Source organism: Micromonospora siamensis (genome assembly GCF_900090305.1).
In the GTDB taxonomy this organism is placed as follows: Bacteria; Actinomycetota; Actinomycetes; order Mycobacteriales; family Micromonosporaceae; genus Micromonospora; species Micromonospora siamensis.
On the sequence record NZ_LT607751.1, the window covers coordinates 961,154 to 1,075,343 of the forward strand.

General features: G+C 73.1%; 106 protein-coding genes, 1 pseudogene and 1 riboswitch (2 of these 108 cut by a window edge). Of the genes and pseudogenes, 68 read left to right on the forward strand and 39 right to left on the reverse strand.

From position 1 onward, the window contains the following. The 6 genes from hemL to ccsB form a co-directional block, all read left to right on the forward strand. Positions 1-274, forward strand: the final stretch of a protein-coding gene (hemL, locus tag GA0074704_RS04485) for a glutamate-1-semialdehyde 2,1-aminomutase (protein ID WP_088969319.1). It extends 1,064 nt beyond the left edge of the window; the window shows 274 of its 1,338 coding nt (coding positions 1,065-1,338); its start codon lies off the left edge, out of view; it ends in the stop codon at positions 272-274. Positions 275-339: 65 nt separating this feature from the next. Beyond that, on the forward strand, positions 340-990 hold the full coding sequence (locus GA0074704_RS04490) for a histidine phosphatase family protein (protein ID WP_088969320.1): 651 nt from the start codon (positions 340-342) through the stop codon (positions 988-990). Beyond that, complete coding sequence (locus tag GA0074704_RS04495) at positions 990-1,553, forward strand: TlpA family protein disulfide reductase (RefSeq protein WP_088969321.1); 564 nt, start codon at positions 990-992, stop codon at positions 1,551-1,553. Before GA0074704_RS04490 ends, GA0074704_RS04495 begins: the two co-directional genes overlap by 1 nt. Further along, on the forward strand, positions 1,553-2,380 hold the full coding sequence (locus GA0074704_RS04500) for a cytochrome c biogenesis CcdA family protein (protein ID WP_088969322.1): 828 nt from the start codon (positions 1,553-1,555) through the stop codon (positions 2,378-2,380). The genes GA0074704_RS04495 and GA0074704_RS04500 overlap by 1 nt, the downstream gene beginning before the upstream one ends. Further along, positions 2,380-4,002 carry a cytochrome c biogenesis protein ResB gene (resB, locus tag GA0074704_RS04505; RefSeq protein ID WP_088969323.1) on the forward strand — a complete coding sequence of 541 codons (1,623 nt, stop codon included), beginning with the start codon at positions 2,380-2,382 and terminating at the stop codon, positions 4,000-4,002. Before GA0074704_RS04500 ends, resB begins: the two co-directional genes overlap by 1 nt. Next, positions 4,002-4,982, forward strand: a complete 981-nt coding sequence (gene ccsB / locus GA0074704_RS04510; RefSeq protein WP_088969324.1) for a c-type cytochrome biogenesis protein CcsB — start codon at positions 4,002-4,004, stop codon at positions 4,980-4,982. Before resB ends, ccsB begins: the two co-directional genes overlap by 1 nt. Here the strand turns inward: ccsB and GA0074704_RS04515 are convergent. The 4 genes from GA0074704_RS04515 to GA0074704_RS04530 all read right to left on the reverse strand — a co-directional run bounded on the left by GA0074704_RS04515 (position 4,951) and on the right by GA0074704_RS04530 (position 7,430). Beyond that, positions 4,951-5,166, reverse strand: coding sequence for a hypothetical protein (locus GA0074704_RS04515; RefSeq protein WP_088969325.1), 216 nt, complete (start codon positions 5,164-5,166; stop codon positions 4,951-4,953). The two genes, ccsB and GA0074704_RS04515, sit on opposite strands and share 32 nt — an antisense overlap. Before the next feature lie 89 nt (positions 5,167-5,255). Further along, positions 5,256-6,245: a CU044_5270 family protein gene (locus GA0074704_RS04520; protein WP_088969326.1), complete on the reverse strand. Its 990-nt coding sequence runs from the start codon at positions 6,243-6,245 to the stop codon at positions 5,256-5,258. Beyond that, a complete protein-coding gene (locus GA0074704_RS04525) occupies positions 6,242-6,832 on the reverse strand; it encodes an RNA polymerase sigma factor (RefSeq protein ID WP_088973445.1) in 591 nt (196 codons plus the stop codon). Before GA0074704_RS04525 ends, GA0074704_RS04520 begins: the two co-directional genes overlap by 4 nt. A gap of 127 nt (positions 6,833-6,959) precedes the next feature. Continuing rightward, positions 6,960-7,430 (reverse strand): MarR family winged helix-turn-helix transcriptional regulator, encoded by a 471-nt coding sequence (locus tag GA0074704_RS04530; RefSeq protein WP_088969327.1) that lies wholly within the window; start codon positions 7,428-7,430, stop codon positions 6,960-6,962. A gap of 63 nt (positions 7,431-7,493) precedes the next feature. On the opposite strand from GA0074704_RS04530, the gene GA0074704_RS04535 reads away from it, so the two are divergent. Continuing rightward, the gene (locus GA0074704_RS04535; protein WP_088969328.1) at positions 7,494-8,054 is read left to right on the forward strand and encodes a carboxymuconolactone decarboxylase family protein; all 561 of its coding nucleotides are present in this window, start codon (positions 7,494-7,496) and stop codon (positions 8,052-8,054) included. A 23-nt stretch (positions 8,055-8,077) separates the two neighbouring features. Here the strand turns inward: GA0074704_RS04535 and GA0074704_RS04540 are convergent, their stop codons facing one another. Further along, on the reverse strand, positions 8,078-8,950 hold the full coding sequence (locus tag GA0074704_RS04540; protein WP_088969329.1) for an alpha/beta fold hydrolase: 873 nt from the start codon (positions 8,948-8,950) through the stop codon (positions 8,078-8,080). A 223-nt stretch (positions 8,951-9,173) separates the two neighbouring features. On the opposite strand from GA0074704_RS04540, the gene GA0074704_RS04545 reads away from it, so the two are divergent. Both GA0074704_RS04545 and mqnP read left to right on the forward strand, forming a co-directional pair. Then, positions 9,174-10,634 carry a menaquinone biosynthesis decarboxylase gene (locus tag GA0074704_RS04545; RefSeq protein WP_088969330.1) on the forward strand — a complete coding sequence of 487 codons (1,461 nt, stop codon included), beginning with the start codon at positions 9,174-9,176 and terminating at the stop codon, positions 10,632-10,634. After that, positions 10,634-11,536: a menaquinone biosynthesis prenyltransferase MqnP gene (gene mqnP / locus GA0074704_RS04550; RefSeq protein ID WP_172880412.1), complete on the forward strand. Its 903-nt coding sequence runs from the start codon at positions 10,634-10,636 to the stop codon at positions 11,534-11,536. The genes GA0074704_RS04545 and mqnP overlap by 1 nt, the downstream gene beginning before the upstream one ends. Here the strand turns inward: mqnP and GA0074704_RS04555 are convergent. After that, the gene (locus tag GA0074704_RS04555) at positions 11,511-12,497 is read right to left on the reverse strand and encodes a terpene synthase family protein (protein ID WP_088969331.1); all 987 of its coding nucleotides are present in this window, start codon (positions 12,495-12,497) and stop codon (positions 11,511-11,513) included. The two genes, mqnP and GA0074704_RS04555, sit on opposite strands and share 26 nt — an antisense overlap. Before the next feature lie 109 nt (positions 12,498-12,606). On the opposite strand from GA0074704_RS04555, the gene GA0074704_RS04560 reads away from it, so the two are divergent. Next, positions 12,607-13,236: a UbiX family flavin prenyltransferase gene (locus GA0074704_RS04560; RefSeq protein ID WP_088969332.1), complete on the forward strand. Its 630-nt coding sequence runs from the start codon at positions 12,607-12,609 to the stop codon at positions 13,234-13,236. Between the two features lie 65 nt (positions 13,237-13,301). Here the strand turns inward: GA0074704_RS04560 and GA0074704_RS04565 are convergent, their stop codons facing one another. Then, complete coding sequence (locus tag GA0074704_RS04565) at positions 13,302-13,568, reverse strand: BldC family transcriptional regulator (protein ID WP_088969333.1); 267 nt, start codon at positions 13,566-13,568, stop codon at positions 13,302-13,304. A gap of 268 nt (positions 13,569-13,836) precedes the next feature. Here GA0074704_RS04565 and GA0074704_RS04570 point away from each other — a divergent pair, with 268 nt between their 5' ends. The 3 genes from GA0074704_RS04570 to cds1 all read left to right on the forward strand — a co-directional run bounded on the left by GA0074704_RS04570 (position 13,837) and on the right by cds1 (position 16,760). Beyond that, a complete protein-coding gene (locus GA0074704_RS04570) occupies positions 13,837-14,295 on the forward strand; it encodes an Lrp/AsnC family transcriptional regulator (RefSeq protein WP_088969334.1) in 459 nt (152 codons plus the stop codon). A 547-nt stretch (positions 14,296-14,842) separates the two neighbouring features. Further along, positions 14,843-15,646: an SDR family NAD(P)-dependent oxidoreductase gene (locus tag GA0074704_RS04575; protein ID WP_231926757.1), complete on the forward strand. Its 804-nt coding sequence runs from the start codon at positions 14,843-14,845 to the stop codon at positions 15,644-15,646. 22 nt (positions 15,647-15,668) lie between these two features. Next, positions 15,669-16,760 carry an L-cysteine desulfhydrase Cds1 gene (gene cds1, locus GA0074704_RS04580; protein ID WP_088969336.1) on the forward strand — a complete coding sequence of 364 codons (1,092 nt, stop codon included), beginning with the start codon at positions 15,669-15,671 and terminating at the stop codon, positions 16,758-16,760. Positions 16,761-16,785: 25 nt separating this feature from the next. Here cds1 and GA0074704_RS04585 read toward each other — a convergent pair whose 3' ends face one another. The 4 genes from GA0074704_RS04585 to GA0074704_RS04600 all read right to left on the reverse strand — a co-directional run bounded on the left by GA0074704_RS04585 (position 16,786) and on the right by GA0074704_RS04600 (position 22,945). Then, positions 16,786-17,406, reverse strand: coding sequence for a putative glycolipid-binding domain-containing protein (locus GA0074704_RS04585; protein ID WP_088969337.1), 621 nt, complete (start codon positions 17,404-17,406; stop codon positions 16,786-16,788). Between the two features lie 135 nt (positions 17,407-17,541). Then, entirely contained in the window at positions 17,542-19,365 is a 1,824-nt protein-coding gene (locus GA0074704_RS04590) for a DEAD/DEAH box helicase (protein ID WP_231926758.1), read from the reverse strand. Between the two features lie 223 nt (positions 19,366-19,588). Continuing rightward, complete coding sequence (locus tag GA0074704_RS29310) at positions 19,589-21,037, reverse strand: hypothetical protein (protein ID WP_088969339.1); 1,449 nt, start codon at positions 21,035-21,037, stop codon at positions 19,589-19,591. A 114-nt stretch (positions 21,038-21,151) separates the two neighbouring features. Continuing rightward, complete coding sequence (locus tag GA0074704_RS04600; RefSeq protein WP_088969340.1) at positions 21,152-22,945, reverse strand: C40 family peptidase; 1,794 nt, start codon at positions 22,943-22,945, stop codon at positions 21,152-21,154. A gap of 238 nt (positions 22,946-23,183) precedes the next feature. Between GA0074704_RS04600 and mqnE the strand changes: the two genes are divergently transcribed. The 3 genes from mqnE to GA0074704_RS04615 all read left to right on the forward strand — a co-directional run bounded on the left by mqnE (position 23,184) and on the right by GA0074704_RS04615 (position 25,208). Next, positions 23,184-24,353, forward strand: a complete 1,170-nt coding sequence (gene mqnE, locus GA0074704_RS04605; protein ID WP_088969341.1) for an aminofutalosine synthase MqnE — start codon at positions 23,184-23,186, stop codon at positions 24,351-24,353. A 25-nt stretch (positions 24,354-24,378) separates the two neighbouring features. After that, the gene (locus tag GA0074704_RS04610) at positions 24,379-24,834 is read left to right on the forward strand and encodes a hypothetical protein (protein ID WP_088969342.1); all 456 of its coding nucleotides are present in this window, start codon (positions 24,379-24,381) and stop codon (positions 24,832-24,834) included. A 92-nt stretch (positions 24,835-24,926) separates the two neighbouring features. Beyond that, positions 24,927-25,208 carry a DUF4229 domain-containing protein gene (locus tag GA0074704_RS04615; protein ID WP_088969343.1) on the forward strand — a complete coding sequence of 94 codons (282 nt, stop codon included), beginning with the start codon at positions 24,927-24,929 and terminating at the stop codon, positions 25,206-25,208. Between the two features lie 18 nt (positions 25,209-25,226). On the opposite strand, the gene GA0074704_RS04620 is transcribed toward GA0074704_RS04615, so the two are convergent. Continuing rightward, positions 25,227-26,096, reverse strand: coding sequence for a septum formation family protein (locus GA0074704_RS04620; protein ID WP_088969344.1), 870 nt, complete (start codon positions 26,094-26,096; stop codon positions 25,227-25,229). Positions 26,097-26,209: 113 nt separating this feature from the next. On the opposite strand from GA0074704_RS04620, the gene GA0074704_RS04625 reads away from it, so the two are divergent. Continuing rightward, positions 26,210-26,650, forward strand: a complete 441-nt coding sequence (locus tag GA0074704_RS04625) for a LapA family protein (protein ID WP_157743596.1) — start codon at positions 26,210-26,212, stop codon at positions 26,648-26,650. Positions 26,651-26,726: 76 nt separating this feature from the next. Here GA0074704_RS04625 and GA0074704_RS29640 read toward each other — a convergent pair whose 3' ends face one another. After that, on the reverse strand, positions 26,727-28,067 hold the full coding sequence (locus GA0074704_RS29640; RefSeq protein ID WP_088969346.1) for a peptidase C39 family protein: 1,341 nt from the start codon (positions 28,065-28,067) through the stop codon (positions 26,727-26,729). A 44-nt stretch (positions 28,068-28,111) separates the two neighbouring features. Beyond that, positions 28,112-29,449, reverse strand: a complete 1,338-nt coding sequence (locus GA0074704_RS04635; RefSeq protein WP_088969347.1) for a C39 family peptidase — start codon at positions 29,447-29,449, stop codon at positions 28,112-28,114. 182 nt (positions 29,450-29,631) lie between these two features. Between GA0074704_RS04635 and GA0074704_RS04640 the strand changes: the two genes are divergently transcribed. From GA0074704_RS04640 to GA0074704_RS04655, 4 genes are all read left to right on the forward strand, one after another. After that, positions 29,632-31,497, forward strand: coding sequence for a M14 family zinc carboxypeptidase (locus tag GA0074704_RS04640; RefSeq protein ID WP_088969348.1), 1,866 nt, complete (start codon positions 29,632-29,634; stop codon positions 31,495-31,497). 53 nt (positions 31,498-31,550) lie between these two features. Then, positions 31,551-31,689: riboswitch (cobalamin riboswitch) on the forward strand. Positions 31,690-31,775: 86 nt separating this feature from the next. Continuing rightward, positions 31,776-32,714 carry an ABC transporter substrate-binding protein gene (locus GA0074704_RS04645; protein ID WP_088969349.1) on the forward strand — a complete coding sequence of 313 codons (939 nt, stop codon included), beginning with the start codon at positions 31,776-31,778 and terminating at the stop codon, positions 32,712-32,714. 13 nt (positions 32,715-32,727) lie between these two features. Beyond that, a complete protein-coding gene (locus tag GA0074704_RS04650) occupies positions 32,728-33,822 on the forward strand; it encodes a FecCD family ABC transporter permease (RefSeq protein ID WP_377472276.1) in 1,095 nt (364 codons plus the stop codon). Beyond that, complete coding sequence (locus GA0074704_RS04655) at positions 33,819-34,607, forward strand: ABC transporter ATP-binding protein (protein WP_172880415.1); 789 nt, start codon at positions 33,819-33,821, stop codon at positions 34,605-34,607. The genes GA0074704_RS04650 and GA0074704_RS04655 overlap by 4 nt, the downstream gene beginning before the upstream one ends. Before the next feature lie 30 nt (positions 34,608-34,637). Here GA0074704_RS04655 and GA0074704_RS04660 read toward each other — a convergent pair whose 3' ends face one another. From GA0074704_RS04660 to GA0074704_RS04675, 4 genes are all read right to left on the reverse strand, one after another. After that, positions 34,638-35,399 carry a VOC family protein gene (locus GA0074704_RS04660; RefSeq protein ID WP_088969350.1) on the reverse strand — a complete coding sequence of 254 codons (762 nt, stop codon included), beginning with the start codon at positions 35,397-35,399 and terminating at the stop codon, positions 34,638-34,640. Between the two features lie 114 nt (positions 35,400-35,513). Then, positions 35,514-36,251, reverse strand: coding sequence for an ABC transporter permease (locus tag GA0074704_RS04665; RefSeq protein WP_088969351.1), 738 nt, complete (start codon positions 36,249-36,251; stop codon positions 35,514-35,516). A 10-nt stretch (positions 36,252-36,261) separates the two neighbouring features. Continuing rightward, complete coding sequence (locus GA0074704_RS04670) at positions 36,262-37,152, reverse strand: ABC transporter ATP-binding protein (protein WP_088969352.1); 891 nt, start codon at positions 37,150-37,152, stop codon at positions 36,262-36,264. A gap of 81 nt (positions 37,153-37,233) precedes the next feature. Then, entirely contained in the window at positions 37,234-39,300 is a 2,067-nt protein-coding gene (locus GA0074704_RS04675) for a HelD family protein (RefSeq protein WP_088969353.1), read from the reverse strand. Positions 39,301-39,776: 476 nt separating this feature from the next. On the opposite strand from GA0074704_RS04675, the gene GA0074704_RS04680 reads away from it, so the two are divergent. The 3 genes from GA0074704_RS04680 to GA0074704_RS04690 are packed head-to-tail and all read left to right on the forward strand — an operon-like array spanning position 39,777 to position 42,562. Then, a complete protein-coding gene (locus tag GA0074704_RS04680; RefSeq protein ID WP_088969354.1) occupies positions 39,777-40,361 on the forward strand; it encodes a winged helix-turn-helix domain-containing protein in 585 nt (194 codons plus the stop codon). Between the two features lie 44 nt (positions 40,362-40,405). Continuing rightward, positions 40,406-41,677, forward strand: coding sequence for an MFS transporter (locus GA0074704_RS04685; RefSeq protein ID WP_088969355.1), 1,272 nt, complete (start codon positions 40,406-40,408; stop codon positions 41,675-41,677). A 33-nt stretch (positions 41,678-41,710) separates the two neighbouring features. After that, positions 41,711-42,562: a menaquinone biosynthetic enzyme MqnA/MqnD family protein gene (locus GA0074704_RS04690; RefSeq protein WP_088969356.1), complete on the forward strand. Its 852-nt coding sequence runs from the start codon at positions 41,711-41,713 to the stop codon at positions 42,560-42,562. 23 nt (positions 42,563-42,585) lie between these two features. Here the strand turns inward: GA0074704_RS04690 and GA0074704_RS04695 are convergent, their stop codons facing one another. Continuing rightward, positions 42,586-43,548, reverse strand: a complete 963-nt coding sequence (locus GA0074704_RS04695; protein WP_088969357.1) for a hypothetical protein — start codon at positions 43,546-43,548, stop codon at positions 42,586-42,588. After that, a complete protein-coding gene (locus GA0074704_RS04700; protein WP_088969358.1) occupies positions 43,548-44,501 on the reverse strand; it encodes a hypothetical protein in 954 nt (317 codons plus the stop codon). The genes GA0074704_RS04695 and GA0074704_RS04700 overlap by 1 nt, the downstream gene beginning before the upstream one ends. A gap of 353 nt (positions 44,502-44,854) precedes the next feature. On the opposite strand from GA0074704_RS04700, the gene paaA reads away from it, so the two are divergent. The 28 genes and pseudogenes from paaA (at position 44,855) to GA0074704_RS04840 (ending at position 72,945) form a co-directional block, all read left to right on the forward strand. Beyond that, entirely contained in the window at positions 44,855-45,925 is a 1,071-nt protein-coding gene (gene paaA, locus GA0074704_RS04705; RefSeq protein ID WP_088969359.1) for a 1,2-phenylacetyl-CoA epoxidase subunit PaaA, read from the forward strand. After that, positions 45,922-46,218 (forward strand): 1,2-phenylacetyl-CoA epoxidase subunit PaaB, encoded by a 297-nt coding sequence (gene paaB, locus GA0074704_RS04710; RefSeq protein WP_088969360.1) that lies wholly within the window; start codon positions 45,922-45,924, stop codon positions 46,216-46,218. The genes paaA and paaB overlap by 4 nt, the downstream gene beginning before the upstream one ends. Beyond that, complete coding sequence (gene paaC / locus GA0074704_RS04715) at positions 46,215-46,943, forward strand: 1,2-phenylacetyl-CoA epoxidase subunit PaaC (protein WP_088969361.1); 729 nt, start codon at positions 46,215-46,217, stop codon at positions 46,941-46,943. Before paaB ends, paaC begins: the two co-directional genes overlap by 4 nt. Continuing rightward, positions 46,937-47,413, forward strand: a complete 477-nt coding sequence (gene paaD, locus GA0074704_RS04720; protein WP_088969362.1) for a 1,2-phenylacetyl-CoA epoxidase subunit PaaD — start codon at positions 46,937-46,939, stop codon at positions 47,411-47,413. The genes paaC and paaD overlap by 7 nt, the downstream gene beginning before the upstream one ends. Beyond that, positions 47,410-48,528, forward strand: a complete 1,119-nt coding sequence (paaE, locus tag GA0074704_RS04725; RefSeq protein ID WP_088969363.1) for a 1,2-phenylacetyl-CoA epoxidase subunit PaaE — start codon at positions 47,410-47,412, stop codon at positions 48,526-48,528. Before paaD ends, paaE begins: the two co-directional genes overlap by 4 nt. Before the next feature lie 31 nt (positions 48,529-48,559). Further along, on the forward strand, positions 48,560-48,838 hold the full coding sequence (locus GA0074704_RS04730; protein ID WP_088969364.1) for a type II toxin-antitoxin system Phd/YefM family antitoxin: 279 nt from the start codon (positions 48,560-48,562) through the stop codon (positions 48,836-48,838). Beyond that, entirely contained in the window at positions 48,835-49,245 is a 411-nt protein-coding gene (locus tag GA0074704_RS04735; protein ID WP_088969365.1) for a type II toxin-antitoxin system VapC family toxin, read from the forward strand. The genes GA0074704_RS04730 and GA0074704_RS04735 overlap by 4 nt, the downstream gene beginning before the upstream one ends. A gap of 76 nt (positions 49,246-49,321) precedes the next feature. Continuing rightward, the gene (gene mqnC / locus GA0074704_RS04740; protein WP_088969366.1) at positions 49,322-50,512 is read left to right on the forward strand and encodes a cyclic dehypoxanthinyl futalosine synthase; all 1,191 of its coding nucleotides are present in this window, start codon (positions 49,322-49,324) and stop codon (positions 50,510-50,512) included. Then, positions 50,469-50,816: an LPXTG cell wall anchor domain-containing protein gene (locus GA0074704_RS29645; protein WP_269458914.1), complete on the forward strand. Its 348-nt coding sequence runs from the start codon at positions 50,469-50,471 to the stop codon at positions 50,814-50,816. The genes mqnC and GA0074704_RS29645 overlap by 44 nt, the downstream gene beginning before the upstream one ends. A 377-nt stretch (positions 50,817-51,193) precedes the next feature. Further along, the gene (locus GA0074704_RS04750; RefSeq protein WP_088969367.1) at positions 51,194-52,567 is read left to right on the forward strand and encodes a PT domain-containing protein; all 1,374 of its coding nucleotides are present in this window, start codon (positions 51,194-51,196) and stop codon (positions 52,565-52,567) included. 103 nt (positions 52,568-52,670) lie between these two features. Then, complete coding sequence (locus GA0074704_RS04755) at positions 52,671-53,381, forward strand: demethylmenaquinone methyltransferase (protein ID WP_088973450.1); 711 nt, start codon at positions 52,671-52,673, stop codon at positions 53,379-53,381. Between the two features lie 79 nt (positions 53,382-53,460). Then, positions 53,461-53,685, forward strand: coding sequence for a hypothetical protein (locus GA0074704_RS04760; protein ID WP_088969368.1), 225 nt, complete (start codon positions 53,461-53,463; stop codon positions 53,683-53,685). A gap of 135 nt (positions 53,686-53,820) precedes the next feature. Beyond that, on the forward strand, positions 53,821-55,095 hold the full coding sequence (locus GA0074704_RS04765) for a geranylgeranyl reductase family protein (protein WP_088973451.1): 1,275 nt from the start codon (positions 53,821-53,823) through the stop codon (positions 55,093-55,095). Positions 55,096-55,220: 125 nt separating this feature from the next. Continuing rightward, positions 55,221-55,586: an NADH-quinone oxidoreductase subunit A gene (locus GA0074704_RS04770; RefSeq protein WP_088969369.1), complete on the forward strand. Its 366-nt coding sequence runs from the start codon at positions 55,221-55,223 to the stop codon at positions 55,584-55,586. Positions 55,587-55,600: 14 nt separating this feature from the next. Next, positions 55,601-56,278, forward strand: a complete 678-nt coding sequence (locus GA0074704_RS04775; protein ID WP_088969370.1) for a NuoB/complex I 20 kDa subunit family protein — start codon at positions 55,601-55,603, stop codon at positions 56,276-56,278. Next, positions 56,275-57,012 (forward strand): NADH-quinone oxidoreductase subunit C, encoded by a 738-nt coding sequence (locus GA0074704_RS04780; protein ID WP_088969371.1) that lies wholly within the window; start codon positions 56,275-56,277, stop codon positions 57,010-57,012. The genes GA0074704_RS04775 and GA0074704_RS04780 overlap by 4 nt, the downstream gene beginning before the upstream one ends. Continuing rightward, on the forward strand, positions 57,009-58,334 hold the full coding sequence (locus tag GA0074704_RS04785; protein ID WP_088969372.1) for an NADH-quinone oxidoreductase subunit D: 1,326 nt from the start codon (positions 57,009-57,011) through the stop codon (positions 58,332-58,334). Before GA0074704_RS04780 ends, GA0074704_RS04785 begins: the two co-directional genes overlap by 4 nt. Further along, positions 58,331-59,233 (forward strand): annotated as a pseudogene (gene nuoE, locus GA0074704_RS04790) (NADH-quinone oxidoreductase subunit NuoE); the annotation flags it as partial. The gene GA0074704_RS04785 and the pseudogene nuoE, both read left to right, overlap by 4 nt. Positions 59,234-59,598: 365 nt before the next feature. Continuing rightward, positions 59,599-60,915: an NADH-quinone oxidoreductase subunit NuoF gene (gene nuoF / locus GA0074704_RS04795; RefSeq protein ID WP_088969374.1), complete on the forward strand. Its 1,317-nt coding sequence runs from the start codon at positions 59,599-59,601 to the stop codon at positions 60,913-60,915. Further along, on the forward strand, positions 60,915-63,431 hold the full coding sequence (locus GA0074704_RS04800) for an NADH-quinone oxidoreductase subunit G (RefSeq protein ID WP_088969375.1): 2,517 nt from the start codon (positions 60,915-60,917) through the stop codon (positions 63,429-63,431). The genes nuoF and GA0074704_RS04800 overlap by 1 nt, the downstream gene beginning before the upstream one ends. A 126-nt stretch (positions 63,432-63,557) precedes the next feature. Beyond that, positions 63,558-64,910 carry an NADH-quinone oxidoreductase subunit NuoH gene (nuoH, locus tag GA0074704_RS04805; RefSeq protein WP_088969376.1) on the forward strand — a complete coding sequence of 451 codons (1,353 nt, stop codon included), beginning with the start codon at positions 63,558-63,560 and terminating at the stop codon, positions 64,908-64,910. A gap of 1 nt (position 64,911) precedes the next feature. Further along, positions 64,912-65,553, forward strand: coding sequence for an NADH-quinone oxidoreductase subunit NuoI (gene nuoI / locus GA0074704_RS04810; RefSeq protein WP_088969377.1), 642 nt, complete (start codon positions 64,912-64,914; stop codon positions 65,551-65,553). After that, complete coding sequence (locus GA0074704_RS04815; RefSeq protein ID WP_088969378.1) at positions 65,550-66,320, forward strand: NADH-quinone oxidoreductase subunit J; 771 nt, start codon at positions 65,550-65,552, stop codon at positions 66,318-66,320. The genes nuoI and GA0074704_RS04815 overlap by 4 nt, the downstream gene beginning before the upstream one ends. Then, a complete protein-coding gene (nuoK, locus tag GA0074704_RS04820) occupies positions 66,317-66,616 on the forward strand; it encodes an NADH-quinone oxidoreductase subunit NuoK (protein WP_007074133.1) in 300 nt (99 codons plus the stop codon). The genes GA0074704_RS04815 and nuoK overlap by 4 nt, the downstream gene beginning before the upstream one ends. A gap of 10 nt (positions 66,617-66,626) precedes the next feature. Beyond that, positions 66,627-68,585, forward strand: a complete 1,959-nt coding sequence (gene nuoL, locus GA0074704_RS04825) for an NADH-quinone oxidoreductase subunit L (RefSeq protein ID WP_088969379.1) — start codon at positions 66,627-66,629, stop codon at positions 68,583-68,585. Positions 68,586-68,649: 64 nt separating this feature from the next. Then, the gene (locus GA0074704_RS04830) at positions 68,650-70,182 is read left to right on the forward strand and encodes an NADH-quinone oxidoreductase subunit M (RefSeq protein WP_088969380.1); all 1,533 of its coding nucleotides are present in this window, start codon (positions 68,650-68,652) and stop codon (positions 70,180-70,182) included. Between the two features lie 31 nt (positions 70,183-70,213). Then, positions 70,214-71,767, forward strand: a complete 1,554-nt coding sequence (nuoN, locus tag GA0074704_RS04835) for an NADH-quinone oxidoreductase subunit NuoN (protein ID WP_088969381.1) — start codon at positions 70,214-70,216, stop codon at positions 71,765-71,767. 92 nt (positions 71,768-71,859) lie between these two features. Then, positions 71,860-72,945: a polyprenyl synthetase family protein gene (locus GA0074704_RS04840; RefSeq protein ID WP_088973452.1), complete on the forward strand. Its 1,086-nt coding sequence runs from the start codon at positions 71,860-71,862 to the stop codon at positions 72,943-72,945. Between the two features lie 24 nt (positions 72,946-72,969). Here the strand turns inward: GA0074704_RS04840 and GA0074704_RS04845 are convergent, their stop codons facing one another. Next, complete coding sequence (locus GA0074704_RS04845; protein ID WP_088969382.1) at positions 72,970-74,151, reverse strand: MFS transporter; 1,182 nt, start codon at positions 74,149-74,151, stop codon at positions 72,970-72,972. 155 nt (positions 74,152-74,306) lie between these two features. Between GA0074704_RS04845 and GA0074704_RS04850 the strand changes: the two genes are divergently transcribed. From GA0074704_RS04850 to GA0074704_RS04860, 3 genes are all read left to right on the forward strand, one after another. Further along, positions 74,307-75,089, forward strand: coding sequence for an IclR family transcriptional regulator (locus GA0074704_RS04850; RefSeq protein WP_088969383.1), 783 nt, complete (start codon positions 74,307-74,309; stop codon positions 75,087-75,089). Between the two features lie 121 nt (positions 75,090-75,210). Beyond that, the gene (locus GA0074704_RS04855; protein ID WP_231926875.1) at positions 75,211-75,705 is read left to right on the forward strand and encodes a sigma-70 family RNA polymerase sigma factor; all 495 of its coding nucleotides are present in this window, start codon (positions 75,211-75,213) and stop codon (positions 75,703-75,705) included. Then, positions 75,702-76,400, forward strand: coding sequence for an anti-sigma factor family protein (locus GA0074704_RS04860; RefSeq protein ID WP_088969385.1), 699 nt, complete (start codon positions 75,702-75,704; stop codon positions 76,398-76,400). The genes GA0074704_RS04855 and GA0074704_RS04860 overlap by 4 nt, the downstream gene beginning before the upstream one ends. Before the next feature lie 27 nt (positions 76,401-76,427). On the opposite strand, the gene rarD is transcribed toward GA0074704_RS04860, so the two are convergent. Genes rarD through eccE form a run of 4 tightly spaced genes read right to left on the reverse strand, consistent with a single transcriptional unit; the run spans position 76,428 to position 80,131 of the window. Next, complete coding sequence (gene rarD, locus GA0074704_RS04865; protein WP_088969386.1) at positions 76,428-77,351, reverse strand: EamA family transporter RarD; 924 nt, start codon at positions 77,349-77,351, stop codon at positions 76,428-76,430. Beyond that, a complete protein-coding gene (locus GA0074704_RS04870; RefSeq protein WP_088973453.1) occupies positions 77,348-77,848 on the reverse strand; it encodes a GNAT family N-acetyltransferase in 501 nt (166 codons plus the stop codon). The genes rarD and GA0074704_RS04870 overlap by 4 nt, the downstream gene beginning before the upstream one ends. A 32-nt stretch (positions 77,849-77,880) precedes the next feature. Next, positions 77,881-78,267, reverse strand: a complete 387-nt coding sequence (locus tag GA0074704_RS04875) for a phage holin family protein (protein ID WP_088969387.1) — start codon at positions 78,265-78,267, stop codon at positions 77,881-77,883. A gap of 55 nt (positions 78,268-78,322) precedes the next feature. Beyond that, complete coding sequence (gene eccE, locus GA0074704_RS04880) at positions 78,323-80,131, reverse strand: type VII secretion protein EccE (protein WP_088969388.1); 1,809 nt, start codon at positions 80,129-80,131, stop codon at positions 78,323-78,325. A gap of 248 nt (positions 80,132-80,379) precedes the next feature. On the opposite strand from eccE, the gene GA0074704_RS04885 reads away from it, so the two are divergent. Both GA0074704_RS04885 and GA0074704_RS04890 read left to right on the forward strand, forming a co-directional pair. Further along, a complete protein-coding gene (locus GA0074704_RS04885) occupies positions 80,380-80,697 on the forward strand; it encodes a WXG100 family type VII secretion target (RefSeq protein WP_088973454.1) in 318 nt (105 codons plus the stop codon). 22 nt (positions 80,698-80,719) lie between these two features. Further along, positions 80,720-81,013, forward strand: a complete 294-nt coding sequence (locus GA0074704_RS04890) for a WXG100 family type VII secretion target (RefSeq protein WP_088969389.1) — start codon at positions 80,720-80,722, stop codon at positions 81,011-81,013. A gap of 275 nt (positions 81,014-81,288) precedes the next feature. Here GA0074704_RS04890 and mycP read toward each other — a convergent pair whose 3' ends face one another. Then, entirely contained in the window at positions 81,289-82,506 is a 1,218-nt protein-coding gene (gene mycP, locus GA0074704_RS04895; RefSeq protein ID WP_088969390.1) for a type VII secretion-associated serine protease mycosin, read from the reverse strand. A 152-nt stretch (positions 82,507-82,658) separates the two neighbouring features. Here mycP and GA0074704_RS04900 point away from each other — a divergent pair, with 152 nt between their 5' ends. Continuing rightward, positions 82,659-85,664 (forward strand): SseB family protein, encoded by a 3,006-nt coding sequence (locus tag GA0074704_RS04900; protein WP_088973455.1) that lies wholly within the window; start codon positions 82,659-82,661, stop codon positions 85,662-85,664. Continuing rightward, complete coding sequence (locus tag GA0074704_RS04905) at positions 85,657-86,019, forward strand: hypothetical protein (protein WP_088969391.1); 363 nt, start codon at positions 85,657-85,659, stop codon at positions 86,017-86,019. Before GA0074704_RS04900 ends, GA0074704_RS04905 begins: the two co-directional genes overlap by 8 nt. 1 nt (position 86,020) lies before the next feature. Here the strand turns inward: GA0074704_RS04905 and GA0074704_RS04910 are convergent, their stop codons facing one another. From GA0074704_RS04910 to acs, 5 genes are all read right to left on the reverse strand, one after another. Continuing rightward, complete coding sequence (locus GA0074704_RS04910) at positions 86,021-86,953, reverse strand: alpha/beta fold hydrolase (protein WP_088969392.1); 933 nt, start codon at positions 86,951-86,953, stop codon at positions 86,021-86,023. A gap of 751 nt (positions 86,954-87,704) precedes the next feature. Continuing rightward, on the reverse strand, positions 87,705-90,137 hold the full coding sequence (locus tag GA0074704_RS04915; RefSeq protein WP_088969393.1) for an immune inhibitor A domain-containing protein: 2,433 nt from the start codon (positions 90,135-90,137) through the stop codon (positions 87,705-87,707). Between the two features lie 322 nt (positions 90,138-90,459). Next, positions 90,460-92,784, reverse strand: coding sequence for an immune inhibitor A domain-containing protein (locus GA0074704_RS04920; RefSeq protein ID WP_088969394.1), 2,325 nt, complete (start codon positions 92,782-92,784; stop codon positions 90,460-90,462). A 379-nt stretch (positions 92,785-93,163) separates the two neighbouring features. After that, positions 93,164-95,950 (reverse strand): immune inhibitor A domain-containing protein, encoded by a 2,787-nt coding sequence (locus tag GA0074704_RS04925; protein ID WP_088969395.1) that lies wholly within the window; start codon positions 95,948-95,950, stop codon positions 93,164-93,166. Between the two features lie 241 nt (positions 95,951-96,191). Continuing rightward, a complete protein-coding gene (gene acs / locus GA0074704_RS04930; protein WP_088969396.1) occupies positions 96,192-98,183 on the reverse strand; it encodes an acetate--CoA ligase in 1,992 nt (663 codons plus the stop codon). A 175-nt stretch (positions 98,184-98,358) separates the two neighbouring features. Between acs and GA0074704_RS04935 the strand changes: the two genes are divergently transcribed. After that, positions 98,359-99,105 (forward strand): Fic family protein, encoded by a 747-nt coding sequence (locus GA0074704_RS04935; protein ID WP_088969397.1) that lies wholly within the window; start codon positions 98,359-98,361, stop codon positions 99,103-99,105. 18 nt (positions 99,106-99,123) lie between these two features. On the opposite strand, the gene GA0074704_RS04940 is transcribed toward GA0074704_RS04935, so the two are convergent. The 5 genes from GA0074704_RS04940 to GA0074704_RS29320 form a co-directional block, all read right to left on the reverse strand. After that, entirely contained in the window at positions 99,124-99,756 is a 633-nt protein-coding gene (locus GA0074704_RS04940; protein WP_088969398.1) for a TetR/AcrR family transcriptional regulator, read from the reverse strand. After that, positions 99,651-101,015 (reverse strand): methyltransferase, encoded by a 1,365-nt coding sequence (locus GA0074704_RS04945; RefSeq protein ID WP_088969399.1) that lies wholly within the window; start codon positions 101,013-101,015, stop codon positions 99,651-99,653. The genes GA0074704_RS04940 and GA0074704_RS04945 overlap by 106 nt, the downstream gene beginning before the upstream one ends. After that, positions 101,012-101,905, reverse strand: a complete 894-nt coding sequence (locus tag GA0074704_RS04950) for a hypothetical protein (RefSeq protein WP_088969400.1) — start codon at positions 101,903-101,905, stop codon at positions 101,012-101,014. Before GA0074704_RS04950 ends, GA0074704_RS04945 begins: the two co-directional genes overlap by 4 nt. A gap of 291 nt (positions 101,906-102,196) precedes the next feature. Beyond that, positions 102,197-103,003, reverse strand: a complete 807-nt coding sequence (locus tag GA0074704_RS04955; RefSeq protein ID WP_088969401.1) for an HAD family hydrolase — start codon at positions 103,001-103,003, stop codon at positions 102,197-102,199. A gap of 338 nt (positions 103,004-103,341) precedes the next feature. Then, a complete protein-coding gene (locus GA0074704_RS29320; protein ID WP_231926759.1) occupies positions 103,342-104,163 on the reverse strand; it encodes a VHL beta domain-containing protein in 822 nt (273 codons plus the stop codon). Positions 104,164-104,686: 523 nt separating this feature from the next. Between GA0074704_RS29320 and ssd the strand changes: the two genes are divergently transcribed. The 7 genes from ssd to GA0074704_RS04995 all read left to right on the forward strand — a co-directional run bounded on the left by ssd (position 104,687) and on the right by GA0074704_RS04995 (position 109,982). Then, the gene (gene ssd, locus GA0074704_RS04965) at positions 104,687-105,742 is read left to right on the forward strand and encodes a septum site-determining protein Ssd (RefSeq protein ID WP_197697635.1); all 1,056 of its coding nucleotides are present in this window, start codon (positions 104,687-104,689) and stop codon (positions 105,740-105,742) included. After that, a complete protein-coding gene (locus GA0074704_RS04970) occupies positions 105,739-106,950 on the forward strand; it encodes a TadA family conjugal transfer-associated ATPase (RefSeq protein ID WP_088969403.1) in 1,212 nt (403 codons plus the stop codon). Before ssd ends, GA0074704_RS04970 begins: the two co-directional genes overlap by 4 nt. 227 nt (positions 106,951-107,177) lie before the next feature. Next, positions 107,178-108,164 (forward strand): type II secretion system F family protein, encoded by a 987-nt coding sequence (locus GA0074704_RS04975; protein ID WP_377472298.1) that lies wholly within the window; start codon positions 107,178-107,180, stop codon positions 108,162-108,164. Beyond that, positions 108,164-108,904 carry a type II secretion system F family protein gene (locus tag GA0074704_RS04980; RefSeq protein WP_088969404.1) on the forward strand — a complete coding sequence of 247 codons (741 nt, stop codon included), beginning with the start codon at positions 108,164-108,166 and terminating at the stop codon, positions 108,902-108,904. Before GA0074704_RS04975 ends, GA0074704_RS04980 begins: the two co-directional genes overlap by 1 nt. A 24-nt stretch (positions 108,905-108,928) precedes the next feature. Next, entirely contained in the window at positions 108,929-109,096 is a 168-nt protein-coding gene (locus GA0074704_RS04985) for a DUF4244 domain-containing protein (protein WP_088969405.1), read from the forward strand. Then, on the forward strand, positions 109,093-109,461 hold the full coding sequence (locus tag GA0074704_RS04990; protein WP_088969406.1) for a TadE family type IV pilus minor pilin: 369 nt from the start codon (positions 109,093-109,095) through the stop codon (positions 109,459-109,461). The genes GA0074704_RS04985 and GA0074704_RS04990 overlap by 4 nt, the downstream gene beginning before the upstream one ends. A 44-nt stretch (positions 109,462-109,505) precedes the next feature. After that, positions 109,506-109,982, forward strand: a complete 477-nt coding sequence (locus GA0074704_RS04995) for an Rv3654c family TadE-like protein (protein WP_088969407.1) — start codon at positions 109,506-109,508, stop codon at positions 109,980-109,982. An 11-nt stretch (positions 109,983-109,993) separates the two neighbouring features. Here GA0074704_RS04995 and GA0074704_RS05000 read toward each other — a convergent pair whose 3' ends face one another. After that, positions 109,994-110,572, reverse strand: a complete 579-nt coding sequence (locus GA0074704_RS05000) for an LURP-one-related/scramblase family protein (protein WP_088969408.1) — start codon at positions 110,570-110,572, stop codon at positions 109,994-109,996. A gap of 46 nt (positions 110,573-110,618) precedes the next feature. Beyond that, positions 110,619-110,825: a hypothetical protein gene (locus GA0074704_RS05005; RefSeq protein WP_088969409.1), complete on the reverse strand. Its 207-nt coding sequence runs from the start codon at positions 110,823-110,825 to the stop codon at positions 110,619-110,621. 202 nt (positions 110,826-111,027) lie between these two features. Here GA0074704_RS05005 and GA0074704_RS05010 point away from each other — a divergent pair, with 202 nt between their 5' ends. Continuing rightward, complete coding sequence (locus GA0074704_RS05010) at positions 111,028-112,131, forward strand: IS30 family transposase (protein ID WP_088968606.1); 1,104 nt, start codon at positions 111,028-111,030, stop codon at positions 112,129-112,131. On the opposite strand, the gene GA0074704_RS05015 is transcribed toward GA0074704_RS05010, so the two are convergent. Then, positions 112,128-114,190, reverse strand: partial view of a DEAD/DEAH box helicase gene (locus GA0074704_RS05015; protein WP_231926878.1) — the 3' portion only. It continues 418 nt past the right edge of the window; only the last 2,063 of its 2,481 coding nucleotides appear in the window; its start codon lies beyond the right edge, outside the window — the gene reads right to left on this strand; the stop codon is at positions 112,128-112,130. The genes GA0074704_RS05010 and GA0074704_RS05015 overlap by 4 nt on opposite strands.

The window sequence follows — 114,190 nt, forward strand, 5'->3', positions numbered from 1 at the left end:
CGGTGTCCCGCACCGCCTGTCGTACGCGGGCAGCATGTTCTCGATCTTCTTCACCGACGCCGACGTGGTCGACTACGACACCGCCCGCACCCAGCAGGTGCCCGCGTTCAAGGCGTTCTTCCACGCGATGCTGGCCGCCGGCGTCTACCTGCCGCCGAGCGCGTTCGAGTCGTGGTTCGTCTCGGCGGCGATCGACGACGCCGCCCTGGAGCAGATCTCCGCCGCCCTGCCGGAGGCGGCGCGGGCGGCGGCAGCCGCGGGACACGGGGGTTAGCCGACGGTGAGCGCGAGGAGTGAGCCGGTTTTGCGAGCCCCGCAGTCGCGAACAGAGGTGACGCAGTGAGCAAGGAAACGGTCGTGCACGTGCTGCGGCACGGCGAGGTCTACAACCCCGAGGGCATCCTCTACGGCCGGCTGCCCGGCTTCCGCCTCTCCGAGCTGGGCGTGCAGATGGCCAAGGCCGCCGCGCAGGCGCTCGCCGAGAAGACCGTGGTGCACGTGGTGGCCAGCCCCCTGGAACGCGCCCAGCAGACCGCCGAGCCGATCGCCGCCCAGTTCGGGCTCTCGGTCGGGGTGGACGACCGGCTGATCGAGAGCGCCAACTGGTTCGAGGGCAAGAAGGTCTCCCCGGGCGACGGCTCGTTCCGCGACCCGCGCAACTGGTGGGTGCTGCGTGACCCGGTGACCCCGTCCTGGGGCGAGGCCTACCTGACCATCGCCGAGCGGATGTTCGCCGCGCTCCAGGCCGCCCGGGTCGCCGCCGACGGGCGTGAGGCGGTGCTGGTCTCCCACCAGCTGCCGATCTGGACCCTGCGCCGGTACGTCGAGCGCAAGCGACTCTGGCACGACCCGCGCCGCCGGCAGTGCGGCCTGGCCAGCCTCACCTCGTTCCACTTCGACGGCGACCGGATCGCCGGCATCTCCTACACCGAGCCGGCCGCGCACCTGATCGCCATCTCGCCGACCGCCCGGACGGCCAAGGGGGCCTGATGCTCACCCGGAGGCTCGCCGCCGCCCTGCTCGCCGCCGTCACCGCCGGTACGGCGCTGGTCGGTTGCTCCTCCGGCACCGAGGAGAGCCGCTGCGACACCGCCGACGGCATCGTCCAGTGCGCCCCCGACCAGCGGTCCCCGGCCCCGAAGATCGCCGGTGACCTGCTCACCGGCGACGGCCGGTACGACGTCACCCAGGCCCGCGGCCAGGTGGTGGTGCTCAACTTCTGGGGCTCGTGGTGCGCGCCCTGCCGCGCCGAGGCCGACGACCTGGAGGCCACCTACCAGGCGACCAAGGGCTCCGGGGTGGCCTTCCTCGGCGTCAACGTGCAGGACAACCGGGACAAGGCGGTCGCCTTCGAGGAGGGCCGGGTCACCTACCCGAGTCTCTTCGACCCGGCGAGTCGGCTGGCGCTGGCCCTGGACATCCCGCCGAACACCATCCCGGCGACGGTGATCCTGGACCGGGAGGGCCGGATCGCCACGGTGATCCGGGCGGCGGTCACCCAGGACGGCCTGCGGCCCCTGGTCGAGAAGGTCGCCGCCGAGGGTTCGCGCTGATGGGCGAGACCTTCCGTGAGCTGGCGCTCTCCGGCCCACTGCTGCTGGCCGTCGGCGGGGCGGCGCTCGCCGGGCTGGTGAGCTTCCTGTCTCCGTGCGTGCTGCCGCTGATGCCCGGCTACCTGTCGTACGTCACCGGCCTGGCCGGCGCGGACCTCGAGGGCCGGTCCGCAAAGGCGGACCCGGTACCGGTGGACGGCGGCGGTGGCGTCGCCGTGGCCGCGCCGCCGGTGCGCCGGACGGCCGCCGTCAAGGGGCGGGTGCTCGCCGGCACGCTGCTCTTCATCGCCGGCTTCACCTTCGTCTTCACCTCCACCGCGATCCTCGCCGCCAGCTTCGGCCGGGTCTTCTTCGACCACCAGCGGACGCTGGAGATCGTCCTCGGCTCGCTGGTGATCGTGCTCGGCCTGGGCTACCTGGGCCTGGTGCCCGGCATGCAGCGTGAGTTCCGGATCAACCGGCTCCCGTCGGCCGGTCTGCTCGGCGCGCCCGCCCTCGGGGCGGTGTTCGCGCTGAGCTGGATGCCGTGCACCGGGCCCACGCTGAGCGGAATGATCGCCCTGGCCACCGCCGGTGGGCGGACCGACCGGGCGGTGCTGCTGGCCGTGGCGTACTGCCTCGGGCTGGGGATACCGTTCATCGTCTTCGGGCTGGGCTTCCACCGCCTGCTCGGGGTGTTCCGCGCCGTACGGCGCAACAGCCGCTGGGTGACCCGGGTCGGCGGTGCCCTGCTGATCCTGATCGGCCTGGCGCTGGTCACCGGCGGCTGGCAGAACGTGGTGATCTGGCTGCAGACGAACGTGGGCCCGGGTGAGGTGAGCATCTGATGACGACCGTCGACGACCGGCCCGCGGCCCCGCCCGCCGGGGCGCCGCGGCGGCGGGTCAATCCGGTGCTGGCCCTGCTGCGCAACTCGTGGCGGCAGCTGACCAGCATGCGTACCGCGCTGGTGCTGCTCTTCCTGCTCGCGATCGCCGCCGTCCCCGGCTCGGTGCTGCCGCAGCGCGGGGTGAACCCGGAGAACGTCGACCGGTACTTCGTCGACCACCCGGACCTGGCCCCCCGACTGGACCAGCTCGGCTTCTTCGAGGTCTTCGGCTCGGTCTGGTTCTCCGCGATCTACCTGCTGCTCTTCACCTCACTGGTCGGCTGCATCCTGCCCCGGGCCCGGGACCACGTCCGGGCGCTGCGGATGCGACCGCCGGTCGCGCCGAAACGGCTCGACCGGCTGCCCGCGCACGCGGTGCTGGAGGCGCCGGCCGCCGCCGACGTCGAGGCGATCGCCGCGGTGCTGCGCCGCCACCGCTGGCGGGTGCAGGTCCGGGGCGACGAGGTCTCCGCCGAGAAGGGCTACCTCAAGGAGACCGGCAACCTGCTCTTCCACGTGTCGCTGGTCGCCGTCCTGCTCGGCGTCGCGCTGGGTTCCTGGTACGGCTGGCACGGCAACCGGATCCTGGTCGCCGACGCGGAGAACGCCTTCTGCAACACCCGGCAGCAGTACGCCGAGGCGACTCTCGGCCCCCGGGTGGACAGCGCCGACCTGCCGCCGTTCTGCCTCACCCTGGACCGGTTCGAGGCGGAATACCTCCCCTCCGGGCAGGCGAAGCGCTACTGGGCCACGGTGACCGTGGACAACCTGCCCGGCGACGCCACCCGGACCGCCGGCTTCTCGGTCAACTCGCCGCTGCGGCTCGACTCGGCCAACGTCTACCTGCTCGGCAACGGGTACGCCCCGATCCTGAAGTACACCGACCGGTACGGCCGCAGCCAGACCAGCACGACGCCGTTCCTGCGTACCGGCGACTCGAACGCCACGGAGGAGGGGTTGGCCGCCTTCCCCGACGCGAACGTCGACCCGAAGACCGGCAGGCGGGCGCCCGATCAGCAGATCGCCTTCGAGGGGCTCTACCTTCCCACCGCCCCGGACCGGGCGCCGTTCGTGTCGTCGCAGTTCCCGGCCGAACGCAACCCGGCGGTGGTGCTGGTTGCGTACCGGGGGAACCTGGGGCTGGACGCCGGCATCCCCGGCTCGGTCTACAAGCTCGACCAGCGGCAGGTGGAGAACGGCAAGCTCAAGCAGATCGGCGACAAGAAGCTCGCCGTCGGCGAGAAGTGGACCCTGGACGACGGCAGCACGCTGGAGTTCGTGGGCACGAAGCCGTACATCACCATCGCGGTCCGGTACGCCCCCGGCCAGCTGCTGATGCTGGTGGCCTGCGCGACGCTGCTGATCGGGCTGATGGGTTCGCTGTTCTTCCGGCGGCGGCGGGTCTTCTTCCGGGTGACCGCCCCCGACAGTGGATCTCCGACGGGCGGTAGTAGTTTGGTGGAGGCCGGTGGGCTGCCGCGCACCGAACATCCCGGTTTCGCCGACGAGTTCGCCCAGCTCGTCGCCGCGGTCAGCGGCGACGGACGGGACGACCGGCGGGCGCCAGAAGGAGACGAGTGATGTCCGCACTCTCCGACCAGCTGGTCACGTACGCGATCCTGGCGTACCTGGTCGCGATGATCAGCCACGCCGTCGAGTACGCCCTCGGCAACGCCCGGGCCGTGCCGGCGAAAACCGCGGCCCCGGCCCGGGAACTGGTCGGCGCGGGCGTCGGCGGTACGGGCGGGACGGTCGAGGAGCCGGCCGCCGCGCCGGTCGCGTCCGGGCCGGACCGCACGGCCGGTCGGGCGGCCCTGGCCGGGCGGATCGCCGGATGGCTCACCGCGCTCGCCGTGGCCCTGCACCTCGGTGCGCTGGTCACCCGGGGCATCGCCGCCGAGCGGATGCCCTGGGGCAACATGTACGAGTTCGTCCTCACGGTCACCTGGATCGGCTCGGCCGCGTGGCTCGCGGTGCTGGTGAAGCGTCCGCAGCTGCGCCGGCTCGGGCTCTTCCTGACCCTGGTGATGGTGCTGCTGCTGGCGTTCGCCGAGCTGAAGCTCTACGTCCAGGTCACCCCGCTGATGCCGGCGCTGCAGTCGTACTGGTTCATCATCCACGTGTCGACCATCGTCTTCGCCTCCGGCATCTTCCTGCTGGGCGTGGTGCCGGCGACGGCCTACCTGCTGCGCTCCGGCTGGGAGCAGGGCAAGCGGAGCTTCCCGTACACCCTGGCGAAGCGGCTGCCCGGCGCGGCCGGCCTGGAGCGGCTGACCTTCACGCTGCACGCCTTCGCCTTCCCGATCTTCACCTTCGCGGTGATCGCCGGGGCGATCTGGGCCGAGGCGGCCTGGGGTCGCGCCTGGGGCTGGGACCCGAAGGAGACCTGGGCGTTCATCTCCTGGGTGGTGTACGCCGGCTACCTGCACGCCCGGGCCACCCCGAGCGTCAAGCGCAGCGTGGCCACCTGGATCTCGATCCTGGGCTTCGCCACCATGCTGATGAACCTGTTCGGCGTGAACTTCTTCTTCACCGGCCTGCACTCGTACGCCGGGGTGTGAGCCCGGTCAGCACCTCGTCGACGCGGCGGGTGACCTGGTAGGCGACCTCCGGGACATCGGCCAGGTCGATCCGCTCGGCGCGCAGGGCGAGCTGGGCGTGCAGCTCCCGGGCCACCGCGTCACGGATGTGCCGGAGCAGCGGGGTGAGGCCGTCCGGGTCGCCGGAGACGTACGCGTCGTCCATCCCGCCATCCTCCCCGCCCGAGACCGACGTGTCGCCCCCTCGCCGTGCCGGAAGGGGCGGGCGACCTCGGCCGCCCGCCCCTTCCGGCGTCAGGGCCGCTGCCCTACCTGGTCCACCACTCCGACGGTCAGCACGGCCGTCGAGTCGAGCACGTCGCCGGCCTTCAGCCCGTCCTGGTCGCGTACCAGCACCTGCCGCGAGCCCAGGTAGGCGTGGCTGGCCCGGTCGAAGATCAGCTCGGTGCGGTAGCCCTGCACCTCGGTCAACGCCAGCGCGACCCCGGCCCTGCCGGCCTGGTCGGTGACGTCACCGACCACGGTCACCCCCGGGATCTCGCCGACCGCCTCGAACACCGCCGCCAGGCTCTCCGGCGGGAGGTACGCCTCGCGGACCAGGTCGCCCGCCGCCGTGAACGCCTGCTGGTCCGGTGGGTTCCTGGTGCCGGCCCCGGCCCGGCGGAGGTACGCCAGCATCTCGTCCGCCGAGGTGGGCAGGCCGGCCCGGTGTCCGGGCGTCGCGGTGCACGACGCGCGCTCGGTCCTGCCGTACTTGTGCTGGATCGCCACGCCGTCGCGGCAGCCGGGCAGCGGGATCTCCTCGGTGGCGCCGGCGCCGGTCCGGGGACGATTGCGGATCAGCCCGTCCCGGGTGCCGTCGGCCGAGAGCCAGACCGTGCGGTCGAGGGCCTGCGCGCCGGCCGCGCCCCGTGGGCTGAAGGCGGCGGCGGTGGTGAGCGAGCGGACGTACACGAACTGGTTGTCGCGGACGTCGAGGGCCGGCCGGTGCCGGGCCTCGTCGGCGGCGCCGGCCAGGATCCGGCCGGCGGCGGAGGCGGTGGAGACCGGCGCGCGGTCGCCGAAGGAGACCACCTGGGTGGCCAGTACGCCGACGGTGAGCGCGGCGGCCAGTCCGCCGACCGCGGCCGTCCGCCAGCCGAGCCGGGGTCGGGTGATCCGGGCGGTACGGCGGGACGGCCGGGTGGCCTGGGTGAGCACCCGGTGCCGGAGCCGGGCGGGTGGGGTGCCGGTGGGAGGGTCGAGGGTCGCGCCCAGCTCCGCCAGGGTCGTCAGGTCGTTCATCGGTCCACCTCGCTGATCCGGGTCGGGTCGGCGTCGCCGAGGGCGGCGCGCAGCTTGCGGCGGGCCCGGTGCAGCCGGGAGCGCACCGTGCCGATCTTGATGTTCAGGGTCTCGGCGACCTCCTCGTAGCTGAGGTCGCTCCAGGCGACGAGGAGCAGCACGTCCCGGTCGCCGGCGGAGAGCCGGCGCAGTGCCCCGGCGAGCGGGCCACGGGTGGCCCGGGCGCTCACCGCCGCCGCGACCTGGTCGGCGAAACCCTCCGCGACGCCGTCGTCGCCGGCCCGGCCGAGGGCCCGCCAGCGGGCCTGCTCGGCGCGTCGGTGCCGGGCGATCTCCCGGGTCAGGATGCCGAAGAACCAGGGCCGGGCGTCGGCGCGGGCCAGGTCGTACGAGTTGCGTCGGCGGAACGCGGCGAGGAAGGTGTCGGCGACCACGTCCTCGGCCAGCTCCGGGCCGACCCGGCGGTACGCGTACCGGTAGAGCTGGGCGGCGTACCGGTCGTAGAGGACGCCGAAGGCCTCGGCGTCCTGGCGGGACGCCGCGATGGCGGCGGCGTCGTCGGCCTGTCGGCCGGGCGCGACCGTCACCACAGTGGTGCGTCGGTGTGTCGGGGGTGACTCACGGGGTGGACCTCCCGTCCAGGAGCGGAACTGTCACCCCTGTCTCTGCCGCAGCCGCCGATCGGGTTCACGGCCGTCCGGGTCGGTGGCGGTCTCAGCCGCCGAACCAGCCCGGCACGTCGAGGCGGAAGACGTCGGCCGGGGCCATCCGGCGCAGGTCGTCCTCGATGGCGGCGACCCGGTCGGCGCCGAGGGTGGCCGCCCAGCGGTCCCGCAACTGGTCGAAGACCACGGCGGAGCGGCTCAGCCCGTCGACGCCCCTGGCCGTCAGCCGGACCAGCTTCCGGCGGGCGTCGGCCGGGTCGTCGCCGCGTTCGAGGTAGCCGAGGGCGACCAGCCGGTCGACGGTCTTGCCGGCGGCCTGCTTGGAGACGCCGAGGCGTTGGCCGAGGTCGGACGCGGTGGTGCCGCCCGGGCCGACCGCCTGGAGGACGAAACCGTGCAGCGGCCGCAGGTCGGGATGCCCCTGCCGGGCCAACTCGGCGTGCAGGTCGTCGATGAGCGTACGGAAGCCGGCGAGCAGCAGCAGCGGCAGCGCGAAGCCGGGGCGGTCAGGCGTTGCCATTTTCGACAACCTGGTTTACGGTTTGGTCAACCACGTTGACTATTCTACGTCAGGGGTTCCGTGATGTCCCGACCGGTCTTCACCGTCCACACCACCGACACCGCATCCGCAGCCGGCCGCCAGATCATGGCCGCCGTCGAACGCAAGCAGGGCCACCTGCCCGCCGCCGTCGCCCTGCTGGCCGAGTCGCCCGAGCTGCTCAAGGGCTTCTTCGCCGCCACCGCCGCCTTCGACTCCACCGACCTCGACCCGGTCGCCCGGGAGGTGGTGGTGCTCACCGTCGCCGCCCGCAACGAGTGCCACCTCTGCCTGGCCATGCACACCGCGACCCTGACCGGACTGGGCGGAGCGCCGGAGCTGATCGAGGCGCTGCGCGACGGCCGCGAGCTGCCCGAGCCGCGCCTGGCGGCGCTGCACCGGTTCACCCTCGCCGTCCTCGACCACCGCGGCGCGGTCCCCGACCACGAACTGGACGCCCTCCTCGCCGCCGGCTGGAAGCCACGACACGCGCTGGACGTCGTGCTCGGCGTCGGCGCGTACACCATCTCGACCTTCGCCAACCGGCTCGTCGACGCGCCCCTCGACCCCGCCCTCGCCCCGTACGCCTGGGAACCTGCGGCCTGACCGGGCGCCCTCGGGCTGCCGGGTCAGCCCCGCAGGAACGGCAGCAGCAGCGCGCACATCTCGGCGGGCCGTTCCTCGAAGAGCCAGTGACCGCAGTTCTCCACCACCTCGCCGGTGACCGTGTCGGCGTACCGGCGGACCTGCGCGGCCACCTGCTCGCCGAGGCTGGCCCGGGCGCCCACGGCGAGCACCGGCATCGACAACCTCGTCGACCGGTAACCGGCGTTGTCCGCGACGTCCTGCCCGAACGCGCGGAACCAGTCGAAGCTGGCCCGCAGGTGGTCCGGGTCGCGCAGGTGCCGGGCGTACTCCTCGACGTCCTCCGGGCCGATGCTGCCCTTGTTGACCATGATCGAATCGGTGAAGCGGTCCACCCAGAGCGCCTCCCGGCCGGTGATCATCTGCTCGGGCAGGCCGTTGTCGACGTTGAAGAAGCCGAAGTTCCACACCGCCGGACCGGCGGTGGTCAGGGCCGGGATCGTGTAGATGCTCTCGTCCGGGATGGGCGCCTCGGTGAGCACCAGCCGGGACACGGCGGCGGGATGTGCGGCCGCGTACGCGTAGGCGACCATCGTGCCCAGGTCGTGGCCGACCAGCCGGACGTCGTCGGTCAGGCCGAGCCCGGTGAGCAGGCCGTGCAGGTCGGCGGCGAGGGACTTCTTGTCGTACCGCCCGGGTGCGGCGTCGCTGTCGCCGAAACCGGGCAGGTCCGGCGCCACCACCTCGAACGACCCGGCCAACTCGGGCAGCACGTGCCGCCACATGTACCAGCACTGCGGATAGCCGTGCAGCAGCACCAGCGGCGGGCCGCTGCCCCCGCGGACATAGTTGATCGAGAGGTCACCGACCTGCGTCCGCTGCTCGGTGAAACCCGCCGGCACCCGACCGCCACCCATCTCCGCCCCCCGTCGCCCGGACGACCCGTCTACCCGCCCGCCCGCCGCGTACGCCTGGACGGCCGCCACCCGACCGGGCGGCACCCGCCGCCTCGCGCCGCCGGCCGCCTCGCGCAGGGGCCGCTACGCGCGCCGCGCCCCGCGCGGATGCATGGGCAGGCTCACAGGTGTCCCGCCCACCCGGCGTGGGCGGGGCGGCGAGCCGTGCGGGAGACTTGCGGGCATGGCGGCTCGTGGCTTCCCGTACACCGATCTCAAGGACTTCCTCGCGGCCCTGGAGCGCGCGGGCGAGCTGCGGCGGGTCAGCGTCCCGGTCGACCCCACCCTGGAGATCAGCGAGATCGTCACCCGGACCGTCCGCGCCGGCGGCCCGGCGCTGCTCTTCGAGCACCCCACCCGGGGCGAGATGCCGGTGGCGATCAACCTGTTCGGCACCGAGAAGCGGATGGCCATGGCGCTCGGCGTCGACTCCCTCGACGAGATCGGCGACCGGATCGGCGCGCTGATCAAGCCGGAGCTGCCGGTCGGCTGGTCCGGCATCCGCGAGGGCCTCGGCAAGGTCATGCAGCTCAAGTCGGTGCCGCCCCGCAAGGTCAGGACCGCGCCCTGCCAGCAGGTGGTCTACCGCGGCGACGACGTGGACCTGAACAAGCTCCCCGGCCTCCAGGTCTGGCCCGGCGACGGCGGGATCTTCCACAACTACGGGCTGACCCACACCAAGCACCCCGAGACCGGCAAGCGCAACCTCGGGCTCTACCGGCTCCAGCAGCACGGCCGGAACACCCTCGGCATGCACTGGCAGATCCACAAGGACTCCACCGCGCACCACGCCGTCGCCGAACGGCTGGGCCAGCGGCTCCCGGTCGCCATCGCCATCGGCTGCGACCCGGTCGTCTCGTACGCCGCCTCCGCGCCGCTCCCCGGCGACATCGACGAATACCTGTTCGCCGGGTTCCTGCGCGGCGAGCGGGTCGAGATGGTCGACTGCCTCACCGTGCCGTTGCAGGTGCCGGCGCACGCGCAGATCGTGCTGGAGGGCTACCTGGAGCCCGGCGAGCGGCTCCCCGAGGGCCCGTTCGGCGACCACACCGGCTTCTACACCCCGGTCGAGCCGTTCCCGGTGCTGCACGTCGAGACGATGACCACGCAGCGCCAGCCGGTCTACCACTCGATCGTCACCTCCAAGCCGCCACAGGAGGACCACGGCCTCGGCAAGGCCACCGAGCGGATCTTCCAGCCGCTGCTCAAGCTGATGATCCCGGACATCGTCGACTACGACCTGCCGGCCGCCGGGGTCTTCCACAACTGCGCGATCGTGTCGATCCGCAAGCGCTACCCGAAGCACGCGCAGAAGGTGATGAACGCGATCTGGGGCGCGCACCTGATGTCGCTGACCAAGCTGATCGTGATCGTCGACGAGGACTGCGACGTGCACGACTACAACGAGGTCGCCTTCCGCGCCTTCGGCAACGTCGACTACGCCCGCGACCTGCTGCTCACCGAGGGGCCGGTGGACCACCTCGACCACTCGTCGTACCAGCAGTTCTGGGGCGGCAAGGCCGGCGTCGACGCCACCCGCAAGCTCCCCGCCGAGGGCTACACCCGCGGCTGGCCGGAGGAGATGAGCATGGCGCCGGAGGTCACCGCCCTGGTCGACAAGCGCTGGAAGGAGTACGGGATCTGATGACGGCTGTGCTGGAGCGGCCCGGCCGGGTCACGTCCTTCCTCAAGCTGGTCGCGATCGAGCACTCGGTGTTCGCGCTGCCGTTCGCGTACCTCTCCGCGCTGACCGCCATGCAGGTGAACGGCGGGCGGGTCCGCTGGCTCGACCTGCTGCTGATCACCGTGGCGATGGTGGGCGCGCGGACCTTCGCCATGGCCGCCAACCGGATCCTCGACCGGCGGATCGACGCCCGGAACCCGCGTACCGCCAACCGGGAACTGGTCACCGGGGCGGTCAGCGTCCGCACGGCCTGGACCGGCGCGGCCGTCGCGCTGGTCGTCTTCCTGGCCGCTGCCGCCCTGCTCAACCCGCTCTGCCTGGTGCTCGCCCCGCTCGCCGTGATCCCGCTGGTCGTCTACCCGTACGGCAAGCGGTTCACCGACTGGCCGCACGCCATCCTGGCGATCGCCCAGGCCGTCGGCCCGGTCGGCGCCTGGCTGGCGGTCACCGGCACCCTCGACGGCTCCTGGCCGGCCTGGCTGCTCGGCGCCGCCGTCGGCCTCTGGATCGGCGGCTTCGACCTGATCTACGCCTGCCAGGACTCCGAGATCGACCGGGAGATCGGCGTGCACAGCGTCCCGGCCCGCTACGGCCGGCGCTTCGCGCTGCACGCCTCCACCGTCGCGCACGTGATCACCTTCGCGCTGTTCATCTGGTTCGGCGCGCTGGTCGGCTTCGGCTGGCTCTGGTGGATCGGGCTGGCGTTCACCGCCGTCGCGTTCGGCTACCAGCACCTGGTGGTCAGCCCCACCGACCTGAGCAAGGTCAACCGGGCGTTCTTCACCGCGAACGGCTTCGTCGGCATCGCGCTGTTCGTGTTCGCGCTGCTCGACCTGGTCATCCGCCTCGGGCTGCGGGGTTGACCGGCCCGGTGGGATAGCGGGCGCTCTCCAGCGTCCACTCGATGGTCCCGCGCACCGCCGCGGCCACCCCGTCGAGAAGGTCGGTGACCGCCTCGTCCAGCCCCGGACCGAACGACGGCACGGCGGCGCGCAGCGCCACGAACTCGCGCATCGTCTCCCGCCAGCGCGCCGCCGCCAGGTCGACCGCCGCCTCCGGCGGGACCCCGTGCTCGGCAGCGAGCGCCAGCACCAGGTTGTGCCCGCCCGCGGTCGCCCGGTCCCGCTCCAGCGAGGCGATGTCGTTGTACCAGGAGAGCAGGTCGTTGCCGAGGTCGGCGAGGCGGCGCAGCCGCGGATGGTGGTAGACCGCGTCCGTCAGCGGCCGGCCGGTCACGAACTCCACCAGCGGGTACGACACGTACGCCGCCGAGGTGGCCCGGCGCAGCGCGACGTACTCGGCCACCCCGGGACGGTGGCCCGCGTCCTTCGCCGCGGCCTCCCGCCAGACGCCGAGCAGGTGGTGGCCGACCGCGTCGGCGAACCGGACCCGCCAGCGCGCCGGCATCCGGCGGTGCGGCTCCCGCCACGCCTGCACCAGCAGCCGGCGCAGCGGACCGGCGAACCCCGGATGGCGGGCCCGCGGGCCGTCCCGCAGCACGGCGAGCACGCCGTCGCGCAGCCACCGGATCCGCTCCGGGGTGAGCCGGGCCGGGCCGTCGCAGGCGTCGTCGACCAGGAAGAACCAGGTGAACATCAGGCTCAGCACCCGCAGGTCGGCTTCGGTGGCGGCCGGGTAGAGGCGCCCCGCGTACCGGGCGAATCCCGCCTCGGCCAGCCGGGCGCGGGCGGCGACGTCAACCGGCAGGCCGTGCCGGTCGAGCTGCCCGACCAGCCACTCCTGCGCCCGGTCGGCGTGCGGGGAGATCCGGGCCGGAACGGGACACTCGGCGCGCAGCGACTCCAGAACCGGTACGCCGGTCACCGGCCACTCCTCCGTCGAGGGTCGATCGTCCCCGGCAGCATGGCAGGTCCACGCACGCACCGCCGCCCCGGCGCAGCAGCACCCGCGGTGACCAGGCACTCTTGACGGCATGCGCGAACCATGGGTGGTGGGGGTCTCCGGTGCGTCCGGCACGCCGTACGCCGCGGCGGTCGTCCGCGGGCTCCTCGACGCCGGCGAACCGGTCGACCTGATCGTGTCCCGGGCCGCCCGGCTGACGATCCTGGACGAGACCGGCCGGCCGTTCCGGGACGCGCACTGGGCCGACGACCTGGCCGGCTGGCTCGGCCGCGACCTGGCCGACGCCGACGTCCGGCACTGGCCCGCCGGTGACCTCGCGGCCGGCCCGAGCAGCGGCTCCTACCGGGTACGCGGCATGGCGGTCGTGCCGGCGAGCACCGCGGCCTGCGCGGGGATCGCCATCGGCCTGTCCAAGGACCTGTTGCAGCGTTCCGCGGAGGTCAACCTCAAGGAGCGGCGGCCGTTGGTGGTGGTGCCCCGGGAGACTCCGGTGACCCGCAGCCACCTGGAGCACCTGATCGCGCTGCACGACGCCGGGGCGGTGGTGCTGCCGGCCAGTCCGGGCTTCTACGGCGCCGGGGCGTCCGCCTCGGCCCAGCAGCTGGTCGACTTCGTCGCCGGCAAGGTGCTCGACGCGCTCGGCGTACCGCACACCCTGTTCCGTCGCTGGTCCGGCCAGCTGGCCGCCGACCGGTCCTGACCCGGTGGTCTCACCGGTGCGCGGACCGGAACCTGTCGCCCGGTCCGCGTACCACCCGGCACCACTCAGTACATGCCGGCGTTGGCCGGCCCCGGGCCGGTCGAGGCGGTCGGGCCCACGTTCCGTGGCTTGCCCATCTCGTCCGCCTCGTCCAGCATGCCCTCCCCCTCAAGCAGGGCCCGCACCTCGGATTCCCGAAACCGGCGATGCCCGCCTGGAGTCCGGATGCTGCCTATCCGGCCGGCCGCCGCCCATCTCGTCACAGTTTTCGGGTCTACCCGAAACAGCGCGGCGACCTCACCCGGTGTCAGCAGGCGATCTCCAGTGTCCACAGCCCCCTCCTCGCGTCGACGAAGCCCCCGGCTGAACACACTGCCCCCGGCCGGTGCGAGCCCAGAGCCGTCATGAGGGACGTATGGCAATTACAGCACCAGCGACCTGGCCTGTCCGCCAAACGCGAAAAAAGCACTGAGTGGGAAGTTAGTAAATGGTACCGGCGGCGGGACCCTCCGACTGTGAGTCTGCGAACTGTCACCTGACGTCATGTTCAACGGACACCGAGCGCCGCGCGTTACGCCGTGGCCGATAGGGTCACCGTCCGTGGACGCCATCGACCTGAGCCTCGTGGAGCTGCTGCGCGGCAACGCCCGCCTGTCCTACGCCGAGCTGGCCAGGCAGGTCGGCCTCTCCGCGCCGGCGGTGCACGAGCGGGTCGGCAAGCTGGAGTCCGGCGGGGTGATCCGGGCGTACCGGGCGGAGGTCGAGCCGGAGGCGATCGGGCTGGGCGTCACCGCCCTGATCGGCATCGTCGAGGACTCCGGCGGCGACACCGACGACGTGCTCGAGGCGTTCCGGCAGATGCCGGAGATCGAGTCCTGCTATTTCATGGCCGGCGTGGAGTCGTTCCTGCTCAAGGCCCGGGTCGGCACCATCGCCGAGCTGGAGCAGCTGATCGTGCGGTTGAACCGGACGCCTGGGGTCGCCTCCACCCGGACCGGGATCGCCCTGTCGACCAAGTGGGAGAACCGCCCTCAACCCCTCACCCCGCCCGAGGCCTGACCCGGCCGGAGTTCCCGGGCCGCCGGCCCGGCCCGAGTGGGCTGCCCGCGTCGAAGTTCCTGGCCGCCCGACCCCGGCCGAGGCGGGCCGCCCGCTCCATGCTGCGGAGCGTGACATCCCCGCCGCTCCACCGCACCCCCCGCCCCCGCTTTGCTCTGCTGCTGCGGACGCAACAGCCACCGAGTGTGACCGCCGGCGGAGCCTTGTCAGGTCTTTCCGATCCTGGAGCCGCTGGTCGGGGCGCTGGCGCGCCCGGGGCAGCAGAGCAAAGCGGGGAGAACGAGTGCGCGGTACCGCGCGCCCCGGTGACGCAGGGTGGCTGACGCTGTGGTCACCCACAGCGACAACAGTGGGCCGTCGTACGGGTGGAAGGGCCGGCGGGTCGTCACCTGAGGGCCGGTGGACGCTCTGGCGCGGGCCGGGGCGGCGGCGATACCGTGCGCCGATGAGACCGCCAGCACGCGAGCCGGCGCGGGAATCCGGGCCGGAGCCGGCACGGGGGCCGGGGGCAGGACCGGCATCGGGCCCGCGGCGGGGAGTCGCCGTCGTGACCGGGGCGGCCGGCGGGCTCGGCCGGGCCATCGCCGCCGCGCTGCACGCCGACGGCTGGGACGTACTCCTGACCGACCTGGACGCCGACGCGGCCCGCGCCGCCGCCGGGCCGCTCGGTGGCTGGTCCCGGGCCCTGGACGTACGCGACGAGGCGGCCTGCGCCGACGTCGCCGCCGAGGCGGACGGGCGGGCCACCGACGGGCTCGGGCTCTGGGTGAACAACGCCGGCATCCTGGCCACCGGCCCGTCCTGGACCCACGACGCCACGACCCGGCGACGGATCGTCGAGGTCAACGCGCTCGGCGCGGTGAACGGCACCCTCGCCGCGCTCGACGTGATGCGACCGCGCCGCCGCGGCCACGTGCTCAACGTCGTGTCGCTGGCCGGGCTGGTCGCCGCCCCCGGCGAGACCGTCTACGCGGCCAGCAAGCACGCGCTGCTGGCGTTCAGCATCGGCACCCTCGCCGACCTGCGCACGGCCGGCCTGCGGGACGTACACGTGTCCTGCCTGTGCCCGGACGGGATCTGGACGCCGATGCTGCACGACCGGCTCGCCGACCCCGGCGCCGTGGCCTCCTTCACCGGCGCGATGCTCAGCCCGGAGCGGGTGGCCGCCCGGGCCGTCCGGCTGGCCCGGCGACCCCGGCCGGTGGTCAGCCTGCCCCGGTGGCGCGGCGCCCAGGTACGGCTGCTCGACGCCTTCCCCCGGGTCGCCCTCGCCCTCCTGCCCGCCGTCCGGGCGGCCGGCCGGGCCGGGCAGCGCCGGCAGCGCCGCCGGGTCGGGCCGAACCCGAGCTGACCTCGCTTGTAACGTTGCCGACGTGACCCATCTGGACCGGTGCGACGAGGCGGGCCGGACGTGGCTGACCGAGGCGATCGCCACGGTCGAGGCCGACGCCAACCGGTCCGCCGACACCCATCTGCTGCCCTTCCCGCTGCCCCGGGCCTGGGGGATCGACCTCTACCTCAAGGACGAGTCGGTGCACCCGACCGGCTCGCTCAAGCACCGGCTCGCCCGGTCGCTCTTCCTCTACGGGCTCTGCAACGGCTGGATCGGCCCGCGGACCACCATCGTCGAGGCGTCCTCCGGGTCGACGGCCGTCTCCGAGGCGTACTTCGCCCGGATGCTCGGGCTGCCGTTCATCGCCGTCATGCCCGCCTCCACCTCACCGGAGAAGATCACCCAGATCGAGTTCCACGGCGGCCGCTGCCACCTCGTCCGCGACCCGGCCAAGGTGGTCATCGAGGCCCGCTGGCTGGCCGAGGACTCCGGCGGGCACTTCATGGACCAGTTCACCTACGCCGAGCGGGCCACCGACTGGCGGGGCAACAACAACATCGCCGAGTCGATCTACGCCCAGCTCGCCCTGGAACGGCACCCCGTGCCCGCCTGGGTCGTGGTCGGTGCCGGCACCGGCGGCACCAGCGCCACCATCGGCCGGTACGCCCGCTACCGGCGGCTGCCCACCAAGCTGTGCGTGGTCGACCCGGAGAACTCCGCCTTCTATCCCGCCTGGCAGGCCGCCGACTGGTCGGTCCGCACCGGCCGGGGCTCCCGGATCGAGGGCATCGGCCGGCCCACCGTCGAGTCGTCCTTCCTGCCCTCGGTCGTGGACCGGATGGTGCAGGTGCCCGACGCCGCCTCGCTGGCCGCCATGCGGGCCGGCTCCCGGGTGCTCGGCCGCAAGGTCGGCGGCTCCACCGGCACCAACCTCTGGGGTGCCTTCGGGCTGATCGCCGAACTGCTGGCCGCCGGCCGGACCGGATCTGTGGTCACCCTGATCTGCGACGCCGGCGACCGCTACGCCGACACCTACTATTCCGACGAGTGGGTCGCCGGGCAGGGCCTCGACCTCACCCCGCACAGCGCGACCATCGACCGTTTCCTGACCACCGGCGCCTGGCCGGTCTGAGTCGTCATCCGCGGAGCCGACCGGCTCAGCGTTGGACGGCCAGCTCGGCCAGGCCCGGGTAGCGGACCACCCAGCCCTCCGGGTCCACGTCCAGCTCCGCGGTGAAGCCGTCGCTGGCGAACCGGACCCGCCCCGGACCCAGCGACGTGTACGTCTGCTCCGCCGGCACGACCACCAGGCTGGGCACCAGCACCCAGGCCACCGTCACCCGATGCTCGGCCTGCCCCGCCGCCCGCTCCAGCCCGAGTCGCCGGATCGGCAGCGAGTTGAACAGCGGCGACCCGCCCAGGTCGACGTCGACCGCGTCGGCCAGCCGGTCCGGGTCGTCGGTGCCGGGCAGCCCGGCCGGCGGATGCCCGGCCGCCCGCAGCGCCCGGTCCAGGTCACCCTCCTCGCCGGTGGTCACCCGCCACCGGTCGGTCGCCCGCTCCAGGCGTACGCTCCGCCGCCAGCCCGCCCCCTCGACCTCGACCTCCAACCGGCCGGTCGACCCGTCCGGCTCGGCGGCCAGCCGGTAGCGGCAGGTGAAGGCGACCGGGTCCACGGCCAGGATCGTGCCCTGTGCGGTGAGCCCGCTCCGGTCGTCCAGGGTGGCGTGCTCCGCGCCGGTGGTGTCCGTCCGGGTCCAGAAGAGCGACTTCGGCATCGTCGACATGAGGCGGACGTTACGCCAGATCCCCGACACCGGCAGCGGATGCGCCGACGCCGCCGCGGAACCGGGGTTCCACGGCGGCGTCGAGGTCAGCCCCCGGCGTCAGCCGGGCAGGTGACGCGGGGTCGTTCAGTGGGTGCGGGCGGGCGCCCGACCGCCGAAGCCACGACTGTCGTCGCGCCCACGGTCCTCGGAGCGGAAACCACCCCGGCCGTCCCGGTCGGCGAACCGGCGCTCGCCGGCCGGACGGTCGGCCGCGAAGCCGCGCTCGCCCCGGGCGTCCCGGTCGCCGTAGGGACGGGGCGCCCGGTCGCCGTAGGGACGGCCACCGTCACGCTCGCCGTAGGCGCGGGGGGCGCGGTCGCCGTACCCGCCGCGGGTGTCCCGGTCGCCGTAGGCGCGCGGGGCCCGGTCGCCGTACCCGCCCCGGGTGTCCCGGTCGCCGTAGCGCCGGTCGCCGGACGGGCGGTCACCGTAGGAGCGGTGGTCGCCGGACGGGCGGTCACCGTACGAGCGCCGGTCGCCGGACGGACGGTCGCCGTACGAGCCGCGGTCGCCCGCGGGACGGTCGCCGTAGCCGCGCGGGCCCCGGTCACCGAAGGAACGCGGACCCCGGTCCCGGTCGCCGAAGCGGCGCTGCCCGGACGGGCGGTCCCCGTGCCGACGGGGCTCCGGCTCCTCGCGGACCGGCACGCCACTGGGCTCCCGGGCGCCGGTCAGCTCGGCCAGCGCCGGGTCACCGGCACGCACCCGGGTCTCCGCCGGCTCCACCCCGGCCTTCTCCAGCATCGCGAGCGTGGTCCGCCGCTGCTTCGGCAGCACCAGCGTGGCCACCGCGCCGGACTCGCCGGCCCGGGCGGTACGACCCGCGCGGTGCAGGTAGTCCTTCGGGTCCTTCGGCGGGTCGACGTGCAGCACCAGCGAGACGCCGTCCACGTGGATGCCCCGGGCCGCCACGTCCGTGGCGACCAGCACGTTCATCCGGCCCTCCTTGAACTCGGCGAGGGTCTTGGTACGCATCCGCTGGGTCTTGCCGCCGTGCAGCCCACCCGCGCGTACGCCCACCGCGGCGAGCTGCTCGACCAGCCGGTCGACGCCCAGCTGGGTACGGGCGAAGACCATCGTCCGGCCGTCCCGCGCGGCGATCGACGCGGCGACCGGGAACTTGTCGTGCGGCGGGATCAGCAGCATGTGGTGGTCCATGGTGGACACGGAGGCGGTCGACGGGGCGGTCGAGTGGGTGACCGGGTCGGTCATGAACCGCTTGACCAGCGCGTCGACGTCACCGTCCAGGGTGGCCGAGAAGAGCAGTCGCTGGCTGCTCGCCGGCGTCTTCGCCAGCAGCTCGGTCACCTCGGGCAGGAAGCCCATGTCGGCCATCTGGTCGGCCTCGTCCAGCACGGTGACCTCGATGTCGTCGAGGTTGCACACGCCCCGCGAGATCAGGTCGCCGAGCCGGCCCGGCGTCGCCACGACGATCTCCACGCCGCGGCGCAGCGCGTCGATCTGCCGGTCGTAGGGCACACCGCCGACGGCGGTCTTGAGGAAGATGCCGACGGCCTTGCCGAGCGGCAGCAGCGCGTCGTTGACCTGCATGGCCAGCTCGCGGGTCGGCACCAGCACCAGGGCGCGCGGGTGCAGCGGCCGGGCCCGGTTGAGCTCGGCGAGCCGGGCGATGATCGGCAGCCCGAAGGCCAGGGTCTTGCCGGAGCCGGTCTGGCCGCGGCCGAGGACGTCCCGGCCGGCCAGCGCGTCCGGCAGGGTGGCGCGCTGGATCTCGAACGGCGCGGTGATGCCCTGCCGGGCCAGCGCGCGGACCAGCTGGTCCGGCAGGCCGAGGGCGGCGAAGTCGGGGGAGTCGGCGCCCTCGGGGCGCTGCTCGACGGGGGCGGCCGGAGCCACCGGGGAGTCGGAGACGGACGGGGACATGCCGAGGTCAGCAGAGCTGGTCAAGTAAAACCTTTCGAGCGGGGCGCATCTTCGCGATGGCCCGCCGCGGCTGACCGCCGCCGAATCGCCCGCAAGATCGCCCATGGGCGCGCCGAAACGCGCGCCGGGTCAGTGATCTGTACCAGTGTACGGCGGCGCGGCGAACCGGCCAGCCGACCGCGAGGCGACAGTGGGCGGGCTCACCCTGGCTCGGCGGTCCTGCCCGGCGGCGCCGGACGGAGGCGGATCAGCGGGCTAGGACGTTGCCGACCAGCCCGTCCAGCGCGTCGTTGGCCAGGAAGAGGACCAGCACGCTGATCGCCACCAGCAGGGCGAGCGAGGCGGCCAGGACCACCACCACCCGTACCGTCCGGGATCGGGTGGTGGTCGGTTCCTCCGCCCAGCCCTGGGCCAGGATGTGGCCGGTCAGCGAGCCGGAGTTCTCCATCGGGTTGCTCGCCGGGAAGGAGACCGTCGCGTGGCCCGGACCCTCGGTGCCCCCGTACGCGGTGGTCGCCAGGTCCGGTCCGCCCCGGTACGGGGGCCGACCGCCGGGCGGGGCGGCCGGCGACCACGCGGGTCGGCCGGTGCCGCCGGGCGCCGGGGATCCGGCGGCCGGGCCGGTCGCCGGGGTCCGTTGGCCGGTCGGGTTGGTGGGCGGGGGCCACGCGGGCAGCGCCGGGGCGGGCACCACCGGTGGCGCGGACACCGGGGGTGCGACGACGGGCGCGGAAGCCACGGAGGCGGTGCCCCGGGGCATGGCCGAGGCGGGCGGCGGCGGGAACGGCGGCGCGGGCATCGGCCCGGGCGGGGCCGGCGGGCCCGGGATCGGCGGGCCGGGCGGCGGCGCGGGCGGGCCGGGCAGTGGCGGGACCGGGCCGGGCGGGGTGGGACCCGGGCGCGGCGGACCGGGGACCGGGCCGGGCGGCACCGGCACCGGCACCGGTTCGGGCGTCGGAGGCTCCGGCGGCATCGGCCCGGGTACGGGGGTGGGCGCGGGCTCCGGTTCGGGGGCGGGTGGGTTCGGCGGCTGGACCGGCTCGGGCGGCTGCACGGGCTCCGGCGGCGCGGGATCGACCGGGCCGCTCCGGTAGACGGTGGCGCCGGCCTGGGCGGTGGCGGTCGGCGCGGGTCCGATCGGGGAGACCCGGTTCAGGCCGGGAACCGAGGCGGTGGCCCGGGCGGCGCCGGCAGGGAGCCGCTGTTCCGGCACCACGGGCGGCGCCGGCCGTCCACCGTCGACGTCCTGGTCGTCGCTGCTGTGGGGCCGGGCGGTGGGGCCGCCGTCGGGCTGCGCGTTGCCGCCGGCGCTCCCGGCGGGCTGCTCGGCGCTGCCGAAGGCGGACCAGCTGCCCGGTTCGCTCACGGTGGCGCCGGGGCGGCGGCGCTCCAAGGGCGTGACCGCCGGGGCCTGCGAAGCGACCGGGGCCGCCGGGAGCGCAGGCACGGCAGGAGCCGCCGGAGTCGGGGCGCCGGCCCGGTAGGTGGTGGCGGTCGCCCGGCCACCCGGCACGGCCCGGCCGTCCGGCGGGGCCTCGGCGCCGGCCACACTCACCCGCCCGCGAGCCGGTGCCCCGGCCGGGACGGCGCTGACCGGACGTACGGCGGCATGGGGCTGGTCGTGACCGTCCGGTGCCTGCTCGGCCGGCACGGGGTCCCGGTCCACGGTCTCCGCCGCAACCTCTTGCTCACCCATGCTCGACCTCCGCGCCCACGCCCGCTACCGGACCGGTGGCGCCGGCCCGGGAGTGCCTGAGTGTCACGGTGCCACATTCCGGCCGTACCGCACAGTCGGAGCGGACGGTTGGGCTCAGCCGCCGGTGCTGGTGCTGGTGGACGGGTCGGAGGAGGTGCTGTCCGCCGGGGCGACGCTGGTGCTGTCCGCCGGGGCGACGCTGCTGGTCTGCACCGGGCTGGGCGCGGTGGTGGTCTGGGCCGGGCTGGGCGCGGTGGTGGTCTGCGTCGGGCTGGGGGCGGTGGTGGTCTGCGTCGGGCTCGGCGCGGTGGTCGTCTGCGTCGGGCTCGGCGCGGTGGTGGCCGGGGCGCTGGTGCTCGGAGCGGGCGCCGACGAACTGGGCGGGGTGGTCGGCGTGCCGCTCGGGCTCGGGCTGGAGGAGCCGGTGGGCGTGGGGGTCGGCGTCGGAGTACTGCCCCCGGTCGGGGTCGGGCTGGTGGTGCCGCCCGGCGACGTCGTACGGGTCGGGGTCGGCTTCGGCGACGCGGACCGGCTCGGCGTGGGCGCCGGGGCGGAGCTGCCGGTGGGGACCGGGGTCGGGATGGTGGTCGGCGCGGACCCGCCCGGGGTGCTGGGCACGACGGGCAGCGGAGCAGCCGGCCCGGTCACGGCCCCGACGACCCGGGTGGCGGCGTAGAGGCGGGACCAGCGGACGGTGGAGATCTTGACCAGCTCGCCCGTGCGGGGCGCCTCGACCATCTTGCCGCCGCCGATGTACATCGCCATGTGGTGGACCGTGGTCCAGCTGCTGCCCGAGGCGAAGAAGAGCAGGTCGCCGGGGAGCAGCGCGGACGGGTCGACCGTGCGGCCCCGGGTCGCGTAGTACTGGTCGCGGGCGACCCGCGGCAGCCCGTAGTAGCCGGCCGAGCGGTAGGCCGCCCAGACCAGGCCGGAGCAGTCGAACGCGTCCGGCCCCTCCTCGGCCCAGACGTACGGGTCGCCGACCTGGGCCAGCGCGTACCGGACGGCGGCCAGCGCCTGCGGGTGGGCGGTCAGGCTGCCGACGTTGCGCCCGACACCGGTCGGCCCGTTCAGATAGCCGACGCCGATCCGCTGCTCGACGACGTCCTGCTGCTGCTCGATCCGGGTCAGCTGGGTGGCGTTGTCCCGGCGCAGCGTGACCAGCCGCGTCTCCTGGGCGCGCAGCGCGCGCTGGGCGGCGGCGAACTGCTCGGCGACGTTGCGGTCCCGGGTCTGGGCGGCGGCGTACGCCTGCTCGGCCACCTGCGCGGCGGTCCGGGCCCGGGTCAGCTCGCCGGACGTGCCGGTCCTCGTCGGCTCGGTCCGCTCGCCGCGGGACAGGCGCTGGAACGCGGTGAGGTCCTGAAGGTTGCGGGCGAAGGCGCCGGGCGGCAGGGCGGCGGCCTCCTTCAGCGCCGACGCGGCGGCCTCGTCGGCCTGCTCCTGCGCCTTGGCCAGCGCCTCCTGGGCGGCGGTGCGGTTGCGTTCGGCGTCGGCGAGCTGGGTGGCGGTCTCGGCGCGCTGCTGGCGCAACGTGATCAACTGATCGCCGAGACTGCCCACCTGGGCGTCGACCGCGTTGATCAGGGTGAGCAGCGGGGCGTCCGCGGGGTTGGCCACCGGCGCCGCCGGGCTGGTGGTGGGCCGGCCGTCGACCGGGGCGACGCCCGGGGCGGGCGCGCCGGCCACGGGGGCCCCGGTGCCGGGAAGCTGCAGCGAACCGGTGGCGAGCGGCCGGGAACCGGCGTCGGGCACGGTGTCCGGGAGCGGGGGTTCGGCGTACGCGGGGCTGGCGATCACGGCGGCCACGATCGCGCCCAGCAGTGCCGACCAGAGCCGGGGGCGGAGTACCGGCGAGATCACCGGGCTCCGTCGACGCCGCCCTGGCCCGTGCCCGCTGTCGACCATTCCGCTCCCCGTCCGGCGTGGTGTCGCCGCGTCCGATGGGCACGGCGGAGGGAGGCTACCAGTGTGTGTCGCCTCCCAATCTGTCTTACCTCACGGACGCAGGGATGTCGATGTGCGGAGGGTGACGATGCACCGGAGAAGCGGTGAACTGGGTCGCTGCGCGCGCCCGGGCCGCCGCTTCGTCGGATGTCCGACGTAGGCTCGACCGGGACCGTAGGTGGAAGGGACGTGGCTTTCGATGGACGCCGGACTCAAGCGTGAGCTCGAAGCGAAGGTGTACGCCGGGGAGCGGCTGACCCGCGAGGACGGGATCGCCCTCTACGACAGCGACGACCTCTCCTGGTTGGGGCGGCTGGCGCACCACAGGCGCACCGAGCTGAACGGCGACCGGGTGATGTTCAACGTCAACCGGCACCTCAACCTCACCAACGTCTGTTCCGCGTCCTGCGCGTACTGCTCGTTCCAGCGCAAGCCGGGCGAGAAGGACGCGTACACGATGCGGATCGACGAGGCGGTCCGCAAGGCCAAGGAGATGGAGGACGAGCAGCTCACCGAGCTGCACATCGTCAACGGCCTGCACCCGACGCTGCCCTGGCGCTACTACCCCAAGGTGCTGCGCGAGCTGAAGGCGGCACTGCCGAACGTCAACCTCAAGGCGTTCACCGCCACCGAGGTGCAGTGGTTCGAGAAGATCAGCGGCCTGACCGCCGACGAGATCCTCGACGAGCTGATGGACGCCGGCCTCGAGTCGCTGACCGGTGGCGGCGCGGAGATCTTCGACTGGGAGGTCCGCCAGCACATCGTGGACCACGCCTGCCACTGGGAGGACTGGTCGCGGATCCACCGGCTGGCCCACTCCAAGGGGATGAAGACCCCGTCGACGATGCTCTACGGCCACATCGAGGAGCCCCGGCACCGGGTCGACCACGTGCTGCGCCTGCGTGAGCTCCAGGACGAGACCGGTGGCTTCCAGGTCTTCATCCCGCTGCGCTACCAGCACGACTTCGTCGACTCCGCCGACGGCAAGATCCGTAACCGGATCCAGGCGCGGACCACGATGGCGTCGCCGGCCGAGTCGCTGAAGACCTTCGCGGTCTCCCGGCTGCTGTTCGACAATGTCCCGCACCTGAAGAACTTCTGGGTGATGCACGGCCTGTCGGTCGCCCAGCTCTCGCTGAACTTCGGCGTGGACGACCTGGACGGCTCGGTCGTCGAATACAAGATCACCCACGACGCCGACTCGTACGGCACCCCGAACACGATGCACCGGGACGACCTGCTCAACCTGATCTGGGACGCCGGGTTCCGGCCGGTCGAGCGGAACACCCGCTACGAGGTCGTCCGCGAGTACGACGCCGCCCCGGCCCTGGCCGAGCGGCGCGCCGAGCCGCAGCAGGTCTGGGCCTGAGCCGGCACCGTATCCTCGTCGCACGATGACCGGACAGCAGCGCGACCGCACCGCCGAGGGCGCCGGTCAGCAGAGTGGCTTTCCCCGCCGGGACGACCAGGGGCGTGTCCTGACCCTGGGCGACCTGCTGGGGATCAGCCTGGCCGGGTGGCTCATCGGGGTGCTGGCGCTGGTGCTCTTCGACTGGGCCTTCGCCGGCCTGGGCGCGGGGTCGTTCGGGCACACCAACGGCTGGCTGGCGATCATCCTGCCGGCGTGGCTGTTCTGGGACGACTTCCGGGCCTGGGAGTTCGGCGCGGCCCGGGTGGTCGCGGCCCTGGTCGCCGCCGCGCTCGCGGTGCTGGCCGGGCTGCTGGTCGCGGGGTTCGCCGCCGGCCTGGCGCCGCTGGCCACCGGCGCTCTCGCCGCCGCGGCCTTCACCCTGGTGTACGCGGTGCTGTGGTTCCGGGGCGTGCACTGGCTGGCCCGGCGGACGGGCTGAACGACCCGCCCGACGAGGGCGCAACGGCTGGCCCGGCGGACGGGCCGAACCTGGGCCCGGGGTGACCGGGCGTGGACGAACGGAGTGGGCACGTGAGCGCGGCGGTCAAGTACACGCTGGGCCGGATCGGGTTGTTCGTCGTCGTGCTGGCGGCCCTCTGGTTCGTCGAGATGAACATGTTCCTGCGGCTGATGCTGGCGCTGGTGTTCTCCGCCGCGCTCTCGTTCTTCCTGCTCAAGGGCTGGCGGGACGAGATGGCCGGCGAGATGGCCGAGGCGGCGGCCCGCCGGAAGGCCGACAAGGAGCGGCTGCGTTCGGCGCTGGCCGGCGACGACCAGCCCACTGACGACGAGCCCGGCGACCGACGCGGCTGACCGTCGGACCGGCCCCGATCAGCCCTTCAGCGGGCGGCTCATCGTCCGGTACTCGCCGGACCAGTAGAAGCACCGGATCCCGCGGTCGCCGCGCTGCCAGGCCCCCGGCGAGGGCAGCCGGTACATCGTGCCGGAGCCGGGCACCGGCCGCTCGTCCGCCGTGCCCCGGATCCGGCGGGCGATGACCTCTCGGCAGCGGTTGTGGATCACTGCCGGGTCGCGGCCGGCGAATTCGTAGGTGCCCTCCGGCGCGGTCCAGATCCCGACGTACTCGAAGTGGTGCGCCCTGGTGCAGCCGACCGGCCCCAGGTTCCCCCACTTGTCCTCGTCGAAGCAGGCGAGGCGCAGCGGTGACGGCCGGGTGAGCGCCCCGCGCAACGACCCGGTGCGCTGCGTGGCGGAGTGGTCGGGGGTTCGTCTGCTGGAACTGCCGTCGATGCTGGACAGGGCGAACAGGTCGCAGCGGTACCAACGGCTGCCGGTCGTCCAGTCCTTCGGTTCGGGGGTGACCACTCGGACGGACATCAGCCCGCCCCGCCAGTTCGCCCCCACGAACCTGGTCGCCCTGGCGTCACACGCCTTGAAGGCCGTCCGCATGTCCGCCGAGCCGGCGGGGGGAGGCGTGACCCGTGTGGCGGCCGTGCCGGTGAACGTCCCCACGTGGACGGTCTCGGTGCGGTGCGTCTTCGCGCAGTCCACCGCCGGGTACGCGAAGCGGTAGGCGACCACCTCCACCTCCCGGTGACAGGCCCCGGCCACCGGGACGGCTGAGTCTGCCGTGGGGGTGGCCGCGCTCTGCCAGGTCGGCGCCTCGGCCGAGTCGGCGCAGCCGCTCATCAGGGTGGCGAGCAGCAGCCCGAGTGCCGTACCGCGCAGCCGACGTCGCATCCCGATCCCCGTCCCGTGTGTCACGACAGCCGGCACAGCCTAGGCAGTCCCGGCCGTCCCGTGTGGCCCGTCCACGTACGGCGGGCTGGTGGCGGGCACCTAGCATGGCCGCCGTGAGCACTCGATCCGGCAGTTGGGTAACGGCGGCCTTCTTCTGGTTGCTGGGGCCGTTGGTGATCGTCTTCTGCCTCGGTGGCGGCATCCTGGGGGTGGGGCCGGCCTGGCGGGCGCAGTTCGGAGAGGGAACGACGGGCACGTTCACCGCGGACCGTACCGAGTGCCGGAAGGGCTGCCTGATCTACGGCGACTTCGTCTCGGCCGACGGTGGCGTGAGCCGGTCGGACGTCCTGCTGCTGGACGGGCCGGAGAGGATGGACCCGGGTGCCACCGAACCGGCGAAGTACACCGGTGGCGAGTCGTCGGTGTACTCCACCTCGGGCGGGGCGAGCTGGCTGTGGGTCCTCGGGATGGCCCTGGTCGGGGCGGTCGTCGCGGTGGGATGGCTCGCGTTCGGGATCTCCTGGCTTCGAGCCCGCCGACGTCGATCGGCGTGACCGGGCCGACCGGTCCAGGCGTCAAGGAGGGGCCCCTGCCATACCGGATGCGTTGACAGGGGCCCCTCCTTTCAGCTCACCAGTTGGTGGAGCCGGGGACGACCGGCCAGGGGCGGTCGGCCGGCTTGATCAGGTACGCGATGCCGCCGGAACCGCCGGCCACCGTGCCGTTGGCCCGGTACCGCTTGGTCCGCAGCCAGATCTGCTCGAACTGCTCCCGCTTGTAGACGTTGCGCACCTCGGCGTTGGACGACGAGGCGGGGTCGTTGACGATGACGTCCCCGTCGGCGGTGAAGCCGACCACCACGAACAGGTGCCCGGCGGTGCCGTAGTTCGAGCCGTCCAGCTCGGTGCCGAGGAAGGACTGCGAGGTGATGACGGGGATGCCGGCCTTGATGAAGCGTTCCACCTCGTCGAGGGAGTGCAGCCGGGTCACCTTCGCGTCGATGTCGGGGAAGCTGGCCGCGTACGCGGTGTTGAACGGCCAGTTGCCGGCGCCCTCGTACTCGTAGTCCCAGGTCATCCGGGCGGCGTGGGCGACCTGCGGGTCGGTGTAGCCGGGGGTGACCCAGGAGAGGTCGGCGGCCGACGGGCCGCGGCCGTAGTACTCCAGCACCATGGTGGTGGAGGTGGGGCTGCACCAGACCTGGCCGCCGCCGCCCCACTCGGGGTAGTTGCCCCGGTGGATCATCTGGGAGCGGGCCGGCACGGGCAGTTCGGTGCCCCAGGCGATGCCACCCTTGCTCGGGGTGACGGTGAACCGGTCCGGCACGTTGGAGGCCATCGCGCCGAGCATCCAGACCCGGGGCGAGGCGGCCTGCCCGGGCGCGCGGTAGAGGCTCAGCTTCAGCTGGTACGACCGCAGCAGCACGCCGGCCTTCGCGTCGTCGATGGCGAAGGTGTCGGTCCAGACGCTCGACCAGGGGTCGCCCTGCCCGTCCTGGGTGGCCCGCTTGATGTCCTGGTCGCCGGAGGCCCAGCGGCCCATCACGTACCAGGGGGTGTGGTCGCCGGTGTTGTAGGTGCCCTGGAGCTCGACCTGGATCCAGGTGCCGGCCGGGGTCTCGGCGTTCCAGGACGCGACCAGTTCGGTGGCGTCGAAGCCGACCTGCCGCTGCGGGGAGGTCCAGGTGGCGTACTCCCAGGTGCGGGTGGTGCCGCTGTGTTCGTCGGTGAACTCGCCTGTGCCGGCCGGCTCGCCGATGGTGATCCCGGTGCGGTGGCCCGGGATCGCGTACGTCCCGTGGTGTTCGCCGGTACGCCAGTCGGGGTGGCTGGACCATTCCTGCCAGGTGATCTGATCGTCGTGGGTGGGCACGGGCAGATTGTTGTCGGCCCGGGCCGGGGCGGTGGTGGCGAGCAGGGTGAGCGCGGTCACGCCGGCGAGGGCGACCGCGCGCAGGTTCGGTTTGACCATGGGAACTCCGCGAGGTGAGGTGAACGGGGGAGAGGTGTCCGGTGTCACCAGTTGGTGGAGCCGTCGACCTGCGGCCAGGCGACGCCGGTGGGCTTGATCAGGTAGACGATTCCGCCGGACCCACTGCCGGTGCCGCCGCTGGCGGTGGTCCGCTTGGTGCGCAGCCAGATCTGCTCGAACTGGCCGCGCTGGTAGACGTGCCGGACCGCGTCGTTGGTCGGCGAGGCCGGGTCGTTGGCGATCACGTCGCCGGTCGCGGTGAAGCCGATCACCGTCATCAGGTGCCCGGAGGTGCCGTAGCCGGCGCCGTCCAGCTCGCTGGCGAGGAAGGAGACGCTGGTGGCGACGGGGATGCCGGCGGCGATGAAGTGTTCCAGCTCGTCCAGCGAGTGCAGCCGGGTCACCTTCGCCTCCAGCCCCGGGAAGCTGGCCGCGTACGCGGTGTTGAAGGGCCAGTTGCCGGCGCCGTCGTACTGGTAGTCGAAGACCATGCGGGCGGCGTGGTCCACGGCCGGGTCGGCGTAGGCCGGGTTCACCCAGGCGAGGTTGGCGGCGGAAGGCTTGCGGCCCCAGTACTCGACCAGCATCTCGGTGGAGGTGGGGGAGCACCACGCCTCGCCGCCGTTGTCGTACTCGGGGTACTGGCCGGCGTGGATCTCCTGCGAGTAGCGCGGCACGGCCAGTTCGGTGCCCCAGGCGATCCCGCCGGCGCTGGGGGTGACGGAGAACCGGTCGGGCACGGCCGAACTCATCGCACCGACCGAGCGGACCACCGGCGTGACGGTCCGGGTCGGGTCGCGGTAGAGGGTCAGCCGGAGCTGGTACGCCCGCAGCAGCACCCCGGCGGCCGGGTCATCGACGGCGAGGGTGTCGGTCCAGACGCTGGAGGTCTTGTCGCCCTGCTTGTCGACGCTGGTCCGCTTGATGTCGGTGTCGCCGGAGGCCCAGCGGCCCAGCACGTACCAGGGGGTGCGGCTGCCGGTGGTGTAGGTGCCCTGGACCTCGACCTGGAGCCAGGTGCCGGCGGGGGTGTCGGCGTTCCACGAGGCGACCAGCTCGGTGGCGCCGAAGCCGACCTGGGTGAGCGGCGAGGTCCAGGTGCCGTACGCCCAGGTGCGCCGGGTGCCGGTGTGCGGGTCGCGGTACTGGGTGGTGCCGACCGGCGTGCCGAGGGCGAGGCCGGTCGCGGTGACGGTGGTGCCGGCGGTGGTGCCGGTGCCGAGGGTGGTGCCGGACCAGCCCTGCCAGGTGATCTGCTCGTCGTGGGTGACGGTGGTCGTGCCCGGGACGGGCCGGGTGGCGCCGGCCGGTGTCGTGGTGGCGAGCAGGGTGAGCGCGGTGAGGCCGGCGAGGGCGGCCGTGCGCAGGGGGTTCGTGACCATGGCAGCTCCACAGTGCTGAGGCGTCCTTGCCGTTCACTGTCCCGCCCGGAGGGAAGTTTCGCCAGGGTTCGAAGCATGGAAAATTGTTGCCGGTGTGAGGATCCGGTCGGGATGACGCCTCGATATTGATCTGAATTGATTGATCAGGTGAAGTGTGCGCAAGGACCCCGAGGAGGTTATCCATGGCCCTCCGCACGCCCACCCTCCGCCGCCGCCTGGCGCTCGCCCTCGCCGCCGGGCTCGGCCTCGTCACCCTCGCCGGCACCCCGGTCTCCGCACGGCCGGCGCCGGACCGCGGCGCCGAACCGGCCGCCGTCGCCTACCGGGTCGTCGGCCCCCGCACCCTCGCCGACCGGGACGCCGTCGCCCGCACCGGCGCCGCCATCGACCTGGTCGAGGACGGCCGGTTGTACGTCTCGGCCACCCGAAGAGAGGTCGCGGCCATCCAGCGCCTCGGCTTCACCCTGGAACGCGAGACCACACCCGCGCCGTCCGGCGACGTCGGCACCCAGGCGTTCCCGTCCGCCGACTCCAACTACCACGACTACGCCGAGCTGAACACGCTGGTGAACCAGGTGGTCGCCGACCACCCGACCATCGCCCGGCGGATCAGCATCGGCACCTCGTACGAGGGCCGGGACCTGATGGCGGTGAAGATCTCCGACAACGTCGGCACCGACGAGAACGAACCGGAGATCCTCTTCAACGCCCAGCAGCACGCCCGCGAGCACCTGACCGTCGAGATGGCGATCTACCTGCTCAACCTCTTCACCGACAACTACGGCACCGACTCCCGGATCACCAACATCGTCAACTCGCGGGAGATCTGGATCGTCCCCACCGTCAACCCCGACGGCAGCGAGTACGACATCGCCACCGGGTCGTACCGGTCGTGGCGGAAGAACCGGCAGCCCAACAGCGGCTCGTCGTACGTCGGGACCGACCTGAACCGGAACTGGTCGTACCAGTGGGGCTGCTGCGGCGGCTCGTCCGGCTCCACCTCGTCGGACACCTACCGTGGCCCGTCCGCCTTCTCCGCGCCGGAGACGTCCGCGCTGCGCAACTTCGTCAACAGCCGGGTGGTCGGCGGGGTGCAGCAGATCAAAGCGAACATCGACTTCCACACGTACTCCGAGCTGGTGCTCTGGCCGTACGGCTACACCACCGCGAACACCGCCACCGGGATGAACGCCGACCAGTACAACACCTTCGCCACCCTCGGCCAGCAGATGGCGGCCACCAACAACTACACCCCGGAGCAGTCCAGCGACCTGTACATCGCCGACGGCACCAGCATCGACTGGATGTGGGCGACCCACGGCATCTGGGCGTACACCTTCGAGATGTACCCGGGGTCGTCCAGCGGCGGCGGCTTCTACCCGCCCGACGAGGTGATCCCCGCCCAGACCTCCCGCAACAAGGAGGCCGTCCTGCTGCTGTCGGAGTACGCCGACTGCCCGTACCGGGTGATCGGGAAGCAGGCGCAGTACTGCGGCACCGGCGGGGGCGGCACCACCGTCTGGTCGGACACCTTCGAGACCGCGACCGGCTGGACGACCAACCCGGCCGGCACCGACACCGCCACCACCGGCCAGTGGGAACGCGGCGCCGCGCAGGCCACCAGCTCGTCGGGGGCCAAGCAGCTCACGCCGTACGCGGGCAGCAACGACCTGGTCACCGGTCGGCTGGCCGGCACCTCGGCGGGTGACTACGACGTCGACGGCGGGGTGACCAGCGCCCGCTCCCCGGCCGTGACCCTCCCGTCGAGCGGCACGCTCACCCTCTCGCTGGCCTGGTACCTGGCGCACGGCTCGAACGCGTCGTCCGCCGACTACTTCCGGGTGAGCGTGATCCACAACGGCGGCACCACCGCCCTGCTCAACGTCGCCGGGGCGGCCACCAACCGCAACGGCGCCTGGACGCTGTCGAACCTCGACCTCACCCCGTACGCCGGGCAGTCCGTCCGGATCCAGGTCGACGCCGCCGACGCGTCGACGGCCAGCCTGGTCGAGGCGGCCGTGGACAACGTCACCATCACCGCGTCCTGACCACCCACCGGCGGGGCCCCGACCCCCTCGGGGCCCCGCCACCCCACTGCCGGTCACCACGCGTGCGCTACCGTGGCACGGATCGTCCCGCAGCGAAGCCGGTGGGAAACCGGCGCTGTCCCGCAACTGTGATGCCCCGCCCGGACACGGGTGGGGACGAGCCAGGTCGCCTGCGGACGATCGCGACACGCGCTCTCGAGGAAGGGCGCCTCGCGGACGGGCGGCCCCTGCCCCCCCTGTCGGCGAAGCACCACGCTCCTCGACCGACAGGAGGACCGATGTCCAGACGTACCCCCCGGGTGTTCGCCGCCCTGCTCACGGCCGCCGCGCTGACCCTCGGCGCCTGCGCCGAGAAGAGCTCGGACACCACCCCCGCTGCCGGCGGGAACTCCCCGGCCGCCAGCTTCCCCGCCACCGTCGGCAAGCTGACCCTGACCAAGCGCCCCGAGAAGATCGTCTCGATGTCGCCGACCGCGACCGAGATGCTCTTCGCCATCGGCGCCGGCAAGCAGGTCACCGCGGTCGACGACCAGTCGAACTACCCCGCCGAGGCGCCCAAGAGCGACCTGTCCGGCTTCCAGCCCAACGCCGAGGCGATCGCCGGCAAGATCCCCGACCTGGTGGTGCTCTCCAACGACACCAACAAGATCGTCGACCAGCTCACCAAGCTGAAGATCCCGGTGCTGCTCGCCCCCGCCGCCAACACCCTGGACGACACCTACCGGCAGATCACCGACCTGGGCACCCTCACCGGTCACCCCACCGAGGCCGCCGACCTGACGAAGCGGATGAAGGACGACATCGCCAAGCTGGTCAAGGACCTGCCGCAGCGGTCGGAGAAGCTGACCTACTTCCACGAGCTGGGCCCGGAGCTCTACACCGCCACCAGCAAGACCTTCATCGGCTCGCTCTACGCGCTGGCCGGCCTGGAGAACATCGCCGACGCCTCCGACGCCGACGGCAAGGCGATGGGCTACCCGCAGCTCTCCCAGGAGGTCATCGTCAAGGCCGACCCCGACTTCGTCTTCCTCGCCGACACCAGGTGCTGCCAGCAGTCGCCTGACAAGATCAAGGCGCGCAGCGGCTGGGCCGGCCTCACCGCCGTCAAGAACAACCAGGTGGTCGCCCTCGACGACGACATCGCCTCCCGCTGGGGCCCGCGCGTCGTCGACCAGGTCCGCGCGATCGTCGACGCGGTCGCCAAGGTTCCCGCGTGACGGTCCACCACCGGTGACCGTGCGACCCACGGAGTCCGACCGGCCGGCCGGGGCGTCCCGCACGCCCCGGCCGGCCGGGCTGCGGCTGCGCTGGCTGGTCGCCGGCGTCGCCGCCGTGCTGGTCGCGCTGGTCGCCGGCGTCTCGCTGGGACCGGTCAGCCTGCCGGCCGGCAGCGTCGCCGTCGAACTGCTCAACCTGCTGCCCGGGGTGCACCTGGACAGCGGGCTCAGCGCCGGCGAGATCGCCATCGTCACCGAGCTGCGACTGCCCCGGGCGGTGCTCGGACTGCTGGTCGGCGCGCTGCTCGCCCTCGCCGGCGGCGCGTACCAGGGGGTGTTCCGCAACCCGCTCGCCGACCCGTACCTGCTGGGCGTGGCGGCCGGCGCCGGACTCGCGGTGACCGTGGCGATCGTCCTCGGGGCCGACGTCGAGGTGTTCAGCGGGATGTCGCTGACCGTGCCGCTGGCCGCGTTCGTCGGCTCCCTCGGGGCGGTGCTGATGACGTACCTGCTCGGGGCGGCCGGCGGGCGGGACCGCTCCCCGGCCACCCTGATCCTGGCCGGGGTGGCCGTCTCCGCGTTCCTCGCCGCCGGGCAGACGTACCTGCTCCAGCGGCACGCCGACAGCATCCAGCCGGTCTACTCCTGGCTGCTCGGCCGGCTCGCCACCGCCGGCTGGTCCGACGTGCGGCTGGTCCTGCCGTACTTCGCGGTCACCGCCGTGGTGGTGCTGCTGCACCGGCGGGAACTCGACGTGCTCTCCCTCGGCGACGACGAGGCGACCAGCCTCGGGCTGCACCCACAGCGCTCCCGCTACCTGCTGATCGCCGCCGCCTCGCTGGGCACCGCCGCCGCGGTCTCCGCCTCCGGCCTGATCGGCTTCGTCGGGGTCATCGTGCCGCACACCGTACGGATGCTCGCCGGCTCCAGCTACCGGGTGGTACTGCCGCTCTCCATGCTCTTCGGCGGCGCGTTCCTCGCCCTGACCGACGTGGTGGCCCGGACCGCCGCCGCCCCGCAGGAGATCCCGATCGGCGTGGTCACCGCGCTGCTCGGCGGCCCGTTCTTCGTGCTGATCCTGCGTACCGCCCGGCGGGTCTTCCCGTGACCGGGCGCGAGCCGGCGGCCGTCGAGGTGCGGGGCCTGCACGTCACCCTGGACCGGGTGCCGATCCTCACCGGCGTGGACCTGACCGTGGCGGCCGGCGAGTGGGTCACCGTGATCGGCCCGAACGGCGCCGGCAAGTCGACCCTGTTGCGCGCCGTCGGCGGCCTGCTGCCCGCCGGGGCCGCCGTCACCCTCTTCGGTACGCCGATCCGTGCCCTGAAACCCCGCCAGCGGGCCCGGGTGGTGGCCACCGTCGCGCAGTCCCCGGCGGTGCCGGCCGGCATGTCGGTGCTGGACTACGTGCTGCTCGGGCGCACCCCGTACATCGCCCCGCTGGGCCGGGAGTCCGCCGCCGACCTGGCCGCCGTGCACGACGTGCTGGCCCGGCTGGATCTGGGCGCCTTCCACGGCCGGGAGCTGGCCACCCTCTCCGGCGGGGAACGGCAGCGGGTCTTCCTGGCCCGGGCGCTCGCCCAGGGCGCCACCCTGCTGCTGCTCGACGAGCCGACCAGCGCCCTGGACATCGGCCACCAGCAGGAGGTGCTGGAGCTGGTCGACCAGCTCCGCCGCGAGCACGGGCTGACCGTGCTCGCCACCATGCACGACCTCTCCATCGCCGGCGAGTACGCCGACCGCCTGGTCCTCCTGGACGCCGGCCGGGTGGTGGCGGCCGGCCCGCCGGCCGAGGTGCTCACCGAGGAGCTGCTCGCCCGCCACTACCGGGCCAACGTCCGGGTCGTCCCCGGCGAGCACGGCCCCCTCGTCGTCCCGGTCCGCCGGGGGTGAGAGCAGGAACCCCCGGTCGACACCCCGGCCTCAGGCGAGGGCGATGATCGAGAAGAGCGCGCCGGCCGGGTCGCGGAGGGCGGCCTGCCGGCCCTGCGCGATGTCCCGCGGCGGCACCAGGATCGTGCCGCCCAGCTCGGCGGCGCGGGCCGCCGTGGCATCGGCGTCCGCCACCGCGAACCACACCGACCAGTACGCCGGCAGGTCCGCGGGATAGCCGTCACCCAACGGTGGGGTCATCCCGGCGACGATCCGCGCCCCGCACCGCCAACCCGTCCAGGTCACCCCGTCCACCTCGCGGTCCTCGGGGTGCCAGCCGAAGACCAGCTCGTAGAAGGCCTTCGCGCCCTCCGGGTCGGGGCTGACCAGCTCGTTCCAGCACATCGACCCGGGGGCGTTGAACAGCTCCGCGCCGCGCGTCCGCATCGGCTGCCAGACGCTGAACACCGCGCCGGCCGGGTCGGCGAAGACGCCCATCCGCCCCTGGTCGAAGACGTCGAACGGGGTGACCAGCACCTGCCCGCCGGCCGCCTCGACCCGGGTGGCCGCCAGGTCGGCGTCGTCGGTGGCCACGTACGTCGACCAGATCGGCACCTGGTCGGGGGTGGCCGGCGGACCCGCCCCGGCGACCGCCCGCCCGTCGGCGAGGAAGGTGGTGTAGCCGCCGGCCTCCGGCTGCGGCGCCACCCGCCCGGTCCAGCCGAACAGCTCGGGATAGAAGCGCTTCGCACCGTTCAGGTCGGGGGTGGCCAGGTCGGCCCAGCAGGGCGTACCGGGCTCGACGCCGCTCACGGGAACCCCTCTCGGCCGCAGCACGGCCCGCAGGCCGGAGGCGACCGGGACGGCACGCCCTGCCGGCATCGTGGCACCGGCACCGGCCCGGGCGGGGCGGAATCGGGCGAAACGTCAGCGGAACCGGCGACCCTGGTCCCGCCGGTACGCCCAGCCGGCCACCGCGGCCAGCACCACGATCCAGACCCCCAGCATGACCAGGGCCAGCGGGTCCGGCCGGCGGTCGGTCACCGCCGCCCACATCAGCTCCACCGCGCCCCGGGTGGGCAGGTAGGGCGCGATCGTGCGGACGAAGCCCGGCGCGTCGTCCGGCCCGGAGAGCAGCCCGCCGCCGAACGCCAGCGGAAAGAAGACCACCTGCGCGACCACGGTCGCGGCCCGACTCGGCAGCGAGTAGCCGATGGCGAGCCCGAGCAGGGTGAACGGCGCCGACACCACGGCCACGCCGAGGGCACCGAGCAGCAGCTGCACCGGGGTGACCCGGGCGGCGGTGGCCACCGCCGCGATCACCACCACCGGCAGCATGCTCAGGTAGGTCAACACCACCCCGGCCAGGATCCGGCCGGTGAACCGCACCGCCGGACCCGTCGGCAAGGTCCGGGTGTACGGATCCCAGGGCTGGTTGCGGTCCTCGGCGACGCCGATGCCGTACTGGAAGATGTTGGCGCTCATCACCGCGAAGGTGATCATGGCGGCGGTGGCGTACGTGGCGCCCACCGCGTCGTCACCGGCGAACGGCACCACGAAGAAGAGCATGGTGGCGGCGGGGAAGAACGCGCTGCCGACCACCGCGACCGGGATCCGGACGGTCTCCAGGAGTTGGTAGCGGGCGTGGACCAAGGCGAGTGGCACGGTCGGCTCCTCAGGCGCTCGCGGTCGCGACGTCGGCACGGTCGGCGGTGATGGCGAGGAACGCCTCCTCCAGGGAGGTCGGACGCACCTCCAGGTCACGGAACGGCACCCCGGCGCCGACCAGCTCACGGACCAGTTGGTCGGCGTCGGTGGTGAGCAGGTGGGTCCGGCCGTCGGTGCGTTCGGTGGCCACCACGCCGGGCAGGTCGGGCAGCTCGTCGGCGACGAAGCTGACCCGGTGCACCCCGACGATGCCGCGGATCGCGGCGACCGTGTCGTCGGCGAGCACCCGCCCCCGGCCGATCACCACCACCCGCTGGGCCAGCGCCTCGACCTCCTCCAGGTAGTGGCTGCTCAGCAGCACCGTCCCGCCCTCGGCGTGGAACGCCCGGATCGCCTCCCACAGGGTGTGCCGGGCCGCCACGTCCAGTCCGGTGGTCGGCTCGTCCAGCACCACCAGCCGGGGCCGGCCGACGAAGGCCAGCGCCACGGCGAGCCGGCGCCGCTGACCGCCGGAGAGCCCTCCGGTCTGCCGGCGTACCTGCTCGGCGAGGCCGAACCGGTCGAGCAGCTCGGCGCGGGGCACCGGGTCGGGGAAGTGCGCGGAGACGAAGTCGACCACCTCACCGACCCGCAGCGTGCCGGGCAGGCCGGTCTCCTGGGGGGTGACCCCGAGGGCGCGGCGGGAGGCCGGGTCGCGCGGGTCGCCGCCGAACAGCTCGACCCGCCCGGCGGTGGGGTGGCGCAGCCCGACCAGCAGGTTGATCAGGGTGCTCTTGCCGGCGCCGTTCGGCCCGAGCAGGCCGACGAGCTCACCGGCGCGGACGGTCAGGTCGACCCGGTCCAGGGCGAGCACCTCGCCGTACCGTCGGGTGACCTGCTGGGCGTGCGCGAGGATCATGGGGCTCCTTCGGGGTTGCGGTCCCGGTCGGATCTGCCGCCCTTCGTTGTACCGTCCCGTCGCCATCCCCGCTGTCCCCGATCACCCCAGCGGGGCGGGAAGCGGGGCGTGGTGCAGGACGGCGAGGCGGGACACCGCCCGGGTGAGCACCACGTAGAGGCGGTGCAGGCCGCGCGGCTCGGCGGCCACGATCGCGGCCGGTTCGACGACCACGACGTGGTCGTACTCCAGGCCCTTGACCAGGGTCGCCGGGACGACGGTGACCCGCTCCGCGGCGTCGACGTCGTCGGCGGTCGCGGTCGGCACGCCGGCGTCGGCGAGCGCCGTCCGGATCCGGTCGACCGTGTCGTCGGCGGCGATCACGCCGACCGAGCCGTCGTGCGCGAGCGCCGCCCGCACCTCGGCCACCGTCGCGGCCACCAGGTCGTCGACGGTACGCACGTCCAGCGTCCCGTCGCGGCGCAGCGACTCCGCCGGGGGCACGTCAACGGCGAGTGCCGGCAGCAGCCGGTTGGCGAAGGCCACCACGGCGGCGGGCACCCGGAAGCCGACGCTCAGCGGGACCACGGCGGCGTCCGGCTTGCCCAGGTGGGCCAGGCTCTCCCGCCAGTCCCGGGCGGCCCACGGGGCGGTGCCCTGGGCGAGGTCGCCGAGGAGGGTGATCGAGCCGTGCTCGCTGCGCCGGGCGATGGCTCGGCACTGCATGGGGGAGAGGTCCTGCGCCTCGTCGACCACCACGTGTCCGAAGCCGGCCGGCCGTTCCAGCAGCCCGGCGGCCTCGTCGATCAGTACGGCGTCCGCGGCGGTCCACCGGGTGGCCTTCGGGGTACGACCGAGCTTCGTCCCGCCGGTCCGCGAGCCGTTCGGGACCGGCCCGGGCGCCCGGCCGAGGAGCAGCGCCTGCTCGTCGGCGGTGAGCAGCCCGTCGGCGGTGGTGGCGAGCGCGTCGGGGTCGGTGAGCAGCGTGTGCAGCAGGCCGTCGGGGGTGAGCGCCGGCCAGACCGCGTCGAGGAAGCCGGTGACCGGTGCGGCCTTGCCCATCCGGCGCAGCCAGACGTCGCTGGGTGACTCGGCCCGCCGCGCCTCGGCCTGGCGTTGCAGCAGCCCCACCACCCGGGCCCGGACCCGCTCGCGGCCGGTGGCGTACGGCAGCCCTTCCGCGCGGGTCTCGGTGACCACCCGGTGCAGCGGGTCGAGGCCGATCCGCCAGCGGAACGAGCCGTCGGAGACCATGATCGGCTCGGTGGGGTCGCCGATGTGCGCCTCGACGGCCCGGCGCAACACCTCGGCCATCCGCACGTCGTGCTTGAGGGTCGCCGCGGCCGGCGGGTCGACCGCCCGGACCGGCACCCGCTCGACCAGGTCCTCGACGGTGGCCTGGGCGACCTCCACCTCGCCGAGCGCGGGCAGCACCGCGGCGATGTACGACAGGAACGCCCGGTTCGGCCCGACGATCAGCACGCCGGAACGGCGCAGCCGCTCGCGGTGCAGATAGAGCAGGTACGCGGCCCGGTGCAGCCCGACGGCCGTCTTGCCGGTGCCCGGCGCCCCCTGTACGCAGATCGAGTCGGCCAGGTCGGCGCGGACCAGCTCGTCCTGCTCGGGCTGGATGGTGGCGACGATGTCCCGCATCGGCCCGACGCGCGGCCGTTCGATCTCGGCGGTGAGGATGCGGCTGGCGGTGCCGAGCTCCTCGCCCCGGTCGAGGTGCTCGTCCTCGAAGCTGGTCAGCGTGCCGGCGCTGAACCCGAACCGGCGCCGGACGGCCACTCCCTGCGGATCGCGGGCGCTGGCCCGGTAGAACGACCGGGAGACCGGGGCGCGCCAGTCCAGCACCAGGGGTTCGCCCAGGTCGTCGGTGACGTGCCGGCGGCCGACGTGGTACTCCCGCCCGGCGTGGTCCGGGTCGCGGTCGCCGAAGTCGAGCCGGCCGAAGAAGAGCGGGGTGGTCGGGTCGTCGGCCAGCTCCTTGACCCGCCGGGCCATGTGCCGGCCGAGCTGCTCGGCGGTGTACGCGTCCCCGGCGACCCGGTCGCCGGTGGCGAAGAGGGCCTCGGCCCGCTCGCGCATCCGGCGCAGCGCGGCCCGGGAGGCGTCCAGGTGGGCGCGTTCGGCGTGGAGGTCGGTGTCGAGTTCGGTCAGGGACACGGTGGGTCCTCACGGATGGCTCGCTGGTCGCTCGCGTCTCCGGGGGCGGATGGCCGGCGCCCGGCGCGGGACGTCCGCTGCGGTGTCGTCACACCCCGGCCGTCAGGCGGCCATCAACGTTAGCCGACCCGGCCACCTCTCTCCACCTGATTTTACTGGCCCGCGTGGGGAGGTCGCCTCCGCACGCGGGGCGTGGGTGTGCCGGGTGAGCGCCTACAGACCTGAGAGCGTGGACGACTCACGGGATCGGAACACGCCGCCGGGGCCGCCGAGCTGCGGGGCCGCCGAGCTGCGGGGCCGCGGGGCCGTCCAGTCCCGGGCTAAACACGCCGCAGGGCGGGGGCGGGTGTCTGAGTCGTCCGTGCTCTCAAGTCTGTAGGCGCCGACGCGGTACTTGCCCACCGCTGGCGAGATGCCTCCGGCCTCCCCTCACCGGGCGGGCGTTACGTTTCCGCGCGGCGCGGGATCATGGGGGGATGACGGAGGCGCGCCCCGAGCAGCGCCGGATGACGATCAGCGACCCGCAGGTGATGCGGGCGCTGGCCCATCCGGCCCGGCTGTCGATCATGGAACATCTCAGCACGCTGGAGGGCGGCGCGACCGCCACCGAGTGCGCGGAACTCGTCGGCCTGTCACCGAGTGCGACCAGCTACCACCTCCGGGCGCTGGCCCGGTTCGGGCTGGTGGAGCAGGCGCCGAGCCGGGGGGACGCGCGGGAGCGGGTCTGGCGCACCGTCAGTCAGAGCTGGATGGTCGACGCCGGCCGCGATGCGGGCCCGGAGGCTCGGGCCGCGGAGGCGACCCTGGTGGAGGCGCACACCGCACGGGACGCGGAGCGGACCCGGGACTGGTTGCGGCGCGCCGGTGACGAGCCACCCGAGTGGTACGCGGCGACTCTGTTCAACGACTCGCTGCTGCTCATGACGGCCGAGGAGTTGGCGGAGCTGAACGACAAGGTGATGGAGCTGCTCGCCCCGTACCGACAGCGGACCCGGCGGGCCGACCCGCCGGCTGGGGCCCGCACGGTGGCCGTGCAGTACAAGGTGGTGCCGCTGCCGTAGCGCGGGTCTTGTGTCGATCAGTTGTGAAGGATTATTTTCGAAGTATGCCCTTCACAACTGACGCTTCGCGTTGGTCCGACGTCTGGATCGCCGCCACCGCCCGCGGCACCACCATCTGCGGGGAGTTCCTCGCCGCCACCGCCCTCGCGCTCGCCCTCCAGGGCGCCGGCGCCGGTGGTCTCGCCGTCTCCGGCCTGCTGCTGGCCGCCACCCTCCCGCTGGTGCTGCTCGCCCCGCTGACCGGGCGACTCGTCGACCGGTACGACAGCCGCACCCTGCTGGCAACCGTGGGCGCCGTTCAGTCCGGGATCTGCCTGCTGCTGGCGTACGCCGAACACCCGGCCCTCGTCGTGGCGCTGGTCGCGCTGCTGGCCTGCGGCCTCGCGGTGACCCAGCCCTGTCTGGCGGCGCTGCTGCCGGCCATGGTGCGACGGGACGACCTGCCCCGGGCCAGCGCGATCCACCAGACCGCCGTCTCGGTCGGCGCGCTCGGCGGCCCGGTGCTCGCCGGGCTCCTGGTCGGCCAGTTCGGCACCCGGGTGCCGTTGCTGCTGGACGCGGCGAGCTACCTCGCGCTGGTCGCCGCCGGCCTGCTGCTGCGCACCCGCCGGGGCGGTCGGCGGACTGTCACCGCCGTCGCCACGGCCGAGGCCTCGGCACCGGTGTGGCGACTGCGCCGGGACCCGTTGATGCTGGCGATGGTGGTGACCACCGCGACGGTGATCACCGCGATCGGCGGTATCAACGTGATCGAGGTCTTCTTCATCCGGGAGACCCTGGACTCGTCGGCCACGATGTACGGCCTGGTCGGCGCGGCCTGGATGGCGGGCATGCTGCCCGGAGGCTGGCTGGCCGCCCGGTTGGCCGGCCGACTCACCGACGACGGCGCCCTGGTCCGCGGTGTGCTCGGCACGCTGGGCGGATGCGCCCTGATGGTGGTGCTCGCCGCGTTCGTGCCGGCGGCCGGTCTGCTGATCCCGCTCTGGCTGGTCGGCGGGGTGGCCAACGGCGGTGACAACGTCTTCGCCAACGTGCTCACCGCCCGGCGGGTGCCGGAGGCGGCGCGCGGCCGGGCGTACGCGGTCAACGGCGCGGCCGTGCAGGGCGGCTCGATGGCCGGCTACCTGATCGGCGGTGTGCTGCTGACCGTGCTGCCGACCCGGCCGGTGATCGCCGGCCTCGGTGTGGCCGGTCTGCTGGTGGTGGCCGCGTTCGTGCCGGTGGTCGCCCGGGCGGCCCGGCGGGCCGGGCCCGACGTGACGACGCACGTCGACCGGTCGGGTGCGGAGTTGGCCACTCCCGGGGCCGCCCGGTGAGCCCGCGACGGACGGCGGAGATACGGTCGGGGCATGGCTGAGCGCGTGGCACGTCCCCGGGTCGGGCACATCCAGTTCCTGAACTGCCTGCCGATCTACTGGGGCCTGATGCGCTCCGGCGCGCTCCTCGACGTCGACCTGCACAAGGACTCGCCGGACCGGCTCAACGCCGCATTGGTCGCCGGTGACCTGGACATCGGCCCGATCTCCCAGGTCGAATACCTCCGGCACGCCGACGAGCTGCTGCTCCTGCCCGACCTGGCGGTCGGCAGCGACGGCCCGGTGCTCTCGGTCAACATGGTCTCCACCCGGCCCCTCGACGAGCTGGACGGCCGTCCGGTGGCGCTCGGCTCGACCTCACGGACCGGGGTGCTCCTGGCCCAGCTGCTGCTCGGCGAGCGGTACGGGGTCCGGCCGGAGTACTTCCGCTGCCCGCCCGACCTGACCCAGATGCTGCTGGAGGCCGACGCGGGGGTGCTGATCGGCGACGTGGCGCTGCGCGCCCTGCACGAGGCGCCCCGCCGGGGCCTCGAGGTGACCGACCTCGGGCAGGCCTGGCGGGAGTGGACCGGCCTGCCGATGGTCTTTGCCGTCTGGGCGGTCCGCCGCGATTTCGCCGCCGCCCATCCCGGCCTGGTCAAGGAGGTGCACGAGGCGTTCCTGCGCTCGCGCGACCTCTGCCTGGCCGAGCTGGACCAGGTCGCCGAGGCGGCGGCCCGGTGGGAGACGTTCGACGCGGCGACCCTGGCGAACTACTTCCGCACGCTGGACTTCTCGCTGGGCGAGCGACAGGTGGCCGGGGTGCGCGAGTTCGCCCGCCGGGCGGCCGCGATCGGCGAGGCCCCGCCGCTGCCCGAGGGCGGCCCGGAGTTCTTCGCCGGCTGACCGGCCCGGCGGAGGCCGGCCGATCAGACCGTCGGGCGGAGCAGCGCCTTCGTGATCTTCTGGCAGTTCTGCATGCCGTACTCGAAGCCCAGGTTGATCGGGTAGCGGACCATCACGCCCATCGTCCAGGTGTCACCGATCGCCAGGCAGTTGATGTGGTCCTCCTGCTCGCGCTGCCGGTCGATCCACCCGTTCTTGATGGCGATCTTCTTCTGCTCGGCGGCCGGGAACGCCTTGCGGATGCCGAAGTCGCCCGGGGCGCGCACCAGCCGCATCTCGTTCAGCAGCCACTTCGTCCACTTCGGGCCGGCCGCCCGACCGTCCTTGATGCACAGCCCCATCCGGGCGGTGTCCCGCGGCGAGAGGTTCGTCCGGCTCCAGCCACCGTCGGCGGCCGGCTTGCTGTCGGTCAGGTCGCAGGTGGCGATCAGCCGCTTGATCGACGGCGACCGGCCGACCAGGTTGTAGAACTGCTCGGCCCGGGTGTTGTCACTGTCCCGGATGATCTTCGTGGCGTCGGCCAGCCGGGCGTCACTCGGCGTGTCGCCCGCCTCCGCGGTGCGCCGCAGGTAGTCGGCGACGATCCACGCCTTGATCATCGAGGCGGTGGTGCTGGTCTGCGCCTGGTTCGCCGAGCCGATGAACTTTCCGGTCCGGGTGTCCAGCACGCTCCACGAGTACCAGCCCTTGATGCCGAGGCTGGTCAGCGAGCGGGCCTGGAACGGCAGCGGCTCCAGCGACGGGGTCGGCGAGGGCGTGGGGGACGGGCGGGCGGACGGGCGCTTGCTGCGGTCGGGCGGCGCGCCGCCGGCCCGACCGTTCGTCGGCGAGGCGCCGGTCCAGCCCGGGGCGGCGGCGGCCAGCGGCGAGCCGGGGACGAATCGCAGGGAGACCAGCACCAGCCCGACCAGGGTGACCGCGATCGCCCCGAAGAGCAGCGGCGAGGTGCGGCCGCGCCGCCGGGGCGCGCGTCGGTTGCCCGCCATCAGAGCTGCCCGGCCGGCTGCTGCGGCGCCTTCGAGGCGGTGCCCGGCTGCTGCGGGGTCACCAGTTGGGCGGCCACGCTTGCGCAGACCTTCGCGCCGTAGGTCAGACCGTTCTCGGTCGGGTACCGCATCATCACTGCGAGGCTCCACTTGTCGGTCACGGCGAGGCAGTTCACGTGCCAGTTGCCGTCGTACTGCAACGGGGTCCAACCGTTCTTGATGCTGACCCGGGTCTGATCGGTGATCGACGAGGGTAGCCCGTCGATGATGCCCCATCGACCGCCGCCGGAGCGCTTCTGCTGCTCGTCGACCGTCCCACGGACCTTCGACATCTCGTCGAGCACCAGGCCGGTCCACTTCGGCCCGGCGGCCGTGCCGTCGGCGACGCAGTCACCGAGACGAACGGCGTCCCGAGGGGACATCTGGGTGAAACTCCACCAACCGAGGTATCCGGGCACGGTGCCCGGGTGGGTGTCGGTCAGCCCGCACATCGCGATCATCCGGTCGATGCCGGCCGAGCCACCGGCGGCCTTGTAGAGCGCGTTGGCCGCGTCGTCGTTGCTGTCCCGGATGGCGGTGACCACGTTCTGCCGCATGTCGGCCGGTGGCTCCTGGTCGCCGAGTTGCCGGAGGTAGTCCGAGACGATCCAGACCTTGATCATCGACTCGGTCGAACTGGTCGACGTGAGGTTCGGGGCACCGGAGATCTTCCCGGTCGTCCGGTCCAGCAGCGCCCAGGAGAAGAACTCCCCGTCGACGTTCACCGACACCGGGCGGTCGGCCAGGGTGGCCGGGCCGGTGACCGTGCTCTCCGGCACGACCACGCGCTCCGCGGCGCCGTTGCCGGCGACGAGATCGTCGCCGACCAGTCGCGCGTACGCGGTGGGTGCCAGGGCCACGCCGCCGAGCAGCAGCACGACGGCGGCGAGCACCAGGGCCATGCGGGGACGCATGAGTGGAGGACTCCAGATGTGGGGGCCGGGGGGCCGGCGATTGGGTCCGGATCGGCTGTTCTCCCAGGCCGGGGGAGTGGCCTGTGTCGTGTCGGCGACCGTCGGCGGCACGACCGTTCTGCGCCGAAAGTCTACGTCCGCAGGGGCGACACGCCAGACTCCGACGCCCGGTCCGGCGGGTCGATGGGCCGCTATGCCGCACTTGGGAGGATTCACCTTTACAAAGTGAGCGATGTCATAGCCGGCCACGTGGCCCGGCTCACCGGTGACGCTGTGTTGGCGCAGCGTTCCGGACGCCGGAATCCTGTTACACGCCTCTGGTGTACGGATCGGTGAGCTGTAACACTGGCTGCATGTATGGCAACGACTTCCCCGCGCCGGACGACCCGTCCGGCGGTGGCCTGCTCGGTGAGGTGGAAGCCGCCGAGGCGGCGCTCCGCGAGGCCGCGGCCCGTGCCCGGCGCTCCGGCGCGCCCGCTCCCGACGCGGACCTCGACGCCTACTTCGCCGACGTGATCGAGGCCGACCAGAAGATCGAGCCGCGCGACTGGATGCCGGAGGCGTACCGCAAGACGCTGATCCGGCAGATCGCCCAGCACGCGCACTCCGAGATCATCGGCATGCAGCCGGAGGGGAACTGGATCAGCCGGGCGCCGTCGCTCAAGCGCAAGGCGATCCTGCTGGCCAAGGTGCAGGACGAGGCCGGCCACGGGCTCTACCTGTACGCCGCCGCGGAGACGCTGGGCATCAGCCGGGACGAGCTGGTGGACCTGCTCCTGTCCGGCCGGCAGAAGTACAGCTCGATCTTCAACTACCCCACCCTCACCTGGGCCGACGTGGGTGCGATCGGCTGGCTGGTGGACGGCGCCGCGATCGTCAACCAGGTCCCGCTCTGCCGCTGCTCGTACGGCCCGTACGCCCGGGCGATGATCAGGGTCTGCAAGGAGGAGTCGTTCCACCAGCGGCAGGGCTACGAGATCCTGCACGTGCTGGCGCACGGCACCCCGGAGCAGAAGGCGATGGCCCAGGATGCGATCGACCGCTGGTGGTACCCGTCGCTGGCCATGTTCGGCCCGCCGGACGGCGACTCCACCCACTCCGCCCAGTCGATGGCCTGGAAGATCAAGCGGTTCTCCAACGACGAGCTGCGCCAGCGCTTCGTGGACATGTGCGTGCAGCAGGCGGAGATCCTCGGCCTCACCCTGCCCGATGCGGACCTGCGCTGGAACGACGAGCGCGGGGCGTACGACTACACCCAGCCGGACTACGACGAGCTGATGCAGGTGATCAAGGGCAACGGCCCGTGCAACCGGCAGCGCATGGAACACCGCCGCCGTGCCCACACCGACGGCGCCTGGGTACGCGAGGCCGCCGCGGCGTACGCCGCCAAGCGGGCGGAGAAGAAGGAGAAGGTCGCCGCATGAGCGAACGCACCGAGCAGCACACCCCGCTCTGGGAGGTCTTCGTGCGAGCCCGGCGCGGGCTGTCGCACACCCACGTCGGCAGCCTGCACGCCCCCGACGCCGAGCTGGCCCTGCGCAACGCCCGGGACGTCTACACCCGGCGGCAGGAGGGCGTCTCGATCTGGGTCGTCCCGGCCGCGGCGATCACCGCGTCCAGCCCGGACGAGAAGGACGCCTTCTTCGACCCCGCGGCCGACAAGGTCTACCGCCACCCGACGTTCTACGAGGTCCCGGAAGGGGCGGGCCACCTGTGAGCGCGGACCTTTTCGAGTACGTCCTCCGGCTCGGCGACGACGCGCTGATCGCGGCACAGCGGCTCGGCGAGTGGACCTCCCGCGCGCCGGAGATGGAGGAGGACATCGCGCTGGCCAACATCGCCCTCGACCAGCTCGGCGCCGCCCGCCTGCTGCTGACGTACGCGGGTGAGCTGGAGGGCGCCGGCCGGGACGAGGACGCCCTGGCCTACCTGCGCGGCGACCGGGAGTTCCGCAACTGTCTCCTGGTGGAGCTCCCCAACGGCGACTTCGCGGTCACCATGGCGAAGCTGTTCTTCCTGGCCGCGTACCAGCTGCCGCTCTACGACGCGCTGGCCGGATGCGGCGACGAGCGGCTGGCGGCGATCGGCGCCAAGGCCCGCAAGGAGTCGGCGTACCACCTCGACCACTCGTCGCTGTGGGTGCGGCGGCTCGGCGACGGCACCGAGGAGTCACACCGGCGGATGCAGGCGGCGGTCGACCAGCTGTGGCCGTACACCCATGAGCTGTTCGCGGCGGACCCGGCGGCGCCGGTCGACCCGGCCACCCTGCGGGCCGGCTTCGAGGCGACCGTCGAGCCGATGCTGACCGAGGCGACCCTGACCCGGCCGGGTGACGGCTGGGCGCCGGGCGGTGGCCGCGAGGGCGTGCACACCGAGCACCTGTCGTTCCTGCTGGCCGAGATGCAGGTGCTGCACCGCGCCCACCCGGGGGCGAAGTGGTGAATCCACGGGAGGCCGCGGCGGCGGTGGTGGACCCGGAGATCCGGGTGATCACGATCGACGAGCTGGGCATCCTGCGGTCGGTGGAGACCGAGCCGGCCACCGGCCGGGTCGTCGTCACCATCACCCCCACCTACACCGGCTGCCCGGCGATGGACGTGATCCGCGCGGACATCCGCCGGGCACTGGCCGCCGCCGGCCATCCCGAGGCGGAGGTCCGCACGGTCTACAGCCCGGCCTGGAGCACCGACTGGATCTCCGACTCCGGCCGGGCCAAGCTCGCCGCGGCCGGCATCGCCCCGCCCGCCCCGGTGGCTCGTGGGAACGTGGTGCCGCTGACCCTCGCCGTACGCTGCCCGCGCTGCGGCTCACCCGAGACCGAGCAGGTCAGCCGCTTCGGCTCGACCGCCTGCAAGGCGCTCTGGCGCTGCCGTTCCTGCTCCGAACCCTTCGACCATGTGAAGGCGCTGTGACTGTCACCATCACCCGCCCGGTCCGTCGCCGGCCGGCCTTCCACCCGTTGAGCGTGGCGGCCGTCGACCGGCTCACCGACGACGCCGTCGCCATCACCTTCGCCGTACCGCCGGAGCTGCGGGAGACCTTCGCGTTCTCCGCCGGCCAGCACCTGACCGTGCGGCTGCCCGGCGAGGCCGCCGCCGACGGCGGGGACGTGCGGCGGTCGTACTCGATCTGCTCCACCCCCGACGAGCTGGCCCGGCACGGCCGGCTGCGGATCGGGGTGCGGGAGATCCCCGGCGGCGCCTTCTCCGGGTACGCCTGCGGCGCGCTGCGGCACGGCGACACCGTGGAGGTGCTGCCGCCGCTGGGGCACTTCACCACGGCCTTCGCGCCGGACCGGGTCCGGCACTACGGCGCGGTGGTCGCCGGCTCCGGCATCACCCCGGTGCTGTCGCTGGTCGCGACCGCCCTGGCCGTCGAGCCGGCCAGCACCTTCACCCTGGTGTACGGCAACCGCACGGCGAACACGGTGATGTTCGCGGAGGAGCTGGCCGACCTCAAGGACCGCTATCCGACCCGGCTGCACCTGGTGCACGTGCTCAGCCGCGAGCAGGGCGAGTCGCCGCTGCTCTCCGGACGGATCGACGCCGACCGGCTGACCCGGCTGCTGGAGACCGTCGTCCCCGGCGACACCGTGCAGGAGTGGTTCCTCTGCGGCCCGTACACGATGGTGGTGGACGCCCGGGCGCTGCTGACCGGCCGGGGGTTGCCGGAGTCGGCGGTGCACACCGAGCTGTTCCACGTCGACGCGCCGCCGGAGCCGGTCCGCCGCCCGTCCGACGAGCCCGGCGCCGGTGCCGAGGTGACGATCGTGCTGGACGGTCGCTCGTCGAGCTTCACCATGGGCCGCGACGAGCGGGTGCTGGACGCCGCCCTGAAGGTCCGCGGCGAGCTGCCGTACGCCTGCAAGGGCGGGGTCTGCTCGACCTGCAAGGCGAAGGTCGTCGACGGCGCGGTCTCGATGGCCCGCAACTACGCCCTGGAACCGGACGAGGTGGCCGCCGGCTACGTGCTGACCTGCCAGTCCAGCCCGACCACCGACAAGCTGACGGTCGACTACGACGCGTGACATGTAGAACGTTCCGTTCTACGCTTTGGTGATGGAGCAGATCGCCGTCCGCGAGTTGAACCAGCACACGAGCCGGGTGCTGGCCCGGGTGCGCGCCGGTGAGACGGTCGAGGTGACGGACCGCGGCGAGCCGATCGCCCGACTGGTTCCGGTCCTGGCTGCCGACGCGCTCCTCGGCCGCCTGGTCGCGGAGGGACGAGCCACCGCGCCCACCTCGGTCGGGCCGGTGCCGATGCCGCCGGTCCTCGGCGACCGTTCGGTGGACGTCGCGGCCGTCCTCGCCGAGTCGCGGGACGAGGAACGCTGGTGATCTATCTCGACTCGGCGGCGGTCATCAAGATGCTCCGCCGCGAGGAGGAGACGCCGGATCTGGTCGACTGGCTCAACGCGCGGGCCGGAACGGCACTCGTCTCGTCGGCCCTGGTGGAGGTGGAGGTGCCCCGGGCACTTCGCCGCGCCGCGCCGCAGGCTCTGGTCGGCGTGCCGTCCGTGCTGGGACGGCTCTACCGGGTGGAGATCGACGCGACCGTGCGCGCGGCCGCCGGCGCGTACGCCGAACCGATGTTGCGCAGTCTCGACGCCATCCACCTCGCGACGGCGGAGATCCTGGCCGGGCAGGCCGGCGCCGACTTCGTCGCCTTCGTCACCTACGACCGCCGGCTGCTGGACGCGGCCAAGTCGGTCGGCCTGCCGGTGGCCTGCCCCGGCATGGTCTGAGTCCGGGGATGGGGCCTCAGTCACCGGAGGCGGAGCGGCGTGCCGGCCCCGATGCGGGCGACGTAGGCTCGGGGGCGTGACGGTGAGCCGGGAGATCGACGACATCCTGCAGCGTGGCGCGGACGGCGGGCGGATCACGCCCGAGGAGGCCCTGCTGCTCTACACCGAGGCGCCCTTCCACGCCCTGGGCGAGGCGGCCGACGCGGTACGCCGGCGGCGCTACCCGGACAACGTCGTCACGTACCTGATCGACCGCAACATCAACTACACGAACGTCTGCGTGACGGCGTGCAAGTTCTGCGCCTTCTACCGCGCGCCGAAGCACAAGGAGGGGTGGACCCACCCCACCGAGGAGATCCTGCGCCGCTGCGGCGAGGCGGTCGAGCTGGGCGCCACCCAGGTGATGCTCCAGGGCGGGCACCACCCCGACTACGGCGTGGAGTACTACGAGGAGCTCTTCTCCTCGGTCAAGAAGGCGTACCCGCAGCTGGCCATCCACTCGATCGGCCCGAGCGAGATCCTGCACATGGCCAAGGTGTCCGGGGTGAGCCTGGACGAGGCCATCGCCCGGATCAAGGCCGCCGGGCTGGACTCGATCGCCGGCGCCGGCGCGGAGATGCTGCCCGAGCGGCCGCGCCGGGCGATCGCCCCGCTCAAGGAGTCCGGCGAGCGGTGGCTGGAGGTCATGGAGCTGGCCCACCGGCAGGGGGTCGAGTCGACCGCCACGATGATGATGGGCACCGGCGAGACCGCCGCCGAGCGGATCGAGCACCTGCGGATGATCCGCGACGTGCAGGACCGCACCCGGGGCTTCCGCGCCTTCATCCCGTGGACGTACCAGCCCGAGAACAACCACCTCAAGGGCCGCACCCAGGCCACCACCCTGGAATACCTCCGACTGGTCGCGGTGGCCCGGCTCTTCTTCGAGACCGTGCCGCACCTCCAGGCGTCCTGGCTGACCACCGGCAAGGACGTCGGCCAGCTCTCCCTGCACATGGGCGTCGACGACCTGGGCTCGATCATGCTGGAGGAGAACGTCATCTCCTCGGCCGGCGCCCGACACCGCTCCAACCTGCACGAGCTGATCGGCATGATCCGCACCGCCGGCCGGGTCCCGGCCCAGCGGGACACGCTCTACAACCGGCTGGCCGTGCACTGGACGCCGGCGGACGACCCGAGCGACGACCGGGTGGTCTCCCACTTCTCCTCCATCGCCCTGCCCGGTGGCGGAGTGGGCAAGGCCCTTCCGCTGGTCGACGCGCGCTGACGCCAGGCCCCGGCCACGGGGCACCGCAGCCCGCCGAACATCGCTATGGTCCCCGTCGTACCGCCCCAGTGCCACCGGCCGGCCGTCGCCCACGCCGAGCCATGGCGCCGACGCGGGTGACGGTGACGGGCAGGGCGGCGGCGACGGCAACGGTGGTGGCACCCTGCCGCTGACCGGCGCGCCGGCCGTGATGATCGGGGCCGTCGGCGCCGGCGTGCTGCTGGCCGGTGGGGCCATGCTGATGGTCGCCCGGCGGCGCCGGGTGGTGCTGGTGAGCCCCGGCGACGAGGAGTCGACGGACTGAGGGGGTCGGGCCGGCCGCGGGGCAGGAACGCCGCCGCACCGGGTGGTCTCCGGATCCACGCAGGTCACAGCCTGGAAACGCTTACGCGTGGGGGCTGGTGCGGGATCGCCGCCCGTCGCTAATGTGCCGGCTCGTAGCACCGCCCCCCCGGAGCCGACCAGGGCGGCGAGGCAGGTCCTCCATCGGCCCAGGCGGGCCGTTCACATAACGCACGGCAGCGGGAGCGGGACGACATCGTCCCGCTCCCGCTGTTTCCCGGGGTGGACGTCCCTTGGGAAGGCACCGGCGAAACCCGGGCGGCGGTCCTGGCGTAGCGGGACCGGCTTCGATAGCGTCCCTCGGGTTCCGCACTTTCCGTCCCTTACCCCGGGGGATCGATGATCTTCGCAAACCGCTCGGCGCTGGCGCGTGCCGGTGCCGCAGCCCTGCTCGCCGTCGGTGGCCTCACCGCCGCGGCCACACCCGCCGTCGCAGCGGCGCCGACCGTCCCCGCACCCGCCGGCGCCGCAGCCGGCGAGGCCGACCTGGCCCTGGTGCCGCTGAGCACCAAGCTGGCCGTGGGCGTCCGCGAGGCGCGGGCCAAGCCCTTCAAGTTCACCGTGGACAACACCCGAGGCGCGGCCGACGCCCGGGGCGTGACGTACACGGTGGACGTCAGCAACCTCGACCCCGACCGGGTCGGCTACCTGCTCGACCCGGACTGCGCCGTCGCGCGGGACGGCGACAGCTTCACCTGCCCGCTCGGCGACCTCGCCGCCGGCACCAGCGAGGACTTCGCGGTCCCGCTGTTCAGCACCGGCGGCCGGGGTGAGGCCGGCAGCCTCACCGTCACGATCGGCTCGGCCACCGCCGACCAGGAACTCGGCGACAACACCGTCGACGTGGACATCGAGGTGACCGAGGCCGGCTACGACCTGACCGCCTGGGCCCAGGACGTCTACGCCGACGCGGTGGTCGACGGCGACGATGCCGGCGAGAACGCCCTGCGTGGGGTCCGGCCGGGGGACACCGCGCCCCTGGACTGGGTGGTCTACAACGCCGGCAGCCGCGCTACGACCGGCGTCTTCTACGGCATCACCCTGCCCGCCGGGGTCACCTTCGCCGAGCTGCCGTCCGGCTGCGTACGCCAGGAGATCGGCGGTCTCGCCCAGGCGTTCTGCCAGGACGACGCCGTCGTGCTGCGGCCGGGCGAGTTCTACACCGACACCGTCCGGGTGACCGTGGACGCGCGGGTCGACGACCCGGTGCTGCGGATCGGCAACCTCTTCGCCGTCGGCCTGGACGGCGTCTCGGCCGCCCGGGCCACCGCCAAGCAGCGGCCGCGGGTTGCCACGAAGGAGCAGCGCCGCACGTTCGCCGAGGTGGACGAGGGGGACAACAGCACGGTGTTCGACGTCTTCGTCGACCTCTCCGCCGAGCCGACCACCGGCCCGACCGGCGAGCCGACCCCGACGGCGACGGCGACCCCGACGGTCGCCCCGACCGGCACGCCGACCGCCTCGCCGACGGTCGCGCCGACCGGCCAGCCGACCGTCGCGCCCACCGGTCAGCCGACCACGGCCCCGGGCACCGGCGGTGACGGTGGTGGCTCCGGCTCCGACGACGGTGGGCTGCCGGTGACCGGTGTGCAGGCCGGCCTGATCGGCGGCATCGGCCTCGCGGTGCTGGCCGCCGGCGGGGCGCTGCTGCTGCTCGCCCGCCGCCGACGGGTGGTGCTCGTCACCCCGGGTGACGAGACGTCGACCGACTGATCCGTACGCGGAGGACGGGGGCGCGGTGGTCACCACCGCGCCCCCGTTCGCGTCCCGGCGACCCACCCGGCGTACGGGCGCGGGCGGCTGGCAGAGTGGAGGGGTGAGCCGTACCCCGCAGGGCCAGCGCGCCAGCCTGGACAAGCAGCCGCACGAGGTCGCCGCGATGTTCGACGGCGTGGCGGCTCGCTACGACCTGACCAACACGGTGCTCTCCTTCGGGCAGGACCGGTTCTGGCGCCGGGCCACCCGGGCGGCCCTCGGCCTGCGCCCCGGTGAGCGGGTGCTGGACGTCGGCGCGGGCACCGGCGTGTCGACCGAGGAACTGGCCCACTCCGGCGCGTACGCGGTCGGCGCTGACCTCTCGCTCGGCATGCTGCACGCCGGCAAGCGGAGTCGTCCGCACGTCCCGCTGCTGGCCGGGGACGCGCTGCGGCTGCCGTTCGCCGACGCGAGCTTCGACGCGGTGACCATCTCCTTCGCCCTGCGCAACGTGTCGGACACCGACGCGGCGCTGCGTGAGCTGGCCCGGGTCACCCGCCCCGGCGGGCGGCTGGTGGTGTGCGAGTTCAGCACCCCGGTCAATCCGGCGTTCCGGACCGTCTACCTGTCGTACCTGATGCGCTCGTTGCCGGCGGTCGCCCGCGCGGTGTCCAGCAACCCCGACGCGTACGTCTACCTGGCCGAGTCGATCCGGGCCTGGCCGGACCAGCGGGCCCTGGCGGCGCGGGTCGGCGCGGCCGGGTGGGGCCGGGTCGGCTGGCGGAACCTCACCGGGGGAGTGGTGGCGCTGCACCGCGCGACCCGCGACTGAACCCTCCCCGGATGAGAGTTGCCTGGACATCCTGCGAAATACGATGCATTTGTCCTTTTTGTCCCCGTAAGCTCGGCGCATGACGCGAGCAGACGAGGCGCCCGGCGCGACGGACGAGGACGCCGCCGAACTCATCGCCCAGCTCCGCGCGCTGGCCGGAGCCGATCCGGCCGACGTCCGGCAGGTCGTCGCCGAGGTGTTGGCGGCGCTGGACCGGGTCGCCGGGGGCGCGCTGCGCGAGCACCTGCCGGAGGCGATCCGGATCGACGCCGGACTGGACCCGGTGACGCCCCGTCACGGCTGACGCCGCAGTGGACGCTCACCCGCCGTCACCTCGGCCGGTTAGGCCCACCTAACCCGGCCGGCATATGACGTCGGTCATAGACTCCAACCCGATCGGCTTGTGAAGCATTTCACGAGCATGCGGGAGGAGGCGCAGATGACCGCGGTGGAGAACGACGCCGACGTGATCGTCGTGGGCGCCGGTCCCGGAGGATCGGCGACCGCATACCACCTGGCGCGGCACGGCGTACGCGTGCTGCTGCTGGAGAAGACCGAGTTCCCCAGGGAGAAGGTCTGCGGCGACGGGTTGACCCCGCGCGCCGTACGACAGCTCATCCGGATGGGCGTGGACACCTCGCCCGAGGCCGGCTGGCTGCAGAACAAGGGCCTACGGGTGATCGGCGGCGGGGTACGCCTGGAACTGGACTGGCCCGACCTGGCCAGCTTCCCCAACTACGGCCTGGTCCGTACCCGGCTCGACTTCGACGACCTGCTCGCCCAGCGCGCGGTCGCCGCCGGGGCGAAGCTGCGGACCGGCGTGAACGTGCTGGGTCCGGTGCTCGACGCCGACGACCGGGTGATCGGGGTGCAGGCCGAGGTGGGCCCGGACAAGGAGCCGGCCAGCTTCCACGCGCCGCTGGTGGTCGCCGCGGACGGCGTGTCCGGCCGGTTCCCGCTCGCCCTCGGGCTCGCCAAGCGGGAGGACCGGCCGATCGGCGTCGCGGTCCGCCGCTACTACAAGTCACCCGCGAAGCACGACGACGACTACCTGGAGTCGTGGCTGGAGCTGCGGGCCAAGGGCAGCGACGCGCTGCTGCCGGGCTACGGCTGGATCTTCGGCCTCGGCGACGGCCGGGTGAACGTCGGCCTGGGCGTGCTGAACTCCTCGTCGGCGTTCGGCAGGACGAACTACCGGCGGCTGCTCACCGACTGGTTGGCCAACACCCCGGAGGACTGGGGGATGACCGACGAGACGAACGCGGAAGGGCCGATCCTCGGCGCCGCGCTGCCGATGGGCTTCAACCGGGTCCCGCACTACACCCGCGGGGTGCTGCTGGTCGGCGACTCCGGCGGCATGGTCAACCCGTTCAACGGTGAGGGCATCGCGTACGCGATGGAGTCCGGTGAGCTGGCGGCCGAGGTCGCGGTGCAGGCGCTGGCCCGGCCGGCCGGCCCGGAGCGGGAGCGGGCGCTGATGGCGTACCCGCAGGAGCTGAAGGCCCGGTTCGGCGGCTACTACCGGCTCGGCGGGATCTTCGTGAAGCTGATCGGCCGTCCGGAGGTGATGCGGATGGCGACCAAGCACGGCATGCCGCACCCGATGCTGATGCGCTTCGTGCTCAAGCTGCTGGCCAACCTGACCGACCCGCGCGGCGGGGACGCGATGGATCGGGTCATCAATGCGATGACGAAGGCGGCCCCGGCCGTGTAGGGCTGTCACCGCCGCCGTCCCGGCGTGCGGAGAGATCGACCCCCGCTGACGGAGGTCACGAGGGACGTGAATAGTGTGATTTTGGTCAAGCACCGAGGGCAGGGAAGGACGAGCAGGAGACAACGATGACGCTCTCGCCTTACGCACCGATCATCGGGCTGTTCGCCCTCGCCGCGGCGTTCGCGCTGTTCTCGGTGGCAGCCGCCCGCTTCGCCGGTCCCCGGCGGTTCAACAAGGCCAAGCTCGAGGCCTACGAGTGTGGCATCGAGCCGAGCCCGCAGCCGGTGGGCGGCGGCCGGTTCCCGATCAAGTTCTACCTGACGGCGATGCTCTTCATCGTCTTCGACATCGAGATCATCTTCCTCTACCCCTGGGCGGTCTCGTTCGACGCCCTGCCGATCTTCGGCTTCGTGGAGATGGTCCTGTTCATCGTCGCGGTCTTCGTCGCATACGCCTACGTCTGGCGGCGCGGCGGCCTGGACTGGGACTGAGGGAGGTACGTCAGATGGGCATCGAGGAGAAGCTCCCCGCCGGCGTCCTGCTCACCTCCGTGGAGAAGCTGGTCAACTGGTCGCGGAAGTCGTCCGTCTGGGGCGCCACCTTCGGCCTGGCCTGCTGCGCCATCGAGATGATGGCCGCCGGTGGTCCGCACTACGACATGGGCCGCTGGGGCATGGAGGTCTTCCGGGCCTCGCCGCGGCAGGCGGACCTGATGATCGTGGCCGGCCGGGTGAGCCAGAAAATGGCTCCGGTGCTGCGCCAGATCTACGACCAGATGGCCGAGCCCCGCTGGGTCATCTCGATGGGCGTCTGCGCCAGCAGCGGCGGCATGTTCAACAACTACGCCATCGTGCAGGGCGTGGACCACGTCGTCCCGGTCGACATGTACCTCCCGGGCTGCCCGCCCAGGCCGGAGATGCTCATCGACGCGGTCCTCAAGCTCCGCGAGAAGATCATGTACGAGCCGCTGGGCGCGAACGGCCGCAAGATGCTCGAGGCCCGCAAGGCGCGCGGTGACGTCCCCGTGGTCCCGTACGGCTCGATGCCGTCGTCGTACCGCAACGACAAGGCCCGGCGTGCCGAGTGGACGAAGGCGGTCCGCGAGGGGCGCGAGGAGCAGCTCCGGATCGAGAACTGGATGAAGGCGCAGAACCACCTCCACCCGTCCGGGGGCATCAAGTGACCGCACCGAACGACAGGAACGACAACGCCGGCGTACCGGTGCCGGTCACCCCGGCCGGCGCGAGCAGCACCGCCCCCGCGGAGTACCCGCCGGCCAGCCCGGCCGGCCGGGGCATGTTCGGCATCCAGGGCAGCGGCGACGTCTCCGGCTTCGGCGGTCTGGTCCGCCAGCGCAAGCCGATCGAGGAGACCCCCCGGCCGTACGGCGGCTACTTCGACGAGGTCCGGGACGCGCTCGAGGAGGCGTACCCGCAGTTCGGCGAGGCGATCGAGAAGGTCGTCGTCGACCGGGGCGAGCTGACCCTGCACGTCCGTCCGGAGCGGATCGCCGAGGTCTGCCAGGTGATGCGGGACGACATGGCGCTCCGCTTCGAGCTCTGCTCCTCGGTGTCCGGCGTGGACTACCTGGGCGCCGACGAGCGGCGGCTGCACGTGGTCTACCAGCTCACCTCGATGACCTACCGGCGGAGGGTCCGGCTGGAGGCCGCCGTCTCGCCCGACGCGCCGCACCTGCCGAGCGTCACCGCCGTCTACCCGACCGCCGACTGGCAGGAGCGGGAGGCGTACGACATGTTCGGCGTCGTCTTCGACGGCCACCCCAACCTGACCCGGATCCTCATGCCGGACGACTGGGAGGGCCACCCGCAGCGCAAGGACTACCCGCTCGGCGGCGTCCCCGTCGAGTACAAGGGCGCGGAGATTCCCCCGCCGGACCGACGGAGGTCGTACCAGTGACGACGTCGAACTACGCCACCGAGCGCGAGACCACCGAGGGCAAGGTCTTCACCGTCACCGGTGGAGACTGGGACCAGGTCGTCTCCGGTACCGACCCGATCAGCGACGAGCGGATCGTGGTCAACATGGGTCCGCAGCACCCGTCCACGCACGGCGTGCTGCGGCTGATCCTGGAGCTGGAGGGCGAGACGGTCCGGGAGGCCCGCTCGGTCGTCGGCTACCTGCACACCGGCATCGAGAAGAACCTCGAATACCGCAACTGGGTCCAGGGCTCGACGTTCGTGACCCGGATGGACTACCTCTCCCCGATCTTCAACGAGACGGCGTACGCGCTCGCGGTGGAGAAGCTGCTCGGCATCACCGACGACATCACCGAGCGGGCCAACACCATCCGGGTGCTCATGATGGAGCTGAACCGGATCTCGTCGCACCTGGTCTGGCTGGCCACCACCGGCATGGAGCTCGGTGCGATCAACATGATGCTGTACGGCTTCCGCGAGCGGGAGTACATCCTCGAGATCTTCGAGATCATCACCGGCCTGCGGATGAACCACGCGTACGTCCGCCCGGGCGGGGTGGCGCAGGACGTGCCGGACGACGCGATCGTCAAGATCCGCAAGTTCCTTGACCTGATGCCGAAGAAGCTCAAGGAGTACGAGAACCTCCTCTCCGGCCAGCCGATCTGGCTGGAGCGTACGCAGCACGTGGCGGTGCTGGACGTGACCGGCTGCCTGGCGCTGGGCGTGACCGGCCCGGTGCTGCGCTCCGCCGGGCTGGCCTGGGACCTGCGCAAGACCATGCCGTACTGCGGTTACGAGACCTACGAGTTCGACGTGCCGACGCACACCGACGGCGACGTGTGGGGCCGCTACCTGGTCCGGCTCGCCGAGATCCGGGAGTCGCTGAAGCTGGTCGAGCAGGCGCTGGACCGGTTGAGGCCGGGCCCGGTGATGGTGGCCGACAAGAAGATCGCCTGGCCGGCGCAGCTGGCCATCGGCGTCGACGGCATGGGCAACTCGCTGGAGCACGTCGCCAAGATCATGGGTCAGTCGATGGAGTCGCTGATCCACCACTTCAAGCTCGTCACCGAGGGCTTCCGGGTCCCGCCGGGCCAGGTCTACGTGGCCGTCGAGTCGCCCCGCGGCGAGCTGGGCGTGCACGCGGTCTCCGACGGCGGCACCCGGCCCTACCGGGTGCACTACCGGGAGCCGAGCTTCGTCAACCTCCAGGCCCTCCCGGCGATGGCCGAGGGCGGCCTGATCGCCGACGTGATCGCCGGCGGCGCCTCGCTGGACCCCGTGATGGGTGGTTGTGACCGATGAGTGTGTTCACTGATGAGACGCGGGAGCGGGCGCGGGAGATCATCGCCCGGTACCCGGCCGACCGGTCCCGCTCGGCGCTGCTGCCGCTGCTGCACCTGGTCCAGGCCGAGGAGGGCTACGTCTCCCCGGCCGGCGTGCAGTTCTGCGCCGAGGTGCTCGGCCTGAACAAGGCGCAGGTCGGCGCGGTGGCCACCTTCTACACCATGTACAAGCGCAAGCCGACCGGCGACTTCCTGGTCAGCGTCTGCACCAACACGATGTGCAACGTGCTGGGCGGCCAGGAGGTCTACGACACCCTCGCCGAGCACCTGGGCGTCGGGCACGACGAGACCACCGCCGACGGGAAGATCACCCTGGAGCACGCCGAGTGCCTGGCGGCGTGCGACTACGGCCCGGTGATGACCGTCAACTACGACTTCTTCGACAACGTGGACCCGCAGGGCGCGCTCGGCGTGGTCGAGGAGCTGCGCGCCGGCGGCCGGCCGATGCCGACCCGCGGCGCCCGGCTCTGCACGCTGAAGGAGATGGCGGTCCAGCTGGCCGGCTTCGCCGACGAGCGGGACGGCGCGGTCGCCGACGGCGGACCGGGCGAGCCCACGCTGCGCGGCCTGCGCCTGGCCGAGCAGCACGGCATCTCGGTGCCCGGGTACGACCCGAACACCCCGATCCGCAGCAAGGCCGAGGCCGACAAGGCCGCCGCCGAGGCGAAGGCGAAGGCGGAGGCCGCCAAGCCGGCCCCGACCGCCGCCCCGGCCAAGGGCGGCGACGGCGCGGCCACCCCGGTGCACGCCGCGGGCACCGGCGAGCCGGCCAAGGCCGGTGACGGCGCGTCCGCCCCGACCGGCCCGGCCGCCACCGGGACCGGCGATCCGGCGAAGGCGGGCGACGACACCTCCGCCCCGGCCACCTCCGGCACCGGCAAGCCGGCGAAGCCGGAGCAGATCGGCGGCAGCACCGCGCCGGACGTCAAGGCGCCGGACGACAAGTCGCCGCAGGTGCGTACCGCCGAGACCCGGCAGCCCGACGCGGACACCGCCGTGGCGGACGCACCCGGCACCAAGGTCCCGGTGGACAGCACCGCGCCGGCCCCACGCGACGCCCAGGCGGCCGAGGCGGCCGGCGCGGCGGCGAACGCCCCGGCCGGTGACGGCAAGCCCGCCGGCGACGAGGCCGGGGCGCAGGAGCGCAACCTCAAGGAAGCGGAGTCCGGGACAGGCGCCAACGGCGCGGGCCCGGCGGTCGCGAGCGAAACGGGGGTCCAGAAGTGACCACTCCTCGGTCGGAGACGCTGGCCAAGCTGACGCCGGTGCTCACCAAGCGCTGGCTGTCGCCGGACGCCTGGCAGCTCAACACCTACGAGAAGCTGGACGGCTACGCCGCGCTGCGCAAGGCCCTCAAGGCCCACCCGGACGACCTGATCCAGCTGATCAAGGACTCCGGGCTGCGCGGCCGGGGCGGCGCGGGCTTCCCGACCGGTCTCAAGTGGGGGTTCATCCCGCAGGGCGACGGCAAGCCGCACTACCTGGTGGTGAACGCCGACGAGGGCGAGCCGGGGACCTGCAAGGACCTGCCCCTGATGACCCACGACCCGCACGCGCTGGTCGAGGGCGTGATCATCGCGTCGTACGCGATCCGGGCCAGCCGGGCGTACATCTACATCCGCGGCGAGGCGGTGCACGCCGCGCGCCGGCTGCGCAACGCGGTACGCGAGGCGGAGGCCAAGGGCTACCTCGGGCGCAACATCCTCGGCAGCGGCTTCGACCTGGAGCTGGTGGTGCACTCCGGCGCCGGGGCGTACATCTGCGGTGAGGAGACCGCGCTGCTGGACTCGCTGGAGGGCTTCCGCGGCCAGCCCCGGTTGCGCCCGCCGTTCCCGGCGACCCACGGCCTGTACGCCAGCCCCACGGTCGTGAACAACGTCGGCACCATCGCCAGCGTGCCGCCGATCGTGTTGGGCGGCGCCGACTGGTGGAAGACCATGGGCACGGAGAAGTCCTCCGGCCCGATGATCTACTCGCTCTCCGGCCGGATCGCCAACCCCGGCCAGTTCGAGTGCTCGATGGGCGTCACGCTGCGCGAGCTGATCGAGCTGGCCGGCGGGATGCAGCCCGGGCACCAGCTGCGGTTCTGGACGCCGGGCGGCTCGTCGACGCCGCTGCTCACCGCCGAGCACCTGGACGTGCCGCTGGACTTCGAGGGGGTGGCGGCGGCCGGCTCGATCCTGGGCACCACGGCCACCCAGATCTTCTCCGACCAGGACTGCCCGGTGTACGCGACCTACCGGTGGCTGGAGTTCTACCACCACGAGTCGTGCGGCAAGTGCACCCCGTGCCGCGAGGGCAACTACTGGATGGTCCGGGTCTACCGGCGGATCCTCGCAGGCCTTGGCACCCACGAGGACCTGGACACCCTGCTCGACACCTGCGACAACATCCTCGGCCGCTCGTTCTGCGGTCTGGGTGACGGTGCGACCAGCTCGGTGACCTCGTCGCTGAAGTACTTCAAGCAGGACTACCTCGACTACATCGAGGGACGTACCGCTCCCAAGCTGTCGGAGAAGACCCTGGTAGGGGCGCACTGATGACCGACGTAGCCAAGCAGACCGAGACCGTCACCCTCACCATCGACGGTGTCGAGGTCACCGCCGAGAAGGGCGCGCTGCTGATCCGGGTCGCCGAGCGGATGGGCACCGAGATCCCGCGCTTCTGCGACCACCCGCTGCTGGCCCCGGCCGGCGCCTGCCGGCAGTGCCTGGTGGAGGTGGAGGGCCAGCGCAAGCCGGTCGCCTCCTGCACCCAGACCGTCGCCGACGGCATGGTGGTCCGCACCCAGCTCTCCTCCCCGGTCGCCAAGAAGGCGCAGGAGGGGGTCATGGAGCTGCTGCTGATGAACCACCCGCTCGACTGCCCGATGTGTGACAAGGGCGGCGAGTGCCCGCTGCAGAACCAGGCGATGTCCACCGGCCGCACCGACTCGCGCTTCCACGAGCACAAGCGGGAGTACCCGAAGCCGCTGCCGATCAGCACCCAGGTGCTGCTCGACCGCGAGCGCTGCGTGCTCTGCCAGCGCTGCACCCGGTTCTCCGAGGAGATCGCCGGCGACAAGTTCATCGACCTGATGGGCCGGTCGTCCGCCGAGGAGATCAACATCTACCGGGACGACGCGTACGGGGAGGAGGGCGACGAGGGGGACGTCCCGTTCAACTCGTACTTCTCCGGCAACACCGTGCAGATCTGCCCGGTGGGCGCGCTGACCGGCTCGCAGTACCGGTTCCGGGCCCGCCCGTTCGACCTGGTCTCCAGCCCCAGCGTCTGCGAGCACTGCTCGGCCGGCTGCGCCCAGCGCACCGACTGGCGGCGCGGCAAGGTGCTGCGCCGGCTGGCCGGCGACGACCCGCAGGTCAACGAGGAGTGGAACTGCGACAAGGGCCGGTGGGGCTTCCAGTACACCCGCGCCTTCGACCGGATCACCACCCCGATGGTCCGCGACGAGAGCACCGGTGAGCTGCGCGAGGCCTCCTGGAGCGAGGCGCTGACCCGGGCCGCCGACGGGCTGCGCGCCGCCCGCGACGGGAACCACGGCACGGCGGTGCTCACCGGCGGCCGGCTGACCGTCGAGGACGCCTACGCGTACGCGAAGTTCGCCCGGGTCGCGCTGCACACCAACGACGTCGACTTCCGGGCCCGGCCGGTCTCCCGCGAGGAGGCCGACTTCCTGGCCAGCAACGTCGCCGGGATCACCGACGTCACCTACGCCGACGTGGAGAACGCCTCGGCCGTGGTGCTGGTCGGCCTGGAGCCGGAGGAGGAGTGCCCGATCCTCTTCCTGCGGCTGCGCAAGGCGTACCAGAAGAAGAAGCTCAAGGTGTACGCGATCGCGCCGTTCGCCAGCCGCGGGCTGGAGAAGCTCGGCGCGAAGCTCGCCCGGGTGATCCCCGGCGAGGAGGCGCAGGTCCTGGCCGAGCACGAGACGGTGACCGAGGCGCTCAGCGCCGAGGGCGCCATCCTCTTCGTCGGCGAGCGGCTGGCCACCGTACCCGGTGGACTCTCCGCCGCGGCGGGCATCGCCCGGCGTACCGGGGCGAAGCTGGCCTGGGTGCCGCGGCGCGCGGGTGACCGCGGCGCGGTCGACGCGGGCTGCCTGCCGAACCTGCTCCCCGGCGGCCGGCTGGTCACCGAGCCGGCCGCCCGGGCCGAGCTGGGCGAGGCGTGGGACATCCCGGCCGGGGTGATCCCGAGCCAGGCCGGGCGGGACACCGAGGGCATCCTCACCGCCGCCGCCAACGGGCAGGTCGGCGCGCTGGTGGTGGCCGGCGTCGACCCGGCCGACCTGGCCGACCCGCGGCTGGCCGAGGCCGCCCTGGACACGGTGCCGTTCCTGGTCAGCCTGGAGCTGCGGATGACCGCCGTGGCCCGCCGGGCGGACGTGGTCCTCCCGGTCGCGCCGGTGGTCGAGAAGGCCGGCAGCTTCCTGAACTGGGAGGGGCGGCTGCGTCCGTTCGACGCGGTGCTGGAGACGGCCGCGATGACCGACGGCCGGGTGCTGGACGCCATCGCCGCGCTGCTGGAGGTGCGGCTCGGCACGGGTGACGTGCTCAGCGTCCGCCGCGAGCTGGGCGCGCTGCCGCCGACCCGCCAGCACCGGCCGGCCGCGCCGTCGGTCGAGCCGACCGCCGTGCCGCAGGCCGGCGCCGGCGAGGCCGTCCTGGCCACCTGGCACCAGCTGATCGACCTGGGCAGCCTCACCGACGGCGACGAGCACCTCGGCGGCACCGCCCGCCCGGCGGTGGTCCGGCTCGGCAAGGGCACCGCGGAGGCGCTCGGCGTCGCCGACGGCGATCCGGTCACGGTGGGCACCGACCGGGGGGCGCTGACCCTGCCGGCGGCGATCACCGAGATGCCGGACGGGGTGGTCTGGGTGCCCACGAACTCGCCCGGTTCGACCGTGCGGCGCAGCCTCGGGGCGGCGTCCGGCACGGTCGTGAAGGTCTCCGCCGGCGCTACCGGCGGGCCGGCCGTTCCGGCCGGACGTGTCGCGGCGGACGAGACCGGTCGCCCGGGTCCGCTCCTCAACGCGGCCGGGGGTGGCGCCCGGTGAGCGCGAGGAGTGAACGAGCGGAGCGAGTGAGCCCCGCAGTCGCGGCCGAAAGGTGGGCCCGGTGAGCGCGAGGAGTGAACGAGCGGAGCGAGTGAGCCCCGCAGTCGCGAACGAAAGGTGGGCTCAGTGAACGCGCTCTACCTGGCGCAGGACCCGACCCTTGCCGACTTCGGCAGGGACCCGTGGTGGCTGGTCCTGATCAAGATCGTCTTTGCCTTCGTGTTCGGCCTGCTCGCCACCCTGCTCGGCGTCTGGTTCGAGCGCCGGGTGGTCGGCTTCATGGCCGTACGGCCCGGCCCCAACCAGGTCGGCCCGTTCGGCCTGCTCCAGACCCTCGCCGACGGCCTGAAGATGGCGTTCAAGGAGGACATCCTCCCGCGCACCGCGGACAAGGTCGTCTACTTCTTCGCCCCGGTCATCTCCGTGGTCTGCGCGGTCACCGCGCTGTCGGTGATCCCGTTCGGCCCGATGGTCAGCATCTTCGGCCACCGGACGCCGTTGCAGGTCACCGACGTGCCGGTGGCGGTGCTGGTGCTGCTGGCCTGCTCCTCGCTGGCGGTCTACGGTGTCGTGCTCGGCGGCTGGGCCTCCGGCTCCACCTACCCGCTCCTCGGCGGCCTGCGCTCCAGCGCCCAGATGATCTCGTACGAGGTCGCGATGGGGCTGAGCATCGTGGCGGTCTTCATGACCGCCGGCACGATGTCCACCAGCGGGATCGTCGCCGCCCAGGGCGACGCCACCCGGCTGACCGTCGGCGGCGTCGAGATCCCGGCCCCCGGCTGGTACGCGATCCTGCTGCTGCCCAGCTTCATCATCTTCTTCATCGCCATCGTCGGTGAGACGAACCGGGCGCCGTTCGACCTGCCCGAGGCGGAGTCGGAGCTGGTCGCCGGCTTCATGACCGAATACAGCTCGCTGAAGTTCGCGCTCTTCATGCTCTCCGAGTACGTCGCCATGGTGAGCATGTCCGCGGTCACCACGACGCTCTTCCTGGGCGGCTGGCGGGCACCCTGGCCGATCACCCTGTGGTCGGGCGCCAACTCGGGTTGGTGGCCGATGCTCTGGTTCTTCGGCAAGGTGCTGATCCTGGTCTTCGTCTTCGTCTGGCTCCGCGGCACGCTGCCCCGGCTCCGCTACGACCAGTTCATGCGCTTCGGCTGGAAGGTCCTGCTCCCGATCAACCTGGTCTGGATCCTGGTCCTGGCCGGGCTGCGCTCGATCGAGGACTGGCAGTCCCGGGACCGGCTGCTCGCCACCGCGATCGGCGCCGGCGTGCTGCTGCTGGCCACCCTGCTGTGGCCGAGCCGCCGCAGGGAGCCGAAGCCGACGGTCCAGGAGCAGGTCAACAGCCGTCCGCACGGCAGCTTCCCGCTGCCCCCGATGGACCTGCAGGTACCACCGAGCCCGCGCACCAAGCGCGTGGTCGCCGAGCGGGAGCCGGCCAACGTCGCCGCCGGCTCGGACTCCAGGGAGGTGTGACGTGGGCGCGATCACCGGAACGTTCAAGGGCTTCGGGGTCACCTTCTCGCACATGTTCAAGAAGGTCGTCACCACCGACTACCCGTTCAAGCCGCCGACGCCGGCGCCCCGGTACCACGGCCGGCACATCCTCAACCGGCACCCGGACGGGCTGGAGAAGTGCATCGGCTGCGAGCTGTGCGCCTGGGCCTGCCCGGCCGACGCGATCTACGTCGAGGGTGGCGACAACAGCGAGGAGCAGCGCTTCTCGCCGGGCGAGCGGTATGCCAGCGTCTACCAGATCAACTACGCCCGGTGCATCTTCTGCGGGCTCTGCATCGAGGCCTGCCCGACCCGGTCGCTCACCATGAGCAACGAGTACGAGCTGGCCCGGGACAACCGGCAGGACCTGATCTTCACCAAGGAGCAGCTGCTCGCGCCGCTGCTGCCCGGGATGGAGCAGCCGCCGCACCCGATGCGGCTGGGCGAGAGCGAGAAGGACTACTACATCGGGTCGCTGACCAACCCGGGCACGTCGGCCGGTGCCGAGCACTCGGTCAACAACCCGGGCCGGTACCAGGTGGAGGAGCACCCCGGCGTGACCTTCCCCGGTGCCGAGCAGCACGCCCAGCGGGCGGCGGCGGCCAAGGGAGAGAACGCATGACCACGTCAACGGTGCTCGCCGCGGCGAACCAGGTGCCCACCGGCGAGGCGGTGACCTTCTGGATCCTCGCCCCGCTCGCGTTGCTCGGCGCGATCGGGATGGTCTGGGCCCGCAACGCCGTGCACTCGGCGCTCTTCCTGGTGCTGACGATGCTCTGCCTCGGCGTGTTCTACGTCCTCCAGGCCGGTCCGTTCATCGGCATGGTGCAGATCATCGTCTACACCGGCGCGATCATGATGCTCTTCCTGTTCGTGCTGATGCTGGTCGGCCGCGACTCGTCCGACTCGCTGATCGAGACCCTGCGCGGCCAGCGGGTCGCCGCGGTGGTGCTCGGACTCGGCTTCGCCGGCCTGGTGGGCAGCGGCCTCTACCGGGCGTTGGACGGCGTCCGGGCGGCCGGCCTGGAGCAGGCCAACGCCGAGGGCAACGTGCAGGGCATCGCCCGGCTGCTCTTCACCAAGTACGTCTTCGCCTTCGAGCTCACCTCCGCCCTGCTGATCACGGCGGCGGTCGGCGCGATGGTGCTGGCGCACGTCGAGCGGCGCAAGGAGGACCGGATGGACCAGATCGCCACGATGAAGGCCCGGTTCCGTCCCGGCAACTACCCCGGCCCGAAGCCGGGCCCTGGTGTCTTCGCCACCTCCTCCTCGGTGGCCACCCCGGCCCTGCTGCCCGACGGCCGGCAGAGCGAGCGGAGCACGCCGGAGATCCTGCCGGTGCGCGAGCTGACCGCCGAGGAGACCACGCTGAAGGGGACCGACCGATGACGCCGGACTACTACCTGGTGCTGGCCGCGGTGCTCTTCACCATCGGCGCCGTCGGCGTGCTGGTCCGGCGCAACGCGATCGTGCTGTTCATGTGCGTCGAGCTGATGCTCAACGCCGCGAACCTGACGCTGGTCACCTTCAGCCGGATCAACGGTGACCTGAACGGTCAGATCATGTCGTTCTTCGTGATGGTGGTGGCGGCGGCCGAGGTCGTGGTCGGCCTGGCGATCATCATGTCGATCTTCCGGACTCGACGCTCGGCGAGCGTCGACGACGCCAACCTGCTGAAGTACTGAGGGGCACCCAGTGGATGAGATTCTGGTGTACGCCCAGGCCGAGCCCGCGGGAACCATCGCCTACGCTCCGGCGGAAGGGCTGCTCGGCAGCGTCTGGCTGCTGGTGGCGATCCCGCTGGTCAGCGCGGTGGTCCTGCTGCTGCTCGGCCGGCGCGCCGACCGGTGGGGGCACTGGCTGGGGGTGGCCGCCGTCGGCGTCGCCTTCGTGCTGGGCCTGACCTACTTCTTCCAGCTGCGCGGCCTGGAGAACAAGTCCGTCGAGCGCAGCCTCTGGCAGTTCATCGCGGTCGGCGACTTCAAGGTCGACTTCGGGATGCTCTTCGACCCGCTGGCGGCGGTCTTCGTACTGCTGATCACCGGGGTGGGCTTCCTGATCCACCTGTACGCGGTGGAGTACATGGCGCACGACGAGGGCCGGCGACGGTTCTTCGCGTACTTCAACCTCTTCGTCGCGGCGATGCTGCTGCTGGTGCTCGGCAACAACTACGTGATGCTCTACTTCGGCTGGGAGGGCGTCGGTCTGGCGTCGTACCTGCTGATCTCCTTCTGGTACGAGCGGCCGAGCGCCGCCACGGCCGGCAAGAAGGCGTTCCTGATGAACCGGGTCGGCGACGCCGGCCTGGCCATCGGCATCTTCATCATGTTCGCCACCCTGGGCACCACCCAGTACGACGAGGTGTTCAACGGGGTGGGCGCGCTGGCCGGCGGCACGGTGCTGGCCCTCGGGCTGCTCCTGCTGCTCGGCGCCACCGGCAAGTCCGGCCAGTTCCCGCTCCAGGCGTGGCTCCCGGACGCGATGGAGGGCCCGACCCCGGTGTCGGCGCTGATCCACGCGGCCACCATGGTCACCGCGGGCGTCTACCTGATCGCCCGCTCCAACCCGATCTTCTCGGCCAACCACACGCTCCAGCTGGTGGTGGTGAGCGTCGGCGCGCTGACCCTGCTGATCGGCTGCGTCATCGGCGCCGCCAAGGACGACATCAAGCGGGTGCTGGCCTGGTCGACGGTGAGCCAGATCGGCTACATGTTCCTCGGTGTCGGCCTGGGTGGCGCGGCGTACGCGCTGGCCATCGTGCACCTGCTGGCGCACGGCTTCTTCAAGGCCAACATGTTCCTCGGCGCCGGCTCGGTCATGCACGGCATGCACGACCAGGTGGACATCCGCCGGTTCGGCAACCTGTCGAAGTACATGAAGGTCACCTGGCTGACCTTCATGATGGGCTGGCTGGCGATCATCGGCATGTTCCCCTTCTCCGGCTTCTTCTCCAAGGAGCCGATCATCGTGGCCGCCTTCGAGCGGGAGGGCTGGACGGCCTGGCTGTTCGGCGGGGCGGCGCTGCTCGGCGCCGGGCTCACCGCCTTCTACATGACGCGGCTCTTCGTGCTCACCTTCCACGGCCCGGCCCGCTGGACCGAGGACATCGAGCACCCGCACGAGTCGCCGAAGCTGATGACCATCCCGCTGATCCTGCTGGCCATCGGCTCGGTCGCGGCTGGTTTCCTGCTCTCCACCTCGGTTCCGGACTGGCTGGAGGCCACCGCCGGGCTCGGGGTCCAGGAGGAGGGGCACGAGGCGGTCCTCGCCCACTGGCTGATCACCACGCTCTCGCTGCTGGTCACCGTGCTCGGCGCCGGGCTGGCCTGGTTCCTGTTCCGCAACGGCACGGCCACCGCGCCGCAGCCGGCCGGCGTGGTGGTCACCGCCGCGAGGAAGAACCTCTACGTCGACGCCTTCAACGAGGCGGTCTTCGAGAAGCCGGGTGTCTTCCTCACCCGGGCGCTGGTCTTCCTCGACAACCGGGGGGTGGACGGGCTGGTCAACGGCCTGGCCGCCGCGGTGGGCGGGGGATCCGGGCGGCTCCGGCGGCTGCAGACCGGCTTCGTGAGGTCGTATGCGACCTCGATCCTGACCGGCGCGCTGCTGGTGGTGGCGGCGTTCCTGGCCGTGCAGGCGGGGTGGCTGGCGTGATCGACCTCAACGCGCCCGCCACCGCCGGCGGACCATGCAGTGACGACGGAGGTAAGGCCGCATAATGTCCAACTTCCCGTTCCTCTCGGTGCTGACCGTGGCGCCGCTGGTCGGTGCCCTGGTGGTGGCCCTGTTGCCGCGCCGCAACCCGGAGCTGGCCAAGCAGGTGGCCTTCGGCTGGTCGCTGCTGGTGCTGGTCCTCTCGGTGATCATGTGGATCACGTTCCAGGCCGGCGGTGACCGGTTCCAGTTCCGCGAGTCGTACCCGTGGATCCCCACCTGGGGGGTCCGCTTCACCTTCGCGGCGGACGGCATCGCGCTGGTCATGCTGATGCTGATCGCGATCCTGGTGCCGCTGGTGATCCTGGCGTCCTGGCACGACGCGGAGTCCTCCAAGCGGTCGGTGCCGGTCTACTTCGCGCTGCTGCTCATCCTCGAGTCCACGATGATCGGCGTCTTCGCCGCCGCCGACGTCTTCCTGTTCTACGTGTTCTTCGAGGTCATGCTGGTGCCGATGTACTTCCTCATCGGCAGCTACGGCGGCCACCAGCGGCAGTACGCGGCGGTGAAGTTCTTCCTCTACTCGCTGGTCGGCGGCCTGTTCATGCTGGCCGCGGTGATCGGCCTCTGGGTGGTCGGCGGCCGGACCTTCGACTGGAACCAGCTGGTCGACGCCGACATCGCCACCGGCACCGCCCGCTGGCTCTTCCTCGGCTTCTTCCTGGCCTTCGCCATCAAGGCGCCCTTCTTCCCGTTCCACACCTGGCTGCCGGACGCCGGTCGGGCCGCCCCGGCCGGCGCCGCGGCGCTGCTGGTCGGCGTGCTGGACAAGGTGGGCACGTTCGGCATCCTGCGCTACTGCCTGCCGCTGTTCCCGGAGGCGGCCAAGTGGTTCGCCCCGTGGGCGCTGGCGCTGGGCCTGATCGGCATCATCTACGCGGCGCTGCTGGCGGTCGGCCAGAACGACCTGAAGCGGCTGGTGTCGTACACCTCGATCGCGCACTTCGGCTTCATCGGCGTCGGCATCTTCGCGTTCACCACCCAGGCCGGTACCGGCGCGGTGCTCTACATGCTCAACCACGGGCTGGCCACCGGCCTGCTCTTCCTGGTGGTGGGCATGCTGATCGCCCGCCGCGGCTCGGCGATGATCAGCGACTTCGGCGGGGCCGGCAAGCTGGTGCCGCTCCTGGCCGGCGTGCTCTTCTTCGCCGGTCTGGCGTCGCTGGCGCTGCCCGGCACCGCGCCGTTCATCTCCGAGTTCCTGGTGCTGATCGGCACGTTCACGGTCAACAAGCCGGTCGCGGTGATCGCCACGCTGGGCATCGTGCTGGCGGCGGCGTACGTGCTGTGGATGGTGCAGCGCACCACCCAGGGCACGCTGAACCCGGCGCTGACCGAGGTCGACGGCATGCGCCGTGACCTCAACCTGCGCGAGAAGGCGGTGGTGGCGCCGCTGATCGTGCTGATCGTGCTGCTCGGCTTCTATCCGAAGCCGGTCACCGACGTGATCAACCCCGCCGTCCAGGCCACCATGCAGGACGTCGGCAAGACCGACCCGGCTCCCGAGGTCGGCACCGTCCAGGAGGCCCGCCGATGATCTCCGCAGTCGTGAACGAGAGGTCGGTACAGTGACCGAGCTGAAGTTGCCGTCGATCGACTACGCGGCACTCTCGCCCATCCTGATCATGCTGGGCGCGGCGCTGGTCGGCGTGCTGATCGAGGCGTTCGTGCCGCGCCGGCACCGGCACCTCGTCCAGCTGCTCTTCGCGCTGGCGGCGGTGCTGGGCGCCCTGACCATGGTGGTGCTGAACTCCGACGACCGGCTGCTCACCGCCGCCGGGGCGATCGCGATCGACGGGCCGACCCTGTTCCTCCAGGGCGCGATCCTGATCCTGGCCGCGATGGCGCTGCTGCTGATCGGTGAGCGGTCGGTGGAGCGGGGTGGCTACTTCGTCGCCCAGGCCGCGGTGACCGCCGAGTCGGTGGACGACCGGCGGCAGGCCGAGGGCGCCAACGGGGCCACCGAGGTGTACCCGCTGACCACCTTCGCCATCGGCGGCATGCTGATCTTCGTGGCGGCGAACGACCTGCTGACCATGTTCATCGCGCTGGAGGTCTTCTCCCTGCCGCTCTACCTGCTCTGCGCGCTGGCCCGTCGCCGGCGGCTGCTGAGCCAGGAGGCGGCGATGAAGTACTTCCTGCTGGGCGCGTACGCCTCGGCGTTCTTCCTGTTCGGGGTGGCCCTGGTCTACGGCTTCACGGCCGGTGTCCCGGGCCGGTCCGCCGGGGTCGACTTCGCCACCATCCACGCGGCGGTCGGCACCTCGCCGGCCAGCTCGGTGCTGCTCTTCGCCGGCATCGCGCTGCTCTCCATCGGCCTGCTCTTCAAGGCCGCCGCGGCGCCGTTCCACGTCTGGACGCCGGACGTCTACCAGGGCGCCCCGACCCCGGTGACCGGCTTCATGGCCGCCTGCACCAAGGTCGCCGCGTTCGGCGCCCTGCTGCGGGTCTTCCACGTGGCGTTCGCGGGCGCCGCCTGGGACTTCACCCCGGTGCTCGGCGCGGTCGCGGTGCTGACCATGCTGGTCGGCGCGGTGCTGGCGGTCACCCAGACGGACATCAAGCGGCTTCTTGCGTATTCGTCGATCGCGAACGCCGGTTACCTGCTGGTGGGCGTGCTGGCGCCGTCGAAGGACGGCCTCTCCGGCACGATGTTCTACCTGGCCGCGTACGGCTTCTCGGTGCTCGCCGCGTTCGCCGTGGTGACGCTGGTCCGGGACGCGGACGGGGAGGCCACCCACCTGTCCCGTTGGGCCGGGCTGGGCCGGCGGTCGCCGTTCTTCGCGGCGATCTTCACCTTCATCCTGCTGGCCTTCGCCGGTATCCCGTCGACCAGCGGCTTCATCAGCAAGTTCGCGGTGTTCGCCCCGGCGCTGGACGCCGGCCAGGCGTGGCTGGTGATCGCCGGCGTGCTGACCAGCATGGTGCTGGCCTTCCCGTACCTGCGGGTCGTGGTGATGATGTGGCTCTCCGAGCCGGGCGAGTCCACCCCCACGGTGGCCGTGCCGGGCGGGCTGACCGCCGCCGCGCTCATGATCGGCGTGGCCGCCACCCTGATCCTGGGTGTCGCTCCGGCGCCGCTGCTGGACCTGGCGTCCGGTGCCGCCGAATTCGTCCGATGACAGGAACCGACCAGGCCGGGGGCCGGTACGCCGTGGGCGTGCCGGCCCCCGGCCCGTCCGCCCCGTCCGGGCTCGACTCGAACGGGTGTGGCATGGTTGAAGGCGTGGTGAATCCGGCTGGCGAGCGTTCAGATGCCACCGGTTCCGACGACCGTCGGGGCCGGTCGGGCAGGGGTCAGTTCGGCGCGCTCGGCCTGCACCTGGCCGATCCGGGCGTCGAGCGCTCCGTGCTCGGTCTGCTCGACGACGTCGAGGGCGAGCTGCGGGCCGGGGTGGCCAGCGCCGACCCGCTGGTGACCGAGGCCGCCCGACACCTGGTGGAGGCCGGCGGCAAGCGGTTCCGGCCGCTGCTGGTGGCGCTGGGTGCCCAGTTCGGTGACCCGACCGGCCCACAGGTGGTGCCGGCCGCGGTGGTGATGGAGCTCACCCACCTGGCGACGCTCTACCACGACGACGTGATGGACGAGGCCGCCGTGCGGCGGGGCGCCCCGAGCGCCAACTCCCGCTGGACCAACTCGGTGGCCATCCTGGTCGGCGACTACCTCTTCGCCCGGGCCGCCGACATCGCGGCCGACCTGGGCCCCGAGGCGGTACGCCTCCAGGCGCGCACCTTCGCCCGGCTGGTGCACGGGCAGATCGCCGAGACGGTCGGCCCGCGCGACGGCGAGGACCCGGTCACCCACTACCTGCACGTGATCGCCGAGAAGACCGGTTCGCTGATCGCCACCTCCGCCCGCTTCGGCGGCATGTTCGGTGGGGCGGCGCCGGAGCACGTCGAGGCGCTCGCCGGCTACGGCGAGACGATCGGGGTGGCCTTCCAGCTCTCCGACGACCTGCTGGACATCGCCAGCGAGTCGACGCAGTCCGGCAAGACGCCCGGCACCGACCTGCGGGAGGGCGTGCCGACCCTGCCGGTGCTCTACGCGCTCGCCTCCGACGACTCGGACGCGGCCAGCGTACGGCTGCGGGAGATCCTGGCGACCGGTCCGCTGGTCGACGACGCCCTGCACGCCGAGGCGCTGAAGCTGCTCCGGGAGAGCCCGGCCCTGAAGCGGGCCCGGGAGACCGTCCGCAGCTACGCCGAGGACGCCCGAGCCCAGCTCGCCCCCCTCCCGGACACCCCGCCCCGCCGCGCCCTCGAATCCCTCTGCGACTACATCGCCGACCGCACCAGCTGACCCACCCGGTGCGATCCACGCCCGTCAGGGGCGGGCCAGGAGGCGGCTGCCGGTGAGCATGAACAGGGCGGCCAGCAGCATCGCGGCGGCGGCGATCAACCACATCGTGGGATAGCCCAGGTGACCGGCAGCGGCACCGAGGCCGAGCGGGCCGAGACAGCCACCCGCGTACACGCCGGTCTGGGTGATCGAGGTGGCGGCGGCCGGGGCCTGCGGGTGGAGCCTCACCACGGCGAAGTTCATCAGCCCCGGCCAGGCCCAGCCCAGGCCGAAGCCGAGCACCACGCCAGCGACCAGTGGTGTCGGGCCGGCCACCGCGAGCAGGGCCAGCCCGCCCGCGCCGACCACGAGCATGCCGGCGATCAGCGCCACGTGTCCGCTCTCCCGCCGGTCGGCCAGCCAGCCGGCGCCGACCCGGGCCGCCACGCAGACCGCGCTGCCCAGGGTGAGGGTGAGTCCGGCCAGGGCCGGGGAGAGGCCACGGGTGGCCGAGGAGTCCACCACGAAGGTGCCCAGCGCGTTCGCGGCGGCCGCGGCCAGGGTGGCGGCCAGCCCGACGACCACCAGGGCGGCCGTGGCCCGTCCGGCCGGCCTGCCGCCGGTGGAGCGCCGCGCCCGACCCGACCCGTCCGGCACGACCGGCAGCGCGGCCAGCGCCAGCACGGCGGCGGCCACGAACGCCCAGCGCCAGCCGACGGTCAGCGCCACGGCCGGCACGGCCGCTCCGGCCAGCAGGGTGGAGACCGGGATCGCGGCCTGCTTGACCCCGAACGACAGCCCCTGCCGCCGGGTCGGCACGTGCGCGGCCAGCGCCGCGTTGCTGGCTAGCTGGCCCAGCGCGTTCGCACCGGCGCTCAACCCCAGCAGGACCACGAGCATCGGGTACGACCGGGCCAGCCCCGCCACCGCGAGCAGCGACCCGGCGGAGAGCAGGATGCCGGCGCGGGCCACCACGGCCGGGCCGTAGCGCTCGACCAGCGCCCCGGAGGGCACCGAGGCCAGCGCGCTCACGCCGAAGTAGACCGAGACGGCGAGCCCGAGGCCGGCCGGGCTGAAGCGCAGGTCGTGGCCCATCTGCACGGCGAGGCCACCGACCAGGAAGACCGGGACGACGCAGGCGATGGTGACGGCGATGGCGCCCGCGCTGGCCCGTACCGGGCGGGGCGGCGCGGACCCCGCGGGGGCGGCGAGGGCGGTGTCGGTCATGGTCACGCCAACCTACGCGACGTCCCGTCGCCGTACGCATCGTGTCCGCCGGTGTACGCGTGGTGGGCGGCGATCTGGCATCCTCGACCCGAACAGGCATTTCGCACTCGGCCCCTTTTTCATATGGTGTAAGTCCCTGGCCGGCGGAGGTGGTTGTGCGCGACCCCTTGGCGGAACCTTCGGATCTCATCCGGAGTGTGTCCCGCGCGCTTCGTGTGCTCGAGTCGGTCGGCCGCGCCCCGAAGGGGCTGACCGTCAAGCAGATCGCGCGGCGCTGCGAGCTGACCGTGGCCACCACGTACCACCTCGTCCGCACCCTGGCCTACGAGGGCTACGTGATCCGCCGGGAGGACGGGACGTACATCGTCGGGCTGGAGATCGCCGACCGCTACCGGGAGCTGGTGACGGCGTTCCGGGGGCCGGCCCCGGTCGGCGAGTGCCTGCGCCGCGCCGCCGGGGAGACCGGCTACAGCCACTTCCTCGGCCGTTTCGTGGGTGGCCAGGTGGCGATCACCGCGACGGCCGAAGGGCCCCGCTCACCCCACCTGGAGGACCTGGTCCCCGGCTTCGACGAGGGCGCGCACGCCACCGCGCTCGGCAAGGCCCTGCTGGCCACCCTCACCCCCGACCAGCGGCTGCGCTACCTGCGCGAGTTCGGCATGCGGCCGTTCACCACCGCCACCCTGACCAGTGGGGAGGCGTTCGAGGCGGACCTGGCCGCCGGTGACCGGCGCGGCATGCAGCTGGAGCTGGGGCAGTTCCGGCAGGGCGTGGCCTGCGCGGCGGTGCTCGTCGCCCCGGACAAGGACATGGAACGCCGCCTGGTGCTCGCCTGCGCCCTGCCGGCCAGCGAGATGATGACCTCCGCCCGGGTGGTCCGCGCCAAGCTGCTCACGGTCGCCCGGTCGGTCGCCGACGCGGTCGCCGCCGACGCCTGACCGGAGCGGTACCGGCTCGCGGCTGAACCGCGCGGCGTCGGCGTACGTATGCACGGGTGGATTCATCGCCGGACTCGCCGCCGGAAGCGAGGAGACCGCCATCAGCGACCACGACGCCCAGCTGCTGCGCGCGCTGCACGACGAGCACGCGGAGGCGCTCCTGGCGCACGCCCTGCGGCTGGTCAACGGGGACCGGACCCGGGCCGAGGACCTGGTGCAGGAGACGCTGCTGCGGGCCTGGCGCCACCCGGAGTCGCTCGACCCGCGCCGCGGCTCGGTCCGCGCCTGGCTCTTCACCACCGCTCGCAACCTCGCCATCGACGCCTGGCGGCGCCGCTCCAACCGGGTCGGCGAGGTCTTCACCGACCAGCTGCCCGAGCGGGCGGGGACGGTGGACGAGGCGGAACGCGCGGTGGAGGCGTGGACGGTGGCCGAGGCGCTGAGCCGGCTCAGCCCCACCCACCGGGACGTGCTGGTGGAATGCTTCTACCAGGGACGGTCGGTGGCCGAGGCCGCCGCGCGGTTGGGCGTGCCGCCGGGCACCGTGAAGTCCCGTACGCACTACGCCCTGCGGGCGCTGCGGCTGGTCCTGGCGGAGATGGGGGTGACCGGATGACCCGCTGCGAGTTCGCCCACGACGACGGCGCGTACGTGCTGGGCGCCCTGGCCCCCGCCGAGCGGGCCGCCTACGAACGGCACCTGGCCGGCTGCGCGGCCTGCCGGGAGGCGGTCGCCGAGATCGCCGTGCTGCCCGGGCTGCTGGGCCGCCTCGACCCGACCGCGCTGGCGGAGTTCCTCCCGCCGCCCGAGGAGGACACCCGGGTGCCCGCGCTGCTCGCCGCCGCGACCGAGCGCCGGCGCCGCGAACGGTCCCGCACCCGCCGACGGTACGCGTCGACCGCGCTGGTGGCCGCCGCCCTGGCGCTGCTGGTCGGGTTGGGCGTCAGCGCCGTGCTGCGCCCCGCGCCGGCCCCGGCGCCGACCGCCCAGGCCGTCCGGATGGTGCCCATGGCGCCGGTGTCGGCGGGCGCGCCGGTGCACGCCGAGATCGGCCTCACCGGCACCGACTGGGGCACCGAGGTCACCATGCACTGCGGGTACGACGCCACGTCCGGCTATCACAAGGCGTACACGTTCCGGCTGGTGGCGCACGGCCCGGACGGCGCCACCGAGCAGATCGGCTCCTGGCTGGCCGCCCCCGGCGACGACGTACGCCTCACCGGCGCGACCCGGTTCACCGACGCCGAGCTGGTCCGGCTGGAGCTGATCCGCGCCGACGGCACCCCCGTCCTCGGCTACGACGTCGGCTGACCGGCCCTCGGGCGGGGTACGGAGCAGTCAGCGGGCGGCGGGGACCGGGTCGGGGGTGCCGCGGGCGGCGGCCCGGGTGCGCCGGCCCTGGCGCACGGCGTCCACGGTGAAGACCACCAGGGCCAGCCAGACCAGGGCGAAGCCGGCCAGCCGGGCGGGCGGCATCGGCTCGTGGAAGATCAGCACTCCGATGCCGAGCTGGAGGACCGGCGCCAGGTACTGCAACATGCCGAGGTTGGTCAGCGGCAGCCGGTTCGCCGCGCCCGCGAAGAGCAGCAACGGGATCGCGGTGGCCGCCCCGGCCCCCACCAGCAGCGCGGTGTGGCCCGCCGACAGGTGCCCGAAGGTGGCGTCGCCCCGCCAACCCAGCCAGCCCAGGTATGCCAGGGCCGGCAGCGCCAGCACCGCCGACTCGACGAAGAGCCCCTCCGCGGCGGGCAACCCGAGCCGCTTCTTGACCAGCCCGTACCCGCCGAAGCTGAAGGCCAGGGTGAGCGCGAGGTAGGGCAGCCGGCCGTAGTCGACGGTCAGCACCACCACCGCGGCCGTGCCCACCCCGAGCGCCGCCCACTGCGCCGCGCGCAGCCGCTCGCGCAGCACGAACACGCCCAGCAGCACCACGACCAGCGGGTTGATGAAGTAGCCGAGCGCGGTCTCCACCACCCGGTCCGAGTTCACCCCGTAGATGTAGGTGCCCCAGTTGACGGCGATCAGCACCGCCGCCGCGGCGATGCCGGCCAGCGCCCGGGGGCGGCGGGCCAGCGCGCGCAGGAAGCCGACGTTGCGGGCGGCGGCGAGCAGCAGCGCCACGAAGGCCAGCGACCAGACCACCCGGTGGGCCAGGATCTCCACCGGCCCGGTCGGGCGCAGCAGCTTGAAGTAGATCGGGAAGAAACCCCAGAGCAGGTACGCGCCGAAGCCGTACAGGTAACCGAGACGGAGCTGGCTCACCCCTCCACCGTAAGTGGCGGGGCCCCGTTCCGCTCCTTGCCGGTGACCGGGCTCACCGATGCCGGTGCACGCCGGTCGAGCTGCATGAACCGGCCCGGGTCGACCGGGGCGAAGCCGATCCTCCGATAGACCTCGTGCGCGTCGGCGGTGGACAGCAGGATCCGGCGTACGCCCAGCTCGGCGAGGTGGTCGCGGACCGCGCCGGCCAGCCAGGAGCCCAGCCGCCGACCCCGCTGCTCCCGGTCCACGTAGACGTCGCTCAGCCAGGCGAAGGTGACCCGGTCGGTGACCACCCGGGCGACCGCCACCTGGACGCCGTCGCCCGGCCGGTAGACGCCGTACCCGATCGAGCCGGCGAAGGCCCGCTCGACGGTGGCCCGGTCCCGCCCCAGCGCCCAGTACGCGTCGGTGGAGAGCCAGTGGTGCACCCGATCCAGGTCGAGCCGGTCCGGGTCGGTGCTGAGCTGGAAGCCGTCGGGGCGGGTCAGGGAGTACACGCGCTCCACGCTAGCCCCGCCCCGACGGGCCGTCAGTCCCGGTCGAGGACCGCGCCGAGGATCCAGGTGACCACGCTGACGAAGAGCGCGCCGAGGACCGCGGCCGGCCAGAAGCCGTCCACGTGGAACGGCAGCCCGGCCTCACCGGCGATGAAGCTGGTGAGCAGGAAGAGCAGGCCGTTGACCACGAGCGCGATCAGGCCGAGGGTCAACAGGTAGAAGCCGCAGCCGACCGTCTTGATGATCGGCTGGAGCACCGCGTTGACCACACCGAAGATCACCGCGACGAGCACCAGCGTGGTGACCGTCTCGGTGGCCGAGGTGGAGTCCAGCGAGATGCCGGGGATGAGCAACGTGGCAAGCCAGAAGGCGAACGCGGTGGCCGCCAACCGGATCAGAAGACCCTTCAGAAAACCCATGGCGGGGATCGTGCCACGGACCGGCGGGCTGCGGGAACCCGGAAGATCGGCGGTTTCAGCGTCTGGCCGGCCGGCCGATCACCTGCGACTCGATCGGGGTCGGGGAGAGCAGCGCCCAGCGCAGCGCCCGCCGGTTCACCACCGCGACCATGTCTTCCCGGATCCGGGTCAGCCAGTCCGCCGTACCGCCCAGGCCGAGCGCCGTGCCGGCCAGCGCCGCCTCGGCCGGGTCCAGCGGTTGCAGCACCGCCAGGTCGGCCCGGGCCAGCGCGTCGACGTCCGCCGGGGTCAGCTCGTCCCGGACGACCAGGGTGGACCGCCAGGCCGGACCGGGCGCCGGGTCGGCCGGCACCGGCCCCACGTCCAGCACGAGCAGCAGCGGTCGCAGCGACGTGCCGGGAGCGTCGCCCACCGGCCGACCCGGCGGGAGCACCGGGATGGTGCCGGAGGTGGCGGCCACCCCGCGGACGAACGGCTCCCAGGACCGGGGCCGGCCGGTCTGCACCACCACGGCGGCGCCCAGCGCCATCGCCCGGACGGTGATCAGCTGCGCGGCGCGCAGGCCACCGACCAGCAGCACCCGGGTGCCCTCCGGCCGGAACAGTCGTACCGTGACCGCTCCACCGTGCCGGTTGGCCCCCACCATCAGTCCGGCGTCGCCGAGGGTCAGCTCCGCCGGCCCGTCGCCGTCGTGACCCGCCCCGGGCGCGGCGGCCAGCGGCAGGGTGGCCGCCAGTCCGACCAGCTGCTCGCCGTCCAGCCGGCGCACCTCCGCGCCCAGTTCGGCGGCCGAGCGGCGCAGGACCTGCGCGGCGGCGGCCAGCTCCGCCGGGGTACGCGCGGCGAGCCGCACGGTCAGCCCGCTCCGCCCCGCACCCGTCCCGGTACGCGGACCCGCGCAGATCGACACGGTGGTGGCGGTGGCCGGCGTCGCCAGCACCCGGCTCACCAGGTGCGCCCCGGCCGGCTCCCGGTCGGCCGGCAGCCGCACCCGGAAACAGCTCTGCAGCAGCTCGCCGGTGCGGACCGCCTGCCAGGACTCGCGTACCGGGGCACCGTCGTCGTGGTGGGCGAGGTCCGCGACCGCCAGCAGCGCGGCGGACGCGCCGAGTGGCCGGGCGGTGGACGGCTCCAGCCGCCGGACGATCCGCCGGACCGTGCCGGAGAGCGCCCGGCGCAGGTCCTCGTCCGACCAGCCGTCCACCCGCAGCACCCGGACCGCGAGCAGCGCCCGGCTGCGTCCCGGCAACCGGCCGTCGGTGAGCTGCCGGTAGGAGGTGCCCGCGGTGCCGTCGGCCGCCGACGGGGCGGGTGCGGGTGCGGCGCCGAGCAGGAGCTGGACGCAGACCGGCGGGCTCTCCGCCGACGCCGGCGGCAGCAGCGACGCCGGCCCGGGCAGCACCCGGCTGCCCCCGCCCAGCAGGTCGCCCGGGTCACCCACCTCCAGCAGCGCGGTCAGCCCGGTCGCGTCGTCCAGCACGGCCGCCGGACCGCCCGCCAGCTCCACCGGACGCACGACGGCGCCCGGCGACACGAGGTCCACCAGCTCCGCCGCCCCGGCCGACGGCAGGGCCCGACGCCGGGCGAGCCGGGCCACGGCCACCCCGAGCCAACCGACAAGCGGTCGGCCGCGCAGGCGTGCCCACCAGACGACGAGCAGGAGCAGGGCGCCCACGCAGGCCACCGCCAGGACCCCCGCGCCGCGGCCGAGCGCGGCCAGCGGCAGGGCGAGGGCCACCTGGGCGGCGACCACCCGACCGGTACGCCTCGACGCCGGGCGGCCGGTGACCGCGGGCATCCACTGTGGTGGCAGCGGCTGCCGTGGGGGCATCCGTGCCGGGTCGCCCGTCGTGGTCGCCGTCACCGCGTCTCCTCCGCCTCGTCACCCGGTCCGCCGGCTCATCCTAGGCGGGTGAGCGTGACGGAGGGGGCACGCATTGTCCACAGGAGAGGCCTGAGGGGTAGCAGAACCGCGACCGGGCCGCTACCGTCAGCGACGAGTTCTGCCGGTCGGCCTCCCGTCCCCTCCTGATCGACGTCCGCGACGGGCCGGCTCCACCAGGGACGGTCGCCGGCATTCGACGACGACAACGGGAAGCGAGGTGCGTGCGGGTGGCCGAGACCCAGGCGGAAGCCGTGGTGATGCAGCAGACCGCGGCGAAGTTCGAACAGGTCGACCAGTCACTGCAGAGCATGTTGAGCAGTCTGATGGCCGAGCTGGAGGTGTTGCAGCAGGCCTGGCGGGGCGCCGGTGGCCGCTCGTTCGAGCAGGTCAAGCAGCAGTGGTCGCAGGACCAGGCCGCCTTGCAACGGGCCCTGCGGGAGACCGCGAACGCGATCCGCACCGCGGGTCGGCAGTACGACGTCTCGGACACCGAGGCGGCCGGCCGGGTCGCCGGCACCAACCGCGGCATCCAGTTGCCGCTGTGACGACCAGGGGGAGGGAGATCCGATGAACGACGGTGTGCTGGTCGTCAACTTCGCCGCGCTCCAGCAGGCCGGCGCGGACATCCAGAAGGCGCTGAACACCCTCGACAGCCAGCTCGGGCAGTTGGAGCGGGACGCCGCGCCGCTGGTGGCGAGCTGGGCCGGCGAGGCACGCCAGGCGTACGAGCAGCGGCAGGCCCGCTGGCGCTCCGCCTCGCAGGACCTGCAGTCCATGCTGCGGGACATCAAGCTCGCGGTGGACGACTCCGCGAACGACTACCTCGACACGGAGAAGCGGAACGCCGGCCTCTTCCAGTGACCGCCGGGCGGCGGCGTCGGGCCCTTCCGCCCGACGCCGCCGCCCGCGTGTCCGGCCGTCCTCCGGGTGACGCGGACCGCCGCCCGCGTGTCCGGCCGTCCTCCGGGTGACGCGGACCGCCGCCCGCGTGTCCGGCCGTCCTCCGGGTGACGCGGACCGCCGCCCGCGTGTCCGGCCGTCCTCCGGGTGACGCGGACCGCCGCCCGCGTGTCCGGCCGTCCTCCGGGTGACGCGGGCCGGCCGTGCGCGTGGCTCAGGCCTGCCGTGCGGGCACCTCAGGCGGGTCGCCAGCGGCGGCGGGCGCCGCGGGGCAGCACCACGGCCAGCAGCACCACCGCCAGCGCGGCCGCGCCGCCCGCGGCGGCCAGCAGCACCGCCCGCTCCCGGGCCGCCGCCCTGCGGCCCCGCTGCGCCACCAGGGCCGGGTCCGGCCGCTCCCGAGGCAGCGCGGCGGCCACCGCCGGCACGGCGGCACCGCCGCCGGTCTCGGTGACCGCCCGGTACGGGTTCAGCACCCCGGCGCCGTAGTCACCACGCCGCCCGGTGCCCGGCGCGGGGTCGGTGCTGGCCAGGATCCGCCGGCTCACCTGGGCCGCCGTCCAGTCCGGGTGGTACTGCCGCACCAACGCCGCCGTGGCGGCGACGAAGGGCGTGGCGTAGCTGGTCCCGTCCGCCAGCAGGTGCCCCCGCCCAGGGGCGGCCATCAGCACCTCGCCACCCGGGGCCACCAGGTCGACGTACGGGCCGGTCTGGGAGAACGTCGACCGCCCGCCGTCCACCCCGATCGCGCCCACCCCGAGCACCCCCTCGTACGCGGCCGGATAGGGGCTCGGGTCACCGCTGTCGTGCAGGTTGCCGGCGGCGGCCACCACCACCACGTCCCGCTCCTCGGCGTACTCGACGGCGGCCCGTACGGCAGGGGAGTCGGCGTAGAGCACGACGGAGAGGTTGAGCACGTCGGCGCCGTGGTCCACCGCCCAGCGGATCGCCCGGGCGAACCCGGCGGCGCTGACCGTACGTCCCGACTCCCGGCCGTCGACGACCTGCTGCTCGCTGACCCGGACGGGAAGGATCCGGGCGTCCGGCGCCAGCCCCCGGAAGGCCACCCCGCGGGCCGGCGCGGCGGCGATGATGCTCGCCACACCGGTGCCGTGCCCGGGGCAGTCCCGCCCACCGTCGCCGCCCGGGTCGAGCAGGTCGGTGCCGGGCAGCACCCGGCCGGCGAGTTGCGGATGCCGGCGGTCCACGCCCGAGTCGATGACGGCGACGGTGACTCCCGCGCCGGTGGCGAGGGGTGCGAGGCGCTCCGGGGCGTACCGCTGCTGCGGCCACGGCCGCTCGGTGACCGTGCGCGCCGGGGCGGGCGGGCTGGCACAGGCCGGCGCGGCGACCCCCGCGCTGGCCGGTACGCCGGTCGCGGCGACGACCGGCGGGGTGGCCAGGAGCGCCGCCAGGGCGGCGGCGAGGGCGGGGCGTGCACTGGGCCGGGGCATCGACCGCCTCCGTATCGTGTCGGCTCCGGAACCGGATGTTATAGCTTCCGCCGTCACCCGGCGTACCGCCGCCGGCCAGCCATTGTGATCTTGTTACTACCTTGTAGGTTGTACGCGATGCCTATGGCCTTTTCGCGGGAGGAGAGGTGGCCGTGACCGACTGGGAGCCGGCTACCGAGGCCGAAGCGGCGATGCGCGACGCGCTGAGCGCGAACGACCAGGAGCTGTATTTCCGCGTCCTGGCGCGGACGGATCTCCTCCTGCCCGTCTCGGGTCAGCCCGCGCCCGGCCAGTCGGCCGGGTGGGGCACCTGGACGACCAGCGGGCGGACGCACGTGCTGGCCTTCACCTCCCCGACCGCCCTGCGGGCCTGCCTGGGCGACTCGACCGGCCCCACCCGACGCGCCGCGTACGCGGACCTGGCCGACGACTGGCCCAACCACGAGTGGTGGCTGGCGGTCAACCCGGGACTCCCCATCGAGGGCTACCTGCCGGCCTGGTTCGTCACCCAGTTGTCCCGCGGTGAGGTCCGGCTGCCGGGCCGCACCATGGGCGCCCGGGCCCGGTTGGAGCGGGCCGAGTCGCTGGCCCGGGCCAGGGCGAACGCGGTCGACCGGGAGGCGCCCCGGTGGGAACCGGCCTCCCCGCCCGCCCCGCCGACGTCGCCCGTCCCGCCGACGCCGCTGGCCCGCCGCGAGAGCGACCGTACCGGCCCGAGCCCGGTGCCGGCCCCACTGCCCGGACCCGCTCCGGAACCCGCGGACCAGACGATCCCGGTACGGGCGGCGGCGAGCCGCGGCTCGGCGGTCTCGGCGTTCGGCTCGACGGGCGAGCCGCCGTCGCCGCCGGCCGTGGAGGCGGCCCGCCCCGGAGTCGCCCCGACCCGCCCCGGCCCGTCCGTGGCCCGGCCAGACGGCCGGCCGGAGCCGTCCTCGATCGCCGCCGCCAACGGTGGCTGGCCGGACCGACCGGGTGACGAGGCGGCGGCCCGGTCCTTCTTCGAGCCCTCGGCCCAGCGCCGGGCCGCCGGTGAGGACGCCCGCCGCCCGGCCGAGCGCGCGGTGCCCCCGTCCCGCTTGGGGCGGGTCGGCCAACCCTTCCCCCGCCGCCGGCCGATCAGCGAGCCGGTGCCCGCGCCACCCGTCGGGTCGGTGCCCGAGGAGCCGACGCAGGCGTTCCGGGTCCCGGTGGCCGACGACGGGCTCACCCAGGTGTTTCCGCGCCGGGCACCGGAGCCGCCCGCGGAGGAGGCGACCCAGGTGGTCCGGGCGGGCGTCCCGGACCACGACCTGACGGTGTCGCTGCCGCGCCGGACGGAGCCGCCCACCGAGAAGGCGCGGTTCGGGGGCGGCGAGCGCGCGGCCGGCCCGTTGCCCCGTCGTCACCTGACCGAGCCGGGCCCGGACGAACAGACCCAGCGGCTCGCCGGGCCGCATCCGTACGCGGCGGCGGGGCAGCCCGCGCCGCCGGTCGGTGCGGACGTGGACGAGCTGCCGCCGTCGATCGCCGAGCCGGTCTCCGCCCCGCCGGTGCCGCGACGCAGCCTCTCCCCGATCGTGATCGAGGGCACGGTCATCGAGTCCCGCGACCTCGGCGAGGCGGGGCCCGCGGTTTCGCCGGTCCCCGCCGACCGGCCGGTCCGGACCGGACCGCCAGCCGCCAACGCCAACGCCAACGGCGCAGCGTGGGCCACGCCGGCGCGGCCCGCCGAACCGCCGACCCTGGAGGTACGCGCCGCAGAGCCGGCTCCCGCGGTGGCCGAGCCCTCCGCGCCCGCGGTCACCCCGGTCGAGCCGGCGGTCGAGGGCGTTCCGGAGGCCCGCATCGCGACCCCGGCCGCACCCGCAACGGTGCCCGATCCACCCGTGACGGCGGCCACCGCGTACGCCCCGCCGTCCGAAGCGCCCGCGCCGGAAACGACGCCCTCCGCACCAGCGTCGCCGGTCGCGCCGGCCACGTCGCCGGTCGCGCCCGTGCCCTCCGCGACGGCCGCACCGGCAACGACGCCCGGGTCACCCGTCGTGCCCGCACCGGCGGCCTCACCGGTCGCGCCCGTGTCACCGGCACCCGCGACGACTCCTGCCCCGCCCGCGCCGGCCGCGTCCGTGCCCCCGGCACCCGCACCGGCCGTGCCCGCCTCACCCAGGCCGACCGCACCCTCACCCCAGCCGGCCGTACCCGCGCCCGCCGCGTTCACCCCGGCCAACGAGGTGGAGGAGGAACTGCTGGCCTCGGCCGGCGCCGGCAACACCGACGGCTTTCTCTCCACGCTGCTGCTGGCCCGGGTGCTGCTGCCGGTCGCCCCCGGTTCGGCGCCGGGCAGCCGGCCGGGCGAGCCCGGCTTCGTCTGGCACACCGAGCAGTTGGACGGCGGACCCTACGTCGTGGTCTGGACGTCGGCCGAGCGGATGGCCGACGCCGCCGCCGGCTCGGTGGAGACCGTGCTGGTCCGCTTCGTGCAGTTGATCCGGCGCTGGCCGGACCGAACCTGGTCGTTCGCGGTCAACCCGGGTACCCCCGTCGGCGCGAAGCTGCCCGGCGAGCAGATCGTCGGGCTGGCCAACTGGGCCGCCGACGTCGGCCTGGGCGACGAGCCGGAGACCGAGCCGGCGGCGGCCGAGGAGCCGGCGAACCGGCCCCGGGTGGCCCCGCCGGTGGTGGACCCGACCCGCCCGATCGTCATGCAGAAGGCGGTCGCGCCGAGCCAGCTCGCCTACTACCTGGAACGGGGCTACGACCGGGTCTCCGGCTTCGTGCACCGGGCCGGTGAGCTGGCGCACCTGCACACTCCCACCGAGCTGTACGACGCGCTGGGCCTGGGCTATCCCGGCTCGCCCTTCGACCGGGCGGCCGGCGAGATCTACGTGCTGCGCTGGCCGGCGCACCGGCCGAGCCTCTACCGGATCCCGTACGGCGGGCAGAACGAGGTCGCCATGCGCGCCATGGAGGGCTGGGTGATCGAGCGGGCGCCGTTCCGGGGCAACGGCTTCGCCCCCGGTGAGAGCAGCGACGTGGTGGCCGAGTTCAAGGTGGACAGCGCCCGGTTGCCGCACGGCGCCCAGCTGTGGCGGATCGGGGCGGACGGCGCCGAGCGGGTGGTGGCCGTGCTGGACACCGACGTGCTGCTCTGGCGACAGGTCGGTGAGGACGATGCGTGACGGCTACGTGGCCCGCTGGCGCGGCCGGGAATACCAGGCCAGCCCGGACGGCGACGACGTGCGGCTCTACCAGCCCGGCCCGGGTGACGGCTTCTCCGAGGTCCGTTCCGGCCGGTACGTGCGGGTGGTCCCGGTGACGGAGGTCGACGACCTGGCGTACGTCCGGACGACCTGCACCTGGCAGGGGCAGCCGTTCATCGTGCTCGCCGCCCAGGACGGCTGGCTGCGGGTGGAGTACACCGGCGGGCGCTGGCCGGTGGCCCGCGCGATGGGCCTGGAGGTCTTCGACTTCGGGGTCTACCAGGGCTGGGCGCCGGCCAGCGAGGTAGCCGACCTGCGCGAGCAGCGAGTCTGAGTCAGGACTTCGTCCAGCGCAGGATCTCGCCCAGCACCACGTCGCGGGCCTCGACGTGGGGGAAGTGCCCCACGCCGTCCAGCAGCCGCCACTCGTAGGGGGCGGTGACGTAGCGGCCCGAGCCCTGGGCGGTGCGGGCCAGGCTCGCCACGTCGGCGGCGCCGTGCAGTTGCAGGGTCGGGGTGACCAGTGGCTTCTGCATCAGCTTGACGAACCGGTAGCCGTGCAGCCGCAGCACCGACCGGAACGCCCACCGGTAGCCCTCCAGGGCGCAGAATGCCGCCTGCGGGATGCGCATCGCCGTCCGGCAGGCCCGGGCGTACGCCTCGAAGTCGGGTCCGTCGACCCAGGCCGGCCCGCCCCAACGGCGCAGCAGCGACTCCACCTCGGCGGCGTCGTCCCGGGTCAGCACGTGTTCGTAGCGGGGCAACTGGTACTTGAGGGTGGGCGTCGAGGCGGAGAACTGCCCGCGCGGGTCGGCGAAGATGGCGGCGCGCAGCCGCAGCGGGTGCGGGGCGCCGAGCACCACCAGCCGGCGTACCAGGTTGGGGTGGAACGACGCCACGGTCCAGGCGATCATGCCGCCGGCCCCGGTGCCGACCACCGTGGCCGAGCGTTCGCCGAGCGCCCGGATCAGGCCGGCCACGTCGGCGGCGAGGGTGTAACCGTCGTACCCCCGGGGTGGCTTGTCGCTGGCACCGTAACCGCGCAGGTCCACCGCGACCGCCCGGAAGCCCGCGTCGGCCACGGCGGGCAGCATCTCGTGCCAGGCCCACCAGTATTCCGGGAAGCCGTGCAGGAAGAGCACCATCGGCCCGGTGCCCGCCTCCACCACGTGGAACCGGCTGCCGTTGGCGCCGACGAAGCGGTGCGTCCAGGGCCCCTCGGTGAGGACGCAGGACTCGTCGACTGCTCCGCTGTGCTGCTCGGTCATGGTGCCCAGCGTAGGGCCCCGGCACCTGCCGATCATCAGCCGATGTCCGACGGCCCGGACGGTAGGGGCGGGGTCAACCGACCCGAGTCATCTTCACGACGGCGGCTGGGATGCCGGGGCCGCAGGCGACACCCGGATCGGGGGGCCCCACGAGAACCAGCACGGTCGCGCCGGCGGGGAACGTTCCCAGCCCTGCGCCGTGCAGGGCGTACTCCCGGCCGTCGTCGGTGACCAGCCCGTAGCAGGGTCCGGTGCCGCCTCTGGTGATCCGGCCGGCAAGTTGGTTGGTCTTGTGTCGGTCGGTCGGGCCGCTGGGCCCGACGGTGGGTGGCGGCAGCGTCGGCAGGACGGTCGTGGAGAGCTCGGTGGGGCGTTGTGACGGACTCTGGCCGGGCGAAGGGGTCGCGGAAGGCTCGGCGGAGCGAGCGGACGGTGGGTTCGATCGGCCGGGAGTGGACGGCGACGCAGCCGTCGTCGTCAGCGGAGCAGGTGCGCTCGGGGTGGCCCGATCGGCTGCCTGCTGGCCTTCGTTGTCGGCACAACCGGCGACGGAGAGGGACAGCGTCAGCGCCGTGGCGGCCGACAGAGCGGTACGTGGCATCACCCTCATGGGACGCGGCGACGCACCGGGCGGTTCCCCAGGTGCCTGCTTCTGGCCCCGAAAGCTGCGGCTGAGGCACCCCGAACAGGGCCGATGCCCGGGCAGGAGGCCTGCCCGGGCATCGGTCGCGGTGGTGCGGTGATCAGTGGCTCAGGAGAAGCGGACCCTCATCGAGGTGCCGTTCTGCTTGAGGACCTTGATCTTGGTGCCGGTGGCCGGGAGCTTGACGCCGTGGTTCGGCAGCTCGGGGTACCAGTACTGCTTGGTGTCGTCGAACAGCGGCTGCGCGGCCTGGCCACGGATGTACTGCGGCTGGCTGTTGATGTGCAGCGTGAACGAGTCCGCCTTCTTCAGGCTGAACGGCGCGTCGTAGACCTGTACGCGGGCCCGCCACGGGTTGCCGGTCAGGTTGTAGATCGGCCGCGGGTGAGCATCGATGTAGAGGTTACGACCCTCACCCGGGTGCTCGAAGGTGTCGTTGTCCGCGTACCGGAGGTTCCAGTACGAGATCAGCAGACCCTCCTGGTACGCGTAGTGGTCCACCCAGTCGGGGCGGGTGTTCATGTAGCCGAAGTAGTACGGGCCGGTCTTCAGGTACTGGTCGTACGAGACGTACGACCGGTTGCCGGCGATGTAGTAGTTGTCGAACAGCTTGGTGTAGCTGTCGCCGACGATGCTGAAGCCCTGGAGCGCCCAGTCACCGGCACCGTTCTCGGCACCGTCGCTGAACACGGTCTGACCATCGGCGGTCACGGTGATGGCGTCACCGAAGAAACCACCCTTGGAGAGACCCTCGTCGGTGACGTAGTGGAACCGGAACTGGACCACCTTGCCGGCCGCCACGTCCATCGGGATGTTGATGTCCACCCACTTGCCCGCGCTGCTGCCGGACAGGCCCGGCGTGGGGTCGGTCCTGGACACCGGCGGGATCGGCTTGCCGTCGACCGTGCCGGGCAGCGCCGCCCAGGTGTTGCCGCCGTCGAGGGAGGCCTCGAAGAACATGTAGTCGAAGCCGCTCTCGATGTCGTAGCGGCCCTTCATGGACAGCGACGCCGTGGTCTTCCCGGTGAAGTCGAGCGTCCTGGTCATGGTGTTGTTCAGGCCGTCGGCGTTACCCGAGAAGTACTGCTTCGTGCCCTCGAAGGGGGTGCCGTAATCGAAGGTGTACTCCCGCTTGGGCAGCACCACGACCGCGGCCTGCGCCTTCTTGGAGTTGTACTCCTCCGGGCCCAGGTCCAGCGTGCGCTTCTCGCCGGCCTTGACCACCTCGTAGTCGAGCCAGCCGAGCTGGAGCTTGTTCCACGCGCCCAGGTCGCCACCGCGGTTGCCGATGCTCTGGTCGTTCTTGGCGCCGAGCCGGCTCTGCGCCATCAGGGTCCAGTGCTCGTTGTTGTTGTCGCCGCCGTTGATGTTGTTGTAGTCGTCCGGCAGGCCGAGGTCGTGACCGTACTCGTGGTAGAAGACGCTCCGGCCACCGTTTTCCGGCTGGATCGTGTAGTCGCGGATCCAGATGCCGGTGTTGCCGATCTGGGTGCCGCCGATCGGGAAGTTCGCCGGTCCGGTCCGGGCGTTGCCGTAGGCCGACCAGCGGTGGCTCCAGATGGCGTCCTCACCCTGGATCGGGTCACCGTCGGCCTGGTCGCCGCCGGAGTGGACGATCTGGAAGTGGTCGATGTAGCCGTCCGGCTCGTTGAAGTTGCCGTCGCCGTCGTAGTCGAACCGGTCCCACTGGTCGAACGACTGCATCTCGGTCTTGATCTGCGCGTCGGTGCGACCCTTGGCCTTCTGGTCGGCGACCCACTGGTTGGCGGCGTCGCGCACCAGGTCCCAGGTGTTCTGGCAGACGTTGCTGTCGCAGACCGCCGGGTCGTTGGCCGGGTTCGTGGTGTCGTCGTCGGCCACCGGGTCGTCCGACCGGCCGTAGCGGGCGGCGTTGTACTTGACCTTCACCCAGTCGGTGACCTCGCCGTCCACGGTGTACCGACCCGAGGACTGGGCCTCGTAGTACTGCTTGAGCGACTCGTCGCCCTGCCCGGTGCCGAAGTACAGCTTGCGGAAGTGGTCGGCGCTGTAGTCGGCTTCCCAGTTGGTGGAGTTGTCCACCGCCCGATTGGGCTTCGGGATCTCGTTGTGCCGCGGTCCGTCGTACCGCGTCGGGCCGGCGATGTCCGGGTTGATGTCCTTGTCCGGGTAGGCCGGGTCGCGCTCGTCGCCGAATTCGGCGAGGATCACGAAGATCTTGTCGGTCCGCTCGCGGGCGAGCTCGACGTACTTGTCCTTCTTGGCGGCCTTGGCGGTGCGGGCGCCGGCCGCCGATGCCGACCCGGCGGCGTTCTCGCCGACCTTGACGACGGTGCTGCCGTTGATCTTCCGGGCCTTGGCCCGGCCGGACAGGACCTCGCTGAGGCCCTCCTGGCGGAGCGCCCGCCGCTGGTCCTCGAACTTGTCCGGCAGATCGTGTGGGGCCTGCCGCTCGGCGGTTGCGGGAGCGGCAGCCGGCAGCTTCGGTGCCGGTGCCGCGCTGGCGGTGGCGGAGCCGGTGACCAGCCCCGTCGCCGTCAGCGAAAGCCCGAGCAGACCCACTGCGACTTTGCGCACGTGGTACCTCCGGTGTGAGGGAGCCGGCCCAACGGGGGTAAGGGCCGGTGAGATCGGTCCCACTGAGGGGACCAATGGTGAACATAGACACTCCCGGGGCGGGTGTGAAGGTTGGTGCGTCGTTTTGTTGCAGAAATTTGTCGACGAAGCTCCGTTGCGTCACATCGATCGCCCATCAGGCCTCCGCTGAGCTGCACGGACGTCGACGATCACCAAAGGGTGACGGATGTCGATCGATACTCGGGGTGCGCACGAGAAAGGGGCCGGAGGCGAATGCCTCCGGCCCCTTTCGGGTGTTGCTACCCGATCAGTTGGTGACCTTGACGACCATGTCGCTGGTCGGGGTGGTGCCCTGCTCCAGGATCTCGATGGTGGTGCCGGTGCCGGCCACCTTCACCGAGTTCCAGGCGTTGCCGTTGGTCCAGTACCTGCCGCTGCCCTTGTCGCTGAAGACCGGCTGCGGGTCCAGCGCCGGAACGGTGACCGCCACGCCGTTCTTGTGGAAGGTCTGCGCCGGCTTGGTGAACTTGCTGAACGTCGCGTCGTACCCGTTGCGCCGGTTGCTGATGGTGCCCTGACCGCCGACGTTGATCTTGTCGGGGCGGACGTCCACCGGCAGGTTCAGGCCGTAGCCCGGGTGCGCCGACGTGTTGTTGTCGCCGTACGCGTAGTTCACGTACCAGACCAGCATGCCGGGCTGGTTCGAGAAGCGCTCGACGAAGTCCGGCCGGGTGTTGCCCCAGCCGAAGTTGTAGCCACCGGTCCGCAGCGTGTCGTCGTAACCGAAGTAGGTCCGGTTCTCGGCGAGGTAGAAGCGGGGGTAGGTGTCGGTGACCGAGCCACCCATCCGGGTGAAGCCCTTGACCGCCCAGTCCGCCGACAGCGTCTCCGCGTCGTCGGTCCACGCGACCGTGCCGTTCTTGGTCAGCGAGATGTTGTCCAGGAACGCGCCGGCGTAGTGCAGGCCACCGTCGGTGGCGTAGCGGTACCGGAACGTGATGGACTTGCCGGCGTACGCCGAGAGGTCGTACGTCGAGTCGACCCAGGCGCCGTTGCTGGAGCCGTCGATGCCGTCCTCGAGGGTGCCGTCGGTGGCCCGCGTGTCGTGCAGGTTGTTCTTCAGCGGCGTCCAGGTGGCCCCACCGTCGGTGGAGACCTCGGCGAAGAGGTAGTCGTAGTCCTCTTCGATCTCGTAGGAGAGCTTCGACGTGATCGACGCGGTGGTCGCGCCGGTCAGGTCGATGGTGCGGGTCAGCGTGTTGTTCAGGCCGTCGGCCGCCCCACCCCACCACTCGTACGACCCGCCGAACGGCGTGTTGTAGTTCGTGGTCTGGGTCTGCGCCGGCAGGTTGACCAGGACCGCCTGGGCCTTCGGCCCGTCGCTGTCGCCGGCCGGACCCAGGGTGACCTGGGTGCTGCCCTTGCCGTAGTCGACCGTGGTGTGGTTAAGCCAGCCGAGGAAGAGCTTCGACCACGGGTCCATGTAGCCCGGGGTCGAGCCGATGTCGTCCTTGCCGTGGCTGAGCCACGAACCGGAGGACATCAGCGTCCAGAAGCCGGTGCCGTTGTCGCCGCCCTGGGTGTCGTACAGGTCCGGCAGGCCGAGGTCGTGGCCGTACTCGTGGGCGAAGACGCCCAGGCCGCCGTTCTCCGGCTCGGTGGTGTAGTCACCGATCCAGAGACCGGAGTCACCGATCTGCACGCCGCCGTCGAGGTTGCCCGACGGGCCGGTCTTGCCCACGCCGGACGCGACCTTCCAGCGGTGCGACCAGATGGCGTCCTCGCCCTGGGCGCCGCCGCCGGCCTCTTCACCCTCGCCCGCGTGCACCGCCTGGAAGTGGTCGATGTACCCGTCGGGCTCGTTGAAGTCGCCGTCGTTGTCGTGGTCGTAGCGGTCCCAGACGTCGAACTGCTTCAGGTATTCCTTGATCTCGGCCTGGGACTTGCCGGCCTTGACCTGAGCCTGGTACCACGCGGCGGCGCTGTCGCGGATGAAGGCCCAGTAGCCGTCGTTCTCCGCGATGTTGTTGCTGCCGTACCGGGCCTCGTTGTAGGGCACGGTGACCCAGTCGCTGACGTCGCCGCCAACGGTGTACCGGCCGCCGGACTGCTTCAGGTAGAAGTCCTTGAACGACTCGCCCGCACCGTAGAACATGTCCATGTAGTGGGCCCGCGAGAAGTCGGACCGCCACAGGGTGCTGTTGTTGTCGGTGGAGCTGCCGTCCCAGTTGCGGTCCGGCTCGGGGATCTGGTTGACCACCGGGCCGGGCGTGCCGCCGGTGGCCGGGTTGGTCTTGTCGCCGAAGTTGACCAGCATGGTGAAGATCGGGTCGGTCTTCGGGGCCTGCTGGTACTCGACGAACACGTCGTCCTTGACCTCGACGACCTTGGAGCCGTTCCGGTTCTGGACCTTGGCCTTGCCGGAGAGCACGTCGGCGATGGCCTGCTTCTTGAGCTCCCGCTGGTGATCCACCTTCGGATCGGGGAGGTTGTCCCTGCCGTGCTTCGCCTTGGTGGTGCCGGAGGTCGGTTCCGCCGCGGGGGTGGCGGCGGACGCCGGCACCGTGACGGCACCGGCTGCCAGCAGCGCGGCCGTGGCCGAGGCCAGGCCTGCTGCGACTCGTCTCCTCAAAGGTCCTCCTCCTTTGTGGAATCTGTTACATGACGGTGACGGACTGCGCCGACGGCTGTCATGTGATTCGTCATCGACGATGGCACGTGATTCGTCACTTGTCACCGGGCAACCAGATAAGTTTCTGAGTATTTTTTGCCTTCAAAAGGGGCTAATGCCGCGTCAGGGCAGCGAAAAATTCAGCTGATTGTCAGCTGGTGATCGCTCGCAGTGAGCGGATTATGAGGTCCCCATAATGGAGCGCCGACCGGCACGAAAATGTCACACGATCTGGCGGGGATCGACGGAGCGGTGTCAGAAAAAGCGGGGCCCGCCCGGAGCAGTGTGCTCCGAACGGGCCCCGCCGGGTGCCCGTCCCGGCGAACCGGGACGTATCAGGTCAGTTCGTGGCCGGGGTGACGCGCACCGTGGCGTACGAGTTGTCCTTGGCGGTCTTCACGATGTTGATCGAGACGCCGTAGCTGACACCGGCGTCGCCCGGGTTGCCCGACCCCAGCACGGTGAACCCGAGGTCGGTGCCGTAGAGCGCCGTCGCCGGGGTGCCGTCCGGGTTGGTGATCCGGGTGGTGTACGGCGCCATGCCCCGGGAGGGGATGACCACCGAGGCGTCGCTGTCGCGGGCGAAGAGCCGGCCGTCACGCGACTCCAGACCCGGGTACCAGCCCTTGGCGTCGGTGAAGCCGGCCACCGGGGCCTGCGCGCCGAAGCTGGTGCAGTACGCGCTGTACGGCTCCGTCGCCGCCTCCAGGCACTCCTTGAAGGGGTACGTCGGGTTCAGCGAGAACGCCGCGTTCGAGGACTGCGGCCGGCTCGGCAGGTTGTCCAACGTCGACGGGTCCTTGACCGCCGCCTCACCCTGCCGGCGCAGCGGCTCGTTGTGCGAGTCGACGATCAGCAGGCCGCCCTTGGCGCCGTAGCTCGGCAGCGCGGTCGCCTGCGCGGTGACGTGGTTGACGTCGCCCAGGGCGGTGTCGCGGTACCAGACCAGCATGCCCGGGGCGTTGTACGAGATCCGGTCGACCTTCCACGCCTCGTGCGAGTAGATCGTGTCGTAGGCGTACTTCAGGCCCTTGTCGAACCCGTCGAAGTTGCGCCACTCGGCCAGGTAGTACTGCGCCTTGACCTGGGTGCCCGAGTCGACGTGCCAGCCCGCGCCGGTGCTGTCGGTGAAGGTGCCGCCGGTCTGGGTCCAGCCGTTCGCACCGCCCTCGACGTCGTCGCTCCAGGTGGTGGTGCCGCCGCCGGTGACCGAGAAGTCGTCGGCGAACCAGCCCCGCTCCAGGAAGGCCGCGTCGGTGGCCTGCCGCAGCCGCAGCTGCACGGTCTTCCCCGCGTACGCCGACAGGTCGACGTAGTCGTGGCGCCAGCCGCCGCTGGAGCCGGTCAGGCCGTACTTCTTGTCGCCGTAGTCGTGCATCCGGCCGCTCGGGTCGGCGTAGCCGTCACCGGTGGAGACCAGCTTGCCGCTCGCGTCGTAGACCTTCTGCTCGGCCCAGGTCGTGCCGCCGTCGGTCGAGACCTCGACGAAGCCGTAGTCCCAGTCCTGCTCGATGACGTAGTTGTTCCACATCCAGAACTTCGCGTCCACCGCGGCCGGGACGGCCACCTCGCGGGAGAGCTTGACGTCGGCCCAGTCCTGGTCGGCGCCCGAGTACCACATCTTGTCGCCGCTGTGCGGCGTCGCCAGGTTGATCACCTTGTCCGGCAGGTCGACCTTGATGCCGTCCTTGGTGCCGACCGGGGTGTTCGAGGTCTGGCCGAGCTGCACGGCGCGCGGGTCGTCGCCCGGCTTGAGGGTCAGCGGGTCGGCCCAGCCGAGGACCCACTTGTCCCAGATCCCCATGTGGGTGGGGAGCGCCTGGAAGATCTCGCCGGAGTGCGAGCCCGAGGCCATCAGGTCCCAGAAGTCGACGTCCGAGTCGGCGCTGCCGGAGGTGTCATAGAGGTCCGGCAGGCCCAGGTCGTGGCCGAACTCGTGGGCGAAGACGCCGACGCCGGCGTCCTCCGGCTGCACGATGTAGTTCGACACCTTCAGCTCCGTGCCGGGGATCGTGTAGCCGCCGGGCACGGCCGAGGAGTGCGCCCAGACCGCGTACGTGCCCTGGTCGCCGCCGCCACGGGACTTGCCCATGCCGGCGTGCACCAGCACCAGGTGGTCGATGACGCCGTCCGGCTCGTTGACGTTGCCGTCACCGTCGACGTCGCCCTGGTCCTCGATGTCGTAGTCGGCCCAGGGGAAGTTCGGGTCCTGCTGTGCCAGCGTGGTGACGGCGTCGGTGGCGAGCCGGCCCGGCCCCTTCGGGTTGTCCGGGTGGCCGAGCATCGTCTGCATCGGCCCGGCGACCCACTCGCCCTTGTCGTTCTTCGAGCAGCGGTCGGCGGCGTACCAGGCCTCCGAGTGCGGCACGGTGATCCACGGGCTGGCCTGCCCGTCGACGGTGTACGCGCCCTTGGACATCTCCAGGTACATGTTGTGCATCGTGCGGCCGGCCAGGCTCACGCCCGGCTTGCCGTCCGGGCCGGTCAGGTCCTTGCGGACCCGCTCGGTGATGCCCTCGGAGGTGTAGAGCATCTTGTCGTAGTGCTCCGGCGAGAAGTCCGGCACCCACATCGAGTTGTTGTCCTCGTGCGGCAGGGACGCCGGGTCCGGGAGGCCGTTGTGCTTCGGGCCGTTCTGCACGGTGCCGAGGACACAGCTCCGGTCCTCGAAGACCGTCTTCGGCACGTACACGTTGCGGAAGTCGTCGTTGGCCTGGTCGTTGAACTCCACGAGCAGGGTGAGCAGCTTGGCCGTCTGGGTGCCCTTGGCCTGCTTGATCTGCCGCGGGCTCTGCCCGGTGCGGATCGCCTTGGCCTCGGTCTTGGCCAGCTGGCGGGCGGCGACCGGGTTGCCGCCGGCGAACTTCCGGTCGTACGCCCGGGCCCGGTCCAGCGCCGGGGCGTACACGCCGTTGCTGCCCTTGACCTCGCGGCCGGCGGTGTCCGGCTGGACCGCCGGCTCGGCGTAGTTGATGTAGTAGTCGCTCGCGCCCGGGTTGGCCTGGACCGGGGCGGCCTGGTGGGCCGCCGCGCTGCCGGTCACGGTCAGTGACGTGGCGGCGAGGGCGATGGCGGGCAGCGCGACGAGTAGGCGTCGGCGCGACCCGGATTTCGGGGATGTGGTCATGCCACTCCGTTTCTCGGGCATGGAGAGGGGAGAGACCCCCGCCGAAGCGCATCGAAGCGACGAATGTCGAAGCGGGGGATGCGGGTGAACCTAGAGGAGATTCCCCCGGGCCGACAGGGGTCGGCTCGCGCCTCTGACCGTTCGGGTGGCGCGGCCCCGCCAACCGACGGAGGTCGGCGCGCCCCGACAGCACGATGGGCGGGCCCGACCGGGCCCGCCCATCGTCGTCCGCGTACGCCGATCAGTCCTCGGCCTTGCCGCCCTGCATGCCGGAGGAGATCAGCTCCATCACCGAGGAGTCCTGGAGCGTGGTCACGTCGCCCAGCGACCGGTTCTCCGCCACGTCCCGCAGCAACCGGCGCATGATCTTGCCGGAGCGGGTCTTCGGCAGCTCCGGCACCAGCATGATCTGCCGCGGCTTGGCGATCGGGCCGAGCGTCTTCGCCACGTGGTTGCGCAGCTCGGCGATGAGCTGCTCACCGGCCTCGCCGGAGATGTCGGCGGTGCCACGCGGGATGGCGAACGCGACGATCGCCTGCCCGGTGGTCGGGTCGGTCGCGCCGACCACGGCCGCCTCGGCCACCGACGGATGGGAGACCAGCGCCGACTCCACCTCGGTGGTGGAGATGTTGTGGCCGGACACCAGCATCACGTCGTCGACCCGGCCGAGCAGCCAGATGTGCCCGTCGTCGTCCTTCTTCGCGCCGTCCCCGGCGAAGTAGATCCACTGGTCGCCGCCGGTGTTGCCGGCGCCCGCCCCGAACCGCGACCAGTACGTCTCCAGGAACCGGTTGTCGTCGCCCCACACCGTGCGCAGCATCGACGGCCACGGCTCCCGCAGCACCAGGTAGCCGCCCCCGCCGTTCGGCACCGACCGGCCCTGGTCGTCGACCACGTCGGCCACCACACCGGGCAGCGGGGTCATCGCCGAACCGGGCTTGGTCTCGGTGACCCCGGGCAGCGGCGAGATCATGATCGCCCCGGTCTCGGTCTGCCACCAGGTGTCCACGATGGGCAGCTCACCCCGGCCGACGTGCTGCCTGTACCACATCCACGCCTCGGGGTTGATCGGCTCGCCGACGCTGCCCAGCAGGCGCAGCGACGACATGTCGAAGCCGGCCGGGATGTCCTCGCCCCACTTCATCATGGTGCGGATCAGCGTCGGCGCGGTGTAGAGGATGGTCACCCGGTACTTGTCGACGATCTCCCAGAACCGACCCTTGTGCGGGGTGTCCGGGGTGCCCTCGTACATGACCTGGGTGGCGCCGTTGGCCAGCGGGCCGTACACGATGTAGGAGTGGCCGGTCACCCAGCCGATGTCGGCGGTGCACCAGTAGACGTCGCTCTCCGGCTTCAGGTCGAAGACCGCGTGCGCGGTGTACGCCGCCTGGGTCAGGTAGCCACCCGTGGTGTGCAGGATGCCCTTCGGCCGGGCGGTGGTGCCGCTGGTGTAGAGGATGAACAGCGGGTGCTCGGCGTCGAACGGCTGCGCGGCGTGCTCCGCCGAGGCGCTCTCCACCGTCTCGTGCCACCAGTGGTCCTTCGCCGACCAGGCGACGTCCTCACCGGTGCGACGGACCACCAGCACGTGCTCGATCGTCGGGCAGTTCGCCACCGCCTCGTCGACGGTCGGCTTCAACGCCGACGGCTTGCCCCGCCGGTAGCCACCGTCCGCGGTGATCACCACCTTGGCGCTGGCGTCCTGGATCCGGTTGGTCAGCGCGTCGGCGGAGAAACCGCCGAAGACCACGCTGTGCGTCGCGCCGATCCGGGCGCAGGCCAGCATCGCCACCGCCGCCTCAGGGATCATCGGCAGGTAGATGGCCACCCGGTCACCGGCGACCACGCCCAGGTCGGTCAGCGCGTTCGCCGCCCGGCAGGTCAGCTCGTGCAGGTCGGCGTAGGTGAGGGTGCGGGTGTCGCCCGGCTCGCCCTCCCAGTGGATCGCCACCTTGTCGCCCCGGCCCGCCTCCACGTGCCGGTCCAGGCAGTTGTACGCCACGTTGAGCTGCCCACCGACGAACCACTTCGCGAACGGCGCGTTCGACCAGTCGAGCACCTGGTCCCACTTCTGCGCCCAGGCCAGCCGGTCTGCCTGACGCTCCCAGAAGGCCAGCCGGTCCCCGGCCGCCTCGTCGTACGCGCCGGCGGTCACGTTGGCGTTCGCCGCGAGTTCGGCCGGGGGCGGGAACTGCCGCGTCTCGTTCAGCAAGTTGGCCAATGCCTCGCTCATGCGGTGACTCCTCCGTCGCGTGACCTGCGTCTCCTACCCGGCTGAGGTTATCCCCGGCGCACTGCCCCCGCGACAGCTCGCCCCCCGCCTCCGCGCCCAGCGGCCCGCCGCACGCGCCGAGATGCAAGCCGGGGTCCGGCGGTGGGAGCGGCGCGTGGGTCGCTAGCGTTGCGGGGTGACCACCGATCCGCTCGCCCCGCTGCTGGAGCTCGCCGACATCGCGCCCGCCGTCGAGCGGGCCCGCGACCACGTCGACCAGGCCATGCGGCACCGCGCCCTGCGCCGCCAGGGCGGCCAGGTCGCCGCCGAGGTCAGCCTCCGGTCCGCGGTGGCCAGCGCCGCCCTCGAGGGGTACGCCCACGAGCGCGAGGCGGTCCGCGCCGGCACGGTCACCGAACCGGTGCTCCAGGGCGCCCTGCGGGTGGCCGGCGCGCTGCCCCAGCTGGTGGAGCTCTGGCCGAAGGCGCCCCGGCAGGCGCTGGCCAAGCTGCACGTGCTCGCCGCGCGGGACGTCGTACCCTCCGAGGAGCTGGGGCGGCCGGTGGCCGACCCGGTGGTCGCGGTCCGGCTGGACGGCCTGGCCGGGCTGGTCGCCGGAGGGACGAAGGTCTCGCCGCTGGTGCTGGCCGCGGTGGTGCACGGCGAGCTGCTCAACCTGCGCCCGTTCGCCGGCCCGTCCGGCGTGGTGGCCCGGGGTGCGGCGCGGCTGGTGCTGATGTCCCGCGGTGTCGACCCGCGCGGCCTGGTGGCGGTGGACGTCGGGCACCGCGAGCGGGAGCCGGAGTACGTCGGCGCGGCCGGCGCCTTCGCCACCGGCACCCCGGACGGGCTGCGGTCCTGGCTCCGGCACTATCTGACCGCGGTGGAGGTGGGCGCCGACCAGCTCACCGCGATCGGCGACGACCTGCTCGCCGCCTCCTGACGGTTCGGCGCGGCCGGCTCAGTCCCGGCGGGCCGCCCGGTTGACCTTGGCCTGCACCGCCCGCCGGGCGATCGGCCCGAGATCGTCCACAATCTCGATGAGTACCGCGAGCTGGTCCAACGCGGCCATCGCCCGTTCGGCGCCGGCCCGGTCCACCCCGTCGTAGAGCTCCAACCCGACGAACGCCGCCGAGACCGCCCGGGCCAGGCCGGGCACGTCGGCCACCTCGGCGAACGGGGAACCGGCCAGCAACCGCCGCAGCACCGACTCGATCTCGTCCACCCAGAGTTGCAGCGCACCGGCCGTCGGGGCGGCCAACCGTTCCTCGGTCTGCGCGCCGGCCAGCATCTGGGCGAGGAAGGAGACGTTGCCCAGGTGCCGCTCCTCCTCGTGCAGGGTCCGCCCGACCTCGAGCAGTTCGCGCAGCGTACCCACCCCGGCGAGGCGGCGCGACCAGTGCTCGACCCGTTCGGCGGTGCTGGCCCGGCAGGCCGCCGTCAACAGGTCGTCCACCGTGCCGAAGTGGTAGAAGACCAGCGCCTGGTTCACCCCTGCGGCGGCGGCGATGGTGCGGGCCGAGATCCCGGCGATGCCGTGCTGCCGGATCGCCGTGATGGTGCCGTCGAGGAGGCGCTGCTTGGTGTCGGACATCGTTCTCCTCGCGGGTTCGCCGGGTGCGGCGCTGCGATCATCGCATCGGTCACCAGCTGCGCGAACCAGGTGACCCCGGGCAGCCGCAGCGTCCAGCCCAGCAGGGCCCAGCCGAGGTGCAGATGCTCGAGAGCGCGGGCGACGGCGGCCACCCCCCGATCCGTGTGACCGTCGCCGCCCGCGTACTCGGCCCGCCACAGCACCCGGGGGTGCGCGGCGGCGGCCAGGATGGTCAGGTTCACTGGAGCCCGGTGCGCCAGGAAACGGCCGGTCGCGGCGCAGGGACCGCAGTCCTCGTCCAGCCAGAGGACGGCGGGCGGCCCGGCCGCGTACGGCCGGCGGCGGGGCCACCAGTCGCGGACCCGGCGCCGGTGGTCCCGCCACGGTCCGCCGTGCCGCCGGGCCAGGTCGTCCTCCTCGTGCGGCCCGGCCACCCCGGCGCCGAAGGCGACGGTCGCGGCGGCCACCCCCAGCAGGGTCAGGCTGCGGGTCGCCGCGGCGGTCAGCAGGATCAGCGCCACGGCGCTGACCTGCATCGGGTTGGCCAGATAGGCGTACGGCCCGGTGGTGACCAGGCGCGGCGGCGGATCCCACGGGTAGGGGGTGCCGCCGCCGCGTACCGCGAACTCCCGCACCGCTGCCAGGGCCGGCGTGGCGGCCAGCAGCGCGAGCTGGCCGAGCACCAGCAGCCGGGAGGCGGGCAGGCCGGTCAGGTGGTCCCAGGAGCCGTCGCCGAACTCGAACGCGACGGTGGGCACGAACCACAGCAGCAACGCGGCGAAGAGCCCCAGCTGGAGCAGGCTCCGCAGGGCCAGGTGACGGCGGTCGGCGCTCCACCGCCCGACCAGTTGCGCCGGCGCCGCCACGGCGAGCAGGCCGAGCAGCTCACCCACCGGCCAGTACGGGCCGAGCCGGACCAGCGGCGACAGCGCCGGCATCGTCACCGTGTCCAGCCAGAGCAGCAGGACCAGGGCGAGGGGCAGGGGAACGTGTCGGCGGAGCAGCACGGGAAGTGGGCCCCAGAGCGCCGACCAGCCGATCCACAGGTCCACCGGCAGCCCGCGGAAGGTGCCGGCCACCGGCGCGAAGCCCCACCAGCCGGCCGTCCGGGCCAGCCCGTCGAGCGCGGCCACGCCGATCCCGGCGGCCACGAAGGCGAGCAGCGCGGCGGCCCGGGCGTCCCGGGAGCGCTCGACCCGGGCGGCGGCCAGCACCGCCAGCAGGGGCAGCGCCAGGCTCAGGTGCCGGGCCAGGATCATCGCAGGGCCAGCATGTCCAGCAGGTGGCCGACGCCCGCGCCGAGCAGGACGTCCTGGAGCGGACCGAAGTACCAGGAGGGGTCGAGCCCGCGTAGGAAGTCGACCCGGACGCGTACCTCGGTGTGACCCGGGTCGACCGGCCGCCAGCGCAGGTCGGCGTGCTCGAAGGCGAGCCAGCGTCCGGTGATCGAGGTGTCCTCGACGAAGCGGAAGGCCAGGTGCCCGGGCTCGTGGGTGGCCACCTCGGCGAGCAGGTGTCCGCCCGGGCCGTGGGAGCTGCCGTGGTAGCCGAACATCCAGCGGTCACCCGGGTCGAGCCCGTCCCCGGCGACCTGCCCCGGGGTGGGGACGCCGAGCAGCCGCAACGGCACCGACCGGACGCCGACCGGGTGGGGGCCGCCGGCCAGCCGGGCGGCGACCTGGTCGGCGGGGAGAGCCACCACCCGCACCACCTCGACCGACTGCTCCGGGTCGAACCGGGGTGCGAGGCCGCTGCCCTCCAGCCCGGGCAGGAGCAGCAGCGGCACGACCAGGATCGCGTACGAGCGCCCGGAGCGGTGGAAGGCTTCGACCACCGCCGTGGTGCCGTGGGCCACCGCGTACACCAGCGGGGCCGCCAGGATGACGCAGACCGCGCCCTCGTGCAGTGCGACCGCGGCCAGGAGCAGGGCGATCGTGGTCACCGAGAAGACCCGGCCGTGCGCCGTACGACCGGGGGTGAGGGCGAGAGCCACGGCCAGCAGCACCGGCAGCGCCACGAAGAGCAGCGCGCTGTCGGCGTGCCCCTGGCTGACCGTGATCACGAAGAGGGCCAGCCCGCAGGCCGCGATCATGCCGGCCAGCACCCAGTTCGCCCTGGTACGCCGTGGCCGTTCGTCCGTGTCGCCCATCTCCGCCTCCCCGTGTTGAGCACCCGCTCAACTCGGAGGGTAGCGGCGATTGAGCACTCGCTCAAGAGGGGTCGAGGATGACGTCAGGACGGGTCGCGGACCGGGTTGCGGCGACGTGGGCGGTGCTGCGGTGGACAAGGGTCGGGTCGCGGCACTCGGGCCGGTTCCAGGGGCGGCCGTCGCGGCGAGGCGCGATTCACGGTCCGATGGACCCGTCGTGGCCGTGCGCCGCAGCCGAATGGCGCCAACCGGGGTCTCCCGGGTTCCCGCGCCGGTGCGACGCGGTGCTGGTCAGGCGGCGGTGACGGCGGTGCGGGTGCGGCGGTGCCGGCCGTACCAGGCGATGCCGATGGCCACCCCGACCCCAACGCCGAGCGCCGCGGCGGCGACCGGCACGGCGGGGCGTTCCCGCAGCCGGCGGCCCAGCGGGATGGGGTGCCGGAACTCCAGCACCGGCCAGGTGTTCTCCGCGGCCAGCTTGCGCAGCGCCCGGTCCGGGTTGACCACGGTGGGGTGGCCCACGCACTCCAGCAGCGGCCGGTCGCTGTACGAGTCGGAGTACGCGTAGCAGTCGGTCAGGTCGTACCCGCGCTCGGTGGCCAGCTCGCTCACCGCGTCGACCTTGCTCGGGCCGGCGGCGTAGAACTCGACCTCCCCGCTGTACCGGCCGTCCTCGACCGTCATCCGGGTGGCGATCACGTCGGTCACGCCGAGCAGCGCGCCGATCGGCCGGACCATCTCCTCGCCGGAGGCGGAGACCAGCACGACGTCCCGCCCGGCCGCCTGGTGCTCCTCGATCAGGGCGGCGGCCTCGGCGTACACGTAGGGGTTGATCAACTCGTGCAGCGTCTCCGCGACGATCTGGCGGACCTGTTCCACCTGCCACCCCTTGCAGAGCGTGGCGAGGTAGTCCCGGGTCCGGGCCATGGTCTGCTCGTCGGTGCCGCCCAACCGGAACATCAGCTGCGCGTACGCCGACTTGACCACGTCCCGTCGGGTGATCAGGCCGTCACGGTAGAACGGACGGCCGAACGCCAAGGCACTCGACTTGGCGATGACGGTCTTGTCCAGATCGAAGAAAGCGGCACTTCGGCCCACGGCGCGAAAGTCTAGCCCGATCACGCAGGGTTGGCGGGTGCCCGGGGCCAGGGAGTTGGGAGATTCCCGGGCCCGCCGCCGTCGCCGCGCCCAAAGTGACGGCGCTCACACACAATGTCATCAAAATTCGGCGGTGAGTAGGGCCGGCGGCACTCGACGTGTGCACGTTGCTGCGGCATGCTTGTCATCACGACGAGTGTTCACGTCTCGTACCCCGGACAGACCCTCGGCGGTTGCACCCCCCGTGACCGCTGAGTGGTTCGGCTCAACCCCCCCGGAGCCGAACCGCCGACGACCCCCGTCACCCCCCCGACGGGGGTCGTCCCTTTCCGGGCGGTTCAGCGGGCGACGGCACGGGCGATCTCCGGGGCGGGCAGGAAGCAGGCGAGGCCGACGCCCCCGGCGTCGGTCACCACCCACGGGTGCCCGACATAGGTCTGCTGGCGGTGCGACTCCCCGGGTTGCAGCGACGCGTAGGGCTGCCGTCGGCCGTCGTAGTCGAGCCAGTAGACCACCACCGGCTGGGACCGGGCGTTGACGAAGTCGACGAAGGTCTCCGGGCCGCCGCCGCTGGACCGCAGGCTCGGCTCCTGGGACGGGGGCAACGGCGAGAGCTCGCCCGGCCCCGGCGTCGGTGGCTGGGTGGTCGGCGGAGGCGGTGGTGGCGGGGCGCTGCTGGCCGGCGCGGTGCTCGGTCGTGCGGTCGGCCGGGGCGTCGGGGTGGCGGTCGGCCTCGGCTTCGCCCTCGGTGAGGGGCGGTGGGTCGGCGAGGCCATCCGGGTCGAGAGCGACACCGGCGCCGGCGAGAAGGTCCGGCTGGGCGCGGCGACCGCCGGGGTCGGCGTGCCCGCGACGCCGATCACCTCGCCGGCCTGGGGTGGTGGCAGCCCCGCCCGGCGCGGTGAGGCGAAGAACGGCTGGAGGGCCAGCAGCACCACGGCGAGCGCGCCGACCCCCACCAGGGTCAGGACGAAGACGGTCCGGGACTCCGCCCGGCCACCCTCGCGCTCCGCGATCGGGCCCGACGTGGTCCAGCCCCGCTGTGACGACTCCTCGGCGCCACGCCGTCGGGGCGTCCACGAAGGAGCAGCTCCCGGCGTACGTCCGTCCGCTCGCGACGGAGATCCGTGTCCGGGCTTGACTTCCGGTGCGTCGGCCATGGCCCCGCTTTCGGCGTCCCCGGTGCCGCCCCACGCGGCACCGGGGAACGATTATCCGGGGCGGTCGTTGCCGGACGTCAATGGTTCCGGAGGGCAAAAACAACGCGAACGTTTGTCAACTGTTTCCGGCCCCCGCGGCCCTGGGTGGAGCCGACCGGCGTGCAGGTCAGACCGACCTGTCGACGGTCGAGCCGGGCACGTAACGAATAGTCGACGCCGATCGCTGATTACGCCGAGAAATCCGAATGGATCATGAATTCGGTACGGAATGGCTGCTCACCGCGGGTGCGGTTATCTTCCCGCAACAATTCGGACCGGCGATCACCCGCAGTCCCCTCCTTAGCAGATCCACCCGGGCGGCGGGGCGTCGTCCACAGCGGCGCCGGTTGTCCACAGGTGACCGTCGGGGCGTCGTGCGGACCGTCGGCCCGGAGGCAGGGTCTGGTCCAGCACCCGAGCCCGACCGCTGGAGGCCACGATGCCACCCCGTACCTTCCCCGCCCGCCCGCGACTGCCGTTGCTGGTGACCTCCGACGGCGACCTGCTCGACGAACTGCTCCGCCTCGCCGCCGCGGGAGGCGCCGAGGTGGAACTCGCCGCCGACCCCGCGGCCGCCCGGGCCCGCTGGCTGCCCGCACCCCTGGTGCTCGTCGGCAGCGACCAGGCGCAGGCCTGCCTGCGCGCCAGACTGCCCCACCGACCCGGGACGGTCCTGGTCGGCCGCGCGGGGCAGCTCGACCCCCGCTGGGAGATCGCCGAGCTGATCGGCGCCGAGCACGTCGCGACGCTGCCCGCCGCCGAGCCCTGGCTGGTCGACCGGTTCGCCGAGTGCACCCCGGATCGCGGTGGCGCCGGCCCGGCACGGATCGTCGCGGTGCTCGGCGGGCGGGGCGGAGCCGGGGCCAGCGTGCTCGCCGGTGGACTGGCCGTCACGGCCGCCCGGGCCCGGCTGCGCACCCTGCTGGTCGACGCCGATCCGCTCGGCGGCGGGCTCGACCTGGTGCTCGGCTGGGAGCAGCTGGAGGGCCTGCGGTGGCCATCGCTCACCGACGCCGACGGTCGGGTCGACGCCCCCGCGCTGGTCCGCGCCCTGCCGAGCCGAGGCGACCTCGTGGTGCTCTCCTGGGACCGGGGCGACCTGCTCAACCTGCCCGCCCAGGCGATGGCCGCCACCGTGGACGCCGCCCGCCGGGGCCGGGACTTCGTGGTGATCGACCTGCCCCGGCAGCTCGACGACGCCGCGGTGATCGCCCTCCAGGCCGCCGAGCGGGTCTTCCTCGTCGTCCCGGCCGAGCTGCGGGCCACGGCGGCGGCCGCCCGGGTCGCCGCCGCGGCGGCACCGCACTGCGCCGACCTGGCCGCCATCGTGCGCGGCCCGGCCCCCGGTCGACTGAAGGCCACCGAGGTCGCTCGCGCGCTCGGCCTGCCGCTGGCCGGGACGCTCCGCCCCGAGCCGGGACTGTGTCGCGGGCTGGAACGGGGCGAGGCCCCCGCAGCGGCCGGCCGCGGCCCGCTCGCCGCGCTCTGCCAGCGGCTGGTCGAGGAACTGACCGGCGCCACCGGCGCGGGTGCGGCATGACCGACCGGCCCGCCGCCGAGGAACTCGCCGCCCGGGTCCGGCGGCGCTTCGCCGCGGCGGACACCCCGGTCACTCCCGCGTCGGTCGTCACCGCCGTACGCGCCGATCCCACGGCCGCCGTCCTCGGCGACACCACCGTGCTGCGGATGGCCGACCGGGTGCACGACGACCTCGTCGGCGCCGGCCCGCTCGCCCCGCTGCTGGCCGACCCGGACGTCACCGACGTGCTGGTCAACGCGGTCCGGGTCTGGGTGGACCGAGGGAACGGGTTGCACCAGGTGGCCGTACCGCTCGGCGGACCGGACGACGTCCGGCGGCTGGCCCAGCGACTCGCCGCGAGCGCCGGCCGGCGGCTGGACGACGGCTCGCCGTACGTCGACGCCCGGCTCGCCGACGGCACCCGGCTGCACGCGGTCCTGCCGCCGGTGGCGACCGACGGGCCCTACCTTTCCCTGCGCACCTTCCGGCAGCGGCCGTTCACCCTCGACGAGCTGGTACGCCACGGCACCGTGCCGCGTCCCGTGGCCCCGGTGCTCGCGGCGATCGTGGCGGCCCGGCTCGCGTACCTGGTCACCGGGGGCACCGGGTCGGGCAAGACCACCCTGCTCAACACGCTGCTCGGGATGGTGCCGTCGACCGAGCGGATCGTGCTCGTGGAGGACGCCGCCGAGCTGCGACCGGTGCATCCGCACGTGGTGGGGCTACAGGCCCGTACGTCCAACGTCGAGGGCACCGGCGCGGTCGGCCTCGGCGACCTGGTCCGGCAGGCGCTGCGGATGCGACCGGACCGACTGGTGGTGGGGGAGTGCCGGGGCGCCGAGGTGGTCGACCTGCTCGCCGCCCTGAACACCGGCCACGACGGAGGGGCGGGGACGCTGCACGCGAACGCGCCGACGGACGTACCGGCCCGGTTGGAGGCGCTGGGCCTGCTCGGTGGCCTGCCCCGGGCGGCGCTGCACGCTCAGGTCGCCGCGGCCCTCCAGGTGGTGCTCCAGGTTCGTCGGGGCGGGAACGGGCGGGTCCTGGAGTCGGTCTGCCTGCTGCTGCCCGAGGGGCCGGACCGGCTGGTCACCGCCGTACCCGCCTGGACCCGTGGGCGCGGGCTCGGGCTGGCCGGCCGCGCGTTGGCGGCGCTGCTGCACGAGCGTGGGGTCGCCGTGCCTCCGCTGCTCTGCTCGACCTGGCCGGGATCGGCGGGCCGGGCGTGAACCCGGCGCTCTGGGCGGTGGCCCTCCTGCTGGGTGCGGCAGCGGTGGCGGTGGCCTGGCCGGTGCGTACCAGCCGGGCCCGCCGGCGCACGGTGCTCGACGCGGGAGTGCTGGGGGCGGGCCGCGCCGCGGCGGCCGATGGTGACGGCACTCCGTCACCCGCAGGCCGGGAGGCGCATGACCGGGCCGGTGGCGGTCACCGTGCGGGCCACGGTTCCGCCCTCCCGATCGGGGCCGACCGGGCCGGTGACGTGGCCGCGTGGGAGTCCACCGGACCGGCCGCCCCTCGGCCGCCCGGGGTGCCCTTTTCGCAGGGAACCTCTGTCTCGACCGGGCCGCCGGTGTCGACCGGGAGGCCTGGCCCAGGGGGGACTCCCGGGTCCACCGGGACCCGCGGCTCGGCCGGGCACCTGGTGGGCCGTCGTGCCCACGGTCCCTGGCGGCCGGGGGGACGGGCGGCGACCGGCGGTCCACCCGGGCGGCACGACCCCCGCCGTCCGGATGCCGGCCCCGATCGGGCCGGCGGGCTGGCGAGTCGCGGCTCGACGTCGCCCACCGCCATCCGCCCGTCCCGGCTCACTCCCCGGCGGGTCACGCTCCTGACGGTTCTGGCCGGGGCGACGGTAGGGGCGCTGGTGGGCGGTCCGGTCGCCACGGTCGCGGTGGCCGGCTACGGGGCGCTCGGTGTCCGCTCGGTCCGGCGGCGGCGCACCGTCCGGCACGCCGTGCTGGCCCGCCGTCGCCGGCTGGACCAGCTCTGCGCGCTCGCCGCCGACCTGCGCGCGGGACTGCCGGTGCCGGTGGCGGCCGAGGGACTCGCCGACGTCGCGCCGACCCGACCCGGGGCGCCGACGACACACCCGGGCGGAGCGGACCGGCTGGCGCGGTTGGCGCAGGCCGCGATGCGGCTCGCCGACCGGACCGGTGCGCCCCTGGCCGAGCTGGTGGAACGGATCGAGGCGGACGCCCGTGCCACCGACCGGGGGCTTGCCGCCGCGGCTGCCCAGGCAGCGGGCGCCCGGGCCACCGCCTGGTTGCTGGCGGCCCTGCCGCTCGGTGGCATCGGCCTCGGGTACGGCATCGGCGTCGATCCGGTCGCGGTGCTGCTGCACACCCCGGTCGGGGGCGGCTGCGCGATCACCGCGATCGTTCTCCAGATCGCCGGCCTGCTCTGGGCGGAGCGGCTCGGGGCGGCGCCGGCGGGGGAGAGCTGATGAGCCGGGTGCCGTTGGCCGCCGGTTGCCTGCTGGCCGCCGCCCTGCTCGTGCCCCGGTGGCAGTCTCCGGTGCGCCGGGCGGCCCACCGGCTCCGAGTGGCCGGCCTGGCCCGGCCGGCCGCCGGGCTGGGTCGGCGGGCGGCCCGAGTGGACGTGATCCGGCTCGGCGCCGCGTTGGCCGGCCTGGCGGTGCTGGTCGTGGTCGGTGGCTGGGTGGGGCTGTTCGGCGCCGTCCTCACCGCGACGGCCGCCGATCGCCTGCTCCGGCGCGTCGAACCGCGAGCCGTCCGGGACCGCCGGCTCCGCGAGGTGGCCGACCTTCCGCTCGCCGCCGATCTCCTGGCGGCCGCGCTGCGGGCCGGTGCCCCCGTCGACCACTCGGTGCTCGCGGTCGCGGACGCCCTCGGCGGTCCGCTGGCCGACCGCCTCGGCCGGGTGGGCCGCACCCTGCTGCTCGGTGGTGGGCCGGAGGAGGCCTGGGCGCACCTGACGCCGGTGCCCGGCGCGGACCGCCTGGTCACCGCGGCGGTGCGGTCGTCGAGCAGCGGGGCCGCCCTGGCCGGTGCCCTCACCCGGCTCGCCGACGACCTGCGGGCCGATCGGGCGACCGCCGCCGAGGCTTCGGCCCGCCGCGCCGGCGTGCTGATCGTGTTGCCGCTGGGGCTCTGCTTCCTGCCGGCCTTCATTCTCGCCGGCCTGGTGCCGGTGATCGTCGCCGTTCTCGGCGACGTGCTCTGACAACCGAGGAGAGAGGAACGTGCAATGCGCAGAATCCTGTCCCGCCTGCGCGGGGACGCCGGGATGAACACCGCCGAGTACGCCGTCGGAACGCTCGCCGCGGTGGCCTTCGCCGGCATCCTGCTCAAGGTGCTGACCTCGGGCAACGTGCAGTCCGCGTTGACCGCCGTCATCGACCGGGCGCTGAAGTGAGCCGGCGCCGGTGGGCCGGCCGGGACCGGGGCTCGTTCACGGCCGAACTGGCGGCCGGCCTGCCGGCGCTCACCCTGCTGCTGCTCGCCGGGGTGACGGCGGTGGACGCGGTCATCACCCGGGCGGGTTGCCTGGACGCGGCCCGGGCGGCGGCGCTGGCCGCCGCCCGGGGCGATCAGGGCGCGGACGCGGCTGTCGCAACCGCACCGGGCGGGGCCGACATCCGGGTCGCGGTCGACGGGGACCGGGTCACCGTCACGGTTCGCGCGCCGGTCCGGGCGCTCGGCACCCGGCTGCCGCGGCTCACCGTGGTCGGCACCGCCGTCGCCGCCGTCGAGCCCGGCCTCCCGGCGGCTGGGCCGTGAACCGCCCACCAGGGAGGGCCGGAGATCCCGCCACGCCGGCGGCGATGGCTACGACGGCGGAGCCGACGCCACCGGCGCCGACGAGGAGGCCCGGTGCCGCCCGGAGGGCCTGCGCCGGCCGTGTTCCTGCCGCGTTTCCCGAGCGTCCGGCGGTTCCCGGCGCCGGCGACGGGACCGGCGGAGACCGGGGCAGCGCCACCGTCTACCTGCTCGCCGTCGGGCTGGTCCTCGTCGTGTTCGGACTCTTCGGCGCGGCGGTGGGCGCCGCCCGGGTGGCCCGGCAGCAGGCCCGGGTCGCGGCCGACCTGGGCGCGCTCGCCGGAGCGGGCCGGGCGGTCCAGGGACCGGACCCGGCCTGCGCCGCGGCCGGCGCCATCGTCCGCGCCAACGGTGGTCGTCCGGTCGCCTGCCGGCTCGACGGGCTCGACGTGCTGGTCACCGTCGAGATCACGGTGACCGTCCTGCCCGGGCTGGTACGGAAGGCCACGGTGACCTCCCGTGCCGGTCCGATCCGCGGCTGAACCCGGGTGGGTCAGCGGCCCTGGAGGGCGTCCAGCCCGATCGCCATGGCGATCACCAGGCGACGGTCGACCTGCGGCTGGTGGATCTCCACCACGTACCGGTCGCGCAGGCCCCACTTCTTGATCACCGAGAAGACCGGCTGGCCGTTCGCGGTGAAGTCGAAGTGGTACGGCAGCCAGGACAGCGAGTCGACGAAGCGCCGCAGCAGGGCCACCGGCATGCTCCGCTCCTGCCCGGTCACCTGCGGCAGGCCCGGCTGCTCCACGTGCCAGGTCGAGCGGAGCAGGGACTGGGCGAAGTCCTTGCGGAACAGCCCGATCGGGTTGCCCGCGTGGTCCGTCACGTCGTAGGTGGCACCGAGGTCGAGCCGCTGGCGGGCCTTGAACCCGAGCAGCGGGTGCTGCTTCGAGTCGTCGGTGTAGATGGTCACCTGCTCCTTGAAGGCCAGGCGCTTCTGCTGGGCGAAGGCCAGCAGCCCGCCCTCCGAGCCGTCCGGGGCGACGGAGTGGACCTCGTACTGGTTCACCATCATCCGGATCCGCTGGCGGATGTGGAACTGGCGCTGCTGCTGCAAGGCGTCGAGCTGCATCTGATCTCCTAGGAAGGGTGGGCCGGAGTCTCGCACAACCGGCCCGTCAGCGTCCGCCCTCCATGGTCGCCTTCATCGCCCAGGCGTTCAGCACCTGGTGGATGCCGCGCAGGCGCTCGTCGATCTGGGCCAGCCGCTCCGCCTGGGCGAGGGAGGCCAGCGCCGCGCCGTACGCGATCAGCTGGTCGGGGGTGAGTCTCTCCTGGTCGATCGTGTAGAGCAGGTCGACGGTCTCGGCGATGGTGTCGGCCACGGCTCCTCCTGCGGCGAAGGTACGGCGAGCTGGGCGGGCACGGCCGGCACCGCTGGCGGCCGACCACGCATGGAAGCGCTCCCATGTCTCAATGCCCACCCGCACCCGATCTCATGCACGATCCCCGAACCCCGCCCACCCGCCACCGGCGCGTTGATCATGAAGTCAGCGGCGTGGAAAGCGCGGCGGTTTCTAGGCTTCAGTGCAACTGATCTTGGTTGGGCTGGAGGTGCTGGTGGCGAGGCCGGGTGTGTTGACGTTCGGGCATCGGCAGGTGTTGGAGCATCTGTGGGGGGTTGGTCGGACGATCTCGCAGATCGCGGGGGTTCTCGGGGTGCCGGTGTGCACGGTGTCGCGGGAGGTGGCGCGGAACAACAGTGCGCGGCACGGGACGAAGAACCCGCTGGGGCGGTCACTGCCGCATGGGCGGGGGCGCCGCCCGTATCGGTGGGGTTATCAGGCGCAGTGGGCGCAGCGGCGGGCTGACGCGGCCAGGCGGCGGCCGGCGAGGGCGAAGCTGGCGGTCGGTACGCGGCTGCGGCAGGTGGTGGCGGGGAAACTGGCCCGTAGGTGGTCTCCGAAGCAGATCGCCGCGTGGTTGCGGACCACGTTCGCCGACCGGCCGGAGTTGCAGGTGTCCCACGAGACGATCTACCAGGCGATCTACGTGCAGTCGCGAGGCAATCTGAGGGCCGAGTTGACCCGGCAGGTAGCGCTACGGTCGGGACGCACCCAGCGGCGTCCGCAGTCACGTGCCGCGGGCGCCGCTCGCCGTCGGCGGCCCTGGATCGCAGACCTGCACATCAGCACCCGGCCCGCGGAGGTCACCGACCGGGCGGTGCCCGGGCACTGGGAAGGTGACCTGGTCATCGGCAAGGCCGGCGCCTCAGCGATCGTGACCCTGGTGGAACGAGCCACCCGTTACGTGATGCTCGGCGCCCTACCCCACGGCCGCGACAGCGAAGCCGTCATCGGTGTGCTCACCAACCTGGCCACCCGCATGCCCACGCACCTGCGCCGGTCGCTGACCTGGGACCAAGGCGTGGAAATGGCCACCCACCCCGTGTTCACCGTCGCCACCGGCTGCCCGGTCTACTTCTGCGACCCCCACAGCCCCTGGCAACGCGGCACCAACGAAAACACCAACGGGCTGCTACGCCAGTACTTCCCCAAGAGCAGCTACGACTTCCGCACCATCGACCAGAACGGCTTGGACGAGGTCGCCCACGAACTCAACACCCGCCCCCGACAGACGCTGGACTGGAACACCCCAGCCCAGCGTCTGGCTCACCTCATCACCGCCTAACGATTGCACTCACCCCTTGACCCCGCCCGCTCTCCAGTGCCGCTAACTTCATGATCAACGGAGAGGGCGGAGGTCCGGGCGGGGTGGGGGCCCTGGCGGGGGAGGTCGGCGGTGGGCGGAGCGTCCGGGAGGTTGGTCAGGACGACGTCGAGGACGCGGACGGCGTCCGCCTTGGAGAGCGGATTGTTGCCGTTGCCGCACTTCGGGGACTGGACGCAGGACGGGCACCCCGTCTCGCAGCCGCACTCGGCGATCGCGTCCCGGGTGGCCCGCAGCCAGGCCGCCGCCGTCCGGTACGCCCGCTCGGCGAACCCCGCCCCGCCCGGGTGCCCGTCGTAGACGAAGACGGTGGGCGCCTCGGTGTCCGGGTGCACCGCCGTGGAGAGCCCGCCGATGTCCCACCGGTCGCAGGTCGCCATCAGCGGCAGCAACCCGATCGCGGCGTGCTCGGCGGCGTGCAGCGCGCCCGGGATGTCGGCCGCCTCCACGCCGGCCGAGGCCAGCGACTCCGGTGAGACGGTGAACCAGACCGCCACCGTCCGCAGCTCCCGGGCCGGCAGGTCCAGCGGGCGGGTGTCGATCACCTCGCCGGAGGCGATGCGCCGCCGCTGGTACGACACCACCTGGCTGGTCACGTCCACCTCGCCGAGGAAGAGTCCGACCGGCCCGGCGTCGGTGTACGAGCGCACCGACACCACCGACAGCGAGGTGACGTCCCGGGCGTGGGTGGACCAGTCCGGCTCCTCGGCGTGCACCAGCGCGCACCCGTCGGCGAGGTCGAGCGAGTCGACCACGTACGAGACGCCCTGGTGCAGGTAGACGGCGCCGGTGTGCAGCAGGAAGTGCGACGAGCCGCCGTCGACGGTGCCGAGCAGCCGCCCGGTCGACGCCTCCACCACGCAGACCGGCGCGCCGCCCTCGCCGCGCAGGTCCACCTCGGGGCGCTCGCGGTGCCGCCAGTACCAGCCGGTCGGCCGCTGCCGCAGGGCGCCGGACTCGACCAGCGCGTCCACCGCCTCCTTCGCCCCGTCGCCGAAGAGTTCCAGGTCGGCGGGGGTGAGCGGGGCCTCGGCGGCGGCGCAGGCCAGCTGCGGGCCGAGCACGTACGGGTTGGCCGGGTCGAGCACGGTCGCCTCGACGGGCCGGCCGAACAGCGCCTCCGGGTGGTGCACGAGGTAGGTGTCGAGGGGGTCGTCCCGGGCGACCAGCACGGCGAGCGCCTCGTCCCCGGAGCGGCCGGCCCGGCCGGCCTGCTGCCACAGCGACGCCCGGGTGCCCGGCCAGCCGCAGATCAGCACGGCGTCCAGGCCGACCAGGTCGACGCCGAGTTCCAGCGCGTTGGTCGAGGCGAGCCCGAGCAGGTCGCCGTGGAGCAGGGCGCGTTCCAACTCGCGCCGCTCCTCGCGCAGGTAGCCGGCCCGGTAGGCGGCCACCCGCTCGCCGAGCCCGGGCACCGCCTCGTCCAGCGCCCGCCGGGCCGAGGCCGCCACCACCTCGGCGCCCTTGCGGGACCGGACGAAGGCGAGGGTGCGTACCCCCTCGGCGACCGTGTCGGCGAGCAGGTCGGCGGTCTCCCGCAGCGCCGACCGCCGCACCTGGAGAAGGTCGGCCTCCGGGGACGAGGAGTCGGCGGCGGGCAGCAGCGGCGGCTCCCAGAGCGCGAAGGTCACCCCGCCGCGCGGCGAGGTGTCCTCGGTGACGGCGGTGACCGGCAGCCCGGTGAGGCGGCCGGCCGCGGTGGCCGGGTCCCCGGAGGTGGCCGAGGCGAGCACGAAGGTCGGCCCGCCGGCCCGACCGTACTTCGCGCACTGCCGCCGCAGCCGGCGCAGCACGTGCGCGACGTGCGAGCCGAACACGCCCCGGTAGGTGTGGCACTCGTCGACGACCACGTGGGTCAGCCGGCGCAGGAAGCCGGACCACTGGGCGTGCCCGGGCAGGATGCCGTGGTGCAGCATGTCCGGGTTGGTCAGCACGAACCGGGAGTGCCGCCGGATCCACTCCCGCTCGGCGCGCGGGGTGTCCCCGTCGTAGGTGGCGGGGCGTACCCCGTCGAGTTCCA

Coding starts and splice junctions, on each gene's coding strand:
- GA0074704_RS04945 (WP_088969399.1), bottom strand. CDS start 101,015: ATGATCCTGGCCCGGCACCTGAGCCTGGCGCTGCCCCTGCTGGCGGTG.
- GA0074704_RS04950 (WP_088969400.1), bottom strand. CDS start 101,905: ATGGGCGACACGGACGAACGGCCACGGCGTACCAGGGCGAACTGGGTG.
- GA0074704_RS04530 (WP_088969327.1), bottom strand. CDS start 7,430: ATGGCAACGCCTGACCGCCCCGGCTTCGCGCTGCCGCTGCTGCTGCTC.
- GA0074704_RS04645 (WP_088969349.1), top strand. CDS start 31,776: ATGTCCAGACGTACCCCCCGGGTGTTCGCCGCCCTGCTCACGGCCGCC.
- GA0074704_RS04545 (WP_088969330.1), top strand. CDS start 9,174: ATGGCGGCTCGTGGCTTCCCGTACACCGATCTCAAGGACTTCCTCGCG.
- GA0074704_RS04970 (WP_088969403.1), top strand. CDS start 105,739: ATGACCGACCGGCCCGCCGCCGAGGAACTCGCCGCCCGGGTCCGGCGG.
- GA0074704_RS04905 (WP_088969391.1), top strand. CDS start 85,657: ATGCGTGACGGCTACGTGGCCCGCTGGCGCGGCCGGGAATACCAGGCC.
- GA0074704_RS04750 (WP_088969367.1), top strand. CDS start 51,194: ATGATCTTCGCAAACCGCTCGGCGCTGGCGCGTGCCGGTGCCGCAGCC.
- GA0074704_RS04620 (WP_088969344.1), bottom strand. CDS start 26,096: ATGCGACGTCGGCTGCGCGGTACGGCACTCGGGCTGCTGCTCGCCACC.
- GA0074704_RS04600 (WP_088969340.1), bottom strand. CDS start 22,945: ATGGTCGACAGCGGGCACGGGCCAGGGCGGCGTCGACGGAGCCCGGTG.
- GA0074704_RS04815 (WP_088969378.1), top strand. CDS start 65,550: ATGACCACGTCAACGGTGCTCGCCGCGGCGAACCAGGTGCCCACCGGC.
- GA0074704_RS04980 (WP_088969404.1), top strand. CDS start 108,164: ATGAGCCGGGTGCCGTTGGCCGCCGGTTGCCTGCTGGCCGCCGCCCTG.
- GA0074704_RS04670 (WP_088969352.1), bottom strand. CDS start 37,152: ATGATCCTCGCGCACGCCCAGCAGGTCACCCGACGGTACGGCGAGGTG.
- GA0074704_RS04635 (WP_088969347.1), bottom strand. CDS start 29,449: ATGGTCACGAACCCCCTGCGCACGGCCGCCCTCGCCGGCCTCACCGCG.
- GA0074704_RS04890 (WP_088969389.1), top strand. CDS start 80,720: ATGAACGACGGTGTGCTGGTCGTCAACTTCGCCGCGCTCCAGCAGGCC.
- GA0074704_RS04560 (WP_088969332.1), top strand. CDS start 12,607: ATGCGCGAACCATGGGTGGTGGGGGTCTCCGGTGCGTCCGGCACGCCG.
- GA0074704_RS04640 (WP_088969348.1), top strand. CDS start 29,632: ATGGCCCTCCGCACGCCCACCCTCCGCCGCCGCCTGGCGCTCGCCCTC.
- GA0074704_RS29320 (WP_231926759.1), bottom strand. CDS start 104,163: ATGGCCGACGCACCGGAAGTCAAGCCCGGACACGGATCTCCGTCGCGA.
- resB (WP_088969323.1), top strand. CDS start 2,380: ATGACGACCGTCGACGACCGGCCCGCGGCCCCGCCCGCCGGGGCGCCG.
- mqnE (WP_088969341.1), top strand. CDS start 23,184: ATGGACGCCGGACTCAAGCGTGAGCTCGAAGCGAAGGTGTACGCCGGG.
- paaB (WP_088969360.1), top strand. CDS start 45,922: ATGAGCGAACGCACCGAGCAGCACACCCCGCTCTGGGAGGTCTTCGTG.
- GA0074704_RS29310 (WP_088969339.1), bottom strand. CDS start 21,037: ATGGGTGAGCAAGAGGTTGCGGCGGAGACCGTGGACCGGGACCCCGTG.
- GA0074704_RS04840 (WP_088973452.1), top strand. CDS start 71,860: ATGGTTGAAGGCGTGGTGAATCCGGCTGGCGAGCGTTCAGATGCCACC.
- GA0074704_RS04845 (WP_088969382.1), bottom strand. CDS start 74,151: ATGACCGACACCGCCCTCGCCGCCCCCGCGGGGTCCGCGCCGCCCCGC.
- GA0074704_RS29640 (WP_088969346.1), bottom strand. CDS start 28,067: ATGGTCAAACCGAACCTGCGCGCGGTCGCCCTCGCCGGCGTGACCGCG.
- GA0074704_RS05000 (WP_088969408.1), bottom strand. CDS start 110,572: ATGCAGCTCGACGCCTTGCAGCAGCAGCGCCAGTTCCACATCCGCCAG.
- GA0074704_RS04540 (WP_088969329.1), bottom strand. CDS start 8,950: ATGGGTGGCGGTCGGGTGCCGGCGGGTTTCACCGAGCAGCGGACGCAG.
- GA0074704_RS04760 (WP_088969368.1), top strand. CDS start 53,461: ATGACGCGAGCAGACGAGGCGCCCGGCGCGACGGACGAGGACGCCGCC.
- GA0074704_RS04940 (WP_088969398.1), bottom strand. CDS start 99,756: ATGTCCGACACCAAGCAGCGCCTCCTCGACGGCACCATCACGGCGATC.
- paaA (WP_088969359.1), top strand. CDS start 44,855: ATGTATGGCAACGACTTCCCCGCGCCGGACGACCCGTCCGGCGGTGGC.
- ccsB (WP_088969324.1), top strand. CDS start 4,002: ATGTCCGCACTCTCCGACCAGCTGGTCACGTACGCGATCCTGGCGTAC.
- GA0074704_RS04770 (WP_088969369.1), top strand. CDS start 55,221: ATGACGCTCTCGCCTTACGCACCGATCATCGGGCTGTTCGCCCTCGCC.
- GA0074704_RS04690 (WP_088969356.1), top strand. CDS start 41,711: ATGGCTGAGCGCGTGGCACGTCCCCGGGTCGGGCACATCCAGTTCCTG.
- GA0074704_RS04775 (WP_088969370.1), top strand. CDS start 55,601: ATGGGCATCGAGGAGAAGCTCCCCGCCGGCGTCCTGCTCACCTCCGTG.
- GA0074704_RS04535 (WP_088969328.1), top strand. CDS start 7,494: ATGTCCCGACCGGTCTTCACCGTCCACACCACCGACACCGCATCCGCA.
- GA0074704_RS04515 (WP_088969325.1), bottom strand. CDS start 5,166: ATGGACGACGCGTACGTCTCCGGCGACCCGGACGGCCTCACCCCGCTG.
- GA0074704_RS04695 (WP_088969357.1), bottom strand. CDS start 43,548: ATGGCGGGCAACCGACGCGCGCCCCGGCGGCGCGGCCGCACCTCGCCG.
- GA0074704_RS04875 (WP_088969387.1), bottom strand. CDS start 78,267: ATGGGTTTTCTGAAGGGTCTTCTGATCCGGTTGGCGGCCACCGCGTTC.
- GA0074704_RS04585 (WP_088969337.1), bottom strand. CDS start 17,406: ATGCCGAAGTCGCTCTTCTGGACCCGGACGGACACCACCGGCGCGGAG.
- GA0074704_RS04610 (WP_088969342.1), top strand. CDS start 24,379: ATGACCGGACAGCAGCGCGACCGCACCGCCGAGGGCGCCGGTCAGCAG.
- GA0074704_RS04910 (WP_088969392.1), bottom strand. CDS start 86,953: ATGACCGAGCAGCACAGCGGAGCAGTCGACGAGTCCTGCGTCCTCACC.
- GA0074704_RS04830 (WP_088969380.1), top strand. CDS start 68,650: ATGTCCAACTTCCCGTTCCTCTCGGTGCTGACCGTGGCGCCGCTGGTC.
- mqnP (WP_172880412.1), top strand. CDS start 10,634: ATGACGGCTGTGCTGGAGCGGCCCGGCCGGGTCACGTCCTTCCTCAAG.
- GA0074704_RS04700 (WP_088969358.1), bottom strand. CDS start 44,501: ATGCGTCCCCGCATGGCCCTGGTGCTCGCCGCCGTCGTGCTGCTGCTC.
- GA0074704_RS04800 (WP_088969375.1), top strand. CDS start 60,915: ATGACCGACGTAGCCAAGCAGACCGAGACCGTCACCCTCACCATCGAC.
- GA0074704_RS04520 (WP_088969326.1), bottom strand. CDS start 6,245: ATGAACGACCTGACGACCCTGGCGGAGCTGGGCGCGACCCTCGACCCT.
- GA0074704_RS04985 (WP_088969405.1), top strand. CDS start 108,929: ATGCGCAGAATCCTGTCCCGCCTGCGCGGGGACGCCGGGATGAACACC.
- nuoK (WP_007074133.1), top strand. CDS start 66,317: ATGACGCCGGACTACTACCTGGTGCTGGCCGCGGTGCTCTTCACCATC.
- GA0074704_RS04500 (WP_088969322.1), top strand. CDS start 1,553: ATGGGCGAGACCTTCCGTGAGCTGGCGCTCTCCGGCCCACTGCTGCTG.
- GA0074704_RS04995 (WP_088969407.1), top strand. CDS start 109,506: ATGGCTACGACGGCGGAGCCGACGCCACCGGCGCCGACGAGGAGGCCC.
- GA0074704_RS04860 (WP_088969385.1), top strand. CDS start 75,702: ATGACCCGCTGCGAGTTCGCCCACGACGACGGCGCGTACGTGCTGGGC.
- GA0074704_RS04730 (WP_088969364.1), top strand. CDS start 48,560: ATGGAGCAGATCGCCGTCCGCGAGTTGAACCAGCACACGAGCCGGGTG.
- GA0074704_RS04765 (WP_088973451.1), top strand. CDS start 53,821: ATGACCGCGGTGGAGAACGACGCCGACGTGATCGTCGTGGGCGCCGGT.
- mycP (WP_088969390.1), bottom strand. CDS start 82,506: ATGCCCCGGCCCAGTGCACGCCCCGCCCTCGCCGCCGCCCTGGCGGCG.
- GA0074704_RS04680 (WP_088969354.1), top strand. CDS start 39,777: ATGACGGAGGCGCGCCCCGAGCAGCGCCGGATGACGATCAGCGACCCG.
- GA0074704_RS04495 (WP_088969321.1), top strand. CDS start 990: ATGCTCACCCGGAGGCTCGCCGCCGCCCTGCTCGCCGCCGTCACCGCC.
- acs (WP_088969396.1), bottom strand. CDS start 98,183: ATGAGCGAGGCATTGGCCAACTTGCTGAACGAGACGCGGCAGTTCCCG.
- GA0074704_RS04685 (WP_088969355.1), top strand. CDS start 40,406: ATGCCCTTCACAACTGACGCTTCGCGTTGGTCCGACGTCTGGATCGCC.
- GA0074704_RS04925 (WP_088969395.1), bottom strand. CDS start 95,950: ATGACCACATCCCCGAAATCCGGGTCGCGCCGACGCCTACTCGTCGCG.